This is a genomic window from Flavobacterium ajazii (genome assembly GCF_010614725.1).
GTDB lineage: Bacteria > Bacteroidota > Bacteroidia > Flavobacteriales > Flavobacteriaceae > Flavobacterium > Flavobacterium ajazii.
In genome coordinates this window covers 57672-173014 of record NZ_JAAEHL010000011.1, presented here as the reverse complement: position 1 = coordinate 173014, position 115343 = coordinate 57672, and the positions used below count along the sequence as shown (strand labels likewise).

The window sequence follows — 115343 nt, the reverse complement described above, 5'->3', positions numbered from 1 at the left end:
CCCGGTTTTACACCTCCCGCAGGAGCCATAACCCAATAGTAGCCATCACGTTTGTACATTTTGCTGCCTTCAACTGTAGTATGACCATTATGACCGTCAAAAACCATAGCCGGATTTCCAATTAGTTTAGTACCGTCCGGAGCCATTTCAGACATCATCAAAACCGTTTTTACGTTGGCACGGCTTCCCGCAAAAGCATAAGACAAGTAGGCTTTTCCGTCTTCATCCCAAAACGGACAGGTATCAATAATTCCTTTGGCTTCTTTTACCAAAACAGGCTCATCCCAGGTTCCCGAAGGATCTTTGGTTTTAACCATATAAATTCCAAAATCAGGATCACCCCAATAAATATAATATTCTCCTTTATGATAGCGAATTGCAGGAGCCCAGACACCATCACCGTGACGCACGGTGCGATAATGTTCTACAGGAAACTGATTTTGCAATGCATATCCGATTAACTGCCAGTTTACCAAATCTTTTGAATGCAGAACAGGAAGTCCCGGAGCACTATTGAAACTAGAAGCCGTCATGTAGTAACCATCCTCCCCGGCACATAAATCGGGATCAGAATAGTCTACATGTAAAATCGGATTCTTGTATTTTCCGTTTCCTAAATCGGCATTCCAGCCCTGAGCATTTGCTCCCAGCACACAGACTGTCAAACCTATGGACAGTAATAATCGTTTTAATTTCATTTTATTATATTTAATCAAGATGTTACTAAATCTGAGTTCTATTATTGTTTTTTGAAGCAGAAACATTGGGCATTTTTTTAAACAAAGTCCCACTTTTCACTATAATCTTATAAGCCGAACACCGGTTTACAAGAATTTCCGTTGCACACGAGTGAAACGAACTTGCGTAGCAATCGGGGCTAAAACAAACAATCTGCTTTTTTGCCATGATTTCGAATAGAACTGCTGTGATCAGCATTTAAAAAGCACAGTTAAAAAGAAGTACCCTTTACCGGATACTTCTTTTTTTACTAATTAATTAACCAACAAGACTTAAGGAAGCCATCTGGTATCTCCAACCTTGTTGGTTACAATTGGAGAATTCGGATCCTTAATTGTTAAATCTCCTCCTTTTGGATTCACAAACAGGTTTAGTGCACTTATTCCTAATGCCGTTCCCTGAATGCTTGAAGGTCCTAACAGATAATCTGTAGTTGTGTAATTGTTACTGTATGTAGTTGTACTTCCTGCAGCAATTGCATTAATTAATTTACCACAAGCAGAAGCTAATAATACATTCCTGAATACCAAAGTAGATCCGGCTGCATTTTTAAGATTAATCAGGGAACGATTATAAGCATAATCATAAATCGTTATGTTGCTGTATTCCAAATAAATCGGATAAGCTGAATCACCATAATCAAACAGGTTTTTAAAATTGTATGTATTATTGGTTGTTCCATAATAGTCTCTCATAAAAGTACAATTGTTGAAAACAGCTCTTTTAAAATTGTCTGCTCCGGCAGAACCCAGTACAAAAGTTCCATAGGTACCGGAATGACCTCCAACCTCATCCAAAGTACAATAAGTCATCTCAAAATTTCCTACTTCTTTGTATTTTCCGCTTCCCTGATGTCTCCAGAAACCGCGTTTAAAATTATTAAAGTCACAGTTGTAGATTGAAACTTCTCCAAGCGTCCAGGAAGTTCCGCTGTTAAAGAAATAACTGGCATCAATTGTCTGATAAAAACGAATGTTTTCAAACGCTAACGAACTTAAAAATGATCCTTCTGCAATATTCCAGTTTCCGTTCATTTCAATTTGAGGTTTTGCTCCCTGTGTACCACCAGTAAGTTTAAAACCTTTTGTTATAGTAAATGGCGTAATCTTAAATAACGAACCTGCTTCAAGGAAATATTCTGTTCCTTCCGGAATTGTTGCATCGGTATTGTTTTTTCTCAACAATGCATCTAAATCATCCCCTTTCATAACCAAAATTTGTCCTGCTGATGGTCCTGCAGAACGGAAATTAACCTGATTGTAAGGTCTGTCATAAACACGTGGTTTATTATTGTCATAAACATTTACATAGTAAGGTGTACTTTTTTCCAGACCTTCAACCTTAGCCTGCCCCATACTTATTTCTGCCTGAGTCAATTTACGTCCTATAGCCGGAATTTCCTTAGACTGTGCCGGAGCTACAGAAATACTATCTACCGGATTAGCTGCATCAACTGTCCAGCTTACAGTTACTTCAGTTTCAGTAATATTTACCTTCTCAACAGGTTTCAATATCTGGGCATATGCCGGACGCTCTTCTGTCAAAGCATTTGTATACGCCCATTGTGAATTGAATTTAGGATTGTCACTATTCGCACGAACTCTAATATAAAACTGCGTTTTATAAGGAATATCATCCATCAAAATTTGTGTATCTGTAATCGTATACGATTTGAAAAGACTGGAATAATAATTATCCAAATGCAATTCTACCGTATACGAAACTGCATCATTAACTTTGTACCATACTACCGCAATAGAATTGCTTTTAACCACAGGGGCAGTAAGTACAAACTTTGGCTGAAACAAATCTCCGACCTTTGCATACGCAAACTCGTCCTGCTGACAGGAGTTTAACATTCCTCCAAGCAAAATCATGCTGAGAAATGATAAGATATAAATAGCTCTTTTTGAATTTTTCATGTTAATTCAATTTAATAGTTAAAACCATAATAATTCTGAATAGCTCCACGATGATCCGAAATCACTTTAGAAGGATAAGGACATAAATAGCGTAAAGGGGCAGTAGGAGACACACTTGAAGCATTATTGAAATTGATGAAACCTCTAAAACTCCATTTGACCTCGTTGTTTGGCTCATAAGCCTGAGTATCATTATTCAGGGCATACCATTTTGTTGCAAAAATTGTCTCTGTATAACCTGCCGGTTTAGACTGTAAAACCGGATCAATCCCTTTGATATCTAAAATTATTCTGCCTGCATTATTCGGATCCGGAATCTCTTTCCAAAATACACTACCCGGAACATTGTCTACACCCGGAACATAAGCTCCATTGGCTACTTTACCCCAGTTTACAAATTTGTTGTATTGGTTGTAGATTACCTCGCTGTATTTATTCCAACGGGCTAAGTCAAACTTACGTTTGCTTTCTCCTCCAAGTTCCCAGGCACGTTCATCCATAATGGCCTGAAAAAACAGATCCGGATTTGATTTTGAAGAAACATAACTATCTACTTTTGTAGCCCAATCTGCTGAACTGAATGCTCTGCGGCGCACTCGTTTTAAAGCTTCCTGAGCATCCTGACGAGGGCCAAATCGTTCGTTTACCGCTTCAGCGTACATCAACAGTACATCAGCAAATCGCATCCATGAATAGTTGACACCGGTTCCTTTTTGACTTGTACTTCCTTGTGGGTCTCCATAAAGTTTTGACCACTTTCCGACAGCCAGTTTAGCTAAGTCCAGACGAATTACCTGTTTTAAATTTGTATCATACGAATAAGGTGCGCAGGTAAGATCACGTCTCAAATCTTTACTGTCAAACGAATATAAATAGGTTCCTGCTAAATTAAGACTTCCCGAAGCACTTCCGTAAGCGTGACTTCCTTCTACAATTGGAATACCAATAGCATAGCCATATTCGCCTGAGATAGATTTTAATAATGGTAATGAAAATATTACATCGTCATTAACCGGAGTTACCCAATTGTTTTGCGTAATCCAAAAATCACGATAGCTTAATTTCAGGTCATGTTGCCCTTCATTAATTACTTTTCCTAAATACTGGATAGCAATATCGTAATACAATTCATGATTTTCTCCACGAACCATATGACCAATACTGGCTGCATCACTATCCGGACGTAAAGCCCATCCTCCACGTGTAAGGGCAAGCAAACCAATCAATCCCTGATTGAAGCTTCTTGATGCACGCTCCGGACCGTAATCCAGTTCACTGGCATATTGCATCAAAGGCTCTACCGATTTTAAATCATCTATTAAAAATTCAAGGATTTTATTTCTGTCAGTAACTCCTACTCTAAAATCTTCATCACCGGTCGATGATTTAGTACGAAACACTACGTCTCCCCAAATTCGGATCATATCCAAATAGATCATAGCACGGATTGTTTTAGCCTCTCCGTACATCTGAGTGATTTTTGAAGGCTCAGTTTTGCTGGCCGTTTTGTAAAGATCAGAACCTTCAATTCCTTCAATAACATCATTCGCCCCATTGATAATCTTGTACATGGCATTCCATGTAGAATTTAGAGTTGTCCAATACGGTTTCGGTTCAAAACAGGCAATATCAGAACCGTTAACATTCACAGCAGTAGTACTAACCGCCGCCATCTCTACATCTGTATTTGGATTAAAAACAAAGGCAAGACGATTAGAATATGTATCGTCAGTCAACATAAGTGTGTATACCCCCGCAAGTGCAGATTGTATTTCAGCTTCAGAACTAAAAACTTCATCCTCGGTAAAACCTGTCGCCGGATGTACGTCTAGATAATCATCGCAGGCTGTAAAACACAGTGCGAAACTAAATAGCATACTTAATAATATCTTTTTATTCATAATTTTAAAATTTGATTTAATTAAAATGATAACTGAGCTCCAAAAGTGTAGTTTCTCGTTCTTGGATACGCATTGTAATCAACGTTAGGGGTTAATCCAGTTGCCAGATTAACTTCCGGATCATAGCCTGAGTAATTCGTCCAGACATATAAATTAGTACCAGTTACATACAAACGGACTCTGTTAAATATTAATTTTTTGGATACATCTATTGGAATTGTATATCCTATAGAAAGTGTATTCAGACGTAAAAAAGAACCATCTTCAACTGCATAAGACGAAGCAATAGGACGACCAATTGACGTTGGATTCCACATAGTGGCATTTTTATTGAAATCTGCTAAAAGTGCCGGTGAATAACGAAGGTCGTTCCCCATATCATCAAAGTTTCTCCAACGGTTTTCCAGCCCTACTTCCATTCCTAAGTTATTTTGGTTGTTTTGATACCATGAAGTCATCATGACTTTGTTTGCGTTAAAAACATCAAATCCATATACAAAGTTGAAGAAAGTATTGAAATCAAAGTTTTTCCATACGGCATTCAGTCCAAAACCTCCTGAATATTTTGGGTTAGTATCACCAATAACTTTTCTGTCATTTGCGCCAATTACATACGTATTTGAATCTGATGGATCAACAGGTGTCAGCTTTTTAAATTTAGCATTTCCCGGACGCGGATCTCCTGACAGGTTTTTGGAATTTGCCACACCTTCTTTCAGTTTCCATGTTTTGGTTAAAGCGTCAAATGACTCAAAGTCATCCATAGTGTAAAAACCATCATTAACGAAACCGTAAATCAGACCTTTTGTACCGCCTACATAAGCACGGTAATCATCGTCATTTAATAATTGGGTTCCTGCCCATCCTGAACTAAGAATCCACTCATTTTCTCCGGTTGAAAGTGCATCAATTTTATTTTTATTATATCCAATATTGAAATTTACATCTAAGTGAAAATCTTTTTTCTGAATCAGATTGGCATTAATTGCAAATTCAACTCCTTTGTTGGATGTCTGTCCCACATTGGTCATAATTTTACTAAAACCTGATGATCCCGGAATATCCGAAGGCACTAACAAATCTTTTACCGTGTTTTGATAAAATTCAATATTACCGGTAAGACGTTCTTTAAAAAAGCCAAAATCGACCCCTATATTGGCAGTATAAGTTGTCTCCCATTTTACATTAGGATTATTTAAATACGTTACACTCTTACCACTAGGATTATAGAAATTATAGTAATAATGACTTTCCTCTCCCCAGCCTACTGATCTGTCTTGGGAAACGCCATAATATTTGGCATACAAATCGCCATCAATACGGTCATTACCCGAAACTCCGTAGCTTAAACGTAATTTTAAATTTGAAACGGTTGTGCTCTCTTTTAAGAATTTTTCATTTGATATTCTCCATGCAAATGCTCCTGCCGGAAAAATTCCCCAGCGATTTTCCGGACCAAACTTGGTCGAACCGTCTGCACGAATTGTAAATGTTGCCAGATATCTGTCATCATAACCATAATTCACACGGCCAAAGAATGATGAAATTTTATTAGGTGACCCTTCTTTTGATGAATTTGCATAAGGAGTTCCCAGTGCAAGATTATCTAATGCTTTTTCTGCAGTTATATTTTCAGGAAAATAACGAGTGGTATATGTTTTACTAAAACTTCTCTGATCCTTCATTTCCTGGCCCACCATAACCTGAAAATCGTGAATTGTATTGATTTTGAAGTTATAATTCAACACATTATTTAATTGTGTACGCGGACTTTGAGTCATTTGCCAGCCCACTACCGGCAGTCCTCCATTAGCATTTGCAGTACCAGTGTCAAGACCCCAAAAACGACCGTCTTCTTCATACTGATATTCAAAACCGAATGAACTGCGAAAACTTAATCCTTTCATTATGTTCCATGTTAATGCTCCCACTGTATTGAATGTACGTTTGGTGCGCTCACGATAATTTCTTTCAGCTTCCTGCATCGGATTGAAACGTGTAACAGGCTCATAATCTTCAGGGTCAAAATAGGTATCATCTTCAGGTAATGTCATATAATCCTGTAAGCCAAGTGTTGGTGCCTGACGTATTGCGCTAAGCAAGCTAACGCCCTCTGTACCTGATCCGTCAATTGTCTGATTTATAAAACGGGACTGGAATTCAAAAGTAAATTTATCAGACAGTTTTGTATTAAGTGTCAGGTTCATGTTGGTCTGCTTTAAACCAGTTCCTACCAATACCCCAGGCTGATCCTGATTCGTTACAGCAAACTTAAATTTGGTTTTTTCATTACCTCCATTCATACTAAAATCAATGTATTTAGTAATCGGGTTAGTACCAAAAATTTCGTCCTGCCAATCTGTTCCTTTGTCTCCTTTATAAATATACATTTCATTAGCCTGTCCGTAACGATTGTAAAAAGCAGTTGGATTTGAGGTTCTTCCTCTTTCATACTCATACTGCATCATAACATATTCATATGGATCCATTACATCCAGACGGTTCGCTAAAGTTTTTACCTGCATATAACTGTTTATATTCACAGAAACCCTTCCTACTTTAGGATTTTTTGTAGTCACCAAAATAACCCCGTTAGCACCACGGGCACCATAAATAGCCGTAGATGCAGCATCTTTTAATACTTCTACCGATTCGATATCTGTTGGCGGAATATCATTTAGTGTAGCAACCTCAAAACCATCAACCAAAATTAAAGGTGAATTGTCCTGAGTAATAGAACCTCCTCCACGAACTCGTATCATGATTTCAGAACCCGGAGAACCGTCAGCCGAAGTAATCTGAACCCCCGGCATTTTACCTACCAATGCTTCCGCTACAGAACTGGTTGGAACTTTTTCTAATACTGTTCCTTTTATACTCGAAACAGCTCCGGTCAGGTTTGCACGTTTTTGCGTACCGTAACCAATTACCACTACTTCATTCAATTCACTAGTTGATTCCTTCATTTCAATGTTAATTCCGGAGGTACGTCCATTTAAAGGTACCGTTATATCTTCCAAACCAATGAACTTAACCACCAAAACAGCGGTTTTAGGGTTTGTCACTTTTATGGAAAATTTTCCGTCAAAATCACTGGTGGTGTTAGATTTTTCATTCTTTACAATAATTGTTGCACCGGGAATAGAGCCCATTTTATCTCTCACCACTCCCGTCACAGTTTCCTGAGCATAACCGCCAATCGCAAAGAACAAGACGATTAACGTGCTCATGATATGTTTTTTTATCATCATAACTACTATATTTTATTTTGATTTAGATTTGTTTTCAAATCTGTTCAATTGGATTTTATTTATTTGGTCTGAACAACTCCATTAATGGTTACTACATAATCTTTAATGATTGGCGTATCCGGATCATTCAGGTTAAAATCGATATTAGTAACTCCATTTCCTAGAATTGGAAAAGAGCCTTCAATTTCTTTTGTTTTTACCACAACCAGATCGGCAGTCATAAACTCTATACGAATAGTAACATTATTCGCCGCCTCATCAGTCTGAAATACAATAAAATCATCTAAGTAGTTAATTCCTCCTGTGGTCGTTTTCTTAGATCTGGAAACCGACATATCTCCTTGTACATAAGTTTCGTCAGAGACTTTGTATCCATTACGTTTTACAGAAACGGTTGTTTTTATAACAGCATAACTTGGATCGGCTACAATGTCTTTTGATTTCAGACGCAAAGTCCCTGTTCTGGTAAGAATGTTTAGATTAAGTTTTTCCTCAAATGGTGTTGCATAAGGAACCGCAGCCGATAAGTTTACTTTTTGATCAGCATTGACTGACTGAGGAACAACAAAATCATTTAGGTTAACTGGTAAAAGCACCATTTCTGCAGGAATATCAGATGCAATAAACTTGTAGCTTCCTTTCTCAAGAGCAAAACGATAAAGTGAACTGTAATTACCGAAATAATCGCCGTTGTCTTTATAAATAAAAATAGGTCTTGTTGAAATACCTACATTTATATTCCAGGGATTTCCATTCAGCTGAAGCGCATAATCTCTTACAACCGAAGGCTCATACTTCATTTCGTCACTTGAACAGGATCCCATCATAAAAAGAAGCAATAATGCTCCGGGTATCAGGCTTTTCATTTTTTTCATATTCGTATAATTTAAAAATGAAAACTGCTTCCCTTTTGGCCGGCACAGGTGACTTTCGGCACGACCGTATCTAATAGATTAAAAATGCTAATTTGTTTCATAAGCTTGGTTTTAATGGTTAGTTAAGAATTAGTTAAAAACTTATAGGTTATGGGGCAAAACTATAAAGAGGGAATCTGAATTGGGTGTAAATATTGCTTTTCGAAGAGGGTTAAATCGCTATTTTAGCCTGTCTTTACTAATGATTAATCAATTATTTAAGATATTTTTTACATACTTTAAAAAAATAAATAGCAATAAAAACATATTCAATCAATCCTACATCAAAAAGCTACTTTACATTTCTATTATCAGACAGGCGGAGTCGAATCCATTCCAGTTTCATAAGCTTTCGACTAAGTTTATCCTGAACAAAACCAAATGAACTAGGGTGATACTTAAACTTTAGTGATATCCAATGGGTTAGTGATATAAAAAAACAAACCCTTTACGAAAGAGTAAAGGGTTTGCGCATTAAACTAAAATAAACTTAAACTATAAACTATCTTTCTGGTAAAACTCCTTTACCATTAATTTTGAATCGTCCGTTTTGGGTGTCGTCAGAACCGTCAGGCTGTTTTCCACCTGCTGAAATGGTAAACCATCCAGTTTCAATTACACGCTGGCCTTTTTTATCTATTAGAGACAATTGTCTTGGAGTAATGGTGAAACGAACCGTTTTTGATTCTCCTTTTTTCAGACTGACGCGTTCGAAACCTTCCAGCTGAATTATAGGACGGGGAGTTGATGCTTTTTCATCTTTTAAATACAATTCAACTACCTCATCTCCGTCACGTTCACCGATATTCGTTACATCAACAGAAACTTCAAAATCTTTTTCAGAAGATGGATTCGCCGGGAATTTTAAATTGCTGTATTTGAATTTGGTATAACTTAAACCAAATCCAAAAGGGTACAACGGTTTTTTATCAAAATAGCGATACGTACGGCCTTTCATATTATAATTTTCGAAAGACGGAAGCTGATCAACCGATTTATAATAAGTCACCGGAAGTCGGCCGGCAGGATTGTAATCTCCAAAAAGCACATCAGCAATTGCATTACCCCCTTGCTGTCCCGGATATCCTGCTGTTAAAATTGCAGGCACATTGTCGTTGGCCCAATTGATTGAAAGTGCGCTTCCGTTTATTAAAACCAGAACGACTGGTTTGCCGGTTGCAATCATCGCTTTCATCAATTCTTCCTGATTAGCCGGTAAGTTAAGGCTTGTGCGGTCTCCACCTTCAAAGCCATCTGCTTCTACCTTCATTTCTTCTCCTTCAAGACGTTCGTTTAATCCCAAAACCAAAACTACAGCGTCTGCCTGATTTGCTGTCTTAATAGCTTCCTGTAAAATGTTTTCTTCTGGTTCAGCCCATAAAAGCTGTGCGATGGCATCACCATAGAAGTTTTGGTATTTAACCTCGATTTTATATTTCTTTCCGGCTTCTAACTGAATTTTCTGTGGACGAATGCGCGGGTGGTGATTGTTTTTTCCTCCGGTATTTTTTCCACCTTCAATTTCAACAGTCATAAAAGGTTTTGACCATTCGGTGATATTGTAAGTTCCGGATTTTGGAGCTACAAGATAACCGGTCCATCTAACACTGTAATTACCCATTTTCATGCGGGAATCCGGTGTGTCGATATTCCAGTGGAAATCAATATTATCGTCTGTGCGGGTAAAAAGTGGTTTCCCTTCCCATTTAGAATTATCAAAATATTCAGCGGTTAAGCCTTGTGTGCCGTTTTCATTCTGAAAATAAATAGACGGAATGACTTTCATAGCAGGAACTCCTTTCGCAAGATCAGTTCCTTTTGCGTATAAAACCTTGGAATTAGGTTCCAGTTTGTTCTGGATTCCTTTTAATACAGAAACCGGATTGCTTGGAATACCGCTGTAATTTCCCCATAACGACTGTACATCATTTGCATTAGGACCTATTACGGCAATTGTTTTTGTCTCTTTCGAAAGTGGCAGTGTATTGTTTTGGTTTTTCAAAAGCACAATACTTTTTTGAGAAGCGATACGTGCCAGATAGTCGTGAGCGGAGTTGTTGTTTGCCGAATATGGAATCTGGGCATAAGGTACAATTTCCTCCGGATCGAACATTCCTAATTTGAAACGGGCGGTAAACAAACGTTTTAATGTAATGTCAATATCTGCCTCTGTAAGTAATTTACGGTCAAGAGCTTCTTTTAATGATTTATAACTGCTTCCGCATTCCAGATCCAGACCTTCTTTTACAGCCAGAGCAGATGCAGTAGCAGCATCACTGGTAATCTTGTGGTGTTTCCAGATATCGGTAACAGCACCGCAGTCTGATACGATATAGCCATTAAATCCCCATACATTTCTAAGAATATTGAATAGAAACGGACTGGCACTTGCAGACTCGCCTCTAAAACGGTTATAAGCGCCCATTACCGAATATACATGACCATCTTTTACCAAAGTACGAAAGGCAGGAAGATAAGTCTCATAAAGATCGATATCGCTGGTTTCTGCATTGAACTCGTGACGTGATGGTTCAGGTCCTGAGTGAACTGCGAAATGCTTGGCGGTAGCTATAACTTTCAGGTATTTTTCATTAGTACCCTGAAGACCATTTACGAAATTAAGTCCTAACTGGCCGGTAAGAAACGGGTCTTCACCATAAGTTTCATGTCCGCGTCCCCATCGCGGATCACGGAAAATATTGATGTTCGGAGACCAAAATGTCAATCCCTGATACATGCCATGCTGGCCGCGTCTTAAGTATTCGTGATGTTTGGCACGGGCTTCATCAGAAATGGCACTGGCAACATCAAAAATTAACTGTCGGTCCCAGGAAGATGCGATTGAAATAGATTGTGGAAAAACAGTTGCATATCCTGCACGGGCAACACCATGCAGCGATTCGTTCCACCAGTTGTATTCGGGTACACCAAGGCGTGTGATAGCCGGAGAAGAATCCATCAACTGGCTGATTTTTTCATCTATAGTCATTCTCGATACAAGATCGTTAACACGCTGCTCAGTTGTTAAATTAGGATTGTTAAATGGAAACTTTTCCTGCGCATAAGTGTTTAGTGCCAGAAAGTTCAGCACAAACATGAGACGATATACTTTTCTCATAGAGGTCTTTTAAAAATATTTTGGTTGATAGTTAATAAAAGTAACCGATTCAATATGAAATCTGTTTAATGTTATTTATTAAAATTGATTTGACACATAGAAACATAGAGTTTTAGTTTAAAAAAGGTTATAAAAAAAGAAATTTGTTTCTTCACACAGCTATGTGTATTTAATTTAGTGAAACGTCTTTTTTTAGTTTACAAAATCTATGTTTCTATGTGTTTAATAATCTCTTTCAATAAATTTGAATTACCAATTACTTTATCTATAGCAAAATTAGATGTTTCTATTTTTCAGCTTGGGATAAATTGCTATTTGAAGGATGTTATAAAGCTTGTATCGATTTTTTTAATTTTTACTAAAAAGATGAAGTAGGTACAAATAACTATTTAGAGGGTGGTATTTAGCTACTGACAGGGTGTATTTTAGGTTCAGAAGAGAATTTTGATATTTTTGTGTTTTGCTTACGCTAATAAAAATTTAAATGCTGAAACGAAACCTAATTGTAGTCTTTTTTTATTTAAGTGCTTTATGTATGGCTCAGCCATCTGGTATCCTGACTCATTTTTCACACGATGTAAAGTTGAGTCAGTCCCGTATTCTGGATATTCAGCAGGATAAAAAAGGATTTATCTGGCTGGGTACTTTTAATGGACTGATTCGTTATGACGGGAGTACCTTTCAGAAATTCAGGGTAGAACAGGGGGATTCTTTAAATTTAATTTCGAATAGGGTATCTAAATTTAAGTTTGATAACAATGGACGTATCTGGATTCAGTCTGAGCAAAACAATGTTTATTATTTCGACAGAGAAAATTTAAGTTTTCATTATCCGCTTGAAGGAAAATCAGCAGAGGAGAATGATTTTGAAAAGTTCAAAGTTATGCCTTCTGGAAGAGTATGGCTTTTTCCTCAGAATAAAAAGCATCTGATTGTTTTTGAAACTAATAAAAAAGTTCGAAAAATTGTTTTTGATCCTGCAAAACATTCGGGTAAAGTTCACGATGTTTTTGAAGATACTTTAGGGATAACCTGGATTTTGACAGATAATGGTATCTGCAGGTTAAAAAAGGGAAATGCAGAACCTGAATATTTCTTTGTGAATATGACAGGGCAGCCTGGAAAATCGTATTCGTATATTTCTTTTATGGAAACCAAAGAGGATATATGGTTTGGTGGCGCCCGTGGAAAACTTACACGTTATTCTAAAAAGACAAGTACCTTTTTTGATTTTAATCTAAATGTACAAGAAGATATTGTTCAGGCAGAACTTGTCGCGGGTACCAAAATATTGTTGGTTTCGCGTGGAAATGACTTTTATTTTTATGATACAAAAACCGGAAAACTGGATGTTTACAATAGCAAAACACTAGCAGGTTTTCCAGGTAAGAAAATCAATTATCTGGGATCGACACGCTCGCGTTATTTTTGGTTTGAGGTCTATGATTCGGGTGTTTACCAATTCGATTTGACAACCAGAACAGCAAAATACATGAAAGTAGATTCGGGGGATCCTGCTACTGTTGGAATCGAAAGAAAAAGCTTCCTGCTTAACTCGCCTGACGGAACAGTCTGGATCCAGTCTAATAATGAGCCGTTTGCTTACTGGGATGAAAAGCAAAATAAATTATGTTCTATAATTCGTTGTATTAAGGAATCCAGAGAGACTGTATCAGATGTGATGCATACTGCCATGTTTGACCGGTTAGGAAACTTGTGGTTTTGCTCTTATAAACAGGGATTGGACCTCATCACTTTTAGTAATTCTAATTTTTCGACATTAAATCTGAATTCATCAAATAATGGGCACAAACACAATGTCAGAAGTTTGATGACAGATAATAAGGGAAATATCTGGGTCGCCAGCCGAACTGAAAAAATTACCCTTTTCAACTCTCAAAAAAAGAGAGTCGGTGTATTGGGAGCAGATGGAACATTGTCTCCTTCCGGTCCGGGCTGGGGGGCAGATGTTTACAGTATGATGCAGGATACCAAAGGAAGGATATGGGTAGGAACACGGGGGAACGGTTTGTTTTGTCTCCTGCCTGCTGCACAGTCTTTTAGATATAAAGTGATCCATTATAAATATGATGAAAAGAATCGCTACAGTATAAATTCAGATAATATTTTTAAAATTTTTCAGGCATCAACCGGTCAGATTTATGTAGCGACATGGGGTGGCGGAATCAACCTCATCAGTGAATCGGGCAATGATATTCGTTTTATTAATTACAACAACGAGCTAAAAAGCTATCCGATAAAAACGGCTGATAAAGTTCGTTCGATAGTCGAAAGTAAAGACCATAAATTGTTTTTTATTTCCTCTTATAAATTGTTTTCTTTTCCCGGAGGAAATGTAAATGCGGGGAAATTGCTTTTTAAAGAATATCCACAGGTTTCAGGGAATGATATTTTGGATGTACTGATAACTCATGATAATCAGATAGCGCTGGCAACGAACGGAAAAGGTTTGATATTAACTGCAGTAGATAAAAAAGATCAGTTGAAGGTAAAGTCCGTATGGAATGAGACTATCGTGTTTCCGGTTGAAGGGGTTGTATCTATGCAGGAGGATAAAGCCGGTAAAATTTGGCTAATGAGTGATAATCAGGTTGTGCGGTTTGATCCTAAAAGAAATACTGCCGAAACTTTTCCTGAACTAAAATCGCTTATTGGGACAGAAATATTTTCGGAAGCAACAAAATGCCGTCTTGCAAATGGTGAAATTGTTGTAGGGTACTCAAATGGAGCGATTTATTTCAAACCTGAAGCTATTAAACCATTCTATTTTAAGCCTTATCTGGCAATATCCGGATTTTGGGTTAATAATAAAGAACTACATGAAATAAATCCGGATACTCCAAAGAACCCTGATCTGCTTGAAGAAGTTACGCTGAAGCATGATCAGAATTTTTTCAGGATCCAAATTTCTGCTCTGGATTATCTTAAAAGTGAAGGCATTGTATATCGTTATAAACTGGAAGGAATCGATAAACAATGGAATTATATCAAAGGAGGACAGTCGATTAATTATACCAATTTAGGCAGGGGAGAATATACGCTATTGGTGTCTTCTACCAATGGGCACAATTTATGGGTAGATAACGAAAGGCAGATAAAAATTACGATTAGGCCTTCTATCTGGGGAACAAATTTTGCTTATTTCTGTTATCTGTTACTGGCTATTGGACTGTTTGTATTAATTCGCCGTGCTATTTTAACCATTTTAAAATTGCGTAATGATGTGGAATTGCAGAAACAAATGGGCGAATTAAAACTGAAATTCTTTACCGATATTTCGCATGAAATCCGTACTCCTCTTACCATGATTACAGCACCTTTGGAACTGATGCTTTCAGATGATAATATAAAAGATTCGGTAAAAGGACAGCTTCGTATTATTGAAAAAAACAGTAATAAGCTGCTTAATCTCGTGAGTCAGATTTTAGATTTGAGAAGAATTCAGGACAGAAAACTGGTTGTGAGTGAAGTGAATTTGGGAGACTTTGCTACTAAAATGTGTGAAAACTTTACCGAAATGAGTATTCAGCACGATATATTACTAAAGGTAAATGTTAGTATCTCAAATTCAAATATATGGGCAGATCCGGACAGCCTGGATAAAATTTTAATCAACCTGCTTTCCAACGCCTTTAAATATTGTAATAAAGGAGATACAATTGAGGTTATTGTAGAAGAAACTGAAAAACAGGTTTCCCTAAAAGTGGCTGATAACGGTCCCGGAATTAACCCGTTGCTTCAAAAACGATTGTTTGTGCGGTTTTCAAATTATAATGAAAACCCACATAACCCAAGTACAGGAATTGGTCTTTCTATTGTGAAAGATCTCACAGATAAGCATGGAGCAGATATATTTGTTGAAAGTACACCGGGTAAAGGAAGCTGCTTTCAGATTGATTTTTTAAAAGGATATAAACATTTTACTGAAGATGTGGATATTTTGCTGGAGGAAACAGATGAATATGTACAGGAAGATGTGAAAATTGAAACCGAATCTGATTCGGTACTTTTTGAAGAAGAGGTACGAGAAATGCCTGTTGGTCTTATTGTAGAAGATGACCCGGAATTGAGAGGGTTTATCGTTTCGGTTTTAGAAAAGGAATATACAATTTATGTAGCAGAAAATGGTACTGAAGGCTATTTGAAAGCAGCAGAATTATCTCCCGATTTTATTATCAGCGATATTATGATGCCGGAAACAGACGGTATAGAAATGCTTAAATTAATCCGCAATAATTTTGCTGTCAGTCATGTTCCGGTTATTCTGCTGAGTGCAAAATCATCGATAGAAAGCAAACTGGAAGGAATGGAATACGGTGCTGATGACTATATTACCAAGCCTTTTAATGTGAGTTTTTTAAAGGCAAGGGTAAAAAATGTCCTGCAGCAGCGTCTTCGCCTGCAGCGTTTATATTCTACTGGTAATATCACTGAAATTGCGGAAGAGGAACCATTGCAAATTTCTAATAAGGATAATAAATTCATGGTTCAGGTGATTAAACTCGTAAAGGAAAATATGTCTAAAACAGATTTTTCTGTTGATGAATTAGGAAGGTTAATGTGCATGTCGCGTGCGAGTTTCTTTAATAAACTGAAACATATTACCGGCGTTTCTCCAGTTGTTTTTATTCGCGATATGAGACTCAGTGAAGCTGCCGAACTGATCAAAAACGAAGACTTACTAATCAAGGAAATTTGCTTTGAAGTTGGTTTTAATGACCTTAAATATTTCGGAAAGTGCTTCAGGGCAAAATTCAATCAGACACCGGCTGAGTATCGAAGACAGTTTCGTTAAAAATTCAAATATTTAAGACTGATAGTGTAAGAAGGGCTTCGACTCCATTAACTATTTACAAATATTCATTTTAAGTACACTGCTAAAGATAAAAATCCTATTTTTACAGTCGTGAAACTTACAAACACCATATTATCAATCATAATCCTGATACTTTCATGTATGCCATGCGCAGACATGGAAGTGAATAGTATTGCGCATAATAAGGCTGAATTCGCATCAAAACACGATAATCATTCACACAATAAAGAAAATGATTTGTGTTCACCGTTTTGTATTTGCAGCTGCTGTGGTTCACAAATGGCAAGTTACTCACAGCCTTTGATGATTAATTTCCCTGTTGTTTCTAAAGACATTAAAAAACAGTTACCTGATTACAAATCTATTTTTTCTTCCAATTTCTGCGGAAGTATCTGGCAGCCGCCTCAATTAGTATAATGATGCCCGAGTAATTCGGGTTAGAAAATTGTGCTTTGGCACGAACAACGGCAAATATTCTGTTTGCCTATTTCTAATTCATTATATATTTTCAATGTTAGACAAGATTATACAATTCAGTATAAAGAATAAGTTCGTTATACTGCTATTTACCCTTGTGCTTTTGGCCTGGGGCACTTATTCCATTAAGCAATTACCGCTTGATGCTTTACCTGATGTGACCAATAATCAGGTACAGATTATTACCACCGCTCCTACTCTTGCCAGTCAGGAAGTCGAGCAATTAATAACTTATCCACTTGAACAAGCTGTAAAAACCATTCCCAAAGTAATTGAATTGCGAAGTATTTCACGCTTTGGACTTTCTGTCGTAACGGTTGTATTCAAAGATGAAGCCGATATTTATTGGGCAAGAGAGCAGATTTTTCAACGATTAAAGCAGGCAGAAGAAAACATTCCGAAATATGCAGGTTCTCCTGAATTAGCACCAATCACGACCGGTCTTGGTGAAATTTTCCAATATGATGTGTATGCCAAAAAGGGCTATGAAAGCAAATACGACGCCATAAAACTGAGGACTATTCAGGATTGGATCATTATTCCGCAACTACAGGGAGTCGAAGGCATTGCCGAAGTAAGCAGCTGGGGCGGAAAACTAAAACAATACGAAATCGCCGTTGATCCTAACACACTCAATAGTCTGGGAGTTACAATTACAGAGATTTTTGAAGCTTTAGAAAAAAACAATCAAAATACCGGAGGGGCTTATATCGAAAAAGACGAATATGCTTATTTCATTAGAGGAGTCGGTATGGCTTCGGGAATAACTGATTTACAAAATGTAGTCATCAAAAACCGAAACGGTGCACCTGTTCTCGTTCGTGATGTCGCATCTGTTCGTGAAGGCATTGCATTGCGCTACGGAGCCTCAACCAAAGACGGCAAAGGCGAAATAGTAAGCGGACTGGCTTTAATGCTTAAAGGTGAAAACTCAAGCGCCGTTGTCGAAAGAGTAAAAGAAAGAATGGTACAAATCAATAAAACACTTCCTGAAGGCGTTGTTGCAGAACCTTTTATTGACAGAGGAAAACTGGTCGATAATGCCATTGGAACTGTGACAAAAAATCTTGTAGAAGGAGCATTGATAGTCATATTCGTTTTAATACTATTCCTCGGAAACCTTCGTGCAGGCTTGATCGTTGCTTCTGTGATACCGTTATCGATGCTTTTTGCGGTGATACTGATGAATTATTTTGGCATAAGCGGAAATCTAATGAGTCTGGGAGCAATTGATTTCGGAATTATAGTCGACGGTGTCGTAATCATTGTAGAAGCCACAATGCATCATCTGGCAAACATCAAAAGAAAGGCAGCACTGACTCAGGAAGAAATGGACATTGAAGTCTATTTATCTGCTTCCAAAATCAGAAACAGTGCTGCCTTTGGCGAAATCATTATTCTGATTGTGTATCTGCCAATATTAGCATTGGTAGGAACCGAAGGAAAAATGTTCAAACCCATGGCAATGACCGTTGGATTTGCAATTATTGGGGCTTTCGTACTATCGCTGACGTATGTACCTATGATGACTTCCTTATTCTTATCTAAAAAAACAGAGCATAAACCTAATTTCAGTGACAGAATGATGGTATGGTTTGAAAGTAAATATACACCGTTATTGAACAAAGCACTAGATATGAAAAAAACGGTTCTTCTGGTTTCAGTAGGATTATTTGCATTAGCCTTCTTTACTTTCCAAAATATGGGAGGTGAATTTATACCTACCATTGAAGAAGGCGATTTAGCCATCAATACCACAATTATGACAGGAAGCTCTTTGAGTCAGATGGTAGAAACGACTACTAAATACGAGAAGATTTTGAAAGCTAAATTTCCTGAAATCAAAACTATTGTAGCAAAAATCGGAAGCGGTGAAATTCCGACCGACCCAATGCCAATTGAAAGTGCTGATTTGATTATTGTTCTAAAAGATAAAAAAGAATGGACTTCAGCCGATAATTGGGAAGATTTAGCAAATATGATGAAAGAAGAAATGGAAGCTATTCCCGGAGCCAATATCGAAATTTCCCAGCCTATCCAAATGCGTTTTAACGAACTGATGACAGGAAGCCGAAGCGATATCGCCATCAAGATTTTTGGTGATGATTTGGAGGTTTTAGACAATAAAGCCAAAGAACTTATCGGAAAAATCAGTTCCATTGACGGTATCGGTGATTTGAAAGCCGATAAAGTAACAGGATTGCCTCAAATCACGGTGAAATACGATTACCATAAAATTGCCTTGTATGGACTGAATATTAACGATATCAATCAAATTATCCGTTCCTCATTTGCCGGGGAAAGTGCCGGAAAAATTTATGAGCAAAACAAACGTTTTGACATTGTAGTCCGGTTAAATAAAGACAATCGGGCGGATATCTCAGATGTAAGCAATTTGTTTATCCCGTTACCTAATGGACAACAGATTCCGCTTTCACAGGTAGCCACAATCAGTTATGAACAAGGACCGGTTCAGGTTAGCCGTGAAGACGGAAAAAGGAGAATTACCGTTGGTTTAAATGTCCGTGGGCGTGATATCAAAAGCGTAGTCGAAGAAATTCAGGAGAAACTCAAAACCAACTTTAAGCTTCCTGCGGGTTATTATATTACCTATGGCGGACAATTTGAAAACCTGATCGAAGCTAACAAAAGGCTTTCGGTGGCACTTCCTATCGCTTTAGGATTGATTATGGTATTGCTTTATTTTACATTCAAAAGTATCAAACAGTCATTACTGATTTTTACTGCCATTCCTCTTTCTGCGATTGGAGGCGTTTTTTCGCTTTGGTTACGTGGCATGCCTTTCAGTATTTCGGCAGGAATTGGTTTTATTGCTTTATTCGGCATCGCTGTTTTAAACGGAATCGTATTGATCTCCTATTTCAATCAGCTCAAAACAGAAGGAATTACTGATCCGCTTCAAAGAGTTTTAATCGGAACCAAAACGAGATTACGCCCCGTATTAATGACGGCCGCTGTGGCATCTTTAGGATTTATGCCAATGGCACTTTCAACAAGCGGTGGTGCGGAAGTTCAAAAACCTTTGGCAACCGTAGTTATTGGCGGATTACTTTCGGCAACATTGCTTACACTGATTGTATTACCGATACTTTATTTATTATTCGAGAACGGAATTAAAAGAAAAAACAGAATGAAAACTCCAATAATTACAATAATCGTTTTACTGATAAGTACCTTTTCTTTTGCTCAAAATACCCAAACCGTAAGCTTAGAACAGGCTCTTGATTTAGCAAAAAAAAATAATGCGACACTTAAAATAGCTGATAAAGAAATCGAAAAACAAAACGCTTTGAAGAAAACGGCTTTTCAGCCCGATCCTTTACAGATTCAGTATCAGGGCGGACAGTTCAATAGTGCTGATTACGACCATAATGTTTCGGTTCAGCAATATTTCCCTATTGGAAAAATAACGAAAGCCAATAGGCAATTGCAGGAAGAATTAGCAAAACTGGCTGAAAAACGCAAAGCAATATCTGAGTATGAGATTGAAAAAGCGGTGACTTTATCCTTTTATCAATATCTATACGGAATTGAACTCCAAAAGCTGAACAACGAACTGAATACGATTTATACTAAATTCCTTAAGAATGCAGAACTGCGTTTCAAGACAGGCGAAAGTGGTAATATTGAAGTCATCAGTGCAAAAGCAAAAGTGAAAGAAATCGAAACCATCAAAGCACAGATTGAATACGATCTGGCAATTTATCAAAAACAGCTGCAGTATTTTGTACAAAGCGATAACATAGTCATTCCTGATGTAACTTCTCCTTTGCAATACAAAAATACAATTGATGTGAATTCATCTAAAGCAGAAGGTTTGGTAAACGATTATTATTCACAGCAGATTTTGGTCAGCCAAAAAGAAACAGATGTCTTTAAAGCACAGAAAATGCCCAAATTAGGAGTTGGCTATTTTGCCCAAACGATTGACACTGAATCACTTTTTCAGGGATTTACGGCAGGTTTACAGATTCCTCTTTTTGGCAGGGTAAATACAGCCAGAACCAAAGCCTCAGAAATCAGTGTTTCACAGTCTCAAATGGAACTGGACCGAAATAAATTAGCCCTAAAACTAAAAAAAGAAGAATTACAGAATGAATTTGACAAACAGCAAAAAGCACTGCTGTATTATCAAAACGAAGGTTTAGAATATGCAGATCAGATTATCAATACGGCGCAAAAAAGTTATGCTAATGGTGATATGAGTTATTGGTCGTACATCAGTTTTTTGAATCAGGCCATTGACATCAAAAAACAAAATGCCGAAGCGGTTCATTTATACAATCAAAGCGCTATTCAGCTGCGGTTTCCATCCATTCCTAACAATTAATTTAATATAAAATGAAAAATATAATCGTTAATAAAATATCTCTGCTTCTGCTTTTAAGCACCTTTTTCTTATCCGTTTCCTGCGGAGAAAAGAAAACAGAAGAAGAGCACACTGAAGAGCAATCTGAGACTGAAGTATCTTTAACCCAAAAACAGGCTGAAACTATCGGAATTGAAACCGGAAGTATTGAAATGAAAAACCTCAATACCATCATCAAAGCCAATGGCTACACTGCCGTACCGCCACAAAACAGAGCTGATGTTTCGACACTGATCGGCGGTGTTATAAAAGATATTTTTGTATTGGAAGGAACTTATGTTTCTAAGGGCAAAACTTTGGCAACTATCCAAAATTTAGAAGTTTCTGAAATGCAGGAAGAATATCAGTCAGCCGTAGCAAATATTGAATATCTGGAACAGGAATTCAAACGCCAAAAAACGCTGAGTGAAGAAAATGTCAATCCACGAAAAACATTTCAGGAAGTAAAATCAAAACTGGCTTCTGAAAAAGCAAAAGCCCAGGCTGCCAAAAACAAATTACAGGCATTGAATGTTAATCCAAAAGGCAGTACTTCTTTGGTTCCGATTATCGCTCCAATAAGCGGTTATGTGGGGAAAATCAGTATTACCAAAGGGGCATTTGCAGAAACTGGTGTAACTTTGTTTGAAGTAGTTGATAACAGTCAGATGCATCTCGACCTGAATGTATTCGAAAAGGATTTAGGCAAAATCTCCATCGGTCAGGAAGTTGATTTTATATTGACGAATCAATCGAATAAAGCCATTAAAGGCAAAATATTCGGTATCAATAAATCGTTTTCCAACGAAAGCAAAACCGTTGCTGTTCATGCTAAAATTAATCCGGGCAATACTAAAGATTTAATTCCTGGAATGTATGTTGCGGCGAATATCAATATTTTGAACCAGACAGTTCCTGCATTGCCAAAAGAGGCTATTGTAAAAAACGGAGAAAAGTACTTTATTTACATTGAAGAATCTGGTCACGAAGAAGTTGCAAAAAAAGAAGAAACACATAAAGAAGGAGAAAATCACAAAGAAATTCATTTTAAAGCTATTGAAGTTGCAGTTGGAACAACCGATTTAGGCTATACCGAAGTGAAACCAACCGAAGAAATTCCTTCAGATTCCAAAATTGTAATTAAAGGTGCTTTTTATCTGTTAGCGCAATCAAAAGGCGGTGGTGAACACGAACATTAAAAAATTGAAAATATGGAACATAAACACCTACATGATACAGAGAACGAACAGTCTTGTTGTACCGGAGAGCAAAAAATCCATATCCAAACGGATGCACATGATGGCTGTTGTTCTTCCAAAAAACATAAACACTCAGAGCATGACGGCCATAATCATGACCATAGTCATAATGCAGATGAAAGCACATTTCAAATGTTTCTGCCTTCGGTTATTTCTTTAATATTATTAATCATTGCTATAGGTTTTGACAATTATTTCACACCAAATTGGTTTGCAGGCTGGACACGAATAATCTGGTATGTTGTAGCTTATGTCCCTGTTGGTTTTCCTGTTATCAAAGAAGCGATAGAAAGCATTAGGTATAAAGATCTTTTTTCTGAATTCCTGTTGATGGTTATTGCGACTCTGGGGGCTTTTGCCATTGGTGAATATCCCGAAGCGGTAGCTGTGATGCTTTTTTATTCTGTTGGAGAAGTGTTTCAAGCCTTAGCTGTAACAAGAGCTAAATCAGACATTAAATCCTTACTGGATCAACGGCCCGATGAAGTTACTATTTTAGTTGGTTCTGACCCTAAAACGATAAAAGCTCCAGATGCCAAAATTGGTGATACTATTCAATTAAAGGCAGGGGAGAAATTAGGTCTGGATGGTGAATTAATCTCTGATACGGCTTCGTTCAATACTGCTGCTTTAACCGGAGAAAGCAAACCTGACACTAAATCCAAAGGCGAAACTGTTTTGGCCGGAATGATTAACCTGAATAAAGTTTCGCAGGTAAAAGTTACCACAGGATATAACGACAGTAAACTTTCCAAAATTTTAGAATTGGTACAAAATGCTACTGCGCAAAAAGCACCAACCGAATTATTCATCAGGAAGTTTGCCAAAATCTACACTCCTATTGTGGTTCTACTGGCTGTTTTGATTACGTTCCTGCCTTATTTGTTCGTAGCTGAATATGTCTTTGCAAACTGGCTGTATCGTGCCTTGATATTCCTTGTTATCTCCTGTCCTTGCGCATTGGTAATTTCTATTCCGTTAGGTTATTTTGGCGGAATTGGAGCTGCAAGTAAAAATGGAATTCTGTTCAAAGGAAGTAATTTTCTTGATGCGATTGCAACTATCCAAAATGTTGTGATGGATAAAACAGGGACCATGACCGAAGGCGTTTTCAAAGTACAGGAAGTTGTTTTTAATCCACAATTCGATGAAAAAGAAATTCTTCAAATGGTAAACGTTCTGGAAAGTCAAAGCACACATCCTGTAGCGACCGCCATACATGAATACGCAGGTAAAATTGATACTTCTATTAAACTTGAAGATGTTGAAGAAATTCCAGGACAAGGACTAAAAGCAGTTATTGATGGAAAAAACCTTTTGGTAGGCAATTTTAAATTAATGGATACTTTCTCCATTCCTTATGATATTAATCCTCATTCGATAGTTTACACCCTGATTGCAGTTGCTTATGATAAAAAGTTTATAGGTTATCTGACCATTGCCGACAGTATTAAAGAAGATGCGCAGATAACCATCGATAAACTAAAAACACTGAATGTAAAAACCACTATGCTAAGCGGCGATAAGAATTCGGTAGTTCAATTTGTAGCTCAGAAACTCGAAATTGCAAATGCCTATGGCGATTTACTTCCGGAAGATAAGGTGAATAAAGTAAAAGAGATTAAGGCTAAAAATGAAACCGTTGCCTTTGTTGGCGATGGCGTAAATGATGCTCCTGTTGTTGCCCTAAGTAATGTGGGCATCGCCATGGGCGGGCTCGGAAGTGATGCCACCATTGAAACTGCAGATGTGGTAATTCAGGATGACAAGCCCAGTAAAATAGCGATGGCAATTCATATTGGAAAGCAGACCAAAAAAATAGTCTGGCAAAACATTACGCTGGCTTTTGTTGTAAAAGCAGCAGTTTTAATTCTGGGTGCCGGTGGTTTGGCTACAATGTGGGAGGCCGTTTTTGCGGATGTCGGAGTAGCATTATTAGCTATATTGAATGCTGTCAGAATTCAACGCATGAAGTTTTAACTTCGTTTTATTTCAAAGATCATTCATTTAAAAAGCCTGAACAATTCTGCTTCTAACCATCATAAAAAATCAAAAAAGGCATACATTTTTTACAACGTATGCCTTTTCTGTTTTTATGAGAAGGTTCTATTATTTGATAGAACCAATAATATCATATTTAGTAATGATATGGTGATGTCCGTTTTTTAAATCTACCAGAACAGCATCATTTTCTTTGGTAAACAACTTCGAAACTTCTTCAATCGGAGTACCTAATTGTACAATCGGGAACGGTTTACCCATTACTTCCTTGATTGGTTTTTCGGCTACATTTTTATCGGCTACATAACTTCTGAACAAATCTGTTTCATCAACAGAACCTACAAAACCAGTGATATCCACTACCGGAATCTGCGAAATTTTGTATTTACGCATACGCTCGATTGCATGTGAGACCAATTCTTCGGTACGCACTACAATCAGTTCTTTGTCAATATGATCTTTGATAACGTCCTCAGCTTTTGTAACATTTTCATCCAGAAAACCACGTTCACGCATCCAGTCGTCATTAAACATTTTACCTACGTAACGGCTTCCTGAATCGTGAAATAAAACAACAACAACATCGTCCGGTTTAAAATGCTCTTTTAGCTGTAACAGCCCTTTTATACACGCTCCTGCTGAATTTCCAACAAAAATAGCTTCCTCGAGTGCAATTTTTCTGGTATAAACCGCTGCATCTTTATCTGTTACTTTTGTAAAACCATCAATTAAAGAGAAATCAACATTTTTAGGCAAAATATCTTCTCCGATACCTTCTGTGATATACGAATAGATTTCGTTTTCATCAAAAATTCCGGTTTCATGATACTTTTTAAAAACCGAACCATAAGTATCAATTCCCCAGATTTTGATATTCGGATTTTTCTCTTTTAAATATTTTCCAACGCCCGAAATCGTTCCTCCTGTTCCTACACCTACTACAAAATGAGTAATTTTACCGTCTGTCTGTTTCCAGATTTCCGGACCTGTCTGCTCGTAATGTGCAAGAGTATTCGATAAATTATCATATTGGTTCACATACCAGGAATTTGGCGTTTCTTCGGCCAGACGTTTTGAAACCGAATAATACGATCGAGGATCAGTTGGCTCAACATCGGTAGGACAAACGACTACTTTTGCGCCTACAGCACGCAAAATATCCATTTTTTCCTTTGATTGTTTGTCAGACATCACGCAAATCAGCTTATACCCTTTTATAATGGCCACGAGCGCCAGTCCCATTCCGGTATTTCCTGAAGTCCCTTCAATTATGGTTCCGCCCGGTTTTAAGCGTCCGTCAGCTTCGGCGTCTTCTACCATTTTCACGGCCATTCTGTCCTTAACTGAATTCCCGGGATTAAAAGTTTCGACTTTTGCCAGTACCAAAGCATCAATTTCGGCAACAACTTTATTCAGTTTTACTAATGGTGTGTTGCCAATGGTTTCTAAAATAGTATTTGAAAAGTCCATTGTTTATTTAAGTTTAATTATACTTTTAGATAACTCCTACTGAAAGAAATTCCAAACCAAACCAAATCGGATCACGAAATCACGATACGGATTATTTGGAGCAGCGTAATAATTACTATCCGAAAAAGCCGAATTAAAATGTTCTGCTTTTAAGTAAATTCGGGTCTGACGGATTCTTGCGTTCAGAAAAAAGTCAAAGACCGGATAGTTTCCGATTTTTTTGGTATCCTGTACAAAGAACTCCGCAATTACCGGATTATAATCATTTCCATAGTATTCTGTAAAATAACTAAAAATGACTCCCGTCTGAAGATAAAGTGCCTTTTTAAAGAAATGAGAGGAATAATAAAAGGTATTTCTGGTTACAAAATCCGGAACATTTAGAATCTGCTTTGGTCCTTCTGCAGGCTGATCTGATTGTGAAATTTTTTGATACAAAAGTGTATTATCCAAACCAAATTTACCAAATTTAAACTCTTTGTTTGCCTTTAGTGACAGATAATTGATTGTACCTCCGTATTGAAACGGTTTTACAATTTGTTCATGATCCTCAATTTGTTGGTCTGTTGCATCATCTGCAAAATACAAATGATCCGTTAAAACAGTATAACTTGCCTCTGCATTCAGCCATGGAGTATATATCTTGGCACTAAGCAAATTGATTTTTTCATTCTTAAAATCATTAGACCAATTGTACTCTATATAGCTGCTCTGGTAAAGTTCATAATTGTTATTTGGCAGTTTGCTTATGTTTTGGTAACGAAAATCGAATTGGATTTTTTCGTTTAAATTATATTTAAGTTTAGCATCTAAATCTGAAATTGTTTCTTTTGTAATGGATCTTGTAAATAAAAATCTTCCGTTCCATTTATTTTTCTGGTATTCGTATTGCGCTCCAATATTATTAATCTCTCTGTATAAATTGTCATTGACAGCTACTTCTCCGTTGTCATCAAGAATGATACGGTAATATTTATAATTTGAGCGGTAATCATCAATAAAGAAATTAAATTTCCCCAACAGCATATTTTCGTAAGTCAATCCTACTTTGTTGTATAATTTTTCAAAATGAGTCTGATCTTTAATATTGCTGGTAACATAAGACTCCCCAAACCTTTGTACCGATGTGTTACCTACAGTTGACAAAACGGTTGGCTGTTTGTATTCGAAAAATTTATTTTCAAAGTTGAACTGATGTGTAACGTATAAATTATTGCTCGCTTCTTTAGGATTTACTCTGAAAGCATGATCAAAAAAAAGTCTGTTCCCTTTTAAGAAAGATTCAGCATCCGTAAGGTAAACCTGAAGCCGCTGACGATTCTTAAAATCCGGATCTCCGCTTTCAAAATCTTCTGGCGTTGTAATTCCGCCATTCTCTTCATTCAGGATATCCTGATACGCATAATGCAGATATAAAATATAACGCTTATCCGTGGTATTATAACTGGTACCGATTCTAAAATTCCCAACACTCGTTAGCTGGTTAATATATTTCCCTTCAGACCTCAGTCCTCTGTAAGCCCCAAAAAAATTAAGGTTTTTGGATGTATTCAGGGTAATAAACGAATCAACATTTTGCCCTTTTCCCATAGTAGTATTAAAGAACAATTCGGTCAAAGGCGTTGCCACATGATAATAATTAATTTCTTCAGCAGACAAAAAATCAAAGTGCTTTCCCTGAAAACCTATATCCGGAAAAGGCGAAAAATTCGTAAGGCTGTATTGCAAAGTATTATAAGGCTGCCCAATATTAGCAAAAGGCAAAAGTCCGAAATTATCCCTGCGTAGATAGTTATGTCTGTAATCACTCTTTAAGGTTAATGAAGTGTCTACAATTGTGGTATCGTGTTCTATAGTAACGATTTGATATTGCTCAATTTTAGCTATCAGATTTTTTTTCTTTTTTACCGTGTCTGCAATACTCGAATATTCCGAATTCATATCTAAATTCTTTTTAGGAGCTCCTCCCTGAGAAAACAATAAAGATGGTATAACTAATAGGTATAGAAAAAAAAGTATTCTCATTTGATAACGGTATGTATGTATGTATGTAACGATTTTGACAAAATGATAAAGCAAAGGTAAATTATAAATATGTATAAATAAAAAAACACATCAATTTATACGATTGCTTTAGCAAATAGAATAAGAACGTATATTTTTACAGAAAATTTTACAATATTTGTCATCTAAAATTCAAAGAAATGCTTCAGAAAAATTTTTCAGGATTTGTTTTTGAAACCGGAACCGATGAAGCCGGAAGAGGTTGCCTGGCCGGTCCGGTAACTGCCGCAGCTGTAATTTTACCTGCTGATTTTGAACACTCTTTCTTAAATGACAGTAAACAATTATCTGAAAAAATAAGAGAATCTTTGAAACCTATCATTGAAGAAAATGCCATTTGTTTTGCCGTTACTCATTTACATCCCGAAGAAATTGACGAAATAAATATTCTGAATGCTTCCATGAAAGGTATGCAGGAATGCATTTTGAAATTAAACCAGACTCCTGAATTTATTATTGTAGACGGAAACCGGTCTCTGAATGCAAAACTGGGTTTGAAAAATACTTTTGGAAAACAATTCTCTACTACTGAAATTGAACTGCTGAAATCTATTCCGAACCAAAGTATCATAAAAGGAGATTCCAAATTTTTAAGTATTGCAGCGGCTTCTGTTCTTGCAAAAACCTATCGTGATGAATATATGGATAAAATTCACGAAGAATTCCCGATGTACAACTGGAAAAAAAACAAAGGGTATCCAACCAAAGAACATCGAGAAGCCATTAAGAAATACGGTCCGACAAAATACCATCGAATGAGTTTCAGACTGCTGCCTGAACAATTGGAGTTGGATTTTTTTGATCAATAAAAAAGGCTTATCAAAAATCGACAAGCCTTAATTTACTAAAAAATCTATTTTCTAAAACTGATATTTATATCCGAAATCCGGTGAAAAACCAATTTGGTCTTTTTGATTTACACTATTTGTCACTCTGTTATATTCTAAAGCGAAAATATTGGTATGGTTGGTAACGTTTTGCAAATCGATATAAAACTGATGGAATCTCTTTTTGGTTTTGCTGTTGATTTTAAATCCAAACTTCACGTCTAATCTTAAATACGGATCATATTGCTGACTAAAGGCATTAGCATCATCTCTAATTTCATAACCTGCATCCATGGAAGCATCTAAATCAACCGGAGTGTAATAACGTCCGCCTGCTGTGGTAAATTTAGTATCAATAGAAAAAACATTTGTTCTTGCTTTACCCACTTTGAATTCTTTTCCGCCTAAAACATTAAATACATAGCCATTATTAAAAGGAGAATTTCTCTCAATTCCGTCACTGCCTTTATATTTACTTTCGAAAAGTGAAGTTGTAAGCAAGCAATAATATCCGTCGCTAAAAGACTTTTCAAGTGTAAACTCGATTCCCTGATTAAAACCTTTTCCATTACTCACCAAAGAAGTTTTATCAATAGAGAAACCATAATCTGCTCCTTCTGTTAACGAAGAATAGCTGCTTGGAAAAGATTCGACACCTGCTTTATCAATATCCTGATAATAAACCTCTATTTTTCCTCGCCATCTTTTTGCAATCCTTATATCATATCCTAAAACAAAATGCTGACTTTGCACCAAATCTAAATCTTTATTGGTTTGGGTTGGAATACCATTTATCTCTTCGTTCAAAAATAAAATCGGCACAGGTACATTTTGATGGTGGATTCCGTAGCCAAAATTTATACTGTTTCTTCCATTGATGGCGTAAGAAAATGCCAATCTGGGTTCGACTGCAAATTCTTCGTTTATTGAAAAATACTGACCATGAATACCTCCATTAAAAGTAAGTTTTTCAGTAAGTCGAAACTGTGCCTGAGCATAAGGCTGAACAATATTATAATTGGCATCGGTAGAAATAAGCTGTACCAAATCAGGATATCCATCGCCATCATTATCCTGTTGTCTGTCTCTTGACGCTACATTGGCATCGAGATTGTAGTTTTCAAAAAGCAATCCCGTTCTGATGGTTATCTTTTTATTTATTTTTGAATTGAATAAGGTCGAAAATGTAATTCTGTTTTCGTTATTATCATTGTCCTGAAAACGTAATTTATTTTCTTCTGGTGTACCGTAATCATAATAACGATCATTTTTATAAGTGTTACCAGAATTTGCAAACCCTATAATTGTTTTTAGATAAGAGTTATCCCCAATATCCAGATTGTGTTTTACCCCAACAGAAGTAAACTCAGAAGTTACGTAGCCATCTTCATCTTTTGCTGCAAACGGGTCATCTGTATCAATATCTTCTCCCAGAAAATCGATGTTTGAAGCTCCGTAAATCCCAAAAATAGAGAAATTGCCTATTTTATGTTTTCCGAAATCAACATTAAAACTAATGTCGTGATAATTGGGCTGTGCAGCTGTTCCCGCCAAACCTGTAACCCCAACGAAACCATAACGTGCAGCTGCAAGAAAAGAGCCACCCGTTTTGCCTAAAGGTCCTTCGGCCATTACTTCTACTCCGGGATAAGCTCCTACACTCACCATATATTCGTATTCATCCGGATTTCCTTTTCGGAATCCCAGATCAAAAACACCACCAATTGCGTTTCCATATTCAGCAGGAAATGCTGAGGTTAAAAAATCTGAATTTGCCAAAAGATTCGGATTTAATGCAGAAACAGGTCCGCCTGTAGTGGCTAAAGTCGCAAAATGATTTGGATTTGGAACCGGAATTCCCTCTACACGCCATAACATTCCTGAAGGCGAATTTCCTCGAACTACAATATCATTCCTTGTATCGTCTCCCGTTGAAACGCCTGCAAAATTAGATACCAAACGCGCCACATCACTTCTTCCTCCTGAAAAACGGCTTACTTCTTCGGGGCTAAATTGTTTGGTTGAAACTATCGCCATTTTATTAATCGGCTTAGATTTGTTCGAACCGGAAGAAACAACAATTTCATCAAGAGTATTAAACTTTTCAATCATCGAAACTGTTATAAGAACATCTTTACCTGAAGTTACATCGATATCTGAAACAGAAGTACTTTCATAACCAATAAGAGTAATACTTAGATTTTGCCGTCCGGTCGGGACATTTAAAATTTTAAAATTCCCCTGCTCATCAGAGGTTTCCTGAATGTTTTCTGAACCAATTAATTCGATTACAACACCAGAAAGAGGTTTTTCAGATTGTTTGTCAATTATTTTTCCTTTGACAACTCCAGTCTGGGCATAAAAACCCAGGCTAAAAAAGCTTAAAAAAATCAGAAATATACTTTTCATTTTTATTTTGCATTACAGTTATAAAAGCAAAAGTAAAAAGTCGAAATTTCTTAAAAATTGACTTGAGTTAAGATTTACTATTTAAAGTTATACGGGTTCTGATTCGACTTAAACTTTCCGGTTTAACTCCCAGATAACTGGCAATATGCTTGAGTGAAACCCTTTCGACTACTTTAGGACAATATTTTACAAAACGCAGATAGCGCTCTTCATGAGAAAGAAGTGACATTGCCATATTTCTTCCTGTTAAGCCTTTGATAGTTCTTTCCATCATAATACGAAGGAAGGAATTGAATACTGGATATTCTGAAACCAATTTTTCAAAATCATTTTTATAGACCAAATAAAGTACACAGTCTTCAAGAGCTTCTATATTTTGCAGAGATGGTTTGCTGTATAAAAAGCTCTCAAAATCGGCATACCAATCGTTTTCAAAGAAAAAATTACCCGTCGATTCTACTCCGTCAACCAAATAATAATAACGAATGCATCCCTCAGCAATGAAAAGACCAAAATTACAAAAATCACCTTCTACCAAAAGGTGTTCATTTTTTTTAATTGTTTTTAACCTCAGTATATTTTTAAAAGCTATACTTTCGTTTTCGTTACAATCAATTAATCGTGATAAATCTGTAATTACGCTTTGCATCGTTTAAAAGTTTTAGAATTTATTTTTTTTCTAAAAACATATAACTGAAACCATTAATTAAAATTGTTCCAAAAATTCTTATTAAACAAAAATATGTAATTTACATCAATATATAACTACTGAAAGGCTATTAACCAAACATCAAAATACTGATTTACAACACACTGAATTCTAAAAACCATTAAAATTTTTATTATTTTTTGCTTTTTAAAAACTCAGCAAATTGTTTCGTATCATAATAAAATGGTCTGATTGAAGTAATTTTTCCGTTTTTTAAATCAAAATGTTCAGAGATTGGCATTGAAAGTGTCTTGCCTGACTTCTTTGACTTGCAGTTTATAATAAAATAAATAATGACTTCATTTTTTGAAGCATCACTAAAACAAACCGGTTCTTTTTCTATCTGTAAATCAAAGAATTCTGCAGATTTTGCATACATCTTCGTCCATTCTTCAAAACCTTTATAAGTTCCACCATACGGAAGCCCTGTTGCCTGATTATATACAGCTCCGTCTTCTATTAAAGCTGCTATGGTATTCAAATCCCTTGTTTTAAAAAGGCTTTCAAAATATTTTGCAACAACTTTTAAATTATCTTCTTCCAGATTCTTTAAAACATCAGCCTCTGATAAAGTTGCATCTTTATTCCAAAAACTAATTATTTTACTCACCTGTCCTTTCCCGTTTAATCGGGCAAACTCACGGCCTCCCATTATCAGTTTATTTTTAGAATCCTGAATTTTCCAGTCCCAGCTTACATAATTGTCTTTTACGATTTTTGGTCCTGATGTTAACACAGCGTCCGGGAATTTTTTATAAAACTCATTGATGACATTATTAAATGCAGCAATACCCTTTATTGAAGCTGAAGGATCTTCAAAAGTACTGTCCTCAAGCCAGATTATTTTTATCATTTTCAATCTTGCATCGCTGTTACGTTCCTGCCATACTTTTTCATAAACCGTAACCGGATATAATTTATCCTTCTTTTGAGCCAAAAGACCATTAAAAATAAAAAGGAAACAGATAAAGTAAATTTTTCTCATAAGTCAGATGATTAGATTAATAAAGCTTGTAAAGAATGTATAAACTCAAATTTACCACAAATACGGAAAAGAATTGCAATACATCTACAATTTACTGTCCATTCAGGATACCGCCTTTTAAGAAATCAATTTTATATTTTTTTAATAAATTCGGATTAAAAAATTGTTTTCTGTTTAAAAACAGAGGCCTATTTTACAGTTTATAAAACACTTTTATTTAAAAAAACCAAATTTGATTTCCATAAAAAATGCCCCAAAATAGTTGTCTAACTTTTTTGGGGCAGTTCAGAATTGTTGTGTCTTTATTTTTTACTTGTCTATTTAAAAACCTGCTTTTAAACAAATTCGGCTTCGAATAACTCAGTAAAATGTTTAATGATTTTAGCTTTCACTTCTTTTTCGTCTACTTTTTCAACACCAAGTTCAACGTTTAATGAAGTAACGCCTTTTCCACGAATTCCACACGGAATGATATTATCAAAATACCCTAAATCAACATTCACGTTTAAGGCAAATCCGTGCATGGTAACCCAGCGCGAAGCACGAACACCCATTGCACAAATTTTACGAGCGAACGGAGTACCAACGCCCAACCACACTCCAGTTTCTCCTTCGCTCCTCCCCGATTCCAAGCCGTATTCTGCCAGAGTTAAAATAATCGATTCTTCAAGTAAACGCAGGTATTTATGGATATCAGTAAAGAAATTTTCCAGATCCAGAATTGGGTAACCTACAATCTGTCCGGGACCGTGATAGGTAATATCGCCGCCACGGTTGATTTTATAAAAAGTCGCTCCTTTGGCTTCGAGCTGTTTTTCGTTTAATAATAAGTTTTCCAGATCACCACTTTTTCCTAAAGTATAAACGTGAGGATGTTCTACAAATAATAAGTAATTTGGAGTAGGAATTTCAGTTTCTTCCCTTCTATTCTGGATTTTCAAATCGACTATTCCTTTGAATAATTCTTCCTGATATTCCCAGGTCGTTTTGTAATCTTTAGCTCCGAGGTCTTGTAGTTGGATGATTCTGTTCATTGTATTACTTTGAAGTGCAAAAATACAATTAAATATTGTGATTCAATATAAGGTCTTTCAAGACATAACTTATATAAAATTTTACCGCAAATTCACAAATTATATTTTAAAGTAAGAAACAAAATTTGCGAATTTGCGGTTATAAAAAAATTTACATATTATTTTTCAAACTCAACATCAAAGTTAAGTTTGTCGGGATTCTCCATATAATCCGTGAAAGGGTATTGAATTGTAATTGTTTTTCGGTCCTCACTGAACAAAGCATTCGGATTCGAAACTTTTTTTATTTTTTTTGGAAAGTGGTATTTTAAAATATAGTTGGACGATGAAAAAATCATTTTTGACATGTCTGCAGCTGTGTCTTTTGCTTTTGCTGCCAGTTTTTGCTGATCGATTATAGCTTTTCTGGTAAATTTCTTTCCGTCGTAAGTGTAATTTAGTTTACTGCCATTATCTGCAAAATTACTACCAAGAGGATTGGCTCCGGCTCCTCCCTCTAATTTTTGCAGCGTACTTATAGTCTGTAAAATATCCTGAAGTTCGTTTACACTTTTAAAATCTGTTGCAAGCGTCATTAAAAATTCCTTTTTTTCAGCGTTCATTTTACTGTTTACTACAAAATTTTCGAGTTTCTTAAGTTCTTTCTGCGCTTCCGGAGATAATTTTGCTATGCTGTCTTTTTTGTCTTCAAATAATTGTTTGAAGGTAAAAGTGGTGTCGATATTTTTTTTTGCATCGCCTCCCATTTGTTCTCCCAGTTGATCCCCGGCCATTGCCATCATCGAAGAACCATCAAGGTCTACAGAGAATTTTCCGGATCCGTTATCGTTGATGTAAATATTTTCAGTAAAGGTGCAGCTTGTTAATATCGTTAATAAAAAAGAAAAACTAAGTAGTTTGTATAATTTCATCATGTTTAATTTTTTATCAAAGATACGAACTTTTTTAAGCTACTAAGATGCTAAGATTCTAAGTTGCTAAGTTTTTACAACCAGCTCAACTCTTTTATTGCGGACACCTACAACTAAAACGCCTTTTGAAAATAAAAATTTCTATTATAGCCCCGATAGAAGTGAAAATCCTTTTATGCCGGTGTTCGGCATAAAAGATTATAACGGATAGCGGGACAAAATTTCATTAAAAACCGATTTTTCTGCTTCTAATAAAAAACATTGCTCTTTTCTAAAACTTTAGACTTTATGACTTTGCAACTTTGCGACTTAAAAACTATCTTTGCACACTTAAAAAAGAGCACAAAATGGCATTATCAGAACAAGAAATCATCAGAAGAGAAAAACTTCAAAACTTACGCACCTTAGGAATCAATCCTTATCCGGCCAATCTTTTTCCTGTAAATCATACTTCGAAGCAGATAAAGGAAACTTTTGAGGAAGGTAAGAAGGTTATTGTTGCGGGACGTTTGATGAGTGTTCGTGATCAGGGTAAAGCTTGTTTTGCTGAGCTTCAAGACAGCGAAGGACGTATTCAATTGTACGTGAATCGCGATGTTTTGTGTGAAGGTGATGATAAAACTTTGTACAACCAGGTTTTCAAAAAATTAACCGATTTAGGAGATTTTATTGGAATTGAAGGGGAATTGTTTACGACTCAGGTTGGTGCAAAATGTATTCGTGTGAGTGGTTTTACTTTCCTGAGTAAAACGTTACGTCCGTTACCATTACCAAAAGTTGACGAAGAAGGAAATGTTCATGATGCATTTAACGATGCTGAATTGCGTTACAGAATGCGTTATGTAGATTTAACTGTAAATCCGCAGGTTAAAGAAACTTTCCTTAAGCGTACAAAATTATTCAGTGCGATGCGTGGTTATTTTAACGATGCAGGATACCTTGAAGTTGAAACTCCGGTTTTACAGCCTATTGCAGGTGGGGCTTCGGCGAGACCATTTATTACGCACCATAATTCGCTTGATATTCCGCTTTACATGCGTATTGCAAACGAATTGTACTTAAAAAGATTAATTGTTGGTGGATTTGAAGGTGTTTATGAGTTCTCTAAAAACTTCCGTAACGAAGGTATGGACAGAACGCATAATCCTGAATTTACTGCAATGGAGATATATGTAGCTTACAAAGACTACAACTGGATGATGGAATTTGCAGAAGGCTTATTAGAGCATTGTGCAATTGCTGTAAATGGTACAAGCGAAGTTACTTTTGGCGAACATACCATCAACTTTAAAGCGCCTTATGCTCGTGTTACAATGACCGATTCTATTAAACATTTTACCGGATTTGATATTTCCGGAAAAACGGAACAGGAATTGTTTGAAGCTGCAAGAGGAATGGGAATCGAAGTTGATGAAACAATGGGTAAAGGAAAACTGATCGATGAGATTTTCGGAGCAAAATGTGAAGGAAATTATATTCAGCCAACTTTCATTACTGATTATCCAAAAGAAATGTCTCCGCTTTGTAAAGAGCACCGCGATAATCCAGATTTGACGGAGCGTTTTGAATTAATGGTTTGCGGTAAAGAAATTGCAAATGCTTATTCTGAATTGAATGACCCAATCGATCAAAGAGAGCGTTTTGAAGACCAGATGCGTCTTTCTGAAAAAGGTGATGATGAAGCAAACGGTATTATCGACGAGGATTTCTTAAGAGCGCTAGAATACGGTATGCCTCCAACATCCGGAATGGGAATTGGAATGGACCGTTTGATTATGTATTTGACGAATAATGCTTCTATTCAGGAAGTTTTATTGTTCCCGCAAATGCGTCCGGAGAAAAAACAGACTATCGAATTATCAGACGAAGAGAAATTTATCGTTGATTTATTGAAGAAAAATGACAATAAAATGGATCTTCAGCAATTAAAAATTACGGCGAATCTAAGCGGTAAAAAATGGGATGCTTCTATGAAAAATTTATCGAAACACGGTTTGACTAAGGTTGCTATTGAGGGTGAGTTTAAGTTTGTGGAATTGGTGGGATAGATTTTAAAAATTCCAATTTTAGAAATTACAAATTCCAAAATTGATTTATAATATTTCAAACCCGACAGGTTTTAAAAATCTGTCGGGTTTTTCAATTAATTTTATATAACTTTGATTTATTAAATCATATTATTATGAGCACTTTAGAAATAAAATTAGAAATATTTGATAAACTCAAAAATGTTGAAGACATAAGTTTGTTGGAAAAAATTAGAAATCTTCTTAAAAATGCAAACACTTCTGATATTTATCAATTTGAGCAATACGAATTAGACATGCTCAAAGAAAGTGAAGAAGATATAAAATATGGTAGAGTTATTTCTCAGGAAGATTTAGACAAAGAAGATCTAGAATGGCTTTCAAATTAAAAACCTAAAACGAATACCTCTCCAATTTCTTCCCCTGAATATCCAAAACCTTTGAACTTTCTTTCGAAACCTCACCTTTATATTCGGGCTGAACTGAAGGATTTGAAGGATATTTTCCGTTTTTAAATTTTATATGACGAAACTTTCCCCTACTTTCCATAATTAAATCATAAAACTTTTCGGTTGGAGTTGTGGTGACATAAATCGGGAAATCGGTTACGGTAAAAGAATTGATTAGACTTCCGTCATTATTCAAAATATAACCTGAGCAGCCTCCGCTTCCGCAGAAATAGGAATTTGAGAAAGCTACAAAATATTCGTCTTTTTGATCGTTATTTAAGTCGAAAACTTCGTAGTAAAAGAATCTGTCTTCTTTTGTCATTGCCGGAAGATCTTTCTTCAATAAAACCTGAAGTTTCCCCCGAATCAATTCAATTGTTTTATTCTCTTTTGGAGGAGCATCACTTACATCGGCTGTACCTCCAAGTGTTTTAGACAAAGTATCCTGAATAATCGTTTTAATGATATTTTTTTTCTGGTCTTTGTTTTGACAGGAATATAATATTGAAATTCCGATTACAATTAAAATTATACGTCTCATAATCTGATATTTAAATTCATATAATGACTTAAATTACAAAAAATATTCGACAAAAATAAACCCGACAGGCTTTTAAAACTTGTCGGGGCTGAAACGTATTAAAATCTTAAACTAATAACGCAGCTTTATTTTCAATATCATGCTGCTCCAAAAGTGATTTTATATTATTAAAAGTTACCAGTGCAATCTGAGTCAAAGCTTCATTGGTAAAAAAGGCCTGATGTGCTGTTACCAGAACATTTGGAAAACTCATTAAACGCTGAATCGCATCATCCTGAATAATATCTGCTGATAAATCCCTAAAAAACAGTTTTTCTTCCTGTTCGTAAACATCGATTCCCAGATAACCAATTTTTCCTTCTTTCAGACCTTCGATAACGCAGGCCGTTTCTATCAGTCCGCCACGGCTGGTATTGATAATCATGATGTGTTCTTTCATTAAATCAATAGATTTTTTATTGATTACATGCTTCGTCTGATCATTTAATGGGCAATGCAGCGAAATAATATCACTCGTTTTGAAAATCTCTTCTAAGCCTACAAAAGAAACACCATCTTTGATCATTTCGTCATTTTCTACAATATCATACGCCAATACTTTACAGCCAAAACCTAAGGCAATTTTAGCGAAAGCTTTCCCGATATTTCCGGTTCCGATAATTCCGATTGTTTTTCCGAACAAATCAAAACCCAATAGTCCGTTTAAGGAAAAATTCTGTTCACGAACGCGATTATAAGCTTTATGTGTTTTTCGATTTAAGGTTAAAATCATCGCCATGGCATGTTCGGCAACTGCCTGAGGCGAATAAGCAGGAACACGGCAGACTTTTATATTGTATTTTTTTGCAGCTTCTAAATCGACGTTATTAAAACCTGCACAGCGTAGAGCGATGATTTTTACGTTTTTTTCCGCCAGTTGCCTGATGACTTCTTCATTGACAATATCATTTACAAAAACGCAGACAATTGCAGCGTTTTCGATCAAAATTACCGTTTGCGGATTCAGCTGTGTTTCAAAATAATCCAACTCATAATTAAACTCAGTATTATATTTATTGAAGAAAGTTTTGTCATACGGCTGGGTAGAGAAAAAAGCAATCTTTTTTGGGTTGTAAATAGAATTTAAGCTCATAATTATTGTTTTAAAATTTTGATTAACTATCTCATTTTTTAAAATTTCCTTTTGGCAAATAATACAGCCAGCTAAAGCCTATTAAAAACAATATTAAAGAAGCCACAAAGGCAGGAATTAGAATTTCTTTATTGTTATCTAAAGCATTGTTCAGCGCTGCATACAACAGCCAAATCTGAATACTTACATTCAAAATTAAAATAAAAATTAATGACGAAAGAATTGCATTCAGCTTGTTTGGATTGGATTGGTTCTGACTTCTTCTAAAATTACTCATAACTGATTTATTTTAATAATTTATGCCGGATTTTTTTCCTGAACGGCAGCTTTTACATAAATGTCATCTCCTTTAAAAAAAACATCCAGACTAGGCAAAGCTCTTGGCGGAGGACCAGCAAGAACATCACCTGTTTTCGCATCAAAAGAACCTTCATGGCATGGACAATGAATAATTCCGGTTCCGGGTTTGTAAAAAACTGAACAGGAAAGATGGGTACATTTCTGTTCATACGCTTTAAAATCCCCATTTTCTAAATGAATTAATATATACGGAATCGTACTGCCTTCGATGACAAAAGCACGCGTTCCGCCCACAGGAACTTCGGCTTTTTTACACACAAAATGATCGCCTTCAACTTCTTCTTTTGGATAAATATAAGCTTTTGCTGCAACTAAACCACTTCCTACCATCAATCCTCCGGAAACCAAGGTAAGGAATTTTGCGAAGTCACGTCTGCTGACACTGGTTGCCAGCTGTTTCTCAATAGGAAAGTCTTTTTTCCAGTTTTTATTTAGATTATCTTCTTTAGACATTTTTTTATGGTGTAAAAAGTTTTATTTCAGTTTTTTTGAAGCTATATGTAAACTAAAATCTGTCTTCTATTATCTTTTTTCTATATTCTATTTCTAAAATCTTAATACTTAATTCTCATCACTTAATACCTAAAAATTATCAGTTCTGTACTTCCTTTAGGCATCATAATATTAACCTTAGTATTCACTGTTTCTTTTCCAAATATGAAACTGTTTACCGGCGTACTGTTAGGGCGCATTTCCTGAATTTCTTCTTTCGTACCAAAAAACAAAGCACCACTTGGACAAACGGTCGCACACATTGGTTTTTTACCCACGCTTGTTCTGTCGTAACACATGGTACATTTCATCATCAAATCATAATTTTCCTCTTTTTTAGGCACACCAAAAGGACAAGCCATCACACAATTCGAACATCCGATACATCTTTCGGTATTGGCCGTATGAACGATTCCGAATTCGTCCTGGGATATTGCATCTGCCGGACATACATTCGCGCAGACAGGATCTTCGCAGTGCATACACACCTGAACCGTTGTTTGTACGGTAGCAGCACGATCTACGTAATTAACATGTATCATGCTTTCCTGTCCATTAGTTTCGCATTCTGCACAGGCCAATTCACAAGCTTTACAGCCAATACAGCGCTGCATGTCTACAAAAAATTCTTCGTTTGTATTAAAACTGGTATAATTCATTAATTCGTTTTTTTATAGATTAAATACTGGCGTAGGCTTTTGATTCACTTGAAGGAGGTGCAATTTCCTTAAGAGGTTCCAAATGACAGGCACAAACTTTAAATTCGGGTATTTTTGAAATTGGATCCAAGGTTCCCGGTGTCAATTGATTTGCTGATTTTTTTCCGGACCAGTGGTACGGAATAAAAACGGTATCTTGTCTAATGGTTTCTACAATATTAGCCGGAAAAACGCCTTCTCCTCTTCTGGTTGAAACGCGGACCAATTCCCTTTGCTGAATTCCGTATTGTTTGGCCATATTAGGGTGGATTTCTAACAAAGGTTCCGGAAACTGATCTACTAACTTTCCGATTCTACGGGTTTGTGTTCCGCTTAGATATTGAGAAACTACACGTCCAGTCGTTAAAATTACCGGATAATCTTCGTCAGTTACTTCGCCCGGGAGTTTATAGGGAGCAGGATTAAAATGCGCTTTTCCATCAGGTGTTTTAAACTTTCTGTCTTCCCATAAGCGTGGTGTTCCCGGATGCCCTATTGTTGGACAAGGCCAAAAGACACCCATTTCATCTTCCACTCTTTGATAGGTTATTCCGAAATAATCGGCTGTTCCTCCTTTTGATGCAACACGCAATTCATTAAAAATAGCTTCACTGTTTTCGTATGTAAATTTGTCTTTCACCCCCAAACGTTTGGCAATTTCCAAAATAATAGAGCTGTCTGTTCTGGCATCACCCGGAGGCGTAACGGCCTGACGAATACGGATTACCCTTCCTTCGGCAGAAGTTGTCGTTCCTTCTTCTTCTTCCTGCAAAGAACCTGCTAAAACAATATCAGCATGACGGGCTGTTTCATTCAGGAAAAAGTCAATACAAACGTAAAACTCCAATTTTTCTAAAGCTTCACGAACATAGTTGCTGTTTGGCAACGAAACCAATGGATTGAAACAAATAGACAATAAACCTTTGATTTCTCCTCTGTGAATGGCTTCGATAATTTCATAAGCAGACAAACCTTTTCCAGGTAAATCTTTTTCGTCAATTCCCCAAACTTCTGAAATGTATTTGCGATGTTCCGGATTTTCGATATCTCTGTTTCCTGGTAACTGATCACACTTATGACCATGTTCTCTTCCTCCTTGTCCATTTCCTTGTCCGGTAATTGTCGCATAACCACAATATGGTTTACCAATTCTTCCTGTTGCCAAAACCAGATTGATACATCCCAAAACATTATCCACTCCTTTTGAGTGGTGTTCTATTCCGCGTGCATGAAGAAGAAAACTCGTATTGGCTTTTCCCCATAATTCTGCAACCTGTTGTATTTTTTCTTTTTTGATTCCGGTAACTTCTTCCGCCCATTCCAGTGTATTGTCTTTTACAGCATCTAAAGTTTCCTGAAATCCCGAAGTATGATTATTTATGAAATCATGATCCAGCATATCGTGATCGGCCAAATATTTCAGCATCGCACCATACAAGGCTGAATCAGTTCCCGGACGTACATCCAAATGAATATCGGCAGTTCTCGCCAATGGAATTATTCTTGGATCAATTACAATCAATTTTGCACCTCTGTCCCTTGCTTTCCAAATCCAGTGTGTTAATGTTGGAAACGTTTCGCTAATATTGGCTCCGGCCACAATAATTACCTCAGCATATTCAAGATCCGAATAGTTATTGGAACCTCTGTCCAGTCCAAATGCTTTTTTATTTCCGGCACCTGCACTTACCATGCATAAGCGTCCATTGTAATCTAAATTTTTGGTTTTTAAAGCTACTCTGGCAAATTTTCCCACCAAATAACTTTTTTCATTCGTTAAAGAAACTCCAGAAAGCATCGAAAAAGCATCGTTTCCATATTTTTCCTGAATGCGTTTTATTTCAGAAACCGTTTTCTCCATCGCATCATCCCAGGAAGTGGGTACAAATCCCTGTCCTTCTACTCTTTTTAACGGACTCAAAAGTCGGTCAGGATGATTGTTCTGCAAATAACGCTGTACTCCTTTTGGACAAAGTCTTCCTTCGTTGAACGGAAATTCCATCCATGGTTCAAAACCAACTACTTTATTTTCTTTTACAGATAACTGAATTCCACATTGCATTCCGCAAAAACAGCAATGTGTTTTCACTAATTCATCCGGTTCGTCTCTTCCCTCATAACCTTCCTTTGGACTATAATTTTTATGAGGCCCAAAAAGTGAAACAATATGTTCTTCTGAAACAGGTAATTTTGCCATGTTTTTTTTATATTTTTCTTTAAAAATTATCCAAATAAATTTCCTCCGTCCTGCCTTGCTCTTAAATGAGCCTGAGCCAATCGGGATCTTTTTCCTTCAGGACTTAAATCCAGATGTGAAGTCCCGTCTTCATAAGTAAAATCAAAACCTAATTCTTTAGTCACTATTTTAAGATCGTCAATGTGCAGTTTTGTGGCAAACTCTTCTCCAGTGTGCGGACAAACTGCCATTCCTTTCTTTCTACCTTCTTTATTATAGATATGTGCTCCAATTTGTGCCGGACGTTGAATAATATGAAAAAACTTTCCGAACGGAATCCAGATTAAAAACATGATTACTGTCACAGCATGAAGAACCGCCAAAAAGTCAAAAGCAAAACCTTTCATAAACTGATACGAATACGTCAGTCCTAATCCGGTAACTGAAATAGCAATTAATAAAATAAGCGGCAATAAATCACCTTCAAAAGTCTGGGTAGCAATCAATCCGGGATTGGTCAATCGTCTTCTTAAATAATATACAGAACCAAAAATGACTAAATAAGAAGACCAGTTCAAAGCATGAAAAGTCAGGAATGCCATGATAGAACCTAACTCAAAATCCATTACTTTAAAACCAAAAAAATGGGCTTCGTAAACGGAGATGCTATTTGGCGCCATAGTAAAATGAATCCATCCAAAAGTCAATGGAATCGTAATTAAAAAAGCAGATGTACAGCCTATTGCAATCATAAAATGCGCCATCCAGCGGTATTTCCCTCTTGGGTAAATAAACTTCTGAAAAGCAATATTTTCTATAGTTTCTTTAGATGCAAACCAAAAATGAGAGAACACTTTTCCGGTAAACAAAAAGGTAATTCCTCTTTTAAAATAAATCCATGTTGGAGGTCTTTGAAGCCATACTGTGTAACGGTACACAATCCCAAAAAAAGCGAATATGGTTCCGAAGAGATAGGTAATTAGTGCAGCATCAAAATTTTGCAATTCCCTTGACCCATAAAATACCAATACAATCATAAATATCGAAAGTAATGTAGCAATGAGTAATGCTTTAGTATTAAAAGTCCTGTTTTTCATCCTGATCATATTAAATACACACTTATATTATCCTCCATTTTTTTTTATTAAAAGAGAGATTTTCTTCGGGAGTAAAAGTAAATAAAGAAAAACTAAGTAAAAATACCTAAGTATAATTTTCAAACACAATAATGCTTAAAAATGTTATAATGTTGCTAACTTTCAATATTTCAATTTAAAAAGCAACACAAATCATTCCTATTTCTACTTAACTGAAATACGTAGTTTATTCCTTTCTGTCTATATCCTTAGCAAATTCAGGCAGTTTTTCTTTAGTCATTTTTACAATTACACGATGCATCCAGATCAAACAAGTTAGTGACAATGCCAAAATGAAGAACCATGAACTTGTCCAGAATCCGGTAAATGATAATAGATATCCAAAAATAATAGGTCCAAAGAATCCGCCAAGACCTCCCAATAAGCCTACCATTCCGCCAATTACCCCTACTTCGTTTGGAAAATAATCCGGTATGTGTTTAAAAACTGCAGCAGAGCCAATTCCCCAACAAATTCCAATTAAAATAACCAGAACCAAATACACCCACATATTGGCTTCAAAATGAATTTGTGTAATTCCTTCTGCTAATAAATCTTTCTTCTGTACTTTTTGATTTTCAGCAACAACAGTTTCCTGCCATGTTTTTTTGGATGGAAAAAATTCAGAATGCAATTGGTTTTCATCTTTTTCACTAATTACATATTCCTTATCATCAATTACAATTTTATTTGATGAAACTGCTGTAACGATTCCTGCTTTACTCGCTAACAAACCACTTCCTGAAGTCGTGATATCCATTTTCGGAAACAGCAATAAAAAACTTAAAACGACAGAAGAACTCAAAACCCAATACATTACTTTTCTTGCCCCGAATTTATCTGACAAAAAGCCTCCAAAAGCACGTACAACACCGGCTGGCAAACTGAAACAGGAAGTAAAAATTCCGCCTAGTATCAAGGTTGTGTGATACACATTCATAAAATTGGGCAAAAGCCATTGTGAAAACGTTACGAACGAACCAAAAACTAAAAAATAATAGGTTCCAAAACGCCATACACGAACACTTTTTAAAGGCTGCATTAATTCTTTTGCACTTTTAGACTGGGCGTCTATTCTTTTGTTTTTAGCGAAAATCAGAAATACAATTCCCATACACAATAAAGCAGAACCATAAATAACAGGCAGCCATTTCCAGCCGTTTACCGGATCGATTTCTGAAAATTTATTCAATAATGAAGGTGCTAAAAAAGGTGTTATGGATGCTCCGGCAGTTCCCATTCCAAAAATTCCCAAAGCCCTTCCCTGCCATTCTTTCGGATACCAGACAGAAGTTGAAGCAACACCAACTGCAAAACTGGTTCCTACCATTCCAAACAAAAAACTTAGAATAGCAAAAACCGTAAAAGAAGTTGCAAAAGGCAATAGAAATAAAGGAATAGAAGCCAAAATCAATAAAGCTGAATGCACAATTTTACCTCCAAATTTATCAGTTAAGATTCCCATAGGCAGCCTCATAACCGAACCCGTAAGAACAGGAATCCCTAAAAGCCAACCGATTTGTACGACATCCCAATTGAAGATTTCTTTATCGACGAGAAAAGTAACCAAAACTCCATTGAGAGTCCAGCAGGCAAAACAAATTGCAAAAGCTAAAGTATTGAGAAAAAGAATACGATGAGATTGGGAAAGATCAGCCATAGAATTTAGTATTTAAATTATATTCTTAAAATCTATTCCTTAATAGCAGGAACCCTTGTAAATTATTTTTTTTTGCTAAAAAAATAATTCTTCTAAGTTAAACAAAAAAATCCAGCTAAAACCCTACAATACAAATATTTAATAGTGGTTTAATCTTAATTCTGGCTACACTTTATACTTAACACCAACCATTTTTTCTATATTTTTTGTTAAATGATTAAAATTCTGACTATCAGATTAAACCTATTGAATTTGATCATGTCTAAATCCTATAACCAATTAAAAAAAACAAATCATGAAAAAATTATTTATCGCAGCTTTATTATTCGTTGGAATAACAAGTTTTGCTCAGGATGGAGAGATGGATACTGATCAGAGACCACCTCGTGAAAAAAGAGAAAGATTAACACCGGAAGAGCGAAACGAAAAACAACTGAAAAAACTAACTGCTGATCTTACTTTAAACGCTAAGCAGCAGGATCAGGTAAAACAATTGATTGCTGAAAGAAGTGCAAAAGCTGAAAAATTAAGAGAAGCCCGAAAAGAACAAAGAGAGAAAGGAAGTAAACTAACTGCTGAACAGAGAGAAGCTTTCAAAAAAGAAATGACAGCAGAAGCAGATGCGAATGATGCTAAAATGAAAGGAATTCTAACTACCGATCAATACACTAAATGGAAAAAAATTCAGGAGGAAAATAAAGATAAGGCAAAGGATAAAATGAGAGAATACAGAAGAGATAATAACTAAACTATCAAATAAAAAAAGAGGCTCGATGGCCTCTTTTTTGTTATTAAAAAGTTTTAGAAACTTTATCAATTGCATTAATGGTGAAATCTAAATCTTCATACGTCAAAGCATCTGTAATAAACCACGTTTCATATGCAGATGGCGCAATATAAACTCCTTCCTGCAATAATCCGTGGAAGAATTTTTTAAACGTTTCATTATCTCCTTTTGCAGCAGTTTGAAAGTCGGTAACCGGATCTGCATCAAAGTGAACCGAAATCATAGAACCAACTCTGTTAATTGTAAAAACTACATTATTCGCTTTTAAAACTCTGTCAATTCCTGCCTCCAGATAAGCTGTTTTTTCTTCTAATCGGGTAAAAATAGCAGGATCATTATTTAAAGATTGTAACATCGCTAATCCGGCAGCCATTGCAAGCGGATTACCGGACAATGTCCCAGCCTGATAAACTGGTCCAAGCGGTGCTAAATGATTCATAATTTCCTCACGTGCAGCAAAAGCTCCAACCGGAAGTCCTCCGCCAATTACTTTTCCGAAAGTCACGATATCAGCATCAATGCCATATAATTCCTGGACACCTCCGCGAGCCAAACGAAAACCGGTCATTACCTCATCAAAAATCAATAAGATTCCGTTTGCTGTACACAATTCTCTTAAACTTTCAAGGAAACCTTTTACAGGTGGAATACAGCCCATATTTCCTGCAACTGCTTCAATAATAATTGCGGCAATTTCTCCTTTATTAGCTTCAACCAGAGTTTTTACATTTTCTAAATCATTGTATTTTGCCAATAACGTATCTTTTGCAGTTCCTTGTGTAACTCCCGGACTATTTGGAGAACCAAAAGTTACAGCACCACTTCCTGCCTGAATCAAAAATGAATCAGAATGTCCGTGGTAACAGCCTGCAAATTTGATGATTTTATCTCTTTTTGTAAATCCGCGAGCCAAACGAATCGCACTCATACAAGCTTCTGTACCTGAATTTACAAAGCGTATTTTATCAATATTCGGAACCATAGAAACAGCCAAAGCGGCAATTTCAGTTTCCAGTTCTGTTGGCATTCCAAATGAAGTTCCCAGTTTTGCTTTTTCGATTACTGCGTCTACAACCGGCTGATAAGCGTGACCTAAAACCATTGGCCCCCAGGAGTTGATATAATCTATTAATTTGTTTCCGTCTTCATCAAATAAATAAGCTCCTTTGGCGCTTTTTACAAAAATCGGAGTTCCGCCAACGGCTTTAAATGCTCTTACTGGTGAATTTACCCCTCCCGGAATTACTTTTTCTGCTTCAGCAAAAAGCTGACTACTTCTTTTATAAATCATTTTTTTTTAGATTATTAGATCTTAGACTTCTTAGATTTTTTCTAATTGACAATTGATAATTATCAATTTATCATTTCACTCTCAACTTTTGTCCTATCGAAAGTGCATTATCAGTTAGATTATTTTTTTGTTTTAAGTCTTCGACCAATAAATTGAACTTTTTTGAAATGGAATACAAAGTATCCCCTTTTTGAACTTCATATAAATTGGGGTCATTTGAATTCATATTTATTTTTGGATCAGAAGCCACATCATAAGATGATTTTCTTGTTGGAGCTGTTTTATTTATTGCAACATAATTTTTTCCGGTGACCTGACAATCATACTGATGCAGATTGTAACGTTCAATATAGCTGATTAATTTATCCGGATAATTTGGGTCAGTTGCATAACCACATGCTCTTAACCCCTTTGACCAGGCTTTGTAATCGTCTTTTTCATACGTAAACAAAACAGCATACCTGTTTTTACCTACCAAAAATAAGGCATGATCCCTATACGATTCTGAAGCTTCATTGTATTTCCTGAAACATTCCTGAGAAGCATCATCGTCATGGCGAACACTTTCTCCAAGCCAGTCTTTATGACATTTGATTCCGAAATGATTATTCGCAGTCACAGCCAGATCTCCTTTTCCGGCACCCGATTCTAATATTCCCTGAGCCAGAATAATACTTGCAGGAATACCATATTTTTGCATGTTTCCGATGGCAATATCTTTGTACTGCAACACATAATTATTGATTAAATCGCTGGTAACAACCGTTTTTGAAGTCGACTGAATAACTTCTGTATTGTTTGTAGAAGGGTATTTTTTAGCAACTGGTTTAGCATCAGCGGTTCGTTTTGTCGAAACCGTTCTTGGTTTCTGAACTGCCGCTGCCTTTTTTGTTGTCGCAATAACCGGTTTACTCGAAGAGCAACCTGTTAAAGCTGCTATAATGAAGAATATTATAAGTTTTTTAATCATCAATTTTGAGTATTGGTAATTTTTTCTGCTTCAATTTCAAATTCATACCTTGAATTCCCTGCAATCCGCCTGTGTGAATAAGTAAAATTTTTGAATGCGCAGGAAAATAATTTTTATGGATTAAATCTATAACGCCAAAAACCATTTTTCCTGTATAAATTGGATCTAAGGGCACTTTATTTTCATCAAAAAAAGCATTGATAAATTCAATTAATTCCAAATTTATTTTGCCATAACCTCCAAAATGATAGTCAGAAATTAAATTCCAGTTATCCTTTTTTGCAAAAATACGAATTTCATCGTTTAAAAAGTCACCTTTTAACGCCGGAAACCCTAAAATTTTCTGATTTGGCAATGCACTGTTTATTAATCCAGAAATGGTTCCGCCCGTTCCAGCAGCACAGCAAACGTAATTAAAAACTGCATCTTCAGCAGTCAAAATCTCTTCACAGCCTTTTACGGCCAATTCATTCGTTCCGCCTTCGGGTACTAAATAAAAATCTCCATATTTTTCCTTTAACTTTTCTATAAAGGAATCTTCGTTTTTTAAACGATACTCTTCTCTGGAAATAAATTCTAACTGCATTCCGTTTTCCTGAGCAAATTTTAAAGTGGGGTTTTCTTCAATTTTATCAAAAAGTTCATCGCCCCGAATAATTCCAATTGTTTTTAAACCTTGTTCGTTTCCTGCATAAGCAACTGCTGCAATATGGTTAGAAAAAGCCCCTCCAAAAGTCAGTAAAGTCTTTTTGTTTTCGGCTTTTGCCTGAAGTAAATTGTATTTTAATTTCCTGAATTTGTTTCCTGACACAAACGGATGAATTAAATCTTCACGTTTTATAGTCAAGGAAATTCCATTTGGGAAGTCAATATTTATTGGCTGATTAAAAACTGGATTCATTTTAACTTGATGTAATATAGAAACTGAAAAAACGATCGCTTTTTCAGATAATTTAAGTCGGTTTCTTTAGCGTAAGCTTCTCTTTCAAAACTAATATTTCGATACGCCAATGCCCCATTTTTATATTGAATTAAACGAATTAAATATTCTAAAAAATACCACACAAAAAACGGAATTACCAAAAGCTCTAATTGTTGTCTCAAATGTATTTTTTCATGATTGATAAAAACTGCATTGGTCTTATCAAAATCATATTTAACCAAAACAAACGGAAAAACAGCCATTCCTCGATATCCTTTCGGAATTAAATATTTAGCAACAATCAGAAACATTGGCTGTAAAATTTATAAATTTGTAGCTGTAAAATTGTTCGATTTCAATAAAATCACAATCAAATTTTTATGTTTTTGATTTTAATTATTAGAAAAAGAACGTGAAGCAGATTTATGAAAGAGCAAAGTAATGAAAATAAATTAATCGAAGGTGAAGATTTTTATTATACGCCCGAAAGTTATAAATGCTTTACTGAAAAACATCATTTAAAACGCGGTTACTGCTGTAAAAGCGGTTGTCGTCATTGCCCTTATGGGTTTGACAAACGAACGGGAGAAATCAGAAAGAAGGCTAATTAGATAATGTGTCAATTTGAAAATTAGATAATTCAATTAAATTCCAATTTTTAAATTCCAAATTCCAATCTAAAATCTAAAATTATAACATGGATATTCGCTCACGAAAATTTAGGATTACAATCCACAAATCCTATCACAGATCGGATATCCGTTATCCTTAGTTTTTTTAATTATAAAATGTGACAATTTGAAAATTAGATAATTTCAATCTAAAATCTAAAATTAAAAAAATGACTTTTCAACAAGAAATACAACAAGGAATACCTTCTATACTTCCTTCAAAAAAAGAATACGACACAGCAATTAATCATGCTCCGAAACGAAAAGAAATTCTTTCGGCAGAAGAAAAAAAGCTGGCTTTAAAAAATGCTTTACGTTATTTCGACCCAAAACATCACGCTGAATTAATTCCTGAATTTTCAGAAGAATTAGAAAAATACGGACGTATTTATATGTATCGTCTTCGTCCGGATTACAGAATGTATGCTCGTCCAATTGACGAATATCCAGGGAAATCATTGCAGGCAAAAGCGATCATGCACATGATTCAGAACAATCTGGATTATGCGGTGGCGCAACATCCACACGAATTGATTACCTATGGAGGAAACGGAGCGGTTTTCCAGAACTGGGCACAATATTTATTGACAATGCAGTATCTGTCTGAAATGACAGATGAGCAGACTTTAACCATGTATTCTGGTCACCCAATGGGATTATTTCCTTCGCATAAAGAAGCGCCTAGAGTTGTCATAACAAACGGAATGGTGATCCCAAATTACTCTAAACCTGACGACTGGGAAAAAATGAATGCTCTTGGGGTTTCGCAATACGGACAAATGACAGCGGGAAGTTATATGTATATTGGTCCGCAGGGAATCGTACACGGAACTACGATTACGGTTTTAAACGGTTTTAGAAAAATAAAACAAAATCCTGAAGGAAGTTTATTTGTAACTTCCGGACTTGGCGGAATGTCAGGCGCACAGCCAAAAGCGGGAAATATTGCGGGTTGTATTACGGTCTGCGCCGAAGTAAATCCGAAAATCACAAAAATCCGTCACGAGCAAGGATGGATTAATGAGATTGTAACTTCTACAGATGAACTGGTTTCCAGAGTCACTTTAGCGAAAGCAAATAAAGAAACCGTTTCGATCGCTTATTTAGGAAACGTGGTTGATGTCTGGGAACGTTTTGATCAGGAAAATATCAAAATTGATTTGGGATCTGATCAAACTTCCCTTCATAATCCTTGGGCCGGAGGATATTATCCGGTTGGAATTTCGTTTGAAGACGCTAATAAAATGATGGCTGAAAATCCGGATTTATTCAAAGAAAAAGTACAGGAAAGTTTACGTCGTCATGCTGATGCCATTAACAAACACACTGCAAAAGGCACTTACTTTTTTGATTACGGAAATGCCTTTTTATTAGAAGCTTCACGTGCCGGAGCAGATGTAATGGCTGAAAATAATATCGATTTCAAATATCCAAGTTACGTTCAGGATATTATGGGACCAATGTGCTTCGATTACGGATTTGGACCTTTCCGCTGGGTTTGTACTTCCGGAAAACCAGAAGATTTATTAAAAACGGATGCCATTGCCTGCGAAGTTTTAGAAAAAATGGCTGAAACTGCTCCAAATGAAATTCAACAGCAAATGCAGGATAACATTAAATGGATAAAAGGCGCTCAGGAAAATAAATTGGTTGTAGGTTCTCAGGCAAGAATTCTTTACGCCGATGCAGAAGGAAGAATAAAAATCGCAGAAGCTTTTAATCAGGCTATTGCCGAAGGCGAAATTGGCGCTGTCGTTTTAGGACGTGATCACCATGACGTTTCAGGAACTGACTCGCCTTACAGAGAGACTTCAAATATCTATGACGGATCTCGTTTTACTGCCGATATGGCGATTCATAACGTGATTGGAGACAGCTTTAGAGGTGCCACCTGGGTCTCAATTCACAACGGTGGAGGAGTTGGCTGGGGAGAGGTTATAAACGGCGGATTTGGTATGGTTCTTGATGGCTCTACAGAAGCTTCAAAACGTTTAGCATCAATGCTTTTTTGGGATGTTAATAACGGAATTTCAAGACGAAGCTGGGCCCGAAACGAAGGTGCTGTTTTTGCTATAAAAAGAGCAATGGAAGTTCAGCCATTATTAAAAGTAACTTTACCTAATCTTGTTGATGAGAGCTTGCTATAACTAAAACAAAACATTTAATTCTAAAATTATGAAAACATTCAAATTAGTTCCGATTTTGCTGTTATTGATTTTTACTTCATGCAGCAGTGTTACTGTTTATTCTGATTACGACAAAAATGTCGATTTTACGCCTTATAAAACATATGCCTTCTTCAAACCCGGAATTGATAAAGTCGAGATTTCTGATTTGGATAAAAGACGTATCCTTCATGCAATAGAGAGCGAATTGCAGGCGAAAGGCTTTACAAAAAGTGAAAATCCTGATTTACTGGTAAATATTTTTACGAAATCAAGAGAACAGGTTGATGTAAACCAATTTAGCGCCGGATGGGGCTACGGTTGGGGATGGGGATGGAATCCGTGGATGATGTACGGTGGAAACCAAACAACTGTTTCAACTTCTACCGAAGGAACTTTATACATCGATTTAATTGATGCCAAGAAAAAAGAAATGATCTGGCAGGGCGAAGGAATTGGAGTTTTGACCAGAAACATCGATAAAAAGGATGAAAGAATTGCTGAATTTGTAAACAAAATTTTGGCTCAATATCCTCCTCAAATAAAAAAATAATTGATAAATTTGCTTTTCAAATAACAAAAATGACAAATTTTAATAACATTATTATCGCTATTATCAGCATTATTGCAATTCAGCAATGATGGCGAGGTGTTATATAAATATGTAAAATATAGTTTATAAGAACCTCCCAACAAACGGGAGGTTTTTTATTTTTAAAAAGATTTAATCAAATACATCATGAATTTATTTAACGAAGTACTTAACGCAAAAAAACAACTCGAAAATGTTGTTGCTGCCACTCCTTTGACACAAAATCTAAATCTTTCGGACGAATTTAAATCGACCATTTTATTGAAAAGAGAAGATTTACAAATTGTTCGTTCGTATAAAATCAGAGGGGCATACAATAAAATTTCTTCGTTAACTGATGCTGAAAAACAAATTGGAGTAGTTTGTGCCAGCGCCGGAAATCACGCTCAGGGCGTTGCTTATTCCTGTAATTTACTAAAAATTAAGGGTAAAATTTATATGCCAAAAACGACTCCGAAACAGAAAGTAAAACAAGTACAATTGTTCGGGAAATCGTTTGTTGAAATTGTACTTACCGGAGATACTTTTGACGATGCTTATGGATCTGCAACTGCAGACGCTATCAAAAATCATAAAATATTCATTCATCCGTTTGATGATGAAAAGGTTATTGCCGGACAAGGAACTGTTGGGTTAGAAATCCTTGAAACTTATAAAGAACCTATTGATTATATTTTTGTACCTATTGGCGGTGGTGGACTAGCTTCCGGTTTATCAGAAGTTTTTAAATACTTAAGTCCTAATACCAAAATAATAGGTGTTGAACCCAAAGGAGCTCCTTCGATGAAAACTTCTATTGAAGAAAATAAAAATACAGTTTTAAAAACGATTGATAAATTCGTTGACGGAGCAGCTGTAAAACAAGTTGGCGATAAAACTTTTGAAATCTGTAAACAAAATCTGCACGATATCATTCTGGTTCCGGAAGGCAAAGTATGCACCACCATTTTAAGATTGTACAATGAAGAAGCCATGGTGGTTGAACCTGCGGGTGCTTTGACAATTGCCGCTTTAGATTTTTACAAAGATAAAATTAAGCACAAAAAAGTAGTTTGCATAGTCAGCGGAAGCAACAATGATATTGAAAGAACAGCCGAAATAAAAGAGCGTTCATTGCTTTATGAAGGACTGATGCACTATTTTATGATTCAGTTTCCACAGCGTCCGGGTGCTTTAAAAGAATTTGTAAATAATATTTTAGGTCCTGATGACGATATTACTTATTTTCAGTTTGCTAAAAAAAACAGTCGTGAAAAAGGTTCGGTCGTAGTGGGAATAGAATTGAAAAAGAAAAAAGATATTCAGCCTATTAAAATGAAAATGACTCAATACGGTTTTGAATTTCAATATCTGAATGAAAATCATGATTTATTTACGCAGTTAATCGGATAATCAATCTGTTGTTATGATAAATATCAGCAAATAAAAAAGACGTTATATCGTATTTTTGCAACTCAAAATTCAATTTTAAAAGTATGGCTGTGCTTAAAGATATTTCAAACATAGACGACATCAAACAAATGGTGGACACTTTCTATGACAGTGTTAGAAAAGACGATTTACTTGGACCAATTTTCAATGATAAATTGCAGGGTCGCTGGCCTGAGCATTTACAAAAAATGTATGGTTTCTGGCAAACTATTTTATTTGATGTCCGTGCTTATTCCGGAAGCCCTTTCCCGCCACACAAACAACTACCTGTCGACAAAACTCATTTTGACCGTTGGGTAATGCTTTTTAATACATCAATAGATGCTCAGTTTTCAGGAGTAATTACTGAAGAAGCCAAAATGCGTGCAACGAATATGGCATTTATGTTCAATCATAAAATTGAGTATTTTAGAAATCCTGCAAATCATTAAAAACATTTGGACAACTCTGAATTATTACTTTTAAAATGACTAAATTTAACTAAACGCTATTATTCCAAAATATGACAAAAGCTTTCCTGTCCTTTATCTTTTCTTTGTTTCTCTTTAATAATTTTCAGGCACAAACTGCCAAATCATTTTTATACAAAGGCACTATTGACGGAAAAATAACAGTAACATTTTATATAAAAGAAGAAGAGAATCCTTGTACAGCTGACTTAATGTATACTTCTATGTATCGTTACGACAAATCCGGAAGCTGGATACAATTAGACATTACTCAAAATAAAAAAAATAAAAATCAATTTGTATTAGTCGAACATGGATTTTCAGGAGTTATGATTTTGAAGAAGGAAGGAACTAATTTTAATGGGATATGGATAAGCCCTGACAGTAAAAAACAATTGAAAGTAACGCTGAAAGAAGTCCGTATGACCAAAAAAGAAACTGAAAGTTACGAGGATAAAATGGAGAAAGTAAATTATGAAAATAACGATTGTTAAACGACCGTTATTTTCATAGCTTCAAAATTTATTTCAATTTCCTCTCAGATTCGCTAATCTGAATATCATTGATACTCGCAAATCTTTTTTGCATCAGTCCGTTGGCATCAAATTCCCAGTTTTCATTGCCGTACGCCCTGAACCAATTTCCTTCAGCCGTTTGATATTCATACTCAAAACGTACCGCAATACGGTTTTCAGTATGCGCCCAGTATTCTTTCTTCAATTTATAATGCAGTTCTTTCTTCCATTTTTCAGTTAAAAAAGAGACTATTTCTTCTCTGCCATTTATAAAATGATCGCGATTTCGCCATTCACTTTCAACAGTATATGCTTTTGAAACCCGTTCCGGATCCTTACTGTTCCAGGCATCTTCGGCCATTTGTATTTTTTGAAGTGCCGTCTCTAAAGTAAAAGGCGGCAATGGTAATTTCTGTTCCATATTTTAATTAACAATTTTTCCGTTTTTATATTTATTTTTTCCGTCTTCCCAAACATCATTTTCAGAAGTCCTTGTGAAATTTTTTGGATCTGCTTTTTCAACAACAACATTTTTATAAAACACATTTTTGTCATCTTTAGAGTAATCCTGAGAGATAATTTCAAAACCTGAAATAACAGCACCAATTATTTTTTCGCCATCATGATAGATATTTTTCTTGTCTTTGCAGTAGCCGTAATCTAATCGCTCAAAAGATTCAATATCAATTTCAGGATATTCTGTTCCTTTGTAAATTAAGGTGTCATTCACGACTATTGTAAAATAATCAATTTCTTTTGTGTTTCTAATGGTTTCGAAAGTATGAAGCGTAAACTCCTCTTTCGTAAAAGCAGAAACAACAGCATTTCCTATTTGAACGTATGTATCATTAATAATTTTGATTACACCTTCCATTCTTTTGTGTTTTCGAATGACTTCATTCACATCATGCGCATACATGCCATCGTCCCTTTCATTAATAATTGAATAAATAAAATTCGCATCAACGGCTAATGCATCATTTAAAGGTTTGAAAGTAGCCGGATCTCCCTCTATTTTTTTACTTCTGTAGAAAACCGCATTAGAATCCTTAAACCAACTCATGCGTTTATGATCCGGAAGTGATGGATCAAGCAGCTGATAACTTTTAGGGTCTGCTCCTGCTATAATTCCTAAAAAATTATATTCTTTTCCGTTGGTAGTATAAACATGATTTTTATCCTTAATAATTCCGGAAGCATCTATCTGAAAAGTCGCATAATCAACAGTTTGTTTCCTTCCTTTCCAGAAAACGTTCTTTTTATCTTTTCCAAAATCCCTGTTTATAGGCTGAAAAGATTCAACATCAGCATCAGATTCATAATATCCCAACTCGAACCAGTTTCCCATTGGCGAATGCACAATTATATTTTTTCTGTAATGGTAAAAATATGAGTCGGAGAGTTTGCTGTTTACCGGGTCTCCTATTCGGAATAAAAAATATCTTATTCCTAAAAATCCCAGAACGACTATTGTTAAAATGATCAAAAAAACTTTCATACCTTTTAAAGACCTAAATATACTTTCTGTAAAACTAAGTATTTTATTGTTATTTTTTCATGGCTGATTTTTCTTCAAAATAATAATTGAAATTTAAAATACTTGATTATGGACATTGTAATCAAAAACTAACAATTTCCCAACAAAGTACTGTTATTTTTAAAATTAAACCTTTAAAAACTCATTTCAAACTCCTTAAATTCGTAATTTTACATTTCAACCTACAGCTATTCCAAATGAATCCAAACATCGAAACAAATCCATTATTAGAAAGATTGCCAAAACATTTAAAGCAATTCATCAAGCCTCAGGATTATGGTGATTACACACCTATTAACCAGGCGGTTTGGCGGTATGTGATGCGTAAAAATGTAGATTATTTGTCGAAAGTTGCACATCATTCGTATCTGGATGGTTTGAAAAAAACCGGAATCGAGATTAACTCTATCCCGAGCATGTATGGTATGAACCGAATCCTGACCGAAATTGGCTGGGCAGCCGTAGCCGTTGACGGGTTTATTCCGCCAAATGCTTTCATGGAATTTCAGGCTTATAATGTTTTGGTTATCGCTTCAGATATCAGACAATTAGAACATATTGAATATACGCCAGCACCGGATATCATTCACGAAGGTGCAGGCCACGCTCCTATTATTGCAAATCCTGAATATGCTGAATATCTGCGTCGTTTTGGAGAAATTGGATGCAAAGCGATTTCATCTCATAAAGATTATCAGATGTATGAAGCGATCCGACTGCTTTCAATATTGAAGGAAGCAGAAGATACACCTCAGGAAAAAATCGATGAAGCCGAAAAAGCAGTTGCAGATTTACAAAACAATATGGGCGAGTTATCTGAAATGGCTCAGATTCGAAATTTACACTGGTGGACTGTTGAATACGGGTTAATCGGAACGGTCGAAAATCCTAAAATTTACGGTGCAGGACTGCTTTCCTCAATTGGTGAAAGCGCCTGGTGCATGACCGATAACGTAAAGAAAATCCCTTATGATATTTCGGCTGCAAATCAGAATTTTGACATTACACAGTTACAGCCTCAATTATATGTAACGCCAACTTTTTCACATCTGAGTTTGATTTTAGAAGAATTTGCCAATAAAATGGCCTTAAGGACCGGAGGACTTTCGGGAATTAAAAAACTGATTCAGTCAAATGCTTTGGGAACAATTGAACTGAGTACGGGGTTACAAATTTCGGGTATTTTTACTAATGTCATTGAAGAAGAAGGAAAACCTGTTTATATTCAGACAACAGGAAAAACAGCCTTATCCTACCGTGAAAAAGAATTGGTGGGTCACGGAACCTTAACACATCCGCATGGATTTGGCAGTCCGATTGGAAAACTAAAAGGTTTCAATCTGGCAATTGAAGATATGAGTCCAAAAGATTTGCAAGCGTACCGAATCGTAGAAAGCGAAACTGTAAAACTGGAATTTGAAGGCAATATTATGGTTGAAGGCGAAATCATAACCGGCTCCCGAAATTTACACGGAGAAATTATTCTGATCAGTTTTAGAAATTGTACCGTAACACACGGCGAAACTATTCTGTTTCAGCCGGAATGGGGAAATTACGATATGGCTATTGGCAAAAAAGTAGTTTCGGCATTTTCAGGTCCAGCCGATGTAAATAGTTTTGACCTGATTAATAATGTTCCTAAAACGACAACAATCAAAGCAAAACATACAGAGGAGCGTGATGATCTGGAAATTTTATATTCGACTGTCCGAAACATTCGGGATAATAAAGATTCTAAATCTGAACTTAAAGCTGTTTTTGAAAAACTAAAAAAAGATCATCCTGCTGATTGGTTACTTTCTGTTGAAGTTACAGAACTTTTAAAAGATTCTGACGAGAAACAGCTTTTACAAGAAGTATTAGTTTATCTGGATCAACTGAAAGAAAAACGTCCTGAAATTGCACATTTAATTTCAGGCGGACTGGATTTAATTTTTGATAAAGAAGCGGTTTAAAAATATCCAATTAAAACACAAATTTCACGAATTAACACTAAATGAATCTGTGTTAATTCGTGAAATTTGTGTTTTAATTTATTTCTAAAGTTTCAAATCCTGATTAAACTCACTCTCGGATTCAATAGTTTTTCCATTGTATTGTAATTTCCATCCCATTGAATTGGTCATGATTAAAATCTTGGACAATTCGCTTATTAATCGGTTTTGAGCATTTGTTTTGAGTGTCGATTTGTCGATTTTTTTAGCCAGATTCGCTTTTACCGATTTGTTAATTTTATTGTAATCGTCTCCGGTAAAAGGATTCAGCTTACTCTGCTCCACATCATAAAACTGAATATCCGGATTAATTGTAATTTCTTCCTTCGGAATATTGAGAATGGTAATTGTTTTATTCTTCTCATCAATATCATATTTCATTTTATGCAAATCGTAGGCAACCGTAACATTTGCATTTACAACAACAAGCGCTTTTTTTTCAAAAGAAATCATATCCATCAAATACTTTTCCTGGTTCTTATACGTGATAACTTCAGAAAAATGCCCTTCTGTAACAACCAGTTTACCTACATTCAGAATTTGTTGCTGAATCAGATTGGTGTTATACTCAATCGTTGAGTCATCATCTTTTTTAAATTCACAGTATTTAAAAGCAAGTATTACTAAGATGATGATTCCGGCTCCGGCTAAGATTCTTTTAAGCATAATTTCGATTTAAATAATATAGCTAATTTAATGTTTTTTAAGAAGAATACCCGAGCTATTTCTGAAACCTTTTTGATAAAATAAATAGCAAACATTGGAATTATGTAAGATTAACCTTTTTTTACATAACCCCACAAAAAGCCTTTCTTTTAAATTTGTGAAAAATGAATTTAACCTGCAAAATTAAAATGTCATGATTGAAAAAATTAAAGAATTGCCGCCGAATATGATTGGCTTCAAAACAGCCGGAAGTATTATTAAAGGAGATGTTGATTTTGTTACTTCAGAAGTGAAACTTTTAATTGATGACACTCCCAAACTCAACTATTTACTATTTTTTGACAATTCTCCAACCGATTTTACTTTAGGAGCCTGGCTGCACGAAGCATTACTGAGCATAAAAAATCTTAGCAAATGGACACGCGCTGCGATTGTAACAGACTGCCAGAGAATGATAAATTTCACTAAGGTTTTCAATAAAATAATGCCAGGGGAATTTAAAGGTTTCAAAAAAGAAGATTACTTACTGGCTATTGACTGGACCGCAGAAAAAATTGATTTAGATTAAAAACTTACACATGATATAAAACTAAAAAGTGGCCCAAAATGAGCCACTTTTTTTATAAAAAATTATCGATTTACTTATTATTCAATTCATCGATTACTTCTTTGGTCAACTGCAGGCTTTTCAATTTAGCCTGATGATCAAAAATTGGACTGGTTATCATCAACTCGTCAATTCGGGAATAATCAATAAACTTTTTCAAATCTGCTGCAAGTTGCTTTTTACTTCCCACAAATGAACATGCAGTCATCTGATTGACATGAAAACGCTCTTCTTCGCTCATAATGTCGTCAAGGGAATCTACAGGCGGCTGAAGTCCTTTACGGTCATTTCGAATTAAATTCAAAAACATTTGATACAAACTTGTCGACAGTTTTTCGGCTTCTTCATCTGTATCGGCTGCAATAACATTTACACAAGCCATCATTTTTGGTTTATCCAAAACTTTTGAAGGCTGGAAATTATTACGATAAAATTCGAATGCCTGATACATCTGGCGTGGCGCAAAATGTCCTGCAAAAGCATACGGAAAGCCATAAGCTGCCGCCAAAGAAGCACTTTCCATACTGGAACCTAAAATCCAAATTGGTACTTTTGTTCCCTCAGCAGGAAAGGCACGCACTTTTGCTGTAGCATTTTCTTCCGAAAAATATTCCTGTAATTTTGATACATTTTGCGGAAACCGCTGTGCCTGTTCGAAGAAATCTTTTCGAATAGCTTCAGCAGTCGGCTGATCCGTTCCGGGAGCTCTCCCCAAACCTAAATCAATTCGGCCCGGATACAATGTTTCTAAAGTTCCAAACTGCTCAGCTACGATTAGAGGAGAATGATTAGGAAGCATAATTCCGCCGGAACCTACGCGAATGTTTTGTGTCTGACTAGCGACATATCCAATTAAAACCACAGTTGCCGTGCTGGCCACATGTGCCATATTGTGGTGTTCGGCAAGCCAAAACCTTTTGTATCCTAAAGTATCTGTTAATTGTGCAATTTCTTTTGTTTTATTTAATGTTTCTGCTGCATTACTGTCATTGTTGATAATAGCGAGTTCTAATATGGAGAGTGAAATCGGATTTTTCATGTAAATAAATATCTTTTTACAAAATTAATCCATTTAAAATGAAAGCATAAATTCTGCGATGTTAATTGAATTATAATATTTTAATTCAAGTAAAAAAGAAGTAACTCAAATGATTTTAAACCTAACTTTGTATTTCAAAATCCAATGCTGCTTTTAGCTTTATCATCAAATGGCACACAAAATTTTAATTATAGACGACGAAGAAAAACTGAGAAGTCTTTTGGTACGAATTATAAAATCAGAAGGATTCGAAGTCTTTGAAGCCAAAGATTTAAAATCGGGTTTTAAAAAATTAGAACAAACTGATATTGATGTTGTTTTGTGTGATGTAAAACTACCCGATGGAAATGGAGTTGATTTTCTACAAAATATAAAAAACAGTTTTCCCTTAACAGAAGTAATTCTCCTTACTGCTTTCGGAAATATTCCAGATGGCGTTCAGGCGATGAAAAATGGCGCTTTCGATTATATTGTCAAAGGTGATGATAACGATAAAATTATTCCGCTTCTGTATAAAGCTGTCGAAAAAGTACAATTGCAGAAAAAAGTACAGCAGTTAGAAAAACGCATCAACGACAAATATTCTTTTTCTACTATTATTGGTAAATCTAAAGGAATTGAACAAGTTATTGATCTTGCTCAAAAAGTGGCCAAAACCGATTCGACTGTTTTATTGACAGGAGAAACCGGAACAGGAAAAGAAGTTTTTGCACAGGCGATTCACGAGAATAGTAATCGTACAGGAAAATCTTTTGTGGCTTTGAACTGCAGTACTTTCAGCAAAGAAATTCTGGAAAGCGAACTTTTTGGTCATAAACAAGGTGCTTTTACGGGAGCTTTAAAAGATAAAAAAGGATTTATCGAAGAGGCCAACGGCGGGACTTTATTTCTGGATGAAATTGGCGAAATGCCGATTGATCTTCAAGCCAAATTATTACGTGTTTTAGAAACCAGCGAATATATTCCGGTTGGAGACACCATTCCTAAAAAATCAAATTTCAGGTTAATTGCGGCGACAAACCGTGATTTAAAAGAAGAAAGCGAAGCGCATCGTTTCCGTTCTGATCTATATTTCCGCTTGAATATTTTTGAAATCAAACTGCCCTCTTTACGAGAGCGAGTTAAAGATATTCCGCTTTTGGCGAATTATTACGTTAAACAGTTTGCAGCAAAAACAAATAAAAAGGCATTACAGATTGGTGATGATTTTCTTCAGAAATTAGAAAATTATTCTTGGCCGGGAAATATCCGCGAACTTAAAAATGTGATCGAAAGATCGGTTATTTTGAGTAACGGCGATATTTTAACTGCAGATGTGCTGCCTTATGAAATGCAGCATCAAGCTGAAAATAATTCAAAACCAATGTCGGCGTTCTCTATGCAGAGTGTTGAGAAACTACACATTCAAAAAGTTTTAAATTATACGAAAGGTAATAAAGCAGAAACGGCTCGATTGCTGGAAATTGGAATTGCGACTTTGTATAGAAAATTAGAGGAGTACAATATTCAGCCGTAATCCTGCAAGGTTTTCAAAACCTTGTAGGTTTAAATATTTTTGAAATACTTAAACTATAATATAGAATACCTACAAGGTTTTAAAAACCTTGCAGGAAAGGTAACAACCTTATCATTTCAATAAAAGCTTATCAAAATGATAGGCTTTTTTTATGGCTAATTTTTGGCATAAAAACCCATTTCTTTTATTTACAACACTTTACACACAACTTCATTTTTTCGGAACATCTTTTGGCATAAGGAGGAAGAACAATAAAAATCCTTCTCATGAAAAATCAAGTTACCTCAATCTATAAACAAGCGGAACGGTTTGCCGAGATTACTAAAAAATCAATTATCTGCGGTAATATCGTTCGGGCTAAAAAATGTCTGGCTCTTGCTGAACGGTTATTTAATACTGGAAGTATGGAAACTAAAAATGCCATTTCAAATGTGTATGTTTTCTCTGTTTCCTCTTTTATGGAAATGCGCCACTGTAATATTTCACATCTTTTCCCGCAAACACTTAAAGCAGAATACATCAAACAGGTTAATGCCTCTGGTGTTTAATCTAAAATCTACATTATAAAAATCTAAAATTATGATCACCATTCTTCTTCTCGCTTTGGCAGTTTTATTATTTGCTATTTGTTTTCTGTCAGTTGAATTCTTTGAAAAAATCTAAATCATGACCGCACTATTTATTATTTCAATCGCCGTTTTCGCCTATTTGATTTATGTACTAATCAAACCCGAAAAATTTTAAAAATGAAAAAATCAAATTATAAAAATAAAAACACACCATTATTATATGCGTGCGCAGCCTGGGCGTTAGCCTTCATAGTGCTGGTTCTATTTTTATAAATGCAAAAAAATAAAATAATTTCTAACAAATAAAATATGAATACAGAATTAATAGCTGTTATAGGAGTTTTTCTCTTGACGATTGTTCTGGCAATTCCATTCGGAAAATATATTGCCAAGGTTTTCTTAGGAGATAAAACAATTCTTGACCCGATTTTCAATCCAATTGAAAAGCTTATTTTTAAAATTAGTGGTATCAACCCTAATGAAGAGATGAACTGGAAACAGCATCTAAAAGCACTTTTGAACATCAACCTTCTTTGGTTTTTTATCTGCTTTTTCGTTTTACTTTTCCAAGGATCTTTACCACTGAACCCGGATAATAATCCGTCAATGACACCCGATTTGGCTTTTAATACTGCCATTTCATTTTTAGTGAACTGTAACTTACAGCATTATTCTGGCGAAAGCGGTCTTTCATACTTATCACAGATGATGCTAATGTTTCTGCAATTTGTATCAGCAGGAATTGGAATCGCTGCTGCTGTGATGGTTTTCGTTGCAATGCGCGAAAGAACAACAGACAAACTTGAAAACTTTTATAATAATTTAGTTAAAAGCTGTACTCGTATTTTACTTCCTCTTTCTGCAATTGTAGCAATTGCATTAGTTTTTAGCGGAACTCCTATGACTTTTGAAGGAAAAGATGCTATTACCACTTTACAAGGTGATCAAGTTGAAGTTTCAAGAGGACCAGCTGCAGCTTTTATAGCTATTAAACATATAGGTACAAACGGAGGCGGATTCTTCGGAGCTAACTCAGCACATCCATTAGAGAACCCAACTTATTTCACCAATGCTGTTGAGCTTTGGGCACAGATGATTGTTCCGTTTGCAATGATCTTTGCACTTGGATTTTTCTTAAACAAAAGAAAATTATCTTATATCATTTTTGGAGTCATGACAGTTGGATTCTTACTCTTGGTAATTCCAACAATGACTGCCGAAATGAATGGAAACCCTGCTATTGAAAAAATGGGAGTTTCTCAATTAACCGGAGCGATGGAAGGAAAAGAAGTTCGTTTTGGTCCAGCCATTTCAGGTTTCTGGAGCATTGCCACAACGGTAATTTCTACAGGATCTGTAAACAGTATGCACGATAGTTCGATGCCAGTTTCTGGAGCAATGCAGTTATTAGCCATGATGGTCAATGCTTTTTATGGCGGATGCGGTGTGGGTTACCTTAACTTTTACATCTTTATTATTCTTGCTGTATTTATCTCTGGTTTAATGGTTGGTCGAACTCCTGAATTTTTAGGAAAGAAAATCGAAGCTCGGGAAGTAAAAATTGCTGCTTTTATTGCCATCATCCACCCATTATTGATTTTAGCTGGAACTGCTTTAGCTTCTTATTTTGCTGCTCATGATACTGCAATGGGTTACTGGTTCAGTGGCAACGCGACAGGCTGGTTAAACAATCCTGGAAATCATGGCTTCTCCGAAATGTTATATGAATATACTTCGAGTGCTGCCAATAACGGTTCTGGTTTTGAAGGTTTAGGCGATAATAACCCGTTTTGGAATATTACAACCGGAATTATTTTGCTGTTAAGTCGTTTCATTCCGATTATCGGACCTCTTGCGATTGCAGGTTTATTAGCCAATAAAAAATACATTCCTGAAAGTGCTGGAACTCTAAAAACGGATACGACTATTTTCGGAATCATGACTTTTGCCGTGATCGCTATTATTGCTGCTTTATCCTTCTTTCCAGCTTTGGCGCTTGGACCTCTGGCAGAATACTTTACACTAAAATAACAACTCATTTTTCAATGCTTAAATTATTTTAAACACATAGAAACATAGATTTTTTCTTTCCCTAAAAAAGGATAAAGCAAAAGGAACTAGTTTCTAACACATAGTTGAAATAACAAATTGTTCATTTCTATTTTAAATATAGCCCGTGGTTTCAACCACGGGAAACGAATTGCGGGACAAAGATGACATATACGTTGCGTCCCAGCGGTTTAAACCGCTGGCTATGTTTCCATCCTATGTCGATATTATTTAGACGCATAACATCTAACAAATAACATTTAACTTTTTACAAGAAAATGACAACTAATAAATCCACATCATTATTTGAAAGTCAGCAGGTAAAAGAAGCCTTTGTGCAATCTTTTGTAAAGCTGAACCCAAAATTGATGATTAAAAATCCAGTAATGTTTACTGTAGAAATTGGAACTGCCATTATGTTTGCAGTCTGTATTTCGATCTTAATGGGTGCCAGCGATCAGGGAAGTTTGGCTTACAACATTGTTGTCTTCCTTATTTTATTTGCTACACTTTTGTTTGGAAATTTTGCCGAGGCTATTGCCGAAGCTCGAGGAAAAGCACAAGCCGACAGTTTAAGAAAAACCCGTGAAGAAACTCCTGCAAGACAAATTTTACCTAACGGCGAAATTAAAAACGTAAGCTCTTCAACCTTAAAAAAAGATGATATTTTCATTTGCGAAGCTGGCGATTTAATTGCTGCTGATGGAGAAATTATCGAAGGACTTGCTACTATCGACGAAAGTGCTATTACAGGAGAAAGTGCACCAGTAATTCGTGAAGCTGGCGGTGATAAATCTTCTGTTACAGGAGGGACAAAGGTACTTTCGGATAAAATCAAAGTACGCGTAACTTCTGAGCCAGGCGAAAGTTTCTTAGACAAAATGATTGCTTTGGTTGAAGGTGCGAGCCGTCAGAAAACACCAAACGAAATTGCTCTGACTATTTTATTGGCAGCATTTACTTTAATCTTTATCATTGTCTGCGTAACCTTAAAACCTTTCGCAGATTACGCCAACGCTCCTATTACAATTGCTGCTTTTATTTCACTTTTTGTATGTTTGATTCCAACAACAATTGGAGGTCTTCTTTCAGCAATTGGGATCGCGGGAATGGACAGAGCACTTCGTGCCAACGTAATTACCAAATCAGGAAAAGCGGTTGAAACTGCTGGAGATATTGATGTATTACTTTTGGATAAAACAGGAACGATTACAATCGGGAACCGAAAAGCAACTAATTTTTATCCAACGAAAGGAATTTCTTTTGATGATTTTGTAAAATCGGCTGTTTTGAGTTCGCTTGCCGATGATACTCCGGAAGGGAAAAGTATTCTCGAATTAAGCGAAGCAATCGATGTGAAAAGTGAAACGAAAGCAAGCAGCTTAAAAAATACTTCTGAAATTTCCCAAACCATCAAATTTACTGCTGAAACGAGAACTTCTGGCGTAATCTTAAAAGATGGAACAAACATTCGAAAAGGTGCTCAAGACGCTGCCAGAAAAATTGCTGAACAAGCTGGAAATGTTTTCCCTAAAGATACCGCTGATCAAGTAGTGGCCATTTCTTCTAATGGAGGAACACCTTTGGTAGTCATTAAAAACAACGAAATTCAAGGTGTTATCGAACTTCAAGATATTATCAAAACTGGAATGAAAGAACGTTTTGAGCGCTTACGCCGAATGGGAATCAAAACCGTAATGGTTACAGGAGATAATCCTTTGACAGCTAAATTTATTGCTGAAAAAGCGGGTGTTGATGATTTTATTGCTGAAGCTAAACCAGAAGATAAAATGAATTACATCCGAAAAGAACAAGCGGAAGGCCGTCTAGTTGCGATGATGGGTGACGGAACAAACGATGCTCCTGCCCTTGCACAAGCCAATGTAGGTGTTGCCATGAACAGTGGAACTCAGGCGGCTAAAGAGGCTGGAAATATGGTCGATCTTGATAATGATCCAACCAAATTAATTGAGATCGTCGAAATTGGAAAACAGCTTTTAATGACTCGAGGAACTTTGACTACTTTCTCAATTGCCAATGACGTTGCTAAATATTTTGCCATTGTTCCTGCTTTGTTTATTACTGCAATTCCAGCGCTTCAAGGTTTAAATATCATGCATTTGCATAGTCCTGAAAGTGCTATTTTATCGGCTGTGATTTTTAACGCGATTATCATTCCGATTTTAATTCCGCTGGCGCTGAAAGGTGTTGATTACCGACCAATTGGAGCAAGTGCCATCCTGAAAAGAAACCTTTTAATTTATGGTTTAGGGGGAATTATTGTTCCTTTTATTGGGATTAAAATTATTGATTTGATTGTTGCACTATTTATGTAAAAAAAAGGTGCTAAGGTTCTGAGATGCTAAGGTGCTAAGTTTTTCTTAGTCTCTCAGAACCTTAGTTCCTTAGAACCTCTAAAGTAAAAAAAATGAAAAATATATTCTCACTTATAAAACTTACAGTAGCATTACTATTGTTATTCGTCGTTATCTACCCTTTAGCCATTTACGGGATAGGGCAGCTGTCTCCAAATCAAGGAAAAGGAGAAACTATCACCGTTAACGGCAAAGTTGTCGGTTATCAAAAAATCGGACAAAAGTTCGACAAATCTAATTATTTCTGGGGAAGACCTTCGGCTGTAGATTACAATGCAGCGGGAAGTGCCGGAAGCAACAAAGGCCCAAGCAATGCCGAGTATCTGGCTTTGGTTCAAAAAAGAATTGATACACTTTTATTGGTTCACCCCTATTTAAAGAAATCGGATATTCCTTCTGATATGGTAACCGCTTCAGGAAGTGGTTTAGATCCGAATATTTCGCCGCAGGGCGCTTTGATTCAGGTAAAACGCATTGTTAAAGAGCGAAAACTGGATGAAGCTAAAGTAAAAGCTTTGGTGGAATCTAAAATTAATTCGGCTGTTGTCGGCCCTGAAACGGTGAATGTTTTGGAGTTGAATGTGGCGCTTGATCAGTTGAAATAAAGGTTCAAAGGAACAAAGCGACAAAGGTTCATAGGTTTTACTTGCGTATTCTTGTCATTTCGACGGAGGAGAAATCTTCGCAAGTAGCTCCGCAAAGAATGTCAATCTATGTCGACTTAGCAACGAAGATTTCTCCTTGCGTCGAAATGACAAACAGAACGGAAACTGGAATCGAAAACTAAATTCTACAATTAATACCTAACAGGTTTTGGAAACCTGTTAGGATATAAATCTATAATAATACAAAAACGCCTTTTTACCCCAAATGCCCTAGCCCCGATAGTAGTGGAAATCCTTTTTCTGGTCTCGTTAAAAAAACGAGACCAGAAAAAGATTGAAACGGATAGCGGGATTAGCTCCTAAAAAATCTACTTAATAAATAATTGAATACCACAAAAATGAAAAAAATACTATTTACTGCTTTAATCGCTTTTGGTTTTAGCAATTTACACGCACAAGAGGAATCTAAAAGTCCGTTTACGTTTTCGGGATATGTAGACGTTTATTACAGCTACGATTTTGGAAAACCTGAAAATCATACTCGACCAGGATTTTTTTACAGTTATAATAAAAGCAATGAAGTGAACCTGAATTTAGGAATGGCGAAAGTGAATTATTCGACAGAAAATGTTCGCGGAAATTTTGCGCTTATGGCTGGAACTTATCCGCAATACAATATGTCGGCAGAACAGGGTTTACTGCAAAATGTTTATGAAGCGAATGTTGGAGTTAAAATCTCTAAAAATCATAATTTATGGATCGATGCTGGAATTATGCCATCACATATTGGTTTTGAAAGTGCAATTGGAAAAGACTGTCAAAATTTAACCCGAAGCATTCTGGCGGAGAATTCACCATACTATGAAGCGGGAGTAAAAATTGGCTACACGTCTGAATCTGGTAAATGGTATTTGGCCGGAATGTATTTGAACGGCTGGCAGCGAATTGAAAAAATTGAAGGTAATCAGACACCGGCTTTTGGAACTCAGATTACTTTTAAACCATCTGATAATGTGACTTTAAACTGGAGTACTTATGTTGGAAATGAACAGCCGGATCTAGATAAAAAATGGCGCTATTTCAATAATTTCTACGGACAATTTAAAGTAGCCGAAAAAGTAAACTTAACGACTGGTTTTGACATTGGCTCTCAGCAATCGGCTAAAGGAAGCGAAAAATATGATGTCTGGTTTTCTCCTGTAGTAATTCTTCAATACAAACCAACTGATAAAATACAGCTGGCTGCAAGAGGTGAATATTACAGCGACGAAAAAGGCGTAATCATCGCGACAGAAACACCAAACGGATTTAAAACGTACGGATTTTCGGCTAACTTTGATTACTTAATTACTGATAATGTTATGTTTAGAATTGAAGCAAGAAACCTATCAAGCAAAGATGAAATTTTCACAAAAAACAATCAGCCAACAGATACGAATACGTTTGTAACGACTTCTTTGGCGATTAGTTTCTAATTATGTGAAATGTTTTCTGTAAAATGTGAAATGTATTTTCCAACCATTTTACATTTTACAGAAAACTTCTTACTATCAAAACATGGAAAACGAAAACAACGCACAGCATTTTCTGGATTTGATTCAGAAATCACGGAAAGGAAAGTTTAAAATCTACATTGGGATGAGCGCTGGTGTGGGCAAAACTTTTCGTATGCTTCAGGAAGCGCATTCGTTATTGAAAAACGGAATCGATGTAAAAATCGGCTACATCGAAACGCATATGCGGAAGGAAACGCATGAACTACTTGCAGGTCTTCCGATTATTCCGAGACGGACTATTTTTTATAAAGGAAAACAGCTCGAAGAACTCGACGTACAGGCAATCATCAATCTCAGACCTGAAGTGGTTATTGTAGATGAATTGGCGCACACTAATGTTGAAGGGAGCAAAAATGAAAAACGCTGGCAGGATGTTTTGGAAATTCTGGATGCGGGAATTAATGTAATTTCGGCAGTTAATATTCAGCATATTGAGAGTTTAAATGAGGATGTAAAACGAATTACCAATATTGATGTTCAGGAACGAATTCCTGATAATGTTTTACGATTGGCAGATGAAGTGGTCAATATCGATTTGACCTCCGAAGATTTGATTGCACGTCTGAAAGAAGGAAAAATTTATACACAGGATAAAATTCAGACGGCTTTAGCGAACTTTTTTAAATCGGAACAGATTCTGCAATTGCGTGAACTGGCTTTAAAAGAAGTGGCGAGTCAGGTGGTTCGAAAAGTAGAAAGTGAAGTTCCGAATCTGCATGCTTTACGACATGAAAAATTACTGGCCTGCATTAGCAGTAATGAAAAAACAGCCAAAATTATAATTAGAAAAGCGGCACGATTGGCGAGTTATTATAACGGTTCTTGGTATGTTTTGTATGTAGAAACGCCAAAAGAAAGCAGTAACCGAATTGCGCTTGACAAACAAAGACATTTAATTAATAACTTTAAACTCGCTGTACAATTGGGTGCGGAAGTTATTAAAGTGGAAAATTCAAATATTACGAATGCTATTTTGACAGCTGTAGAAGAAAAACAAATTACAACGGTGTGCATCGGAAAACCACATTTTAATTTGTTTAAAGTAATTTTGTCTACAACAATTTTCAGACGTTTGCTAAACAAGTTGTCTTTATCAAATGTCGATCTTGTGATATTGTCGTGAAAAAAATTTTTAAACCATATAAGTTATATAAGTTCATTTAAATTAGGAACGTTGAATTTTAACCGCAAAGAGCGCAAAGCACACAAAAATTAGAAAAAAACTTTGCGTCCTTGCGACTTTGCGAGCAAAATACTCTTGCGAACTTTGCGTAAAACTTTGCGCTCTTTGCGGTAAAAAAAAGTAACTCTAATATTTCCTTATATAACTTATATGGTTCCAAAAAAAATAAATGTTTTATAAAATGAGAATTAAAACCAAATTGAATCTGGGTGTTGGATTGTTATTTTCAATGATCATTATACTTTCGCTGGTTAGCGGCTATTCTGTTTTTTTGATAAAAGCAGACACGGAGAATATTCTGAAAGCGAATTATAATACACTTGAATATTCCCGAAATATGATTTTGTCTTTGGACGAAATTAAAGCCAGCCCTGATGGTAAGATTTCTGTTTTCAAAGAATATCTTGAAAAACAAACCCAAAATGTTACCGAACCTGGAGAAAAAGAAGCCACAGCGAACCTTGAAAAAAACTTCGCCCTTTTAGAAAAAAATGGTTCAAATGAGACATTAAAAGCACAAATAAGACAGGATATTTTTGCTATTATGAAACTGAATCTCGATGCCATAAAACAGAAAAGCGATATTGCAAAACTTACTGCCGAAAATGCCAATTTATGGATTGCTATTGTGGGCACTTTATGCTTCTTAATTGCTTTTAACCTATTGGTTAATCTTCCGAATAATATTGCGAATCCGATAAAAGAATTGACGCTGAGTATTAAGGAAATTGCGAATAAAAATTATTCCGAACGCGTGCATTTTACGAGTCATAGCGAATTTGGAGATTTGGCAAAATCGTTCAATACGATGGCGCAGAAACTTCAAGAATATAATGACAGTAATTTGTATAAATTATTCTTCGAGAAGAAACGCCTTGAAACGCTTATTAATAATATGAATGATCCGATTATTGGTCTGGACAATGAGAATATTGTTTTGTTTGCCAATGATGAAGCCCTCAAAATTATTGGTTTGAAACTGGAAGATGTTATCGGAAAATCAGCTTCGGAACTGGCCTTGTCAAATGATTTGATTCGTTCTCTGATTTTAAAAGAAAACTCAGATACTCCTAAAAAGCAGCCTCTGAAAATCTTTGCTCACGGGAAAGAAAGTTATTTCGAAAAAGAAATTCTAAACATCACCATAGTTCCAACTGGAGAAGAAAAAGAAATCAATATTGGCGATGTGATTATTCTGCGAAATATTACGCTTTTTAAAGAACTGGACTTTGCCAAAACCAACTTTATTGCCACCGTTTCACACGAATTAAAAACGCCAATTGCCTCTATAAAACTAAGTCTTCAATTACTTCAAAATGCCAAAACTGGCGATATGAACGACGACCAGAAACAGTTGGTCGAAAGTATAAAAGACGACAGTCAGCGACTGCTGAAAATTACAGGTGAATTACTGAATTTATCACAGTTGGAAACAGGGAATATTCAGCTGAATATCGAAAAAAATAATCCGCATCAAATTGTACATTATGCTGTTGAAGCGGTAAAAGTACAAGCCGATCAAAAACAGATTAAGTTAGTTGTTGATGCTGATGAAAACCTAACCGAAGTAAAAGCCGACAGCGAAAAAACAGGCTGGGTTTTGATTAATTATTTATCAAATGCGATTCGGTATTCGTCTGAAAAAAGTACGATTCTCATCAAACTGAAAAAAGAAAATAACCAAATTGTGTTTCAGGTTATCGATACCGGAAAAGGAATTGATACACGATATAAAGACCGCGTTTTTGATAAATATTTTCAAGTTCCGGGAAGTCAGAAATCCGGTACGGGATTAGGTTTAGCAATAAGTAAAGAATTTATTGAGGCACAAAATGGAAATGTTGGGGTTGAAAGTAATTTGGGATTGGGAAGTACGTTTTGGTTTTCATTGAAAGTGTGAATTATTTAACATGATTTTGAAAATAAATCTTTAATTTTGAGTATTAAAAAGTATTTGACATGGACATAACTGCGCAAATAAAAGAGAATTTAATCTCAAGAATTAGAGATTCTAAAGACATGAACTTTTTAAAAGCACTTCAAACTATTTTTGATTCTTCTGAACAGTCTTTGTATGAATTAAATTCTGAACAACAAACTTCTATTGAAACAAGCCGAAATCAAATCCAAAAAGGTGAATTTCACAAAAATGAAGATGTAATTTCAGAAATGAAAGAATGGCTAAAAAAGAAATAGTTTGGTCCAATCTTGCTAAACTTGAACTTTCTAATGTTCTGGAATTTTATGTTCTCAGAAATGGAAATTCGGATTATAGCTCAAAAATTCTTGAAGAAGTTGAAGATTTATTAGAAACTCTATCTAATAATGAATTGATTGGAAGACTTACTTCTAATAAAACTACTCGTGTTATTCCAATGAAAACCTATTTACTCTTCTATGAAATCAATAATGATAGAATAGAGATTATATCGTTTTGGGATAATCGTCAGAGTAAAGAAAAGAGAAAAGTACAAGTTTCTTAAAACTTCTATTTATTATATGCTTAATCAAAAAATGCCCTGCTAAAAAACAAGGCACTTTGTAATCAATTTATACTAAATTAGTCTGTCGGTTTGGTCAAATAATAAACCGGAATTCCCAACAACATTATAAAAATTCCCCAGCCACAAGTTGAGAATTTTGTGATTAGCAGCGAAACACTAATTGCCGAAGCTAATACAATATACAATAATGGTAAAAACGGATAACCAAATGCTTTATATGGTCTTTCCGCCTCCGGCATTTTTTTACGTAATACAAAAATTCCGTAGATCGTTAAGATGTAAAATATCAAAACGATAATAATTACGAAATCTAACAATGCACCGTATTTACCTGTAAGACACAAAACCGAAGCCCATATACATTGTGACCATAAAGCCCAGGAAGGAACACTAAACTCATTAAGCACAGCTGCTTTCTTAAAAAATAAACCGTCTTTTGCCATTGTATAATACACTCTGGCACCCGCCATAATCAATCCGTTATTGCAGGCAAAAGTCGAAATCATAATCATTATGGCAATAACCAAAGTTCCGATATCACCAAAAATATATTGTGAAGCCACTACTGCTACCCTGTCTGATTTTGCTGTTGCAATTTCATCCATTGGAACTACCGCCAGATACATCAGGTTTGTCAGCACATAAATAATCGTAACGATAAAAGTTCCTAAAAACAAACTTAGACCCACATTACGTTTTGGATTTTTAATTTCACCGGCAATAAAAGTTACTCCAACCCAGGCATCACTTGAGAATAATGATCCTACCATTGCAGCAGAAATACCTGTTATTAAAGCTTTTCCACTAATTGGAATCCAGGAAGCATTATCCACATTATATGAATGGGGTGTCCAGGCCGCAGTCCAGTTGGCATCCCAAACAGAGGCTTTTGCCGCAAGTGTTAATCCAAAAACGATTAAGCCCAGCAATGATAAAATTTTGATAATGGTTAAAACGGTCTGAAGAACCTTCCCGTTTTTCACTCCTCGGCTATTGATATATGTTAATAAAATGATCGTAACAATCGATACGATTTGTGCAGCATTCAGTTTAAAATCTCCCAATTCAAATAAGATATTTTCGTCACTAAGAGGTTCATAAAGATACGCTGCAAATTTTGAAAAAGCCACACCTACAGCAGCAATTGTCCCGGTCTGAATCACAGCAAAAAAGCTCCATCCATACAAAAAAGCTATCAATTTATTGTATGCTTCCTTAAGGTATACATACTGCCCTCCGGCTTTTGGGAACATGGCACTCAGTTCGCCATAACTCACAGCTGCGATAATAGTAATTAATCCCGAAACCAGCCAAATTAATGTCAGCCATCCTGCTGAACCTACCTGCCTGGCAATATCGGCACTCACTATAAATATTCCGGAACCAATCATAGAACCTACCACAAGCATGGTCCCGTCTAGTAATCCTAGTTCTCTCTTAAAATTTTCCTGGTTGTTTTCCTGCATTATTTTTGGTTTTTTGGTTGGTTAAAGATATACTTTTTTCTGAAATCCCATATTTTTTATAATACACATTTAAGGCAGTTGATTTTTTGGGCGTATCCCTGCGGGTCGGGCTATCTACTTTATCTTTTATGGTAAACCCCACCATAAAAGGATGTCGTTCCTATCCCTTACGTAAACCCTGGTTTCATAAGAACAATACCCTTTTTTAACATATCAAGATAATTACAAGAAAAATGACTTTCTAAAAACATCTATTCAAGCACTTAAATTTTAACAAGAAAAAAATACTTATTATTGAGTCGAGTTATTTTTTTTATTAAATTTATGTATTACTTAATAATATCGACAAATAGTTGCTTGATTTCAATTTAATCCAAAAAAAATATCAAAACCCATTACGTAATACGCTGAAAGATTTTAATTCTAACTACAAATTCTAAAATTATGTTTCAGGGTCTTTTTTTTAAAAATCTACGCTTTACTAATGTTTACATTCTTTTGTTCATTGTATTTATCTCCTGTACATTACTAATTTGTATTAACTTTTTTACAATCAAAATATTATCAGCTAACAGAGCTTATATTAACGGTGAATCACACTATTCAAAAGGACAAAAAGACGCTTCCCGCCATCTTATAACTTATCTTTTTACAAAAGATAAACGCAAATGGAAATTATATCAACAGGAACTAAAAGTTCCACAAAGTGCTCGTATTGCAAGAGAAACGCTATTGAAATTTGGAGACAATGAAATAGCTAGAAAAGCATTAGTAAGTGGCAGAAACAATCCAGAAGATTTGGACGATATAATTTGGCTATTTGAAAACTTTAAACAAGTTTCTTTTTTATCTAAAGCTATTAATGAATGGGAACAAGGTGATAAACTAATTATTAAATTATCAGCAATCGGTGAAGAAATTAATATCAAAACAAATAGCAATATTTTAAATCATTCTGATCAAATAAAATTTCTTCGGGAAATTGGATTTATAAGTGATAAATTAACCATTAATGAGCGTAACTTTTTAAGTATTATTGGAGATGGAACTCGAAAAATCAAAAATCTGCTTATACTCACTAACATCATTTTTACATTGATTATAGTATGCAGCGTTGGTTTCTATTATTCAATAATGGTGAAAAGGTTATTGGCCTCTAAGAAAGAAATCGAAGCCAAAAATGAAAACCTAATACTGGTCAATCATGAATTAGATCGTTTTGTTTATAGCGCCTCCCACGATTTACGATCTCCAATTACCTCCTTAAAAGGGCTGATCGAAATAACACAATTAGAAGATGATATCGAACAAATAAAAGAGTATCTACATTTAATGCACGAAAGTCTTATCAAACAAGATCAGTTTATTATTGATATTATTGACTATTCAAAAAATAAGAGAAAACAAGTCATTACAGAACCTGTAAGCCTTAAAGAAATATTCTATGATACAATTTCACAGTTAATGCACATTGAAAATGCTGACAAAATAACTTTCAAACAAGAATTATCCGTTGACCAAATCAAAAGTGATGGCTTACGTATAAAAATTATCATCAGCAATTTACTTTCAAATGCCATCAAATATTCTGACAATAGCAAACCTGAAATGTTTATCTCTATAAAAACCTATATTCAGGATGGTTTTAATAAAATAGAAATATCTGATAATGGAATCGGAATCAAAGATGACAATATAGACCATATTTTTGAAATGTATTTCGGAACAAACCGAAACAAAGGATCTGGATTAGGGCTTTATATCGTAAAAGAAGCCGTAGAAAACATTCACGGGAATATTTCTGTGTCTTCAGAAATTAATATCGGAAGCAAATTTACAATCGCAATACCAACTTCTTATGGAACCTAAAGCGGATTTTTTGTTAATTGAAGACAATCTGATTGATCAGCTTGTTGCCCAGAAATTGTTAAAAAAAGTACTAAATATTGAACAGGTTATTGTTGCTAATAATGGTCTGGAAGGTTTGAATTGGGTTACACATAATAAAGAACAAAACCACAAACTAATTATTTTATTAGACATCCAAATGCCAATAATGAACGGTTTTGAATTTTTGAACGAATTTCAAAAACTAAATGAAGATATCAAAAAGGAAACTCAAATTTATGTAATCTCCTCAACTTTAAATCCTGACGAAATCAAACAAATCAAACGAAACAAAAATGTTACTGATTTTTTAAACAAGCCCTTACCTGTCGAAGAGTTAAAAAGACAGCTGATTTCTAATTCTTTATTCTAAAATACGATTTACCTGCGAAAAAGATCTTTGATAGTAAGGCTCTTTTGTAGATGAAATAATAACCCCACTGTGAGTTGAAGAATGAACAAACTTAATTTCACCGTCTACAACTTCTACAACCATTCCAACGTGGTTAATTTGTCGCCTTCCATTGGTCCTAAAGAAAATCAAATCCCCTTTTTGTGCTTCATCCGTGTTGACTCTCGTACCAATCCGGGATTGCTCAATCGAACTTCTTGGGAGTTTAATATCGAAATTACCAAAAGTACAATACATTAATCCGGAACAATCAAAACCAGCTTTTGTAGTACCTCCCGAACGATAACGGGTCCCTATATTTCCTGTTGCATTCACAATCAACTGATTAATCAAATCTGAGTGATTGCTTACCCTTATTACTGATGTTGAATCTTTTTTGATCGTTGTGCTATCAGCTACCTGAATTGATTCTGAATTTGTATCTTTTATTTCCTGATTTGCCTTTGAAGCCTGGAAAGCCTCAGCTTTTTCTTTTGAAATAAGGATTTTTAAAGTATGTCCTATTGGCAGTTTTTTCCTGATTTCGGGATTCTGTTTTTCCAGTTCTACTACCGTGATTCCGAACTCTTTTGCAATAGCATATTTTGTTTCCTTAGGCATAACTTCCCTTAAAACTTCAACCAGTTCTGGCTGGATATTTTCAATCGGTTTTTGCAATTCCTGACTGCCATTTGCAGGGATGACAATCTGCTGACCTATTTTAAGCCCTTCATTTTCCAGTAAAGGATTTGCCTTTTTTAAATCTTCAACTGATATCTTATATTTTTGTGATATACCCCAAAGTGTTTCTTTGGCTAATACCTGATGCGAACCGGGAATTACCTCTGCAACAGTTTCAGTAGTTTTGACTTCTTCAGGTTGATTTTTAGCTGGAATTAATAAAACCGAATTTAATTTTAAAATTTTAGGTGCATTAGGGTTTGCGTTTTCAATGTCTTTTGTTTTTACTCCATATTTTTTAGCAATAGCAGTAAGGTTGTCTCCTTTTGAAATAACATGTTTAATATATTTATCCTGAGAAAAAACACTTGCACTGAAAAGCAAAAATATGACGACATACCTAAAAAGCATTATTTGGGGGGATTTTAAATTCACTCTTTTCTTATGTTTTTACAACTCAAAAAAGAAAATAATATTACTAAAAAGGCTAATTTAACTTTTTAAAGTAAAAAAAACACGCTTTTTAGTAACAAATTTATTCGGGATTAGAAAAAATATAACGTTTCAGAAGCTAACTTAAAGTTTTTGTGCGAGTTATGTTTTTGTTTCAAAATCTTAAAATTTCAATCCAAACGTTATTTTGAAAACCAGAGTCATAGCCCGGATGGAAGCGGCATCCTTTTGTCCCGATAGTTATCGGGACAAAAGATATAGCGGACAGCCGGAATAGCTACAAATAAAAACGCCCTGTTTTCACAGAGCGTCTTGAGTATATTAATTTTTTAAAATTAAGCTTTTCCGGCAGCAATTAAATTTAATGCAGACCCTGCAACAAACCATCCAATCTGGCCTTCGTTGTATGTGTGGTTTGCTAAAATAATATCTTTTGTACCGTTTGCGTGAACAAACTCCAAGGTTAATGGTTTTCCCGGAGCAAATTCAGTTAAGTCTAAGAAATTAATGGTATCATCTTCCTGAATTTTATCGTAATCTGCTTCGTTAGCAAAAGTCAATCCTAAAAGACCTTGTTTTTTAAGATTCGTTTCGTGAATACGGGCAAAAGATTTTACCAGTACTGCTTTTACACCTAAGAAACGTGGCTCCATCGCAGCGTGTTCGCGGGAAGAACCTTCTCCATAATTGTGATCTCCAACAACTATAGATGGAACTCCGGCAGCTTTGTAGGCACGCGCAACAGCAGGTACAGCATCGTACTGACCTGTTAATTGATTTTTAACCGAATTTGTTTTTTGATTGTATGCATTTACCGCACCAATAAGCATATTATTTGAAATATTATCTAAATGTCCACGGAAACGCAGCCATGGTCCAGCCATAGAAATATGGTCGGTTGTACATTTTCCAAATGCTTTTATCAGCAATTTGGCACCTGTAATATTTTTGCCATCCCAGGCATCAAACGGAGCTAATAATTGTAAACGCTCTGAAGTTGGATTTACTACAACGGTAACTCCAGAACCATCTTCGGCAGGAGCCTGAAATCCTGGATCTTCTGCATAGAAACCTTTGGACGGAAGTTCATCTCCTGTTGGTTCATCAAGCATTACTTCTTCGCCTTCTTCGTTGATTAATTTATCTGTTAACGGATTAAAGCTTAAATCACCTGCAATCGCTAAAGCTGTTACCAATTCCGGAGAGCCTACGAAAGCCAAAGTGTTTGGATTACCGTCAGCGCGTTTTGAGAAGTTACGATTGAAAGAGTGAACGATTGTATTTCTTTCTTCTTTCTCAGCTCCTTCCCTGTCCCACATACCAATACATGGTCCGCAGGCATTTGCAAAAACTGTTGCTCCGATTTTATTAAAAGTATCTATAAATCCGTCTCTTTCGATTGTAGAACGCACCACTTCAGAACCAGGAGTTATTGTAAATTCTGCTTTTGTTTTTAAGTTTTTCTCTGAAACCTGTTTTGCTAAAGAGGCAGCACGGGAAATATCTTCATAGGATGAGTTGGTACAAGAACCAATTAAACCCACCTGAATTTGCAATGGCCAGTTGTTTTTGATTGCCTCTTCTTTCATTTTAGAAATTGGAGTAGCTAAATCTGGAGTAAAAGGTCCATTTAAATGCGGTTCCAATTCAGATAAATTGATTTCGATAACCTGATCAAAGTATTTTTCAGGATCAGCATATACTTCCGGGTCTCCTGTCAAGTAAGAAGCTATTTTATCAGCAGCATCTGCAACATCGGCTCTGTTTGTAGAGCGCAGGTAACGGCTCATAGAATCATCGTAACCAAAAGTGGAAGTTGTAGCTCCAATTTCAGCTCCCATGTTACAAATCGTTCCTTTACCGGTACAGGACATAGAAGTTGCACCTTCGCCAAAATATTCAACTATTGCTCCGGTACCACCTTTCACAGTCAAAATTCCGGCAACTTTTAGGATAACATCTTTAGGAGCTGTCCAGCCAGATAATTTACCTGTTAATTTAACTCCAATTAATTTAGGAAACTTAAGTTCCCAAGCCATTCCGGACATAACATCTACAGCATCTGCTCCACCAACACCAATAGCTACCATTCCTAAACCTCCTGCATTTACAGTATGAGAATCCGTACCAATCATCATTCCGCCCGGGAAAGCATAATTTTCAAGTACGACCTGATGAATAATTCCAGCTCCCGGTTTCCAAAAACCGATTCCATATTTATTAGAAACTGACGATAGGAAATCGAAAACTTCATTACTTTGTGTTTTTGCTCTCGCTAAATCGGTCGCAGCATCTACTTTTGCCTGAATCAGGTGATCACAATGCACCGTTGTAGGGACTGCTACTTTAGATTTACCGGCATGCATAAATTGCAATAAGGCCATTTGCGCAGTTGCATCCTGACAGGCTACACGATCCGGTGCGAAGTCAACATAATCAACTCCTCTTCCAAAAGCTTTGGTTGGATTTCCGTCCCAAAGGTGATTGTACAAAATTTTCTCTGTTAAAGTAAGTGGACGACCAACAATTTCGCGTGCTTTATCAACACGACCGGGCATGTTGTCATACACTTTTTTAATCATTTCTATATCAAAAGCCATACTTATATATTAATTATGTTAGTGTAAATCAGCTTAAATTTAAGGATTTTATTATGGTTTATGCTAAAATAATTGTTAATACTATTATTTAAAACTATTCTATTTTTCTTAAAAGGCAGTAAATTGAAAATCAATCTAATATAATTATTTAACCTTTACAATAACCTATTGCAATTGCACATTCCGCCTTAAAAATTTGATTTAGCAAATCATGCAACGGTAATCCAGCAAAGATATAAGCTTCAACCCACAGCGAGGAACGAATGAATACTATACTCGAATAGCACGATGCTTAGCAGCCCCAAAATATAAAAAAAGAGGCAACCTATTACTAGATTGCCTCACTTAGAAATTATGAAATTCCTACTATTATAATTTAGTAGAGATTGGTTTGAATTTTGTTAAGTTGATACCTTCAACCGAAGCTTTATATTCTTCGATAGATGGCATTCTTCCTAAAATTGCAGAAAGTACAACTACTGGCGTTGATGCTAATAAAGATTCTCCTTTTTTACCCTCTCTATCCTCTACTACACGTCCTTGGAACAAACGAGTTGAAGTAGCTAATACAGTATCTCCTTTTTCAGCTTTTTCCTGGTTACCCATACATAAGTTACAACCAGGACGCTCTAAATACATAATGTTTTCGTATTCTGTACGTGCTGTTGATTTAGGTAAGGCATCTGAGAATTCGAAACCTGAATATTTTTGTAGCATTTCCCAATCACCTTCAGCTTTTAATTCGTCGATGATGTTATATGTAGGAGCTGCAACTACTAAAGGGGCGTTGAATTTAACTTCCCCATTTTGTTTTTCAACATTACGCAACATTTGAGAAACAATTTTTAAATCGTCTTTATGAACCATACAAGAACCTACGAAACCTAAATCTACTTTTTTATCTGTTCCATAAAAAGATAATTCGCGAATGGTATCGTGTGTATAACGTTTAGAAACATCAACATTGTTAACGTCTGGGTCAGCAATCATTGGCTCCTCGATTAAACCTAAATCGATAACAACTTCAGCATAGTATTTTGCATTATCGTCTGGAGTTAAAGCTGGTTTAGCACCTGTTTTAATTTCCTCGATACGTTTGTTTGCTTTATCAATTAAACCTTTTAAAACTTGGTTTTTGTTGTCCATACCTTTATCAATCATGATTTGGATACGAGACTTAGCAATTTCTAACGATTGAATTAATGTTTCGTCCTGAGAAATACAGATAGAAGCTTTCGCTTTCATTTCTGCAGTCCAGTCAGTAAATGTAAACGCCTGATCAGCTAATAAAGTTCCGATATGAACCTCAATAATACGACCTTGGAAAACGTTCTCACCATCAAATTGCTTCAACATTTGAGATTGCGTCGCATGAACTACATCACGGAAATCCATGTGTTGTTTCATCTCACCTTTAAAAGTAACTTTTACAGATTCCGGAATTGGCATAGAAGCTTCACCTGTTGCTAAAGCTAAAGCTACAGTTCCTGAATCGGCACCGAAAGCAACCCCTTTAGACATACGTGTATGTGAATCTCCACCGATTATAATTGCCCACTCATCAATTGTAATATCATTTAACACTTTGTGAATAACGTCCGTCATTGAATGATATTCTCCTTTAGGGTCTCTCGCTGTAATAACACCGAAATCATTCATGAACTTCATTAATTTAGGAATATTAGCTTGCGCTTTTTTGTCCCAAACTGAAGCTGTGTGACATCCTGATTGGTAAGCACCATCAACAACTGGAGAAATAACTGTAGCAGCCATCGACTCTAATTCCTGAGCAGTCATCAAACCTGTAGTATCCTGAGAACCTACGATGTTAACTTTCACACGTACGTCTGATCCTGCATATAATGTTTTACCTGGAGTTACACCAACTGCATTTTTGTTGAAGATTTTTTCAACAGCAGTTAATCCCTGACCTTCTATAGAAACTTCTTTAGCTGGTGCAAATACTGTTGGAGCAATAACTCCTAAAGTTTGTGCAGCAAATGTTTGGATTTTTTTACCAAAAACGATAGCATAAGATCCACCCGCTTTGATAAACTCTAATTTTTGAGGAGTGAAAGATTTAGAAATATCTTTTAATTCTTTCTCACCGTTGTATAATTTTTTAGCTTTTGTATTGATTGTTAATACAGTTCCTGTAGCTACAGAATAAACCTCTTCTAAAACAGGATCACCAGCTTCGTTACGAACTACGTTTCCTTCTGCATCTGTTTTCTTTACCCAATTTTGTAAGTCGATACCGATACCACCCGTTACGTCTACAGTAGTTAAGAAGATAGGAGAGATTCCGTTAGTACCTGCTACAATTGGAGCAATGTTCACGAAAGGAATATATGGAGATGCTTGCTTACCAGTCCATAAAGCTACGTTGTTCACACCTGACATACGAGAAGATCCAACTCCCATTGTTCCTTTTTCAGCGATTAACATAACAGAAGCATCTGGATGCTGTGCTTGCAATGCTTTAATTTCTGCCTGAGCTTCAGGAGTGATCATACATTTTCCATGTAATTCACGGTCAGAACGAGAGTGTGCCTGGTTACCCGGAGATAATAAATCAGTAGAAATATCACCTTCTGCAGCGATGTAAGTAACCACTTTAATTTCTTCAGCAACTTCTGGTAATTTTGTAAAAAATTCAGCTTTTGCGTAGCTTTCTAAAATTTCTTTTGCAAATGTGTTACCAGCGCTGTAAGCTTCTGCTAAACGAGCTGTATCAGCATCATATAAATAAACTTGAGTTTTTAAAACTTCAGCTGCTTGTTTAGCAATTGAAGCATCATTTCCTAAAGCTAAATCCAGCAATACTTCAATAGAAGGTCCTCCCTTCATGTGAGATAATAATTCAAAAGCAAAAGCAGGTGTAATCTCTTTTACTACAGACTGACCTAAAATGATTTCTTTTAAAAACTTTGCTTTTTCACCAGCAGCACTTGTAGTACCTGGTAAAGTATTGTAAATAAAAAACTTAAGAGAATCTTCGCGATGTGCGTTATCAACATCTTTAATTTGAGCAATGATTTCGCTTACTAATTCAGCTCCATCAATTGGTTTAGGGTGTAATCCCTGATTTTTTCTTTCTTCAATTTCTTGAATGTAATCCTGATAAATATTCATAATAAAAGCGGATTTATTTTTTTTGGAGACAAATTTAAACATTAAAGCCGAGAATTTAAAAAAATATAATAGAAGTCGCCTTTTCAAAAAAAATTATTGCCAAAAAACAACTTTAACCAACCTTTTTTGATAATAATTTAAAATTATATTAAAAAAATAAATTATTGATATTTTAAAATCCTTTCTTTAACAAAGTCAAAATTTAATGTTACAAAAGGAAGTCGGATTTTAGCTCTATTTCAACAAAGAATCTTTCCAAATAAGTATTTATAACGTTATAGTTTGTCAAAAAAAATCAAACATAAGTAAAACTACTTACATCTATCGATCTCGAAATTTTAAAACAATCACCTCTTTTTTACAAATTATTTCCCAACAATCCTTTTCCCAAAATAATTTTTAAAAATTTTAGTTATGAGTATAAAAAAATAAAGCCCGGCTATTTTTTAATGACCGGGCAATAAAAATCGTAATTGCTATCTTTTTACAATAATTTCTGAATAATAACTTCTTCCGTTATTCCTTCAGCATCTGCTTTGTAATTTTTAATAATTCGGTGTCTTAAGATTCCTGTTGCAACTGCCTTAACATCTTCAATATCCGGTGAAAATTTCCCGTTAAAAGCGGCATGTGCCTTGGCTGCCAAAATTAAATTTTGCGAAGCTCTCGGACCTGCCCCCCAATCCAGATAATTTTTCACAAAATCATTTGTCAATACATTATCGGGACGAGTTTTGCTTACTAAGGTAACTGCATATTCTACAACATTGTCTGCTACAGGAATCCTACGAATTAAATGCTGAAAGTCTATAATTTCCTGCGCATTGAATAACGGATTAATTACTGTTTTTGCATCAGAAGTTGTTCTTTTTACTACTTGCACTTCTTCTTCAAAAGTTGGATATTCTAATTTTATCGCAAACATAAAACGATCTAGCTGTGCTTCTGGCAAAGGATAAGTTCCTTCTTGCTCAATCGGGTTTTGAGTTGCTAAGACAAAATAAGGTAAATCTAATTTATGATGTTGTCCTGCTATAGTTACCGATCTTTCCTGCATTGCTTCTAATAAAGCTGCCTGTGTTTTTGGAGGCGTTCTGTTGATCTCGTCTGCCAGAATAATATTAGAAAAAATTGGTCCTTTAATGAATTTGAAATTTCTGTTCTCATCCAGGATTTCACTTCCTAAAATATCTGAAGGCATCAAATCCGGCGTAAACTGAATTCTTTTGAAATCCAAACCTAAAGCCTGAGACAACGTATTTATCATTAAAGTTTTTGCAAGCCCCGGTACACCTATTAAAAGCGCGTGACCTCCTGAAAATATGCAGAGTAAAATTTGATCTACAACGGCATCCTGGCCTACGATAATTTTTGCTATTTCGGTTTTTAATTCATTTCGTTTCTCAACTAATTTATGAATTGCCGCTACGTCAGACATTTAAGTATGTTTTTAAATTAAAAAAGAGTTAATTCTATGATTTCATAAAACTAACTCTTTTTATTTATTTTATAAAAATTATTTTTTTAACCAATTGTTTGTAAAAGTACAATCTCTATACTCTCCAATTATTTTGATGTAAGTATCTTTGATTTTATCATCAAACCATTTTCCGATAGCATTAATTTGCTTTTCTTTCAAAGCCAGTTCTTTAATTTTAGTATAATCTTTGGCATAATCGGCAACGTGATCGTCTATTCTGTTTGTTACAGTAATCAGTTTGTATGTTTTTTTTCCTTTGTCATCCTGATCCAGAATTGGTTGAGAAACCTCATGGTCTTTCAAATTTGAAACCTGATTAAACAATGCCGAATCCATTTTAGTAAGCTCAAAACGTGTATCCTGAGTGTTTGGATTAACTAAAGTACCTCCATTTGCTCTTGTTTCTTTTTGATCAGAATCATTTCTTGCTGCATCTGCAAAAGAAATTTCATTACCTACTATTTTATTTCTAATATTTATAATCCTTTCTTTTGCTTCTTTTAACGCAGTTTCAGAAACAGTAGGAGATATTAAAATATGACGTAATTCTACTTCCTGACCTTTAATCTTATCCACCATTATGATATGATAACCATACGTTGTTTCAAAGGGCTCAGAAATCTCACCTTCTGCAAGACTAAAAGCAACATCTTTAAATTCTTTAACAAAAGGGGTTTTCCTCGTCATTTTGTAATAGCCTCCCGCAGAAGAAGATCCAGGATCCTGAGAATATAAAACTGCTTTTGTAGCAAAACTTGAACCTTCTAGAACGTCTTTTCGAATAGAATTCAACCTATCTTTAACCTTCTGTTTATCAGCTTCTGAAACTTTAGGCTCTACGACAATCTGTGCAACTTCCATTTCAGCACCAAAAGTTGGCAATTCATCTTTTGGTATTTTCTTAAAGAAATTACGAACTTCTTCCGGAGTGATTTCTACAGCATCAACAATCTTTTTTTGCATTTCTGCAGATAATTTCTGCTCTTTTAAAATATCGGCAAAATATGTTTTAAATTCTTCAACTGAACTTTTCTTGTAAAATTCTACAATTTTATTAATATCCCCACCAGTTTGCCTCATCATATAAGTCAACCTTTCATCCATCATACTTTTCACTTCAGCATCACTCACAATAATACTATCCTGAATTGCCTGATGTGCATATAATTTATCTTCCAAAAGCTTACCCAGCATCTGACATCTGGTTACGTCTTTTGTCGATCCTCCCTGAGCAGTGATTTCAAGAAATCCTTTATCAATATCCGAATCTAAAATAATATAATCCCCAACTGTAGCGATAATACCGTCAACTTTTTGTTTATTGATCGACGCCGATTCTGCCGGTTTTTCGGCAACAACATCCTTAATAATTTCCTGAGCGAAAATAATTGAGTGAAAAAAAAGTAAAAAACATATTGTTAGTACCAATTTGTAATCAATAGTTTTTAGCTGTAATTTTTTTAATAACATTATTTTAAATTTAATTTGAATGTAAGAATCTTAATATCTACGTTTCTTCTTTTAACTGAAATCAATATTTTAAAAATAAAAAATACAGTATCCAGTTTTAACAACTTATAGCGAACAAAAATAACAATTCAATTAGATAATACAACTATCAGCCATAGTATTAACAAAAAATTATACACTACCAAAAATGCTTTAAGCTTTATAAAAATTTTAAAATAATTTCTTATCGGCAAAACATCAAAACCATGGCAGTCAAAAACAAAACAGAACGGTATTTATTTTTAAATCGTATTAAATAATAGTATTTTTGCAGCCTATTTATATAAAATATGAGCTTTTTAAAAGAAATACAACGCAGAAGAACCTTCGGAATCATCTCGCACCCCGATGCAGGTAAAACAACTTTAACAGAAAAATTATTGTTGTTTGGAGGAGCTATTCAGGAGGCTGGCGCCGTAAAGAACAACAAAATTAAAAAGGGAGCAACCAGTGACTTTATGGAAATCGAACGCCAAAGAGGGATTTCGGTTTCAACATCTGTACTTGCTTTTAATTATAAAGATAAAAAAATCAATATTCTTGATACTCCAGGACACAAGGATTTTGCAGAAGATACATTTAGAACTTTAACCGCTGTTGACAGTGTTATTGTTGTAATTGACGTTGCAAAAGGGGTTGAAGAACAAACTGAAAAACTGGTTTCAGTTTGTAGAATGCGTAACATTCCGATGATTGTTTTCATCAACAAATTAGACCGTGAAGGTAAAGATGCTTTTGATCTAATGGATGAAGTAGAACAAAAGTTAGGTTTAAAAGTTACACCTTTGAGTTTCCCGATTGGCATGGGATATGATTTTCAGGGAATTTACAATTTATGGGAAGAAAATATTAATCTTTTCAGTGGAGACAGCCGTAAAAATATAGAAGAAACAATTGCTTTTTCGGATGTTCAAAACAATCCGGAATTAGATAAAATTGTAGGGCAGAAAGCAGCTGATAAACTTCGTGAAGAATTAGAATTAATCGACGAAGTATATCCAAAATTCGAACGTCAGGATTACTTAGACGGAAAAATCCAACCAGTATTCTTTGGTTCGGCTTTAAATAATTTTGGAGTTCGCGAATTATTAGATTGCTTTATTACAATTGCTCCTTCTCCTCGACCAAAAGATTCTGAAACCCGCACAGTTGATCCTGCAGAAGAAAAAATGTCTGGTTTTGTATTTAAAATCCATGCTAATATGGATCCAAAACACCGTGACCGTTTGGCATTTATCAAAATTGTTTCCGGAACTTTTGAAAGAAACAAACCTTATTACCACGTTCGCCAGAAGAAAAACCTAAAATTCTCTAGTCCGAATGCCTTTTTTGCAGAGAAAAAAGAAATCGTAGATATCTCTTATCCTGGTGACATTGTTGGCCTCCATGACACCGGAAACTTTAAAATTGGAGATACTTTGACTGAAGGAGAATTAATGAGCTTTAAAGGAATCCCAAGTTTCTCACCGGAGCATTTTAGATACATAAACAATGCTGATCCAATGAAAGCCAAACAGCTGGATAAAGGAATTGACCAATTAATGGATGAAGGTGTAGCACAGTTATTCACATTAGAGATGAATAACCGTAAAATTATCGGAACTGTTGGAGCATTGCAGTATGAGGTAATCCAATACCGTCTTGAACATGAATACGGTGCAAAATGTACTTACGAAAATTTTCCTGTCCACAAAGCCTGCTGGGTTAAACCAAATGATCCAAAAAGTGAAGAATTTAAGGAATTTAAGAGAATTAAACAAAAATTCCTGGCGCATGATAAATACGGCCAATTGGTATTTTTAGCGGATTCCGATTTTACAATTCAGATGACACAAAGCAAATATCCAAATGTGAAATTATTCTTCACTTCTGAATTTGATTAAAAAATCAAAGCACAAAAATCAAAAAGCGCCAATTGTAGAATTGGCGCTTTTTTAATAGAATTAAATTAACCTTTATTTCAAAAATTAATTTTCTTATTTTATGTTGATTCAAAAGTATATCAAATCAATAATCAATTAAAATATACTCGTTGAAATTGAATTAAATCAGATTAAGTGCACATTCTTTAATTAATCTATAACTAACTCTTTATAAAAAAAGCTCCAAAAATGGAGCTTTTTTAAATTTATGCTTGTCCTGCCGGACCAAAATTAAGCGGAATTGGTGCTTGTTCAGTTTCTTTGATTTCACCATGGGCTGCTTCAAAGCGATGAATATTTTCTCCAATTGCTCTCAATAATCTTTTAGCATGTTGTGGCGTCAAAACAATTCTTGATTTCACCTTGGCTTTTGGAGTACCCGGCATAATATTTACAAAATCTAAAACAAATTCAGATGAAGAATGATTTATAATTGCAAGATTTGAATAAATTCCCTCTGCAATATTTTCATCTAATTCAATATTAATTTGTTCTTGTTGTTTCGGATTACTCATAATTAAATATTTTTTAAATTCCCTCTTTTTAAAAAGAGGGAATTGTTAAGAATTAATAAATGTATTCTTCTTTATTTGCCATCATTTCATTGTAATCGTCTTTAGAACCTACGATTGTATTATCGTATTCTCTCATACCAGTTCCTGCAGGAATTCTGTGTCCAACAATTACATTTTCTTTCAATCCTTCAAGATCATCTACTTTACCAGCTACTGCAGCTTCGTTAAGTACTTTCGTTGTCTCCTGGAATGAAGCCGCAGAAATGAATGATTTAGTTTGTAACGAAGCTCTTGTAATACCTTGTAAAACTGGTGTCGCAGTCGCAGTGATTACGTCTCTTGCTACAACAAGATTTCTATCGTTTCGTTTCAGTAATGAGTTTTCATCACGTAATTCACGAGGTGTAATGATCTGACCTGGTTTCAACACTGAAGAATCTCCGGCATCTTCAACTACCTTCATTCCATATAATTTATCGTTTTGAACGATGAAATCTTTAGTATGAATTAATTGATCTTCCAAGAATAATGTATCTCCAGGATCTTCTACCTTAACTTTACGCATCATTTGACGAATAACTACCTCAAAGTGCTTATCATTGATTTTTACCCCTTGTAAACGGTAAACTTCCTGAATTTCATTAACCAAATACTGTTGAACAGCAGCTGGTCCCTGAATTCTCAAAATATCATCCGGAGTAATAGCTCCATCAGACAATGGAACACCTGCTCTTACAAAGTCGTTTTCCTGAACAAGGATTTGACTTGATAATTTTACAAGATATTTTCTAACATCACCAAACTTAGACTCGATTACAATCTCACGGTTACCTCTTTTGATTTTTCCAAAAGAAACAACACCATCAATTTCAGAAACTACAGCTGGGTTCGAAGGATTACGAGCCTCTAACAACTCTGTAATTCTTGGTAAACCTCCTGTAATATCCCCAGATTTAGAAGAACGACGAGGAATCTTAACTAATACTTTACCCGCTTTAATTTTCTCACCATTCTCAACCATCAAGTGTGCACCTACTGGTAAATTGTATGAACGAATCAATTCTCCTTCTTTACCGTAAACCAATAAAGTTGGAATTAATTTTTTGTTTCTTGCCTCAGAAATTACTTTTTCCTGGAAACCTGTCTGCTCATCAATTTCAACCATGAATGTCTGTCCTTGCTCTAAATCTTCGTAAGCAATCTTACCAGTAAACTCAGAAACAATTACACCGTTATATGGATCCCACTTACAGATTACAGTTCCTTTAGTAACAACATCACCATCATTAACAAAAATACTAGATCCGTAAGGAATATTATGTGTATTTAAAACAATTCCGGTTTTCTCATCAACTAATTTTAACTCTGTTGAACGTGAAACTACGATATCAACTGAATTTCCTTCGCTGTCTTCACCTTTAACCGTTTTTAAATCTTCAATTTCAAGTCTACCTGCGAATCTTGTAACGATACTAGACTCTTCAGAGATACCTCCGGCAACCCCTCCAACGTGGAACGTACGAAGTGTTAACTGTGTACCTGGCTCTCCAATAGACTGAGCTGCAATAACTCCGACAGCTTCACCTCTTTGTGTCATCTTACCAGTAGCTAAGTTTCTACCGTAACATTTAGCACAAATACCTTTTAAAGCTTCACAAGTTAATGGAGATCTAACCTCTACTTTCTCAATTGGAGAAGCTTCGATAGTTCTCATAATTGATTCTGTAATTTGCTCCCCAGATTTAACCATTACTTCATTAGTAAGAGGATTAATTACGTCTTGTAATGCAACACGTCCAAGAATTCTCTCTCCTAAAGATTCAACGATTTCCTCATTTTTCTTCAATGCAGCAACTTCAACACCTCTTAAAGTTCCACAGTCTTCGATGTTAACAATGACATCTTGAGAAACGTCATGAAGCCTTCTTGTCAAGTAACCAGCATCGGCTGTTTTAAGAGCCGTATCCGCAAGACCTTTACGAGCACCGTGAGTAGAGATAAAGTACTCAAGGATAGAAAGACCTTCCTTAAAGTTAGAAAGAATCGGGTTTTCAATAATCTCACCACCACCAGCAGTAGATTTTTTAGGCTTAGCCATCAAACCACGCATACCCGTTAACTGACGAATCTGCTCCTTAGAACCCCTCGCCCCAGAGTCAAGCATCATATATACAGAGTTGAAACCTTGTTGGTCTTCTCTAATATTTTTCATTGCTAATTCTGTTAACTGAGCATTTGCTGAAGTCCATACGTCAATAACTTGGTTGTAACGCTCGTTATTTGTGATAAGACCCATGTTATAGTTAGTTGAGATACCTTCAACTTGCTCTCTGGCATCTGCAATTAACTTCGTTTTTTGTTCTGGAATTCTAATATCACCTAAAGAGAATGATAAACCTCCTCTAAATGCGAATTTATACCCCATATCTTTCATATTATCCAAGAAAGCTGCCGTTGTAGGTACATCAGTCACACTTAAAATGTGTCCGATAATATCTCTAAGGTTTTTCTTAGTCAATACGTCGTTGATATATCCAGCTGCTTCAGGTACTACTTCGTTAAATAATACACGTCCTGCAGTTGTTTGAATAATTTGGTACACTAATTCTCCAGCGTCATTAAAATCTTTAGCTCTAATTTTCACACGAGCATTCAATTCTAATCTTCCTTCGTTTAATGCAATATTTACTTCTTCAGCAGAATAGAAAGTCAAATCCTGACCGATAATTTTGTGATCTTCTGTAGAAATACGCTCTTTGGTCATATAGTATAGACCCAAGACCATGTCCTGAGAAGGTACAGTAATTGGAGCACCATTTGCAGGGTTCAAGATATTGTGAGAAGCCAGCATTAATAATTGAGCCTCTAAAATAGCCTCTGGTCCTAATGGTAAGTGAACCGCCATCTGGTCACCATCGAAATCGGCGTTGAATGCCGTACATACTAATGGGTGTAACTGGATTGCTTTTCCTTCAATTAATTTTGGTTGGAATGCCTGAATACCAAGTCTGTGCAAAGTAGGAGCACGGTTAAGTAATACTGGATGTCCTTTAATTACGTTTTCAAGGATATCCCAAACTACTGGCTCTTTTTTGTCAATGATTTTCTTAGCAGATTTTACTGTTTTTACAATACCTCTTTCAATCAATTTACGGATAACGAAAGGTTTGTATAACTCAGAAGCCATATCTTTTGGCAATCCGCACTCATATAATTTTAACTCTGGACCAACGACAATTACCGAACGAGCAGAATAATCCACACGTTTTCCTAAAAGGTTTTGACGGAAACGTCCTTGTTTACCTTTTAATGAGTCAGATAATGATTTTAATGGTCTGTTTGATTCTGTTTTAACAGCAGAAGCTTTACGTGTGTTATCGAATAATGAATCTACAGATTCTTGTAACATACGTTTCTCGTTTCTTAAGATAACTTCTGGAGCTTTAATCTCCATTAATCTTTTCAAACGGTTGTTACGGATGATTACACGACGGTATAAGTCGTTCAAATCTGAAGTTGCAAAACGACCTCCATCAAGTGGTACAAGTGGACGTAATTCTGGTGGGATAACTGGAACCACTTTCATAATCATCCATTCCGGACGGTTTTCGCGGTTTTCGTTCGACTCACGGAAAGATTCAACAACTTGTAATCTTTTTAAAGCCTCCGTTTTTCTTTGTTTAGAAGTCTCGTTGTTAGCGCTGTGTCTTAATTCATAAGATAAAGCATCTAGGTCAATACGAGCTAATAAATCCATAATACACTCTGCTCCCATTTTGGCAACAAACTTATTAGGATCTAAATCATCTAAATATTGATTTTCTTGTGGAAGAGTATCTAAAATGTTTAGGTATTCTTCTTCAGTTAAGAAATCTAATCTTTGTAATGATTCTCCATCTGCATTTTTAGCAATACCAGCTTGGATTACTACATATCTTTCGTAGTAAATGATCATATCTAATTTCTTAGATGGAAGACCAAGGATATAACCAATTTTGTTTGGAAGAGAACGGAAGTACCAAATGTGAGCGATTGGCACAACAAGGTTGATGTGTCCTACTCTATCACGACGTACTTTTTTCTCAGTAACTTCAACACCACAACGGTCACAGATAATACCTTTGTAACGAATTCTTTTATACTTACCACAAGCACATTCGAAATCTTTTACTGGTCCGAAGATTCTTTCGCAGAAAAGTCCGTCACGCTCTGGTTTGTGAGTTCTATAGTTAATTGTTTCCGGCTTTAAAACCTCTCCTCTTGATTCTTTCAGGATAGATTCTGGTGAAGCCAATCCAATAGAGATTTTGTTAAATCTTTTTACTGGATTTTTGTCTTTATTGTTTCTGTTATTCATCATAGTTTTTACTATTGATTTATTTTGCAATTAAAAAATTGAATTTAGATTTATAATCTACTCTTCAAAAAATCAAAGAGTTAATCATTCAGCTACTACCTCGGGTTACTTCTCTAAACCTCAAAACTGAATTTGAAGTGCTAGTTATAAAATGCCTCGCATTGTTATAAAAAATCGGAACGGTTTACGGGTATAAATCTTTAAAAACTTGTAACATTTAGTAAACAGCCTCAGTCCCAGTTTTCAGTGTTGAACTGAATACTGAGACTGTAACTGAAAACTTTTATTATTCTTCCAAACGAAGATCTAAACCTAGACCTTTCAATTCGTGCATTAATACATTGAATGATTCTGGTAAACCTGGTTCTGGCATAGTTTCTCCCTTAACGATAGCCTCGTAAGTTTTAGCTCTACCAATAACGTCATCAGACTTAACAGTTAAGATTTCACGTAGTGTACTAGAAGCTCCATAAGCCTCAAGTGCCCAAACCTCCATCTCTCCAAAACGCTGACCTCCAAATTGAGCTTTACCTCCAAGTGGCTGTTGAGTAATCAACGAGTATGGTCCGATAGAACGTGCGTGCATCTTATCATCAACCATGTGTCCTAATTTAAGCATGTAAATTACACCCACAGTCGCTTTTTGTGCAAAACGCTCTCCAGTTCCACCATCAAATAAGTGAGTATGTCCAAAACGTGGTACTCCCGCTTCATCAGTCAAAGCATTGATTTCGTCTAGAGAAGCACCGTCGAAGATTGGAGTAGCAAATTTTCTACCCAAGTTCATACCAGCCCATCCAAGAACAGTCTCATAAATCTGACCAATGTTCATACGAGAAGGTACCCCTAGTGGATTCAATACGATATCTACTGGTGTTCCATCCTCTAAGAATGGCATATCTTCATGACGAACGATTCTTGCAACAATACCTTTGTTACCGTGACGACCCGCCATTTTATCACCTACTTTTAACTTACGTTTTTTAGCGATATAGATTTTAGCCAATTTCAAGATTCCAGATGGTAATTCATCCCCAACTGTAATAGTGAATTTCTCTCTTCTTAAAGCACCTTGTAAGTCGTTCAGCTTAATTTTATAGTTATGAATTAAATCATTAACCATTTTATTAGTAGCGTCATCAGCAACCCATTGACCTTTGCTTAAGTGAGCAAAATCCTCTACTGCGTAAAGCATTTTTTGAGTATATTTTTTACCTTTTGGTAAAACTTCTTCACCCAAATCATTCATTACACCTTGAGATGTTTTTCCGTTAACGATCAAGAATAATTTCTCAACCAATCTGTCTTTTAATTCAACAAATTTAGTTTCGAACTCCATTTCTAAAGCGCCTAAAGCATCTTTATCCTGAGTACGTTTACGTTTATCTTTTACGGCTCTTGCAAATAATTTTTTGTCAAGAACTACACCATGTAAAGATGGAGAAGCTTTTAATGAAGCATCTTTTACATCACCAGCTTTATCTCCGAAGATTGCACGAAGCAATTTCTCCTCTGGAGTTGGATCTGATTCTCCTTTTGGTGTAATTTTTCCGATCAAAATGTCGCCAGGCTTAACCTCTGCTCCAATTCTAATCATACCGTTTTCATCTAAATCTTTAGTAGCTTCTTCAGAAACGTTAGGAATATCGTTTGTTAACTCTTCGTTTCCTAACTTAGTATCTCTAACCTCTAATGAATAATCATCAACGTGGATAGAAGTAAAAATATCATCGCGAACTACTTTTTCAGAAATTACAATCGCATCCTCGAAGTTGTACCCTTTCCATGGCATGAACGCAACTTTTAAGTTTCTACCTAAAGCTAATTCTCCATTTTGAGTAGCATATCCTTCAGACAATACTTGTCCAGGAACAACTCTATCACCTCTTCTTACGATAGGTTTCAAGTTGATACTTGTACCTTGATTGGTTTTTCTAAATTTAATAAGGTTGTACGTTTTCTCATCAGCATCAAAACTTACCATTCTCTCGTCTTCTGTACGATCGTATTTAATAGTAATGATGTTAGCATCTACGTACTCAACAGTACCATGCCCTTCAGCATTGATCAATACTCTTGAATCAGAAGCTACCTGACGCTCTAAACCTGTACCAACAATCGGTGCTTCAGGACGGATCAAAGGAACTGCCTGACGCATCATGTTAGATCCCATCAACGCACGGTTCGCATCATCATGCTCCAAGAAAGGAATCAAAGATGCAGAAATCGAAGCGATCTGGTTAGGAGCAACGTCTGTATAATGAACTACTGTTGGCTCAACAACCGGGAAGTCACCTTCCTCACGAGCAATAACATTGCTAGCTGTAATTTTACCTGAAGCATCCATTTCAATGTTTGCCTGAGCAATCATTTTACCTTCTTCTTCTTCAGCACTTAAGTAAACTGGAGTACTTTCTAAATCAACTACACCATTTGTTACTTTACGGTATGGAGTTTCGATGAATCCCATTCCGTTTACTTTTGCATAAACACCAAGAGATGAAATCAAACCAATGTTTGGTCCCTCAGGAGTTTCAATCGGACATAAACGACCATAGTGAGTATAGTGAACGTCACGAACCTCGAAACCAGCTCTCTCTCTCGAAAGTCCACCTGGCCCAAGTGCAGAAAGTCTTCTTTTGTGTGTAATCTCAGCTAATGGATTTGTTTGATCCATAAATTGAGATAACTGGTTAGTACCAAAGAAAGAGTTGATAACTGATGATAATGTTTTAGCATTAATCAAATCAATTGGTGTAAACACCTCGTTATCTCTAACGTTCATTCTCTCACGAATAGTTCTAGCCATACGTGCTAAACCAACACCGAATTGCTGAGACAATTGTTCACCAACTGTTCTAACACGACGGTTTGATAAGTGGTCGATGTCATCAATCTCTGCTTTAGAGTTGATCAACTCGATCAAATATTTCACGATTGTAATGATATCCTCTTTAGTAAGCACTTGCTTATCCATAGGAATATCTAAATCTAATTTTTTGTTCATTCTGTAACGGCCAACTTCACCTAAGTTATAACGTTGATCAGAGAAGAACAATTTATCTATAATACCACGAGCAGTTTCCTCATCAGGCGGTTCAGCGTTACGCAACTGACGGTAAATGTGCTCTACAGCTTCTTTTTCAGAGTTTGTTGGATCTTTTTGTAACGTGTTGTGGATAATAGCATAATCAGCTTGATTGTTATCCTCTTTGTGTAACAAAATAGATTTTACATTAGAATCGATGATCTCTTCAACATTATCTTTGTCGATAATCGTATCACGATCAAGGATGATTTCGTTACGTTCGATAGAAACTACCTCTCCGGTATCCTCATCTACGAAATCCTCGTGCCAAGTGTTCAAAACACGTGCTGCAAGTCTTCTGCCAATATATTTCTTAATACCCGTTTTAGAAACTTTAATCTCTTCAGCTAAGTCGAAAATTTCAAGGATATCCTTATCTCTTTCGAAACCGATAGCACGGAATAAAGTTGTTACTGGTAATTTTTTCTTTCTATCGATATACGCGTACATTACGCTGTTGATATCTGTAGAGAATTCTATCCAAGAACCTTTAAAAGGAATTACTCTTGCAGAATAAAGTTTAGTTCCATTTGCGTGGAATGACTGTCCAAAGAAAACCCCAGGAGAACGGTGTAATTGTGACACTACAACACGCTCGGCGCCATTGATTACAAAAGTACCACTTGGAGTCATGTAAGGAATTGTTCCAAGATAAACATCTTGTACAATAGTTTCAAAATCTTCGTGTTCTGGATCTGTACAGTATAGTTTTAACCTAGCTTTTAAAGGCACACTATAAGTAAGACCTCTCTCTATACATTCTTGAATTGTATAACGTGGCGGATCAACAAAATAATCTAGGAATTCCAATACAAAGTTGTTTCTTGTATCTGTGATTGGAAAGTTTTCCATGAAGGTGTTGTATAACCCTTCGTTGCCTCTTTCGTCAGATTTCGTTTCTAATTGAAAGAAATCTTTAAAAGATTTAACCTGAACATCTAAGAAATCTGGATAGTCAGGGATATTTTTTGTAGAGGCAAAATTCAATCTTTCAGTCTGATTTGTTATCATCAATGGACAAAATTTTGATTAAAAAAAAGTAATTTTTTGTGTAAAAACACACTGTTTAATCTATACTTTCTTAATTATAATCAATACATCTTTAAAAATAAAACAGTAAAATAAGTTCGATTTTCTTTCTTCGTATTGATCAAAAACTTTTTCGTATTTTAAACTATGGAATAATAAAACTTGATATATATTTTATTATACGAAAAATGGTTTAGACCCTTGGATGGTATCATCCAAGGTCTAAACCTAGTTCTAAACTGAGTTTAATTATTTAAGCTCAACTACAGCTCCAGCCTCTTCTAAAGCTTTCTTAAGACCTTCAGCCTCTTCTTTAGAAACACCTTCTTTAACGTTTGCAGGAGCACCGTCAACTACGTCTTTAGCTTCTTTAAGACCTAAACCAGTAAGTTCTTTAACTAATTTTACAACTGCTAATTTAGAAGCACCAGCCTCTTTTAATACAACTGTAAATTCAGTTTGAGCTTCTTCAGCAGCACCTTCTCCACCACCAGCAGCAACTACTACAGCTGCAGCAGCAGGCTCGATACCATACTCATCTTTTAATATTGTTGCTAATTCGTTAACTTCTTTAACTGTTAAGTTAACTAATTGTTCTGCGAATTGTTTCAAATCTGCCATTTCTTCTATCGTTTAAAATGATTTGTAAAAAATATAATTTATTTATTGTGCGCTAATTAAGCAGTAAGAAAATATCCTTTCTTACATTGATAATTACTCTGCTCCTTCTTCTTCGCTTCCAGCGAATTTGTTTTGTAAAGCAGAAATGATTCTTTGAGCCGGAGATTGTAATAGTCCAATGATTTCTCCAATAAGCTCTTCTTTAGATTTAATTGTAGCTAATGCATCTAATTGGTTATCTCCAATATATACTTCAGAATTGATGTAAGCTCCTTTTAAAACTGGTTTATCAGATTTCTTACGGAAATCTTTGATAATTTTTCCAGGTGCATTAGCAACATCAGAAATAAATATAGCACTGTTACCTGATAAAACTGTAGGTAAATCACCATAATCATTAGAAGAAGCTTCCATTGCTTTTGCAAGCAAAGTGTTCTTTACAACCTCTAATTTGATACCTGCTTTAAAACAAGCTCTACGTAAGTTTGAAGTTGTCTCTGCGTTTAAACCAGAAATATCAGATATATAAACGATATTTGTACCAGCTAACTGCGCAGTTAAATTTTCAATCGCGATTGATTTTTCTTCTCTAGTCATACTAAAAATTTTTAACTACCAATTATACTGCTTTTGGGTCTAATGCGATAGCAGGACTCATTGTGCTTGTAAGGTGGATACCTTTAATGTATGTACCTTTAGCAGCAGTTGGTTTAAGTTTTATTAATGTTTGAATAATTTCGTGTGCGTTGTCAACAATCTGCTCAGCTCCAAAAGAAACTTTACCGATTCCAGCGTGAACGATACCAGTTTTATCAACTTTAAAGTCAATTTTACCAGCTTTAACCTCTTGAACAGCTTTAGCAACATCCATAGTTACTGTACCTGTTTTAGGGTTTGGCATTAAACCTCTAGGTCCTAAAATACGACCTAATGGACCTAATTTACCCATAACAGCCGGCATAGTGATGATAACATCAACATCAGTCCAACCATCTTTAATTTTTTGTAAGTAATCATCAAGACCTACGTGATCTGCTCCAGCCTCTCTTGCTTCAGCCTCTTTATCCGGAGTAACCAATGCTAATACTTTAACATCTTTTCCTGTTCCGTGAGGTAAAGTTACCACACCTCTTACCATTTGATTCGCTTTTCTTGGATCTACACCCAAACGAACTGCGATATCAACAGACTCATCAAATTTTGCAGAAGCAACCACTTTAATTAATGCAGCAGCATCTTTTAAAGAGTATAATTTGTTCTTTTCAATCTTTGAAGCAGCCTCTTTTTGCTTTTTTGTTAATTTTGCCATTTCTTTTTCTTAATTAAAAAGGAGCGTCTCCTGATACAGTTATACCCATAGATCTAGCCGTTCCAGCAACCATACTCATAGCTTTCTCAATTGTGAAAGCATTTAAGTCTGGCATTTTGTCTTCAGCAATAGTTCTAATTTGTTCCCAAGTAACGCTAGCTACTTTTTTACGATTAGGCTCACCAGAACCAGATTTTAGCTTTGCAGCTTCCATTAACTGAACTGCTGCTGGAGGAGTCTTAACAACAAAATCAAATGATTTGTCTTTGTACACAGTGATTTGCACTGGACAAATTTTGCCAGGTTTATCTTGTGTTCTAGCATTAAATTGCTTACAGAACTCCATGATATTAACCCCAGCAGCTCCTAAAGCAGGTCCAACCGGTGGCGACGGATTCGCAGCACCTCCCTTAACTTGTAGTTTAACTACCTTACTAATTTCTTTAGCCATTTTTAAAAAATTTAACACTGTAATCAATGGAAGCGATTACAATGGTTTATTATAGTGTAACAAAAAATTATACTTTTTCAACTTGCATAAAACTCAATTCTAATGGTGTCTTTCTTCCAAAAATTTTAACCATCACTTCAAGCTTACGCTTCTCTTCATTGATTTTCTCAACAGATCCATTAAATCCATTGAAAGGTCCATCAATAACCTTAACCGTTTCCCCAACACTAAATGGAATAGAACGTGTATCTGTATTTACAGCTAGTTCATCCACTTTTCCTAACATACGGTTTACTTCAGAAAGTCTTAAAGGAACAGGTTCTCCGCCTTTAGTTTCTCCTAAAAATCCAATAACACTAGTAATTGACTTAATAATATGAGGAATCTCACCAACTAAGTTAGCTTCGATCATAACATATCCAGGAAAATACACTTTATCCTTAGATGATTTTTTCCCATCTTTTACAGTAACTACTTTTTCAGTAGGAACCAAAACCTGAGAAACATAATCCTCCATACCTAATCTCGCAATCTCAGTCTCGATATAAGCTTTCACTTTATTCTCTTGACCACTAACCGCTCTAACTACGTACCATTTTTTCACATTATTATCTGCCATCACAAAAAAATTATCCTTTTAACCAGTTAAAAAATCCAGCCAAAGCTTTTGCAAAAAATTCGTCTACTCCCCAAGTTGCCAAAGCGAATAAAATCGAAAATACAGCTACAACAATTGTCAATTTTTGCACTTCAGCCCAAGCTGGCCAAGTAACATTTGACTTTAACTCTTCGAAAGCCTCTGATAAATAATTAGTAACTTTTGTCATTTGATATATTTTTTATTGCACGGGCGGAGGGATTCGAACCCCCATCAACGGTTTTGGAGACCGCTATTCTACCCTTGAACTACGCCCGTAATTAAAGCCAGTGATTAAAAAATAATCACTGGCTTTTTATTTATTTTTATAGAATTACTCTACGATTTCAGTTACCTGACCAGCTCCAACTGTTCTACCACCTTCACGGATAGCGAAACGTAAACCTACGTTCATAGCGATCGGGCTTAATAAAGCAACCTCGATAGTTAAGTTATCACCTGGCATTACCATCTCTACACCTGCTGGTAAAGAAATAACTCCTGTTACGTCAGTTGTACGTACGTAGAACTGTGGACGGTAGTTATTGTGGAATGGAGTGTGACGTCCACCTTCTTCTTTTTTCAAGATATAAACCTCAGCTTTGAATTTAGCGTGTGGTTTTACTGAACCTGGCTTAATAATAACCATACCTCTTTTGATATCAGCTTTATCAATACCTCTTAACAATAAACCTACGTTATCTCCAGCCTCACCTCTGTCAAGGATTTTACGGAACATCTCAACCCCTGTAATAGTAGAAGTTAATTTTTCAGCTCCCATACCAATGATTTCAACAGGATCTCCAGTGTTAGCAACTCCAGTTTCGATACGACCTGTAGCAACAGTTCCACGACCTGTAATTGTAAATACGTCCTCAACTGGCATCAAGAATGGTTTAGCAACGTCACGTACTGGCTCTTCGATCCAAGCATCAACAGCTTCCATTAATTCAATAATTTTAGGTACCCAGTTTGGATCATTATTTAATCCTCCTAATGCAGAACCCTGAACAACAGGACCATTATCTCCATCATATTCATAGAAAGATAATAAATCTCTAATTTCCATTTCAACAAGCTCTAATAACTCAGCATCATCAACCATATCCACTTTGTTCATGAAAACAACAATTCTTGGAATACCAACCTGACGACCTAAAAGGATGTGCTCACGAGTTTGTGGCATTGGACCATCTGTAGCAGCAACTACTAAGATAGCTCCGTCCATCTGAGCAGCACCAGTAACCATGTTCTTTACGTAATCCGCGTGACCTGGACAGTCAACGTGAGCGTAGTGACGGTTAGCTGTTTCATACTCTACGTGTGATGTATTAATAGTAATACCTCTTTCTTTCTCCTCTGGAGCGTTATCGATTTGATCAAACGATTTCGCTTGACAGTAACCAGCATCTGACAATACTTTAGTGATTGCAGCAGTTAATGTAGTCTTTCCGTGATCTACGTGTCCAATTGTACCTATGTTTAAGTGCGGTTTGGAACGATTAAAATTCTCCTTTGCCATTTTACTTAATTTTTAATCTTAGTTATATATTAATTTTCAATTTCCTACTTACTTGAGCCAATGTCGGGATTTGAACCCGAGACCTCTTCCTTACCAAGGAAGCACTCTACCCCTGAGCTACACCGGCAGAGAGTTCTGATTTCAGATTTTTGAATTTAGACTTTTCAACAAAAATCTTCAACCCAAAACCTTAACTTCTTTTTTTTGTGGGGAGAGCAGGATTCGAACCTGCGAAGTTCACACAGCAGATTTACAGTCTGCCCTCGTTGGCCGCTTGAGTATCTCCCCTAATTTCAAAATTCATTATTTTAAAGAACTAATTTCAAATCGCATTTGAAATTCTCCGAGCCGATAGAGGGACTCGAACCCACGACCTGCTGATTACAAATCAGCTGCTCTAGCCAGCTGAGCTACATCGGCGAATACAATAAAAAAGTCCGCTATTTCTAACGGACTGCAAATGTAGCTATTTTATCTTTGTATCAAAACATTTTTTGAAAAAAAATTTCAATTATACGTGTGCCCTTATTTTTTCTTTCCTTTTTACCAGTAAACGCTCCAATGATTCTGCCGAAAGCTCAACTGCTTCTTCAAAAGTCTTACATTGTTTTTTAACTAAAAACTCATCTCCAGGAACATTAATTTTAATCTCCACAACTTTGTTCTCCTTATCACTTGTTCTTTCAACTTTCAAAAACACATCTGCCGAGACAACCCGATCATAATATTTTTCCAATTTATTCATTCTTTCCTGAACAAAATCTACCAACTTTCTGTCAACAGTAAAGTTAACGGCATGAACATCTACCTTCATAATTCTAATTTTAGGGTTAAACATTTCAGAATCATTATTTACTTCTTGGATGCGCCCCTGCATATACTTTTTTAAGTTCCGCTAAACTATTATGAGTATAAACCTGCGTAGACGCCAAACTAGAATGCCCTAATAATTCTTTAACTGAATTCAAATCTGCTCCGTTATTCAATAAATGAGTCGCAAATGTATGCCGAAGCACATGCGGACTCTTTTTTACTTTTTCAGAGACCCTACTAAAGTATGAATTTATTAAACGATACACAAAAGATTCGCTCAATTTTAACCCTTTTTTAGAAATAAAAAAATAATCATCATTCACTATCCCTTCAATAACCAATCGCTCTCTCAAATACAACTTAATCTGCTCAGCGACTATTGGCAAAACCGGAACAATACGCTCTTTATTCCTTTTACCCAAAACCTTAACCGTACCTAAAGACAAATCCACATTAAACATCATTAGGTTTATCAGCTCAGCCCGTCGCATTCCTGTCGTATAAAAAAGCTCTACAATAAGCTTATCCCTGATTTCCTCAAAACCAACAGGAGCTTCAACCTCCAACATTAAATCTGTTAATTCTTTTTCCGAAAACGGAATCTGAACAATTTTAGGAGTTTTCAAAGCCCTATGCTTCAACATTGGACTTACCTCTATTTGTTTTGTTTTTAAAAGAAATTTATAAAACGACTTTAAGGAAGCCATTTTTCTATTAACAGAAACATTCGAAACACCTTCATCAACCAACGAAACAATCCAACTCCTGATTTGACTATAATTCACCCCCTCAATACCTTCCTGATTAAAATGAATTTGATTAAACACCTCGAAAAACGAAATATCATTTAAATAAGCATTAACAGTATGTACCGAATATTTTTTCTCCAGCTGAAGATAATCTCGAAATGCACCTTTATTTGACTTCATAAGAAACAGAATATCTTTTTTCTACACACTTACACAACTTAAAAATTAAGCATAAAAAAACCGTTAGCATCAAAGTTAATTTATTTTGATGACTAACGGTAATTATTTTAAAAAAGCTGATATTAACTCTCTAAACTATCTTTCAAGTTTTGAATGTAAGCCGCTTTCTGAATTTGAGCTCTTTTGATAACAGAAGGCTTAATAAAAGCAGTACGTGCTCTTAATTGACGAACAGTTCCTGTTTTATCAAATTTTCTTTTATAGCGCTTTAATGCTCTATCGATATTTTCTCCGTCTTTAATTGGTATAATTAACATAATATAGACACCTCCTTTCGTTAAGGCTGCAAAAGTATATATTAATTATGAATTATGAGTTATAAATTATGATTTTTTTTTGAAGACAGAACAAAGAGTAAAGAAAATAGATTTTAATGGTAATCTTTAATCTTTAATCTTTAATCTTTAATCTTTAATCTTTAATCTTTAATCTTTAATCTTTAATCTTTAATCTTTAATCTTTCAACAAATTTCTCGAAATAACCAATTTTTGAATTTCAGTAGTCCCTTCACCGATAGTACATAATTTAGCATCCCTGTAAAATTTCTCTACCGGAAAATCTTTTGTATAGCCATATCCTCCGTGAATCTGAATTGCTTCATTTGCGATTTTCACACAGGCTTCAGATGCATACATCTTGGCCATTGCTCCTAAAGTTGTAACCGGTTTGTGTTTTTGTTTTAAAAAAGCTGCTTTATGCAACAATAACTCGGAAGCTTCTATTTCAGTTGCCATATCAGCCAATTTGAATGAAATTCCCTGAAAACTACTAATTGGCTGACCAAACTGATATCTTTCTTTCGAATATTTAAGTGCCGCCTGATATGCTCCTTTTGCAATTCCAAGCGATAATGCTCCTATAGAAATTCTACCTCCGTCTAATATTTGCATAGCCTGAACGAAACCCTGCCCTACTTCCCCCAATCTATTTGCATCTGGAACCCTACAGTTATCAAAAACCAACTCGGCTGTTTCACTCGCACGCATTCCTAATTTATTTTCTTTTTTTCCTGAAGTAAATCCCTGCATATCTTTTTCAAATACAAAAGCTGTCATTCCTTTTGAATCTCCTTTTTCTCCGGTGCGAACCACTACGACTGCAATATCACCTGAAATCGCATGAGTAATAAAATTTTTAGCACCGTTTACAATCCAGAAATCACCATCTTTAACAGCTGTTGTGTTCATCCCTCCTGCATCAGAACCTGTATTATGTTCTGTCAATCCCCATGCTCCAATATATTCTGCTGTAGCCAGTTTTGGGAGCCATTTTTTCTTTTGTTCTTCATTACCAAAAGTCAAAATATGATTGGTACATAATGAATTATGCGCTGCAACCGACAAACCTATTGAGGGATCAACTTTTGAAATTTCTTCAACTACAGTAATATATTCATGATAACCTAAGCCAGATCCTCCATATTCTTCGGGAACCAAAACTCCCATAAACCCCATTTCACCTAACTTTTTAAACAGTGGAATTGGAAATATTTGTGCTTCATCCCACTCCATTATATAAGGTTTTATATTTTTTGCAGCAAAATCTTTTATAGACTCCGCAATCATGGACTGGGTTTCATTATAATCAAAATTCATTTGTAACCTGTTTTTAGAACTCCAAATATAAACTAATTATATTTGCTTTTTCAACAGGAAAGCCTTTAATATTTATCAAATCCTCAATATTTTTAATTTTTCCATTCATGCTTCGATAGGTTACAATTTGTTTTGCCAAGGTATATTTAAAATACGGAAATTGAGATAATTCCTTTAAAGACGCATCATTTACTGGAATTTTTTTAATTTTTGGAAAAGACGAAACCTTAAAATACTTTTTCAATTCAAGTATCACTTCCGGAGGAAGCCCCCAAACATCATTTATTTGTTCCATTGAAACAAAAGCCTCCAAACTTTCCTTTTGCTTTAAAATTCGCTGTGATAAGCCTTCTCCAATTCCATTAATTTTCATAAAATCTTCCTTGACCGCCTGATTAATATCTAAAACTATGATATCCTCTTTTTTAAATGGTTGTGATAGATATCCTTTGTCATAAGCTTTAAAATTCTTTTTGTTCTGAATCCAATTTGGAAACTTAAAATAGGGAGAAATGACATTTAACAAGGAATCTGAAACCTTAGTCACTTTTTGGAATTCTTCAGCAGAATTAACATATTTATTTTCTTTTCTATAAGCAAACAATCTGTCAATTTCCTGAACTGACATTCCTAATTTATATCCTTTGTAATCTGAAATGAAATTTGGGTTAAAAGGGTAGATTTTGGGCTTTTCATTATATTTAATTGCTTTTAATGAATCAACCTCAGATTGTAAAGACAGCCATTGTTCCTTTTCTGGCTGACTTTTTTCAGCCTGACTAAAATCAGAGAAAAAATAAAATAATTGCAATGCGATAATTATAATGAGAAGAAAAAAAATTCCTTTGCGCTGTTGATTTGTAAAACTAAAATAAGGAGCTGTATTTCTAAATTTCATTTTTGAATAAGATTTTTTAAATCATAAAAATATAAATTTTATTAAGAAAAATACTTATTATTTTGTTTTTATAAAAAACATCATTTACAAAATTGTTACTAATAGCGTAATACATTTCAAAGAACACCAAACTTTTCTTATCGATTCCATCTAAAAATTAAATATTTTATAACTTAAAACAACATAATTGTTTTTATTTTTTATAAAAAACAATACATTTGGAGCTTAATAACAATAAAACCATAAATAAATATGTCTATTTGGAAACGAAAACCATTGGCTCAACTTTTAGCCGAAGCCGCTGATTCTGAGAAAGGATTAAAAAGAACATTAACTGCCTGGTCACTGATTGCATTAGGAATTGGCGCCATCATTGGAGCTGGTCTATTTGTGAGAACAGCCACTGCCGCTGCTCAGAGTGCCGGTCCATCGGTAACAATTGCTTTTATTGTTGCGGCTATAGGATGCGCCTTAGCAGGATTATGTTATGCTGAACTATCCTCATCTATTCCAATTTCAGGTAGTGCATATACCTATACATACGCAACTATGGGCGAGTTTTTAGCATGGATAATTGGCTGGGATTTAATTCTTGAATATGCTGTGGGAGCTGCTACCGTAGGAATTGCCTGGAGTGAATATCTCAATAATTTACTGGTCAATGTTTTGCATGTAAGTCCTATTCCTTTTTCTCTTTCTCATTCGCCTTTTCAGACAAATCTTGAAACGGGAGAACACGGAATAATCAATTTACCTGCCTTATTTATTGTTGGAGTTATTAGTTTATTATTAATAAAAGGAATTCAGGAATCCGCTTTTGTAAATGGCATTATAGTAATCGTAAAAGTGGCAATTGTAGTTCTTATTATAGTTATTGGCTGGAACTTTATAAACCCGGCTAACCATGCAGTATACATCCCACAAAGTTCAGTTTTTACAGATGAACATGGAATTAATCATAGCTATGGTGGAATTTTAGGAATTTTAGGGGCAGCAGGAACTGTTTTCTTTGCCTTTATCGGATTTGATGCTGTTAGTACTGCAGCTCAGGAAACCAAAAATCCTAAAAAAGCAATGCCAATTGGTATATTAGGCTCTTTGGCTGTCTGTACATTATTATATATTCTTTTTGCTCACGTATTAACAGGTGTTGCTACAGTTGAAGATTTTAGAACTGGCGGTAAAGAAGCTTCGGTTGCATTTGCAATTAACAAATACATGATTGGTTACGAATGGTTAGGTCAATTAGTAACCGTTGCGATTTTAGCAGGTTTTTCTTCTGTAATTTTAGTGATGTTATTAGGACAATCCAGAGTATTTTATGCAATGGGTAAAGACGGTTTACTTCCAAAAGCATTCAGCGATGTTCACCCTAAATACAAAACACCTTATAAAGCAAACCTAGTAATTTTAGTAATTGTTGGTGCATTTGCTGCATTTATCCCAGGAGATATTGTAGGTGATATGACTAGTATTGGAACTTTGTTTGCTTTCGTACTTGTATGTATTTCTGTTATTATTTTACGAAAAAGAGAACCAAATATGCTTAGAGAGTTTAAGACTCCATTTGTTCCATTAGTTCCTATATTAGGAGTACTTGTATGTTGCGCCATGATGTATGGTTTAGGCTGGACAAATTGGTTAAGGCTTTTTGCATGGATGGCTTTAGGCGTTATTATTTACTTTGTATACGGTAAGAAAAACAGTAAATTAAACAATACGGGAGAATAATTTTTTTCATATAATAAAAGAAAAAAGGATCAGAAGTAAAAATTTTACTCTCTGATCCTTTTTTTATGTTTCAATATTTAAGTTACAAATCAAAAACGGAAGTTCTTTTTGCCCTAATTAAATCTTTCAATCTAATCCAAAAGGCTAAAGTCAAATATACTCCGAAGCCTAAGCCGGCCGTAACAAACGAAATATAAATAAAAAAAAGTCGAACACTGGTAACACGCATTCCCAGTTTATCTGCTAATCTGGATGAAACATGAAAACCGTATTTTTCGAAAAAGAATTTCAACTTTAAAATCAATGACATTTTTTTGGGTATTAATTATTGGCAAAAATACAAAATTATATAATTAGCAAGTTTCAGGAGATTAATTGTTTTTAAGTAATTCCATACCAATAGCACATTTCAGACAGCCACTAACATCACAATGCTGGCTTTTAAGCTGAAGCAAAGACTGTGTTTCAAAAGCATTTTCTGAAGAAATCCCAAAAGACTTAAACTTATCAATAATTGAATTTTTTTCTGGACTTATATCATTCAAAATAGAAATTAAATCTTCTGCAATCGATTCGTCCATTGTTTTAGCATAAGCAAATTGCAAAGGAACAATTGTGTTTATTACCAATAAATCTATAAATGAATTAGATAATGACTTTGTTTTCTTTGGACTTTCTTTATCAAACTGATAATGGATTTGCCAATACGAACTAACTGAAATATTAAATACTTTATAAACGGCATCAATAGATTTCAGTTCAATTATTTTAGAAAATAAATTTTGATGCTTATGATATAAACCTGCCAATTGCGAAAGACGAATAGTTGGAAAATTATCCGGGCGATGCTTAAAAAACTGAACGGGTTCCGTATAAACTTTTTCAATTTGGTATTTATGCAGAAGATAATAATACCTGAATTTTAAATCCTTAAAATAAATATCTTCCTTATCTGAATCCAACAAACCTGTCATTCCAAAAAACAGGGCTTCCAAATTTTCCAGTTCAAAGCTTTCTTTTCGAATGATTGAAAATGGTATTGCCTTTGCTAATTGCAAAAACGAATTTCCGTTAGTATTTAAACCAAAATTTTTAGCTAACAAACAAAACAAAACTGCTTCCCAATCCTGATTCGTTATTTTAAGTAAATCATAAATAACTTGTGACTTTCTTTCCAGACGATCAAAAAACAAACGTTCCTGCCAGTTTTTAAAAATAAACCCAGGTATTTTAGCAATCTGTTTTTCACAATATATCCAGGATTTAGGAGATTTTAGCTTGTTATAATTTGAAATTGTTTCGGAGGATACATAATTTTTTAAGACCAACACTGGAATTTCTGTATTATTTCGTCTGTAAATATCTGTATCGTGCTCCCAAACAACGTGTAAAATTACATTTTCATAAGTAGGATCTTTTTCATGAAGATGCAAATACCAGTCAGAAGATTTGACATGCATTTCAACATTTCCTGCCCATTTTTGATTTCCAATTTTTATCTGTGCGTTAAAAAAATCAGGTCCTGCAAGTTCTAAATAATTTCCAGTATTTATAATCGTAACTTCTTCGTCACTTACTGTTTTTAAATTTAAAGTGTCAAATTTTTTAAACTTCCAGAGATAATGAAGAAAATCCTCTTTCATTTTTTAGACTTTTATATTGATTTTACAACATCTTAAAAGTACTAAAAAATAGTATTAATATTACAATTCAATAAAGTAATTAAAGAGATTTATTTCATTAGATACAGTCTCGCACATGCTCGTGCATCAGACAACGCTTCATGGTGATTTAGCTGAATCTTCATTTCACGGCAGCAATCACTAAGTTTGGTTGGTTTTATTCCTTTTGCTTTATAAATTTTAACCGTACACTCCCATCTGTTGGCAATATTTAAATCTTCGTAATGCAATCCGTTAATTGCCATCGATTTAATTAAAACATTTCGGTCAAAACTTTCGTTATGTGCCACTACTACTCTATTTTTTAAACGTCTTTCAATTTCAGGATAAACCTGCAAAAAAGTTTTTGCGTTTATAGTATCACGAGGATATATTCCATGAACCTGAATTGTATAGGGATTATATTCATTATTGGGTGGTTTGATTAAAGTAACAAACTCATCTGTAATAATTCCGTTTTCTACAGTCACTATTCCGACTGAACACGGATGATAGGATGTTGCTGTTTCAAAATCTATAGCAGTAAAAGTCAATTTGATTATGTTTTAGGATTCAGAATTTTTAATTGTATCGATAATGCAAATTTAAAGCTTCTCCTAACATTTTAAGTTCTGATATAAAACTTTCTTCTTGCAAATGGTTTAGAAAGGATAACCAATCGCAATATTCAAAATCAGATTATCTTTTCTCCATGAACCGCTTCCAAAATTAATATCATCAATCACCCATCTTTCGCCATCGGGTAAATATGGTTTTCGAAGTGGAAATGCCAAATCCGTTCTTAAAATAAAGAAAGAAACATCAAATCGCAGACCGACACCTGCACCTACGGCAATTTCTTTCATAAAATCCTTAGAAAACTCTGCACCTGGTTTATTTGGATCTGCGTTTACAAGCCAAATATTTCCGGCATCAATAAATGCGGCTCCCCGTACAATACTAAAAAGTTTTGCCCGATATTCTGTACTGAATTCTAATTTCAAATCTCCTGATTGGTCCGGCAGATAATTATTTGTTGTCACTGTATTTAAGTAACTTCCAGGACCAATTGATCTTGCCCTAAAAGCCCGAATACTGTTTGTTCCTCCAACCACAAACTGCTTTGATGTTGGTAAAACACCTGAATTTCCATACGGAAGCCCAAGCCCAACAATCACCCGGCTTGCCAATTCGCTTTCTTTGCTCAATTTTAAATAATGCCTGAAATCTGCTTTGATTTTCGCATATTGGCTGAATGGAACATCAAAAATTTTAATAGTATCGTTCTTTTTTACATTTGCACCAGTAACCAAACCCGTTATGTTTCCGGCCAAATCTAACTCTCCGTTAAAGTAAAAAGTATTTTTTTTACGTTTCTGCATTGTATTCGTGTAGGTATACGAGTATGTTGGTCCAAAAATCAATTGTTTCTCAATTACTTTTCCCAACGACTCATCTTCTTTTATATCATCAAGGTATTCTTGTGTTACATGATTTGGACTCACGTACGTAATATCAAATACATTCAGCTGATGCTCTTTGCGGGCATTCTCTTTCCACAAATAACCAAACGAAGTTTTAAACGAATTCAAAGCGTACAATTGGGTTCTGTTTTGATATTCATATCTTACAGTTGCTTTGGTTCTTGGTATATATTCACTGGAACCTTCAATAGGAAAAAATGGTACAATAAATCTTGGCCAGGTCAAACTAGTTTCGGTTCCAAGTTTATAGATATTTTTACCGTTATTCGTTCCTGAAAGTTGGAAATCAGCCCCGCCAAAAACAGAAACAGTCAACAATTCTGCACCTCGGAACAAATTCCTGTTGTTCCAGTTTACATTGACTTCTGTACCGGTATAACTTGCCGAATTTGTTTTTCCCAAAACCTCAACCCTAATAAATTTCTTTGGCAAAAGTGTTAGATAATAATAGGAATCCAAAGCATTTTTTATACTATCAGAAGTTCTAAATTCATTTTTTACAAAACTAAATGTACCCAGATTTACAAATCGGTTTAAAGTCAGATTATGGTCTTTCCGATTATACAAATCCCCTTTTTTAAAATATATCGTTCTGTCAAAAACTCTGGGTTTAAAAGTATCTGCCGTGTCAATAATTGTAAAATCTTTGTACTGCACAATATCTTCGGGCTTGTATTTAACGCTGTCTTTTGAAATGGAAAAATTTGGATAAACAAAAATCTTATCAATTTTATAAGATGTAAGCGCTTTTGGTGGTGCATCGTCTTTTATCACCAGTCTTATTTTTACTTCGTGATCTCCTTTACTGCTATCAGCTTTAGCCAAAATATAATCCGGATTAAAATAATAATAACCGCGTTCTTTCAGTCTTGCGTCGATTCGTTCTCTTTCGGCTTTTATGACATCCAGATCATAAGGGTTTCCAACTTTCAACAAACTTCTTCGGCTTGATCTTCCAATAATTCTGGACATTGCCAATGAATCATCAGGAAAAGTGACGCTTTTAATAATATATTGTTTTTTGGGAACTACAATATATTCTGCTGTTGCTCTTTTATTCCGAACTGTCGAATCGGCACTTACACGGGTTTTAAAATAGCCTTTATTTTCGGTAAAATTTCTTAAAACAGAAGCATTATAATCTAAATCGACTTTACTGAATAGCACAGGTTCTTCTCCTACTTTTGTTCGAAGCCAATATCTAAATCCTTTTTCCTTTTTAGGTTCACCTGCAATATTGTAAATCCATAATTTCGGACGGAGACCCAAAAATTGCTTATTAGGTTTTGGACGAAGTAATCCTTCCAGCTCTTTTTCTAATGCTTTTCTATCACTTTTTTTGATTATTGAATCTTTAACTTTTACAGAACCACCAGTATACAACAATTCTCCTTCAGGTAAATATTTGGTGTTGCTGCATCCAAAAACAAAAAATATGGACAGCACAATACAATATTTTATATATCTGTTTTTCATATTATTATGTTTTTATCTCGCTGCCCTTTATTTGATTATCCTCATCATCAATTCCGTTTTCTTTGTTCTCTTTTTCTTTCTGTTTTTTTCTTTCCTTACGAAGTTTTTCTTCTTTTATAATTTCTTTTTCTTTGGCACTTCGATGAAAAAGTTCACGGAATTTATTGTAACTCATCGTAATGATAAAAGCAATTCCTGTTTCGATTACCTGACCTTCAACTGCTACCTGATATTCATTTTTTCGATACGCACGAAGCATATAACGCCCATCTTTTGTCAGCTGATAATCTAAAGCAACATCACCGGCAATATTGGTACTTTGCTCATTGGCACGTTCCTGACCTTCAACTGCAAAACTGCTTCCAACGGTAACTTTCAAACGGTCATCCAGAAGTTTTTTAGAAACACCAACATTCAAATCGGTTCTATTTTCCATGGTTCCGGTGGTGTAATCTTCGGTGGATTCCAAATCAAATTCCAATTGAACACCACTGATCAGTTCTCCTGCAAAATCATTCAATTGCTGCGAAAGAATTTTACTCACACTTTGTCTGGCCAAAGATTCTGCATTTGTACCACCGCTTTCACTCGCAAACGGATTTTCGCCAATAAATCTGTTCAATAATAAAAGTGCAAAAACCTGTTTATTTAACTCAGCAGGCTCTTGTCGCAATTGTTCCAGTTTAGCCTGAGAAGCCATAACAATATCAGCTGAAACATCATAATTTCCGTCGGGAAGAATAATATCAAATGTGATTTCCGGTTTCAATAATTCGCCTTTCATTTTCAATAGGGTCTGAAACGGAATTTTCTGTTTATAGGTGTTTTTGACTGTTTGGGTGGCACCTCCTAACTGATTTCCAAGCAAATCAATTGGTGCTGTATTTACTTTGTAGATTGCTGTAATATTCAAACTTGCCATTGTTGGCTCTCCATTCCATATGATCGAACTCCCTTTTTGAATATTAAATTTTCGACGGATCATGTTGAAATTCATTTCATAGGCTCCATCTGTAAATTCATATTTACCTGTCAAAGTTGTTTTTCCCGAAGGATCAATTCCGCCTGTCAATTGTGCTTCCCCTTTCAGATTCAGATAATCACCATTTCCTTTATCGATAACCAGGGTAAGTTCTGCTTCTTTATCAATCGAAATATCAACGCTGACATCCATTCCGATCAATTCTGACTGATTTAATTTTTTCTCCATTTCGGCAGTTTGCCTCAAATATTGATTGTCTTCATCAACAAATTCTACAATACCTTCTCTATCAGCAATCGAAGGATCAGACTGCGGTAAAACAACGGTAAACTTCGTTTCTTTATTTACTTTAACACTACCCCCGATTACAGGATTTTCTAATGTCCCTTTTACATTCAGTTTGGTATCCAAAAACAAATCTCCGTAAAACAAATCATTGTCAGCTGCTTTAGAATGTATAGCTCTAAAATCGTCAGCAGTGATGGTTAATCCAAAATTATATTTCCTGAAATCAGGTGACTGAATTGTACCATCAAGTGACAATTCGTTATCGTTCTCATCCTGAAGCGTAAACTTGTCAAAAGTGATTATACCATTATCAAAAGTGATTTTTTCCTGATCTGTTTTAAAATAAGAATTCAGCTGAGTAACTCTGAAAGCGGCATCATTAAAATTAAGTTCTCCATTAATTTGAGGTGCAGCAGCAGTACCCTGAATTTTAAAATTTCCTGATAAATACCCCTTTCCGTCAGAAATATTATCCATACTAAACCCCTGGATACTTTGTATATTGAGTTTGT

At 35.4% G+C, this 115343-nt stretch carries 87 protein-coding genes and 4 tRNA genes (2 of these 91 cut by a window edge); 32 read left to right on the top strand and 59 right to left on the bottom strand.

The genetic code is table 11. The annotated features are described in order from the left end of the window. From GWR14_RS18880 to GWR14_RS18855, 6 genes are all read right to left on the bottom strand, one after another. On the bottom strand, window positions 1-698 hold the start of the coding sequence (locus GWR14_RS18880; RefSeq protein WP_163410695.1) for a glycoside hydrolase family 43 protein. The gene continues 955 nt to the left of window position 1, outside the view; 698 of the gene's 1653 nt are visible here — the first part of the coding sequence; its start codon is at window positions 696-698; its stop codon lies off the left edge, out of view. Window positions 699-1010: 312 nt separating this feature from the next. Then, window positions 1011-2660, bottom strand: coding sequence for a DUF5123 domain-containing protein (locus GWR14_RS18875; RefSeq protein WP_163410694.1), 1650 nt, complete (start codon window positions 2658-2660; stop codon window positions 1011-1013). 11 nt (window positions 2661-2671) lie between these two features. Then, entirely contained in the window at window positions 2672-4561 is a 1890-nt protein-coding gene (locus tag GWR14_RS18870; protein ID WP_163410693.1) for a RagB/SusD family nutrient uptake outer membrane protein, read from the bottom strand. A gap of 20 nt (window positions 4562-4581) precedes the next feature. Next, a complete protein-coding gene (locus tag GWR14_RS18865; RefSeq protein WP_246236351.1) occupies window positions 4582-7791 on the bottom strand; it encodes a SusC/RagA family TonB-linked outer membrane protein in 3210 nt (1069 codons plus the stop codon). An 80-nt stretch (window positions 7792-7871) separates the two neighbouring features. After that, complete coding sequence (locus GWR14_RS18860) at window positions 7872-8687, bottom strand: hypothetical protein (RefSeq protein ID WP_163410692.1); 816 nt, start codon at window positions 8685-8687, stop codon at window positions 7872-7874. 541 nt (window positions 8688-9228) lie between these two features. Beyond that, on the bottom strand, window positions 9229-11844 hold the full coding sequence (locus GWR14_RS18855) for a glycoside hydrolase family 3 C-terminal domain-containing protein (protein ID WP_163410691.1): 2616 nt from the start codon (window positions 11842-11844) through the stop codon (window positions 9229-9231). 535 nt (window positions 11845-12379) lie between these two features. Between GWR14_RS18855 and GWR14_RS18850 the strand changes: the two genes are divergently transcribed. The 5 genes from GWR14_RS18850 to GWR14_RS18830 all read left to right on the top strand — a co-directional run bounded on the left by GWR14_RS18850 (window position 12380) and on the right by GWR14_RS18830 (window position 24766). After that, complete coding sequence (locus GWR14_RS18850) at window positions 12380-16660, top strand: hybrid sensor histidine kinase/response regulator transcription factor (protein ID WP_163410690.1); 4281 nt, start codon at window positions 12380-12382, stop codon at window positions 16658-16660. A gap of 111 nt (window positions 16661-16771) precedes the next feature. Further along, window positions 16772-17098, top strand: coding sequence for a DUF6660 family protein (locus GWR14_RS18845; RefSeq protein WP_246236350.1), 327 nt, complete (start codon window positions 16772-16774; stop codon window positions 17096-17098). Window positions 17099-17192: 94 nt separating this feature from the next. Next, on the top strand, window positions 17193-21509 hold the full coding sequence (locus tag GWR14_RS18840) for a CusA/CzcA family heavy metal efflux RND transporter (RefSeq protein WP_163410689.1): 4317 nt from the start codon (window positions 17193-17195) through the stop codon (window positions 21507-21509). Between the two features lie 11 nt (window positions 21510-21520). Continuing rightward, complete coding sequence (locus tag GWR14_RS18835) at window positions 21521-22726, top strand: efflux RND transporter periplasmic adaptor subunit (RefSeq protein WP_163410688.1); 1206 nt, start codon at window positions 21521-21523, stop codon at window positions 22724-22726. A gap of 12 nt (window positions 22727-22738) precedes the next feature. Continuing rightward, on the top strand, window positions 22739-24766 hold the full coding sequence (locus tag GWR14_RS18830; RefSeq protein ID WP_163410687.1) for a heavy metal translocating P-type ATPase: 2028 nt from the start codon (window positions 22739-22741) through the stop codon (window positions 24764-24766). A 129-nt stretch (window positions 24767-24895) separates the two neighbouring features. Here the strand turns inward: GWR14_RS18830 and GWR14_RS18825 are convergent, their stop codons facing one another. Together GWR14_RS18825 and GWR14_RS18820 are read right to left on the bottom strand one after the other, a co-directional pair. After that, window positions 24896-26257, bottom strand: a complete 1362-nt coding sequence (locus GWR14_RS18825) for a pyridoxal-phosphate dependent enzyme (RefSeq protein ID WP_163410686.1) — start codon at window positions 26255-26257, stop codon at window positions 24896-24898. A 36-nt stretch (window positions 26258-26293) separates the two neighbouring features. Continuing rightward, a complete protein-coding gene (locus GWR14_RS18820) occupies window positions 26294-28282 on the bottom strand; it encodes a putative porin (protein ID WP_163410685.1) in 1989 nt (662 codons plus the stop codon). 179 nt (window positions 28283-28461) lie between these two features. Between GWR14_RS18820 and GWR14_RS18815 the strand changes: the two genes are divergently transcribed. Further along, complete coding sequence (locus GWR14_RS18815; RefSeq protein WP_163410684.1) at window positions 28462-29130, top strand: ribonuclease HII; 669 nt, start codon at window positions 28462-28464, stop codon at window positions 29128-29130. 51 nt (window positions 29131-29181) lie between these two features. Here the strand turns inward: GWR14_RS18815 and GWR14_RS18810 are convergent, their stop codons facing one another. The 5 genes from GWR14_RS18810 to GWR14_RS18790 all read right to left on the bottom strand — a co-directional run bounded on the left by GWR14_RS18810 (window position 29182) and on the right by GWR14_RS18790 (window position 35199). Then, a complete protein-coding gene (locus GWR14_RS18810; RefSeq protein ID WP_163410683.1) occupies window positions 29182-31557 on the bottom strand; it encodes a TonB-dependent receptor in 2376 nt (791 codons plus the stop codon). A 67-nt stretch (window positions 31558-31624) separates the two neighbouring features. Continuing rightward, window positions 31625-32206 carry a Crp/Fnr family transcriptional regulator gene (locus tag GWR14_RS18805; RefSeq protein WP_163410682.1) on the bottom strand — a complete coding sequence of 194 codons (582 nt, stop codon included), beginning with the start codon at window positions 32204-32206 and terminating at the stop codon, window positions 31625-31627. Window positions 32207-32399: 193 nt separating this feature from the next. Continuing rightward, entirely contained in the window at window positions 32400-33251 is an 852-nt protein-coding gene (locus GWR14_RS18800) for a nuclear transport factor 2 family protein (protein WP_163410681.1), read from the bottom strand. Window positions 33252-33586: 335 nt separating this feature from the next. After that, on the bottom strand, window positions 33587-34285 hold the full coding sequence (gene lipB / locus GWR14_RS18795; RefSeq protein WP_163410680.1) for a lipoyl(octanoyl) transferase LipB: 699 nt from the start codon (window positions 34283-34285) through the stop codon (window positions 33587-33589). 158 nt (window positions 34286-34443) lie between these two features. Then, complete coding sequence (locus GWR14_RS18790) at window positions 34444-35199, bottom strand: hypothetical protein (RefSeq protein WP_246236349.1); 756 nt, start codon at window positions 35197-35199, stop codon at window positions 34444-34446. Window positions 35200-35543: 344 nt separating this feature from the next. Here GWR14_RS18790 and lysS point away from each other — a divergent pair, with 344 nt between their 5' ends. Both lysS and GWR14_RS18780 read left to right on the top strand, forming a co-directional pair. Further along, window positions 35544-37244 (top strand): lysine--tRNA ligase, encoded by a 1701-nt coding sequence (gene lysS / locus GWR14_RS18785; protein ID WP_163410678.1) that lies wholly within the window; start codon window positions 35544-35546, stop codon window positions 37242-37244. 134 nt (window positions 37245-37378) lie between these two features. Further along, window positions 37379-37612 carry a hypothetical protein gene (locus GWR14_RS18780; protein WP_163410676.1) on the top strand — a complete coding sequence of 78 codons (234 nt, stop codon included), beginning with the start codon at window positions 37379-37381 and terminating at the stop codon, window positions 37610-37612. 4 nt (window positions 37613-37616) lie between these two features. Here GWR14_RS18780 and GWR14_RS18775 read toward each other — a convergent pair whose 3' ends face one another. The 8 genes from GWR14_RS18775 to GWR14_RS18740 all read right to left on the bottom strand — a co-directional run bounded on the left by GWR14_RS18775 (window position 37617) and on the right by GWR14_RS18740 (window position 45867). Continuing rightward, on the bottom strand, window positions 37617-38213 hold the full coding sequence (locus GWR14_RS18775) for a hypothetical protein (protein WP_163410674.1): 597 nt from the start codon (window positions 38211-38213) through the stop codon (window positions 37617-37619). A 106-nt stretch (window positions 38214-38319) separates the two neighbouring features. Then, complete coding sequence (locus GWR14_RS18770) at window positions 38320-39345, bottom strand: 2-hydroxyacid dehydrogenase (protein ID WP_163410672.1); 1026 nt, start codon at window positions 39343-39345, stop codon at window positions 38320-38322. A gap of 31 nt (window positions 39346-39376) precedes the next feature. Further along, window positions 39377-39622, bottom strand: coding sequence for a DUF6755 family protein (locus tag GWR14_RS18765; RefSeq protein ID WP_163401083.1), 246 nt, complete (start codon window positions 39620-39622; stop codon window positions 39377-39379). Between the two features lie 20 nt (window positions 39623-39642). Continuing rightward, the gene (locus tag GWR14_RS18760; protein ID WP_163410670.1) at window positions 39643-40158 is read right to left on the bottom strand and encodes a QcrA and Rieske domain-containing protein; all 516 of its coding nucleotides are present in this window, start codon (window positions 40156-40158) and stop codon (window positions 39643-39645) included. A gap of 122 nt (window positions 40159-40280) precedes the next feature. Continuing rightward, complete coding sequence (locus tag GWR14_RS18755; RefSeq protein ID WP_163410668.1) at window positions 40281-40856, bottom strand: 4Fe-4S dicluster domain-containing protein; 576 nt, start codon at window positions 40854-40856, stop codon at window positions 40281-40283. Between the two features lie 19 nt (window positions 40857-40875). Beyond that, a complete protein-coding gene (locus GWR14_RS18750; protein WP_163410666.1) occupies window positions 40876-43092 on the bottom strand; it encodes a molybdopterin oxidoreductase family protein in 2217 nt (738 codons plus the stop codon). A 26-nt stretch (window positions 43093-43118) separates the two neighbouring features. Next, on the bottom strand, window positions 43119-44168 hold the full coding sequence (locus GWR14_RS18745) for an MFS transporter (protein WP_187356545.1): 1050 nt from the start codon (window positions 44166-44168) through the stop codon (window positions 43119-43121). Window positions 44169-44394: 226 nt separating this feature from the next. Beyond that, a complete protein-coding gene (locus GWR14_RS18740; protein WP_163410662.1) occupies window positions 44395-45867 on the bottom strand; it encodes an MFS transporter in 1473 nt (490 codons plus the stop codon). 295 nt (window positions 45868-46162) lie between these two features. Here GWR14_RS18740 and GWR14_RS18735 point away from each other — a divergent pair, with 295 nt between their 5' ends. Then, a complete protein-coding gene (locus tag GWR14_RS18735; RefSeq protein WP_163410661.1) occupies window positions 46163-46615 on the top strand; it encodes a hypothetical protein in 453 nt (150 codons plus the stop codon). A 43-nt stretch (window positions 46616-46658) separates the two neighbouring features. Here the strand turns inward: GWR14_RS18735 and hemL are convergent, their stop codons facing one another. The 4 genes from hemL to GWR14_RS18715 all read right to left on the bottom strand — a co-directional run bounded on the left by hemL (window position 46659) and on the right by GWR14_RS18715 (window position 50148). After that, complete coding sequence (gene hemL, locus GWR14_RS18730; RefSeq protein WP_163410659.1) at window positions 46659-47945, bottom strand: glutamate-1-semialdehyde 2,1-aminomutase; 1287 nt, start codon at window positions 47943-47945, stop codon at window positions 46659-46661. Window positions 47946-48015: 70 nt separating this feature from the next. Beyond that, on the bottom strand, window positions 48016-48915 hold the full coding sequence (locus GWR14_RS18725) for a glucosaminidase domain-containing protein (protein WP_163410657.1): 900 nt from the start codon (window positions 48913-48915) through the stop codon (window positions 48016-48018). Then, complete coding sequence (locus GWR14_RS18720) at window positions 48908-49816, bottom strand: 1-aminocyclopropane-1-carboxylate deaminase/D-cysteine desulfhydrase (protein ID WP_163410655.1); 909 nt, start codon at window positions 49814-49816, stop codon at window positions 48908-48910. The genes GWR14_RS18725 and GWR14_RS18720 overlap by 8 nt, the downstream gene beginning before the upstream one ends. After that, window positions 49813-50148, bottom strand: a complete 336-nt coding sequence (locus GWR14_RS18715) for a hypothetical protein (RefSeq protein ID WP_163410653.1) — start codon at window positions 50146-50148, stop codon at window positions 49813-49815. The genes GWR14_RS18720 and GWR14_RS18715 overlap by 4 nt, the downstream gene beginning before the upstream one ends. A gap of 114 nt (window positions 50149-50262) precedes the next feature. Here GWR14_RS18715 and GWR14_RS18710 point away from each other — a divergent pair, with 114 nt between their 5' ends. The 6 genes from GWR14_RS18710 (at window position 50263) to GWR14_RS18685 (ending at window position 55639) form a co-directional block, all read left to right on the top strand. Continuing rightward, window positions 50263-50448, top strand: coding sequence for a DUF5522 domain-containing protein (locus GWR14_RS18710; RefSeq protein WP_163410650.1), 186 nt, complete (start codon window positions 50263-50265; stop codon window positions 50446-50448). Between the two features lie 230 nt (window positions 50449-50678). Then, window positions 50679-52655, top strand: a complete 1977-nt coding sequence (locus tag GWR14_RS18705; protein ID WP_163410648.1) for a urocanate hydratase — start codon at window positions 50679-50681, stop codon at window positions 52653-52655. A gap of 28 nt (window positions 52656-52683) precedes the next feature. Continuing rightward, a complete protein-coding gene (locus tag GWR14_RS18700; protein ID WP_163410646.1) occupies window positions 52684-53226 on the top strand; it encodes a DUF4136 domain-containing protein in 543 nt (180 codons plus the stop codon). Window positions 53227-53412: 186 nt separating this feature from the next. After that, window positions 53413-54657, top strand: coding sequence for a threonine ammonia-lyase IlvA (ilvA, locus tag GWR14_RS18695; RefSeq protein WP_163410644.1), 1245 nt, complete (start codon window positions 53413-53415; stop codon window positions 54655-54657). 83 nt (window positions 54658-54740) lie between these two features. After that, a complete protein-coding gene (locus GWR14_RS18690; protein ID WP_163410642.1) occupies window positions 54741-55127 on the top strand; it encodes a group III truncated hemoglobin in 387 nt (128 codons plus the stop codon). Between the two features lie 71 nt (window positions 55128-55198). Further along, the gene (locus tag GWR14_RS18685; RefSeq protein WP_163410640.1) at window positions 55199-55639 is read left to right on the top strand and encodes a hypothetical protein; all 441 of its coding nucleotides are present in this window, start codon (window positions 55199-55201) and stop codon (window positions 55637-55639) included. 28 nt (window positions 55640-55667) lie between these two features. Here GWR14_RS18685 and GWR14_RS18680 read toward each other — a convergent pair whose 3' ends face one another. After that, on the bottom strand, window positions 55668-56081 hold the full coding sequence (locus tag GWR14_RS18680; protein ID WP_163410638.1) for a nuclear transport factor 2 family protein: 414 nt from the start codon (window positions 56079-56081) through the stop codon (window positions 55668-55670). A 3-nt stretch (window positions 56082-56084) separates the two neighbouring features. Next, the gene (locus GWR14_RS18675) at window positions 56085-57158 is read right to left on the bottom strand and encodes a DKNYY domain-containing protein (RefSeq protein ID WP_163410636.1); all 1074 of its coding nucleotides are present in this window, start codon (window positions 57156-57158) and stop codon (window positions 56085-56087) included. A 236-nt stretch (window positions 57159-57394) separates the two neighbouring features. Between GWR14_RS18675 and GWR14_RS18670 the strand changes: the two genes are divergently transcribed. Continuing rightward, entirely contained in the window at window positions 57395-59152 is a 1758-nt protein-coding gene (locus GWR14_RS18670) for an aromatic amino acid hydroxylase (protein WP_163410634.1), read from the top strand. Between the two features lie 84 nt (window positions 59153-59236). On the opposite strand, the gene GWR14_RS18665 is transcribed toward GWR14_RS18670, so the two are convergent. Next, window positions 59237-59857 carry a DUF4230 domain-containing protein gene (locus GWR14_RS18665; protein ID WP_163410632.1) on the bottom strand — a complete coding sequence of 207 codons (621 nt, stop codon included), beginning with the start codon at window positions 59855-59857 and terminating at the stop codon, window positions 59237-59239. Between the two features lie 193 nt (window positions 59858-60050). On the opposite strand from GWR14_RS18665, the gene GWR14_RS18660 reads away from it, so the two are divergent. Further along, on the top strand, window positions 60051-60425 hold the full coding sequence (locus GWR14_RS18660) for a SpoIIAA family protein (RefSeq protein ID WP_163410630.1): 375 nt from the start codon (window positions 60051-60053) through the stop codon (window positions 60423-60425). Between the two features lie 70 nt (window positions 60426-60495). Here GWR14_RS18660 and GWR14_RS18655 read toward each other — a convergent pair whose 3' ends face one another. Continuing rightward, window positions 60496-61503: an LLM class flavin-dependent oxidoreductase gene (locus tag GWR14_RS18655; RefSeq protein WP_163410628.1), complete on the bottom strand. Its 1008-nt coding sequence runs from the start codon at window positions 61501-61503 to the stop codon at window positions 60496-60498. 169 nt (window positions 61504-61672) lie between these two features. Between GWR14_RS18655 and GWR14_RS18650 the strand changes: the two genes are divergently transcribed. From GWR14_RS18650 to GWR14_RS18600, 11 genes are all read left to right on the top strand, one after another. Then, window positions 61673-63019, top strand: coding sequence for a sigma-54-dependent transcriptional regulator (locus tag GWR14_RS18650; RefSeq protein ID WP_163410626.1), 1347 nt, complete (start codon window positions 61673-61675; stop codon window positions 63017-63019). A 266-nt stretch (window positions 63020-63285) separates the two neighbouring features. Further along, window positions 63286-63567, top strand: coding sequence for a DUF7674 family protein (locus tag GWR14_RS18645; RefSeq protein WP_163410624.1), 282 nt, complete (start codon window positions 63286-63288; stop codon window positions 63565-63567). A gap of 118 nt (window positions 63568-63685) precedes the next feature. Beyond that, window positions 63686-63763, top strand: coding sequence for a K(+)-transporting ATPase subunit F (gene kdpF / locus GWR14_RS18640; RefSeq protein WP_163410733.1), 78 nt, complete (start codon window positions 63686-63688; stop codon window positions 63761-63763). A 134-nt stretch (window positions 63764-63897) separates the two neighbouring features. After that, complete coding sequence (gene kdpA / locus GWR14_RS18635; RefSeq protein WP_163410622.1) at window positions 63898-65619, top strand: potassium-transporting ATPase subunit KdpA; 1722 nt, start codon at window positions 63898-63900, stop codon at window positions 65617-65619. Window positions 65620-65915: 296 nt separating this feature from the next. Then, window positions 65916-67973 (top strand): potassium-transporting ATPase subunit KdpB, encoded by a 2058-nt coding sequence (gene kdpB / locus GWR14_RS18630; RefSeq protein ID WP_163410620.1) that lies wholly within the window; start codon window positions 65916-65918, stop codon window positions 67971-67973. A 92-nt stretch (window positions 67974-68065) separates the two neighbouring features. Beyond that, window positions 68066-68617 (top strand): K(+)-transporting ATPase subunit C, encoded by a 552-nt coding sequence (locus tag GWR14_RS18625; protein WP_163410618.1) that lies wholly within the window; start codon window positions 68066-68068, stop codon window positions 68615-68617. Window positions 68618-69015: 398 nt separating this feature from the next. After that, window positions 69016-70092, top strand: a complete 1077-nt coding sequence (locus GWR14_RS18620) for a porin (protein WP_163410617.1) — start codon at window positions 69016-69018, stop codon at window positions 70090-70092. 82 nt (window positions 70093-70174) lie between these two features. Continuing rightward, a complete protein-coding gene (locus GWR14_RS18615; RefSeq protein WP_163410615.1) occupies window positions 70175-71296 on the top strand; it encodes a sensor protein KdpD in 1122 nt (373 codons plus the stop codon). A gap of 241 nt (window positions 71297-71537) precedes the next feature. After that, window positions 71538-73256, top strand: coding sequence for an ATP-binding protein (locus tag GWR14_RS18610; RefSeq protein WP_163410613.1), 1719 nt, complete (start codon window positions 71538-71540; stop codon window positions 73254-73256). A 59-nt stretch (window positions 73257-73315) separates the two neighbouring features. Then, window positions 73316-73552, top strand: coding sequence for a hypothetical protein (locus GWR14_RS18605; RefSeq protein WP_163410612.1), 237 nt, complete (start codon window positions 73316-73318; stop codon window positions 73550-73552). Further along, window positions 73534-73839: a type II toxin-antitoxin system RelE/ParE family toxin gene (locus GWR14_RS18600; RefSeq protein WP_163410610.1), complete on the top strand. Its 306-nt coding sequence runs from the start codon at window positions 73534-73536 to the stop codon at window positions 73837-73839. The genes GWR14_RS18605 and GWR14_RS18600 overlap by 19 nt, the downstream gene beginning before the upstream one ends. Before the next feature lie 77 nt (window positions 73840-73916). On the opposite strand, the gene GWR14_RS18595 is transcribed toward GWR14_RS18600, so the two are convergent. After that, window positions 73917-75326, bottom strand: a complete 1410-nt coding sequence (locus tag GWR14_RS18595; RefSeq protein ID WP_163410608.1) for an APC family permease — start codon at window positions 75324-75326, stop codon at window positions 73917-73919. Between the two features lie 444 nt (window positions 75327-75770). Here GWR14_RS18595 and GWR14_RS18590 point away from each other — a divergent pair, with 444 nt between their 5' ends. Both GWR14_RS18590 and GWR14_RS18585 read left to right on the top strand, forming a co-directional pair. After that, complete coding sequence (locus GWR14_RS18590; RefSeq protein ID WP_163410606.1) at window positions 75771-77195, top strand: sensor histidine kinase; 1425 nt, start codon at window positions 75771-75773, stop codon at window positions 77193-77195. Next, window positions 77185-77586 carry a response regulator gene (locus tag GWR14_RS18585; protein ID WP_163410604.1) on the top strand — a complete coding sequence of 134 codons (402 nt, stop codon included), beginning with the start codon at window positions 77185-77187 and terminating at the stop codon, window positions 77584-77586. The genes GWR14_RS18590 and GWR14_RS18585 overlap by 11 nt, the downstream gene beginning before the upstream one ends. Here the strand turns inward: GWR14_RS18585 and GWR14_RS18580 are convergent. The 5 genes from GWR14_RS18580 to GWR14_RS18560 form a co-directional block, all read right to left on the bottom strand. Next, window positions 77578-78696 (bottom strand): C40 family peptidase, encoded by a 1119-nt coding sequence (locus tag GWR14_RS18580; protein ID WP_163410602.1) that lies wholly within the window; start codon window positions 78694-78696, stop codon window positions 77578-77580. The genes GWR14_RS18585 and GWR14_RS18580 overlap by 9 nt on opposite strands. A 377-nt stretch (window positions 78697-79073) precedes the next feature. Further along, window positions 79074-81338: an aconitate hydratase gene (locus GWR14_RS18575; RefSeq protein WP_163410600.1), complete on the bottom strand. Its 2265-nt coding sequence runs from the start codon at window positions 81336-81338 to the stop codon at window positions 79074-79076. A 369-nt stretch (window positions 81339-81707) separates the two neighbouring features. Then, a complete protein-coding gene (locus GWR14_RS18570) occupies window positions 81708-84473 on the bottom strand; it encodes a bifunctional aconitate hydratase 2/2-methylisocitrate dehydratase (RefSeq protein WP_163410599.1) in 2766 nt (921 codons plus the stop codon). A 484-nt stretch (window positions 84474-84957) separates the two neighbouring features. Beyond that, window positions 84958-85911, bottom strand: a complete 954-nt coding sequence (locus tag GWR14_RS18565; RefSeq protein ID WP_163410597.1) for an AAA family ATPase — start codon at window positions 85909-85911, stop codon at window positions 84958-84960. 78 nt (window positions 85912-85989) lie between these two features. Then, window positions 85990-87423, bottom strand: coding sequence for a peptidylprolyl isomerase (locus tag GWR14_RS18560; RefSeq protein WP_163410595.1), 1434 nt, complete (start codon window positions 87421-87423; stop codon window positions 85990-85992). Window positions 87424-87752: 329 nt separating this feature from the next. Here GWR14_RS18560 and GWR14_RS18555 point away from each other — a divergent pair, with 329 nt between their 5' ends. After that, a complete protein-coding gene (locus GWR14_RS18555; RefSeq protein WP_163410593.1) occupies window positions 87753-89345 on the top strand; it encodes a peptide chain release factor 3 in 1593 nt (530 codons plus the stop codon). 245 nt (window positions 89346-89590) lie between these two features. Here the strand turns inward: GWR14_RS18555 and GWR14_RS18550 are convergent, their stop codons facing one another. The 19 genes from GWR14_RS18550 to GWR14_RS18460 all read right to left on the bottom strand — a co-directional run bounded on the left by GWR14_RS18550 (window position 89591) and on the right by GWR14_RS18460 (window position 107209). Further along, window positions 89591-89899 carry a DUF3467 domain-containing protein gene (locus GWR14_RS18550; RefSeq protein ID WP_163410592.1) on the bottom strand — a complete coding sequence of 103 codons (309 nt, stop codon included), beginning with the start codon at window positions 89897-89899 and terminating at the stop codon, window positions 89591-89593. 52 nt (window positions 89900-89951) lie between these two features. Then, window positions 89952-94259, bottom strand: coding sequence for a DNA-directed RNA polymerase subunit beta' (gene rpoC, locus GWR14_RS18545; RefSeq protein WP_163410590.1), 4308 nt, complete (start codon window positions 94257-94259; stop codon window positions 89952-89954). Between the two features lie 283 nt (window positions 94260-94542). Beyond that, a complete protein-coding gene (gene rpoB, locus GWR14_RS18540; protein ID WP_163410588.1) occupies window positions 94543-98355 on the bottom strand; it encodes a DNA-directed RNA polymerase subunit beta in 3813 nt (1270 codons plus the stop codon). A gap of 267 nt (window positions 98356-98622) precedes the next feature. Further along, window positions 98623-98994 (bottom strand): 50S ribosomal protein L7/L12, encoded by a 372-nt coding sequence (rplL, locus tag GWR14_RS18535; protein ID WP_163410587.1) that lies wholly within the window; start codon window positions 98992-98994, stop codon window positions 98623-98625. Window positions 98995-99087: 93 nt separating this feature from the next. Next, window positions 99088-99591, bottom strand: coding sequence for a 50S ribosomal protein L10 (rplJ, locus tag GWR14_RS18530; RefSeq protein ID WP_163410586.1), 504 nt, complete (start codon window positions 99589-99591; stop codon window positions 99088-99090). 22 nt (window positions 99592-99613) lie between these two features. Next, window positions 99614-100303 carry a 50S ribosomal protein L1 gene (gene rplA, locus GWR14_RS18525; protein ID WP_025572415.1) on the bottom strand — a complete coding sequence of 230 codons (690 nt, stop codon included), beginning with the start codon at window positions 100301-100303 and terminating at the stop codon, window positions 99614-99616. 13 nt (window positions 100304-100316) lie between these two features. Beyond that, window positions 100317-100754: a 50S ribosomal protein L11 gene (gene rplK, locus GWR14_RS18520; protein ID WP_008466923.1), complete on the bottom strand. Its 438-nt coding sequence runs from the start codon at window positions 100752-100754 to the stop codon at window positions 100317-100319. 67 nt (window positions 100755-100821) lie between these two features. Beyond that, entirely contained in the window at window positions 100822-101373 is a 552-nt protein-coding gene (gene nusG, locus GWR14_RS18515) for a transcription termination/antitermination protein NusG (protein WP_008466925.1), read from the bottom strand. 10 nt (window positions 101374-101383) lie between these two features. Further along, window positions 101384-101581, bottom strand: coding sequence for a preprotein translocase subunit SecE (gene secE, locus GWR14_RS18510; protein ID WP_008466927.1), 198 nt, complete (start codon window positions 101579-101581; stop codon window positions 101384-101386). A gap of 18 nt (window positions 101582-101599) precedes the next feature. Beyond that, window positions 101600-101670, bottom strand: a tRNA-Trp gene (locus GWR14_RS18505). Between the two features lie 55 nt (window positions 101671-101725). After that, entirely contained in the window at window positions 101726-102913 is a 1188-nt protein-coding gene (gene tuf, locus GWR14_RS18500; RefSeq protein WP_026730432.1) for an elongation factor Tu, read from the bottom strand. 55 nt (window positions 102914-102968) lie between these two features. Next, window positions 102969-103040, bottom strand: a tRNA-Thr gene (locus GWR14_RS18495). 80 nt (window positions 103041-103120) lie between these two features. After that, a tRNA-Tyr gene (locus tag GWR14_RS18490) sits at window positions 103121-103201 on the bottom strand. 58 nt (window positions 103202-103259) lie between these two features. After that, window positions 103260-103333, bottom strand: a tRNA-Thr gene (locus GWR14_RS18485). A gap of 91 nt (window positions 103334-103424) precedes the next feature. After that, window positions 103425-103727, bottom strand: a complete 303-nt coding sequence (gene hpf, locus GWR14_RS18480) for a ribosome hibernation-promoting factor, HPF/YfiA family (protein ID WP_163410585.1) — start codon at window positions 103725-103727, stop codon at window positions 103425-103427. Window positions 103728-103761: 34 nt separating this feature from the next. Further along, the gene (locus GWR14_RS18475) at window positions 103762-104655 is read right to left on the bottom strand and encodes a tyrosine-type recombinase/integrase (RefSeq protein ID WP_163410584.1); all 894 of its coding nucleotides are present in this window, start codon (window positions 104653-104655) and stop codon (window positions 103762-103764) included. Window positions 104656-104777: 122 nt separating this feature from the next. Next, window positions 104778-104972 (bottom strand): 30S ribosomal protein S21, encoded by a 195-nt coding sequence (gene rpsU / locus GWR14_RS18470; protein WP_025571153.1) that lies wholly within the window; start codon window positions 104970-104972, stop codon window positions 104778-104780. A 196-nt stretch (window positions 104973-105168) separates the two neighbouring features. Further along, complete coding sequence (locus GWR14_RS18465) at window positions 105169-106311, bottom strand: acyl-CoA dehydrogenase family protein (RefSeq protein WP_163410582.1); 1143 nt, start codon at window positions 106309-106311, stop codon at window positions 105169-105171. 13 nt (window positions 106312-106324) lie between these two features. Continuing rightward, window positions 106325-107209 carry a ComEA family DNA-binding protein gene (locus GWR14_RS18460; protein WP_163410580.1) on the bottom strand — a complete coding sequence of 295 codons (885 nt, stop codon included), beginning with the start codon at window positions 107207-107209 and terminating at the stop codon, window positions 106325-106327. Between the two features lie 252 nt (window positions 107210-107461). On the opposite strand from GWR14_RS18460, the gene GWR14_RS18455 reads away from it, so the two are divergent. Then, window positions 107462-108940, top strand: a complete 1479-nt coding sequence (locus tag GWR14_RS18455) for an amino acid permease (RefSeq protein WP_163410579.1) — start codon at window positions 107462-107464, stop codon at window positions 108938-108940. Between the two features lie 82 nt (window positions 108941-109022). Here the strand turns inward: GWR14_RS18455 and GWR14_RS18450 are convergent, their stop codons facing one another. From GWR14_RS18450 to GWR14_RS18430, 5 genes are all read right to left on the bottom strand, one after another. After that, entirely contained in the window at window positions 109023-109250 is a 228-nt protein-coding gene (locus GWR14_RS18450) for a PspC domain-containing protein (protein WP_163410578.1), read from the bottom strand. Window positions 109251-109311: 61 nt separating this feature from the next. Beyond that, window positions 109312-110583, bottom strand: coding sequence for a DUF2851 family protein (locus GWR14_RS18445; protein ID WP_163410576.1), 1272 nt, complete (start codon window positions 110581-110583; stop codon window positions 109312-109314). 89 nt (window positions 110584-110672) lie between these two features. After that, window positions 110673-111155, bottom strand: a complete 483-nt coding sequence (locus GWR14_RS18440) for a 3'-5' exonuclease (RefSeq protein ID WP_163410575.1) — start codon at window positions 111153-111155, stop codon at window positions 110673-110675. 108 nt (window positions 111156-111263) lie between these two features. Further along, entirely contained in the window at window positions 111264-113561 is a 2298-nt protein-coding gene (gene tamL / locus GWR14_RS18435) for a translocation and assembly module lipoprotein TamL (protein WP_163410573.1), read from the bottom strand. A 4-nt stretch (window positions 113562-113565) separates the two neighbouring features. Then, a protein-coding gene (locus GWR14_RS18430) for a translocation/assembly module TamB domain-containing protein (protein ID WP_163410572.1) crosses the window boundary here: on the bottom strand, window positions 113566-115343 show its end. The gene runs 3325 nt beyond the window's last position; only the last 1778 of its 5103 coding nucleotides appear in the window; its start codon lies off the right edge, out of view; the stop codon is at window positions 113566-113568.

Bases quoted from the DNA above. Each gene is read 5' to 3' on its own strand.
- GWR14_RS18875 (WP_163410694.1), bottom strand. From the start codon at position 2,660: ATGAAAAATTCAAAAAGAGCTATTTATATCTTATCATTTCTCAGCATG.
- GWR14_RS18870 (WP_163410693.1), bottom strand. From the start codon at position 4,561: ATGAATAAAAAGATATTATTAAGTATGCTATTTAGTTTCGCACTGTGT.
- GWR14_RS18865 (WP_246236351.1), bottom strand. From the start codon at position 7,791: ATGAGCACGTTAATCGTCTTGTTCTTTGCGATTGGCGGTTATGCTCAG.
- GWR14_RS18860 (WP_163410692.1), bottom strand. From the start codon at position 8,687: ATGAAAAAAATGAAAAGCCTGATACCCGGAGCATTATTGCTTCTTTTT.
- GWR14_RS18855 (WP_163410691.1), bottom strand. From the start codon at position 11,844: ATGAGAAAAGTATATCGTCTCATGTTTGTGCTGAACTTTCTGGCACTA.
- GWR14_RS18850 (WP_163410690.1), top strand. From the start codon at position 12,380: ATGGCTCAGCCATCTGGTATCCTGACTCATTTTTCACACGATGTAAAG.
- GWR14_RS18840 (WP_163410689.1), top strand. From the start codon at position 17,193: ATGTTAGACAAGATTATACAATTCAGTATAAAGAATAAGTTCGTTATA.
- GWR14_RS18835 (WP_163410688.1), top strand. From the start codon at position 21,521: ATGAAAAATATAATCGTTAATAAAATATCTCTGCTTCTGCTTTTAAGC.
- GWR14_RS18830 (WP_163410687.1), top strand. From the start codon at position 22,739: ATGGAACATAAACACCTACATGATACAGAGAACGAACAGTCTTGTTGT.
- GWR14_RS18825 (WP_163410686.1), bottom strand. From the start codon at position 26,257: ATGGACTTTTCAAATACTATTTTAGAAACCATTGGCAACACACCATTA.
- GWR14_RS18820 (WP_163410685.1), bottom strand. From the start codon at position 28,282: ATGAGAATACTTTTTTTTCTATACCTATTAGTTATACCATCTTTATTG.
- GWR14_RS18815 (WP_163410684.1), top strand. From the start codon at position 28,462: ATGCTTCAGAAAAATTTTTCAGGATTTGTTTTTGAAACCGGAACCGAT.
- GWR14_RS18810 (WP_163410683.1), bottom strand. From the start codon at position 31,557: ATGAAAAGTATATTTCTGATTTTTTTAAGCTTTTTTAGCCTGGGTTTT.
- GWR14_RS18805 (WP_163410682.1), bottom strand. From the start codon at position 32,206: ATGCAAAGCGTAATTACAGATTTATCACGATTAATTGATTGTAACGAA.
- GWR14_RS18800 (WP_163410681.1), bottom strand. From the start codon at position 33,251: ATGAGAAAAATTTACTTTATCTGTTTCCTTTTTATTTTTAATGGTCTT.
- lipB (WP_163410680.1), bottom strand. From the start codon at position 34,285: ATGAACAGAATCATCCAACTACAAGACCTCGGAGCTAAAGATTACAAA.
- GWR14_RS18790 (WP_246236349.1), bottom strand. From the start codon at position 35,199: ATGATGAAATTATACAAACTACTTAGTTTTTCTTTTTTATTAACGATA.
- lysS (WP_163410678.1), top strand. From the start codon at position 35,544: ATGGCATTATCAGAACAAGAAATCATCAGAAGAGAAAAACTTCAAAAC.
- GWR14_RS18780 (WP_163410676.1), top strand. From the start codon at position 37,379: ATGAGCACTTTAGAAATAAAATTAGAAATATTTGATAAACTCAAAAAT.
- GWR14_RS18775 (WP_163410674.1), bottom strand. From the start codon at position 38,213: ATGAGACGTATAATTTTAATTGTAATCGGAATTTCAATATTATATTCC.
- GWR14_RS18770 (WP_163410672.1), bottom strand. From the start codon at position 39,345: ATGAGCTTAAATTCTATTTACAACCCAAAAAAGATTGCTTTTTTCTCT.
- GWR14_RS18765 (WP_163401083.1), bottom strand. From the start codon at position 39,622: ATGAGTAATTTTAGAAGAAGTCAGAACCAATCCAATCCAAACAAGCTG.
- GWR14_RS18760 (WP_163410670.1), bottom strand. From the start codon at position 40,158: ATGTCTAAAGAAGATAATCTAAATAAAAACTGGAAAAAAGACTTTCCT.
- GWR14_RS18755 (WP_163410668.1), bottom strand. From the start codon at position 40,856: ATGAATTATACCAGTTTTAATACAAACGAAGAATTTTTTGTAGACATG.
- GWR14_RS18750 (WP_163410666.1), bottom strand. From the start codon at position 43,092: ATGGCAAAATTACCTGTTTCAGAAGAACATATTGTTTCACTTTTTGGG.
- GWR14_RS18745 (WP_187356545.1), bottom strand. From the start codon at position 44,168: ATGAAAAACAGGACTTTTAATACTAAAGCATTACTCATTGCTACATTA.
- GWR14_RS18740 (WP_163410662.1), bottom strand. From the start codon at position 45,867: ATGGCTGATCTTTCCCAATCTCATCGTATTCTTTTTCTCAATACTTTA.
- GWR14_RS18735 (WP_163410661.1), top strand. From the start codon at position 46,163: ATGAAAAAATTATTTATCGCAGCTTTATTATTCGTTGGAATAACAAGT.
- hemL (WP_163410659.1), bottom strand. From the start codon at position 47,945: ATGATTTATAAAAGAAGTAGTCAGCTTTTTGCTGAAGCAGAAAAAGTA.
- GWR14_RS18725 (WP_163410657.1), bottom strand. From the start codon at position 48,915: ATGATTAAAAAACTTATAATATTCTTCATTATAGCAGCTTTAACAGGT.
- GWR14_RS18720 (WP_163410655.1), bottom strand. From the start codon at position 49,816: ATGAATCCAGTTTTTAATCAGCCAATAAATATTGACTTCCCAAATGGA.
- GWR14_RS18715 (WP_163410653.1), bottom strand. From the start codon at position 50,148: ATGTTTCTGATTGTTGCTAAATATTTAATTCCGAAAGGATATCGAGGA.
- GWR14_RS18710 (WP_163410650.1), top strand. From the start codon at position 50,263: ATGAAAGAGCAAAGTAATGAAAATAAATTAATCGAAGGTGAAGATTTT.
- GWR14_RS18705 (WP_163410648.1), top strand. From the start codon at position 50,679: ATGACTTTTCAACAAGAAATACAACAAGGAATACCTTCTATACTTCCT.
- GWR14_RS18700 (WP_163410646.1), top strand. From the start codon at position 52,684: ATGAAAACATTCAAATTAGTTCCGATTTTGCTGTTATTGATTTTTACT.
- ilvA (WP_163410644.1), top strand. From the start codon at position 53,413: ATGAATTTATTTAACGAAGTACTTAACGCAAAAAAACAACTCGAAAAT.
- GWR14_RS18690 (WP_163410642.1), top strand. From the start codon at position 54,741: ATGGCTGTGCTTAAAGATATTTCAAACATAGACGACATCAAACAAATG.
- GWR14_RS18685 (WP_163410640.1), top strand. From the start codon at position 55,199: ATGACAAAAGCTTTCCTGTCCTTTATCTTTTCTTTGTTTCTCTTTAAT.
- GWR14_RS18680 (WP_163410638.1), bottom strand. From the start codon at position 56,081: ATGGAACAGAAATTACCATTGCCGCCTTTTACTTTAGAGACGGCACTT.
- GWR14_RS18675 (WP_163410636.1), bottom strand. From the start codon at position 57,158: ATGAAAGTTTTTTTGATCATTTTAACAATAGTCGTTCTGGGATTTTTA.
- GWR14_RS18670 (WP_163410634.1), top strand. From the start codon at position 57,395: ATGAATCCAAACATCGAAACAAATCCATTATTAGAAAGATTGCCAAAA.
- GWR14_RS18665 (WP_163410632.1), bottom strand. From the start codon at position 59,857: ATGCTTAAAAGAATCTTAGCCGGAGCCGGAATCATCATCTTAGTAATA.
- GWR14_RS18660 (WP_163410630.1), top strand. From the start codon at position 60,051: ATGATTGAAAAAATTAAAGAATTGCCGCCGAATATGATTGGCTTCAAA.
- GWR14_RS18655 (WP_163410628.1), bottom strand. From the start codon at position 61,503: ATGAAAAATCCGATTTCACTCTCCATATTAGAACTCGCTATTATCAAC.
- GWR14_RS18650 (WP_163410626.1), top strand. From the start codon at position 61,673: ATGGCACACAAAATTTTAATTATAGACGACGAAGAAAAACTGAGAAGT.
- GWR14_RS18645 (WP_163410624.1), top strand. From the start codon at position 63,286: ATGAAAAATCAAGTTACCTCAATCTATAAACAAGCGGAACGGTTTGCC.
- kdpF (WP_163410733.1), top strand. From the start codon at position 63,686: ATGACCGCACTATTTATTATTTCAATCGCCGTTTTCGCCTATTTGATT.
- kdpA (WP_163410622.1), top strand. From the start codon at position 63,898: ATGAATACAGAATTAATAGCTGTTATAGGAGTTTTTCTCTTGACGATT.
- kdpB (WP_163410620.1), top strand. From the start codon at position 65,916: ATGACAACTAATAAATCCACATCATTATTTGAAAGTCAGCAGGTAAAA.
- GWR14_RS18625 (WP_163410618.1), top strand. From the start codon at position 68,066: ATGAAAAATATATTCTCACTTATAAAACTTACAGTAGCATTACTATTG.
- GWR14_RS18620 (WP_163410617.1), top strand. From the start codon at position 69,016: ATGAAAAAAATACTATTTACTGCTTTAATCGCTTTTGGTTTTAGCAAT.
- GWR14_RS18615 (WP_163410615.1), top strand. From the start codon at position 70,175: ATGGAAAACGAAAACAACGCACAGCATTTTCTGGATTTGATTCAGAAA.
- GWR14_RS18610 (WP_163410613.1), top strand. From the start codon at position 71,538: ATGAGAATTAAAACCAAATTGAATCTGGGTGTTGGATTGTTATTTTCA.
- GWR14_RS18605 (WP_163410612.1), top strand. From the start codon at position 73,316: ATGGACATAACTGCGCAAATAAAAGAGAATTTAATCTCAAGAATTAGA.
- GWR14_RS18600 (WP_163410610.1), top strand. From the start codon at position 73,534: ATGGCTAAAAAAGAAATAGTTTGGTCCAATCTTGCTAAACTTGAACTT.
- GWR14_RS18595 (WP_163410608.1), bottom strand. From the start codon at position 75,326: ATGCAGGAAAACAACCAGGAAAATTTTAAGAGAGAACTAGGATTACTA.
- GWR14_RS18590 (WP_163410606.1), top strand. From the start codon at position 75,771: ATGTTTCAGGGTCTTTTTTTTAAAAATCTACGCTTTACTAATGTTTAC.
- GWR14_RS18585 (WP_163410604.1), top strand. From the start codon at position 77,185: ATGGAACCTAAAGCGGATTTTTTGTTAATTGAAGACAATCTGATTGAT.
- GWR14_RS18580 (WP_163410602.1), bottom strand. From the start codon at position 78,696: ATGCTTTTTAGGTATGTCGTCATATTTTTGCTTTTCAGTGCAAGTGTT.
- GWR14_RS18575 (WP_163410600.1), bottom strand. From the start codon at position 81,338: ATGGCTTTTGATATAGAAATGATTAAAAAAGTGTATGACAACATGCCC.
- GWR14_RS18570 (WP_163410599.1), bottom strand. From the start codon at position 84,473: ATGAATATTTATCAGGATTACATTCAAGAAATTGAAGAAAGAAAAAAT.
- GWR14_RS18565 (WP_163410597.1), bottom strand. From the start codon at position 85,911: ATGTCTGACGTAGCGGCAATTCATAAATTAGTTGAGAAACGAAATGAA.
- GWR14_RS18560 (WP_163410595.1), bottom strand. From the start codon at position 87,423: ATGTTATTAAAAAAATTACAGCTAAAAACTATTGATTACAAATTGGTA.
- GWR14_RS18555 (WP_163410593.1), top strand. From the start codon at position 87,753: ATGAGCTTTTTAAAAGAAATACAACGCAGAAGAACCTTCGGAATCATC.
- GWR14_RS18550 (WP_163410592.1), bottom strand. From the start codon at position 89,899: ATGAGTAATCCGAAACAACAAGAACAAATTAATATTGAATTAGATGAA.
- rpoC (WP_163410590.1), bottom strand. From the start codon at position 94,259: ATGATGAATAACAGAAACAATAAAGACAAAAATCCAGTAAAAAGATTT.
- rpoB (WP_163410588.1), bottom strand. From the start codon at position 98,355: ATGATAACAAATCAGACTGAAAGATTGAATTTTGCCTCTACAAAAAAT.
- rplL (WP_163410587.1), bottom strand. From the start codon at position 98,994: ATGGCAGATTTGAAACAATTCGCAGAACAATTAGTTAACTTAACAGTT.
- rplJ (WP_163410586.1), bottom strand. From the start codon at position 99,591: ATGACTAGAGAAGAAAAATCAATCGCGATTGAAAATTTAACTGCGCAG.
- rplA (WP_025572415.1), bottom strand. From the start codon at position 100,303: ATGGCAAAATTAACAAAAAAGCAAAAAGAGGCTGCTTCAAAGATTGAA.
- rplK (WP_008466923.1), bottom strand. From the start codon at position 100,754: ATGGCTAAAGAAATTAGTAAGGTAGTTAAACTACAAGTTAAGGGAGGT.
- nusG (WP_008466925.1), bottom strand. From the start codon at position 101,373: ATGGCAGATAATAATGTGAAAAAATGGTACGTAGTTAGAGCGGTTAGT.
- secE (WP_008466927.1), bottom strand. From the start codon at position 101,581: ATGACAAAAGTTACTAATTATTTATCAGAGGCTTTCGAAGAGTTAAAG.
- tuf (WP_026730432.1), bottom strand. From the start codon at position 102,913: ATGGCAAAGGAGAATTTTAATCGTTCCAAACCGCACTTAAACATAGGT.
- hpf (WP_163410585.1), bottom strand. From the start codon at position 103,727: ATGAAGGTAGATGTTCATGCCGTTAACTTTACTGTTGACAGAAAGTTG.
- GWR14_RS18475 (WP_163410584.1), bottom strand. From the start codon at position 104,655: ATGAAGTCAAATAAAGGTGCATTTCGAGATTATCTTCAGCTGGAGAAA.
- rpsU (WP_025571153.1), bottom strand. From the start codon at position 104,972: ATGTTAATTATACCAATTAAAGACGGAGAAAATATCGATAGAGCATTA.
- GWR14_RS18465 (WP_163410582.1), bottom strand. From the start codon at position 106,311: ATGAATTTTGATTATAATGAAACCCAGTCCATGATTGCGGAGTCTATA.
- GWR14_RS18460 (WP_163410580.1), bottom strand. From the start codon at position 107,209: ATGAAATTTAGAAATACAGCTCCTTATTTTAGTTTTACAAATCAACAG.
- GWR14_RS18455 (WP_163410579.1), top strand. From the start codon at position 107,462: ATGTCTATTTGGAAACGAAAACCATTGGCTCAACTTTTAGCCGAAGCC.
- GWR14_RS18450 (WP_163410578.1), bottom strand. From the start codon at position 109,250: ATGTCATTGATTTTAAAGTTGAAATTCTTTTTCGAAAAATACGGTTTT.
- GWR14_RS18445 (WP_163410576.1), bottom strand. From the start codon at position 110,583: ATGAAAGAGGATTTTCTTCATTATCTCTGGAAGTTTAAAAAATTTGAC.
- tamL (WP_163410573.1), bottom strand. From the start codon at position 113,561: ATGAAAAACAGATATATAAAATATTGTATTGTGCTGTCCATATTTTTT.